The organism is Nonomuraea sp. NPDC050547 (assembly GCF_044457345.1).
Taxonomy (GTDB): Bacteria; Actinomycetota; Actinomycetes; order Streptosporangiales; family Streptosporangiaceae; genus Nonomuraea.
Genome location: NZ_JBITGW010000023.1, coordinates 113,863 through 225,867 on the forward strand (window position 1 = coordinate 113,863; position 112,005 = coordinate 225,867).

Annotated in this window: 106 protein-coding genes (1 of these 106 only partly in view); 61 read left to right on the forward strand and 45 right to left on the reverse strand. The window is 71.2% G+C overall.

All coding sequences use genetic code 11. From position 1 onward, the window contains the following. Positions 1-61: 61 nt before the first annotated feature. Positions 62-652 carry a TetR/AcrR family transcriptional regulator gene (locus ACIBHY_RS44810; RefSeq protein ID WP_397248105.1) on the forward strand — a complete coding sequence of 197 codons (591 nt, stop codon included), beginning with the start codon at positions 62-64 and terminating at the stop codon, positions 650-652. Here the strand turns inward: ACIBHY_RS44810 and ACIBHY_RS44815 are convergent. Together ACIBHY_RS44815 and ACIBHY_RS44820 are read right to left on the reverse strand one after the other, a co-directional pair. After that, positions 637-2,151, reverse strand: coding sequence for an AMP-binding protein (locus tag ACIBHY_RS44815; protein ID WP_397309914.1), 1,515 nt, complete (start codon positions 2,149-2,151; stop codon positions 637-639). The two genes, ACIBHY_RS44810 and ACIBHY_RS44815, sit on opposite strands and share 16 nt — an antisense overlap. A 36-nt stretch (positions 2,152-2,187) precedes the next feature. Continuing rightward, positions 2,188-3,243: an LLM class flavin-dependent oxidoreductase gene (locus ACIBHY_RS44820; RefSeq protein ID WP_397309915.1), complete on the reverse strand. Its 1,056-nt coding sequence runs from the start codon at positions 3,241-3,243 to the stop codon at positions 2,188-2,190. A 67-nt stretch (positions 3,244-3,310) separates the two neighbouring features. Between ACIBHY_RS44820 and ACIBHY_RS44825 the strand changes: the two genes are divergently transcribed. From ACIBHY_RS44825 to ACIBHY_RS44840, 4 genes are all read left to right on the forward strand, one after another. Next, positions 3,311-4,231, forward strand: coding sequence for a carbon-nitrogen hydrolase family protein (locus tag ACIBHY_RS44825; RefSeq protein ID WP_397309916.1), 921 nt, complete (start codon positions 3,311-3,313; stop codon positions 4,229-4,231). Positions 4,232-4,235: 4 nt separating this feature from the next. After that, a complete protein-coding gene (locus tag ACIBHY_RS44830; RefSeq protein ID WP_397309917.1) occupies positions 4,236-5,189 on the forward strand; it encodes a LysR family transcriptional regulator in 954 nt (317 codons plus the stop codon). Further along, on the forward strand, positions 5,149-6,363 hold the full coding sequence (locus ACIBHY_RS44835; protein WP_397309918.1) for an alpha/beta fold hydrolase: 1,215 nt from the start codon (positions 5,149-5,151) through the stop codon (positions 6,361-6,363). Before ACIBHY_RS44830 ends, ACIBHY_RS44835 begins: the two co-directional genes overlap by 41 nt. A 62-nt stretch (positions 6,364-6,425) precedes the next feature. Further along, positions 6,426-8,150: a hypothetical protein gene (locus tag ACIBHY_RS44840; protein WP_397309919.1), complete on the forward strand. Its 1,725-nt coding sequence runs from the start codon at positions 6,426-6,428 to the stop codon at positions 8,148-8,150. A gap of 18 nt (positions 8,151-8,168) precedes the next feature. Here ACIBHY_RS44840 and ACIBHY_RS44845 read toward each other — a convergent pair whose 3' ends face one another. The 3 genes from ACIBHY_RS44845 to ACIBHY_RS44855 all read right to left on the reverse strand — a co-directional run bounded on the left by ACIBHY_RS44845 (position 8,169) and on the right by ACIBHY_RS44855 (position 12,000). Beyond that, a complete protein-coding gene (locus ACIBHY_RS44845) occupies positions 8,169-9,656 on the reverse strand; it encodes an ATP-binding protein (RefSeq protein WP_397309920.1) in 1,488 nt (495 codons plus the stop codon). After that, positions 9,653-11,302, reverse strand: a complete 1,650-nt coding sequence (locus tag ACIBHY_RS44850) for an FAD-dependent oxidoreductase (protein WP_397248121.1) — start codon at positions 11,300-11,302, stop codon at positions 9,653-9,655. Before ACIBHY_RS44850 ends, ACIBHY_RS44845 begins: the two co-directional genes overlap by 4 nt. Positions 11,303-11,373: 71 nt before the next feature. After that, a complete protein-coding gene (locus ACIBHY_RS44855; RefSeq protein WP_397248123.1) occupies positions 11,374-12,000 on the reverse strand; it encodes an NAD(P)-dependent oxidoreductase in 627 nt (208 codons plus the stop codon). Between the two features lie 52 nt (positions 12,001-12,052). Here ACIBHY_RS44855 and ACIBHY_RS44860 point away from each other — a divergent pair, with 52 nt between their 5' ends. Further along, positions 12,053-12,655, forward strand: coding sequence for a TetR/AcrR family transcriptional regulator (locus tag ACIBHY_RS44860; protein WP_397248125.1), 603 nt, complete (start codon positions 12,053-12,055; stop codon positions 12,653-12,655). On the opposite strand, the gene ACIBHY_RS44865 is transcribed toward ACIBHY_RS44860, so the two are convergent. Next, positions 12,645-13,319, reverse strand: coding sequence for a ThuA domain-containing protein (locus ACIBHY_RS44865; protein WP_184967134.1), 675 nt, complete (start codon positions 13,317-13,319; stop codon positions 12,645-12,647). The two genes, ACIBHY_RS44860 and ACIBHY_RS44865, sit on opposite strands and share 11 nt — an antisense overlap. A gap of 88 nt (positions 13,320-13,407) precedes the next feature. On the opposite strand from ACIBHY_RS44865, the gene ACIBHY_RS44870 reads away from it, so the two are divergent. The 3 genes from ACIBHY_RS44870 to ACIBHY_RS44880 are packed head-to-tail and all read left to right on the forward strand — an operon-like array spanning position 13,408 to position 15,906. After that, positions 13,408-14,271, forward strand: a complete 864-nt coding sequence (locus tag ACIBHY_RS44870) for an NAD-dependent epimerase/dehydratase family protein (protein ID WP_397248127.1) — start codon at positions 13,408-13,410, stop codon at positions 14,269-14,271. After that, positions 14,271-15,125, forward strand: a complete 855-nt coding sequence (locus ACIBHY_RS44875; protein WP_397249127.1) for an RNA polymerase sigma-70 factor — start codon at positions 14,271-14,273, stop codon at positions 15,123-15,125. Before ACIBHY_RS44870 ends, ACIBHY_RS44875 begins: the two co-directional genes overlap by 1 nt. A gap of 19 nt (positions 15,126-15,144) precedes the next feature. Beyond that, entirely contained in the window at positions 15,145-15,906 is a 762-nt protein-coding gene (locus tag ACIBHY_RS44880) for an SDR family NAD(P)-dependent oxidoreductase (RefSeq protein WP_379625040.1), read from the forward strand. 1 nt (position 15,907) lies between these two features. Here the strand turns inward: ACIBHY_RS44880 and ACIBHY_RS44885 are convergent, their stop codons facing one another. Continuing rightward, positions 15,908-16,531 (reverse strand): MerR family transcriptional regulator, encoded by a 624-nt coding sequence (locus ACIBHY_RS44885; protein WP_397248129.1) that lies wholly within the window; start codon positions 16,529-16,531, stop codon positions 15,908-15,910. A gap of 16 nt (positions 16,532-16,547) precedes the next feature. Then, positions 16,548-17,387: a LysR family transcriptional regulator gene (locus ACIBHY_RS44890; RefSeq protein ID WP_397248131.1), complete on the reverse strand. Its 840-nt coding sequence runs from the start codon at positions 17,385-17,387 to the stop codon at positions 16,548-16,550. A 204-nt stretch (positions 17,388-17,591) separates the two neighbouring features. Between ACIBHY_RS44890 and ACIBHY_RS44895 the strand changes: the two genes are divergently transcribed. From ACIBHY_RS44895 to ACIBHY_RS44905, 3 genes are read left to right on the forward strand one after another with little or no spacing between them, the layout of a single operon-like run. Next, complete coding sequence (locus ACIBHY_RS44895; protein ID WP_397248133.1) at positions 17,592-18,665, forward strand: acetyl-CoA acetyltransferase; 1,074 nt, start codon at positions 17,592-17,594, stop codon at positions 18,663-18,665. A 39-nt stretch (positions 18,666-18,704) separates the two neighbouring features. Further along, the gene (locus ACIBHY_RS44900) at positions 18,705-19,235 is read left to right on the forward strand and encodes an RNA polymerase sigma factor (protein WP_397248135.1); all 531 of its coding nucleotides are present in this window, start codon (positions 18,705-18,707) and stop codon (positions 19,233-19,235) included. Further along, positions 19,232-20,074, forward strand: coding sequence for a hypothetical protein (locus ACIBHY_RS44905; RefSeq protein WP_397309921.1), 843 nt, complete (start codon positions 19,232-19,234; stop codon positions 20,072-20,074). Before ACIBHY_RS44900 ends, ACIBHY_RS44905 begins: the two co-directional genes overlap by 4 nt. Here the strand turns inward: ACIBHY_RS44905 and ACIBHY_RS44910 are convergent. Beyond that, the gene (locus tag ACIBHY_RS44910) at positions 20,064-21,005 is read right to left on the reverse strand and encodes an N-acetylglucosamine kinase (RefSeq protein ID WP_397248139.1); all 942 of its coding nucleotides are present in this window, start codon (positions 21,003-21,005) and stop codon (positions 20,064-20,066) included. The genes ACIBHY_RS44905 and ACIBHY_RS44910 overlap by 11 nt on opposite strands. Positions 21,006-21,085: 80 nt before the next feature. Between ACIBHY_RS44910 and ACIBHY_RS44915 the strand changes: the two genes are divergently transcribed. From ACIBHY_RS44915 to ACIBHY_RS44975, 13 genes are all read left to right on the forward strand, one after another. After that, positions 21,086-21,955, forward strand: coding sequence for a MurR/RpiR family transcriptional regulator (locus ACIBHY_RS44915; protein WP_397248141.1), 870 nt, complete (start codon positions 21,086-21,088; stop codon positions 21,953-21,955). Continuing rightward, the gene (locus ACIBHY_RS44920; RefSeq protein ID WP_397309922.1) at positions 21,956-22,690 is read left to right on the forward strand and encodes a sugar isomerase domain-containing protein; all 735 of its coding nucleotides are present in this window, start codon (positions 21,956-21,958) and stop codon (positions 22,688-22,690) included. A 12-nt stretch (positions 22,691-22,702) separates the two neighbouring features. Beyond that, positions 22,703-24,076 (forward strand): N-acetylglucosamine/diacetylchitobiose ABC transporter substrate-binding protein, encoded by a 1,374-nt coding sequence (gene ngcE / locus ACIBHY_RS44925; protein ID WP_397309923.1) that lies wholly within the window; start codon positions 22,703-22,705, stop codon positions 24,074-24,076. Between the two features lies 1 nt (position 24,077). After that, on the forward strand, positions 24,078-25,016 hold the full coding sequence (locus ACIBHY_RS44930) for a carbohydrate ABC transporter permease (protein ID WP_397248147.1): 939 nt from the start codon (positions 24,078-24,080) through the stop codon (positions 25,014-25,016). After that, positions 25,016-25,933 carry a carbohydrate ABC transporter permease gene (locus ACIBHY_RS44935; RefSeq protein WP_397248149.1) on the forward strand — a complete coding sequence of 306 codons (918 nt, stop codon included), beginning with the start codon at positions 25,016-25,018 and terminating at the stop codon, positions 25,931-25,933. The genes ACIBHY_RS44930 and ACIBHY_RS44935 overlap by 1 nt, the downstream gene beginning before the upstream one ends. A 17-nt stretch (positions 25,934-25,950) precedes the next feature. Then, positions 25,951-26,508: a GNAT family N-acetyltransferase gene (locus ACIBHY_RS44940; RefSeq protein ID WP_397248151.1), complete on the forward strand. Its 558-nt coding sequence runs from the start codon at positions 25,951-25,953 to the stop codon at positions 26,506-26,508. A 5-nt stretch (positions 26,509-26,513) separates the two neighbouring features. After that, positions 26,514-27,398 (forward strand): SseB family protein, encoded by an 885-nt coding sequence (locus tag ACIBHY_RS44945; protein WP_397309924.1) that lies wholly within the window; start codon positions 26,514-26,516, stop codon positions 27,396-27,398. Beyond that, a complete protein-coding gene (locus ACIBHY_RS44950) occupies positions 27,395-27,778 on the forward strand; it encodes a hypothetical protein (protein ID WP_397309926.1) in 384 nt (127 codons plus the stop codon). Before ACIBHY_RS44945 ends, ACIBHY_RS44950 begins: the two co-directional genes overlap by 4 nt. A gap of 86 nt (positions 27,779-27,864) precedes the next feature. Further along, the gene (locus tag ACIBHY_RS44955; RefSeq protein WP_397248157.1) at positions 27,865-28,269 is read left to right on the forward strand and encodes a YbaB/EbfC family nucleoid-associated protein; all 405 of its coding nucleotides are present in this window, start codon (positions 27,865-27,867) and stop codon (positions 28,267-28,269) included. Beyond that, positions 28,266-28,616: a hypothetical protein gene (locus ACIBHY_RS44960; RefSeq protein ID WP_397248159.1), complete on the forward strand. Its 351-nt coding sequence runs from the start codon at positions 28,266-28,268 to the stop codon at positions 28,614-28,616. The genes ACIBHY_RS44955 and ACIBHY_RS44960 overlap by 4 nt, the downstream gene beginning before the upstream one ends. A gap of 27 nt (positions 28,617-28,643) precedes the next feature. Further along, positions 28,644-39,647: a hypothetical protein gene (locus ACIBHY_RS44965; RefSeq protein ID WP_397309927.1), complete on the forward strand. Its 11,004-nt coding sequence runs from the start codon at positions 28,644-28,646 to the stop codon at positions 39,645-39,647. After that, positions 39,644-40,198, forward strand: a complete 555-nt coding sequence (locus ACIBHY_RS44970; RefSeq protein ID WP_397309928.1) for a hypothetical protein — start codon at positions 39,644-39,646, stop codon at positions 40,196-40,198. Before ACIBHY_RS44965 ends, ACIBHY_RS44970 begins: the two co-directional genes overlap by 4 nt. Further along, positions 40,191-40,724 (forward strand): hypothetical protein, encoded by a 534-nt coding sequence (locus ACIBHY_RS44975; protein WP_397309929.1) that lies wholly within the window; start codon positions 40,191-40,193, stop codon positions 40,722-40,724. The genes ACIBHY_RS44970 and ACIBHY_RS44975 overlap by 8 nt, the downstream gene beginning before the upstream one ends. A 6-nt stretch (positions 40,725-40,730) precedes the next feature. Here the strand turns inward: ACIBHY_RS44975 and metE are convergent, their stop codons facing one another. After that, on the reverse strand, positions 40,731-42,875 hold the full coding sequence (gene metE / locus ACIBHY_RS44980; RefSeq protein ID WP_397309930.1) for a 5-methyltetrahydropteroyltriglutamate--homocysteine S-methyltransferase: 2,145 nt from the start codon (positions 42,873-42,875) through the stop codon (positions 40,731-40,733). A gap of 83 nt (positions 42,876-42,958) precedes the next feature. Between metE and ACIBHY_RS44985 the strand changes: the two genes are divergently transcribed. Continuing rightward, positions 42,959-43,789: a LysR family transcriptional regulator gene (locus ACIBHY_RS44985; RefSeq protein WP_397309967.1), complete on the forward strand. Its 831-nt coding sequence runs from the start codon at positions 42,959-42,961 to the stop codon at positions 43,787-43,789. Here the strand turns inward: ACIBHY_RS44985 and ACIBHY_RS44990 are convergent. Then, positions 43,731-44,459 (reverse strand): DNA alkylation repair protein, encoded by a 729-nt coding sequence (locus ACIBHY_RS44990; protein ID WP_397248168.1) that lies wholly within the window; start codon positions 44,457-44,459, stop codon positions 43,731-43,733. The genes ACIBHY_RS44985 and ACIBHY_RS44990 overlap by 59 nt on opposite strands. After that, the gene (locus ACIBHY_RS44995; protein ID WP_221340958.1) at positions 44,456-45,133 is read right to left on the reverse strand and encodes a TetR/AcrR family transcriptional regulator; all 678 of its coding nucleotides are present in this window, start codon (positions 45,131-45,133) and stop codon (positions 44,456-44,458) included. The genes ACIBHY_RS44990 and ACIBHY_RS44995 overlap by 4 nt, the downstream gene beginning before the upstream one ends. Positions 45,134-45,328: 195 nt before the next feature. Between ACIBHY_RS44995 and ACIBHY_RS45000 the strand changes: the two genes are divergently transcribed. Genes ACIBHY_RS45000 through ACIBHY_RS45015 form a run of 4 tightly spaced genes read left to right on the forward strand, consistent with a single transcriptional unit; the run spans position 45,329 to position 50,036 of the window. Then, entirely contained in the window at positions 45,329-46,480 is a 1,152-nt protein-coding gene (locus tag ACIBHY_RS45000) for an acetyl-CoA C-acetyltransferase (protein ID WP_397309931.1), read from the forward strand. 15 nt (positions 46,481-46,495) lie between these two features. Beyond that, positions 46,496-47,794: an alkaline phosphatase D family protein gene (locus ACIBHY_RS45005; RefSeq protein WP_397309932.1), complete on the forward strand. Its 1,299-nt coding sequence runs from the start codon at positions 46,496-46,498 to the stop codon at positions 47,792-47,794. Between the two features lie 45 nt (positions 47,795-47,839). After that, the gene (locus ACIBHY_RS45010; RefSeq protein WP_397248174.1) at positions 47,840-49,360 is read left to right on the forward strand and encodes a glycoside hydrolase family 3 protein; all 1,521 of its coding nucleotides are present in this window, start codon (positions 47,840-47,842) and stop codon (positions 49,358-49,360) included. Between the two features lie 4 nt (positions 49,361-49,364). Continuing rightward, positions 49,365-50,036: a pentapeptide repeat-containing protein gene (locus ACIBHY_RS45015; protein ID WP_397309933.1), complete on the forward strand. Its 672-nt coding sequence runs from the start codon at positions 49,365-49,367 to the stop codon at positions 50,034-50,036. On the opposite strand, the gene ACIBHY_RS45020 is transcribed toward ACIBHY_RS45015, so the two are convergent. The 4 genes from ACIBHY_RS45020 to ACIBHY_RS45035 form a co-directional block, all read right to left on the reverse strand. Then, a complete protein-coding gene (locus ACIBHY_RS45020; RefSeq protein ID WP_397248178.1) occupies positions 50,023-51,051 on the reverse strand; it encodes an NAD(P)H-dependent flavin oxidoreductase in 1,029 nt (342 codons plus the stop codon). The two genes, ACIBHY_RS45015 and ACIBHY_RS45020, sit on opposite strands and share 14 nt — an antisense overlap. Beyond that, positions 51,048-51,764, reverse strand: coding sequence for a CoA-transferase subunit beta (locus ACIBHY_RS45025; RefSeq protein WP_397309934.1), 717 nt, complete (start codon positions 51,762-51,764; stop codon positions 51,048-51,050). Before ACIBHY_RS45025 ends, ACIBHY_RS45020 begins: the two co-directional genes overlap by 4 nt. 81 nt (positions 51,765-51,845) lie before the next feature. Continuing rightward, positions 51,846-52,616, reverse strand: a complete 771-nt coding sequence (locus tag ACIBHY_RS45030; RefSeq protein ID WP_397249131.1) for a CoA transferase subunit A — start codon at positions 52,614-52,616, stop codon at positions 51,846-51,848. An 8-nt stretch (positions 52,617-52,624) separates the two neighbouring features. Further along, entirely contained in the window at positions 52,625-53,356 is a 732-nt protein-coding gene (locus tag ACIBHY_RS45035; protein WP_397309935.1) for an enoyl-CoA hydratase family protein, read from the reverse strand. Positions 53,357-53,403: 47 nt separating this feature from the next. Between ACIBHY_RS45035 and ACIBHY_RS45040 the strand changes: the two genes are divergently transcribed. Next, positions 53,404-54,192, forward strand: coding sequence for an SDR family oxidoreductase (locus tag ACIBHY_RS45040; protein ID WP_397309936.1), 789 nt, complete (start codon positions 53,404-53,406; stop codon positions 54,190-54,192). Between the two features lie 19 nt (positions 54,193-54,211). Then, a complete protein-coding gene (locus ACIBHY_RS45045) occupies positions 54,212-55,126 on the forward strand; it encodes an SDR family oxidoreductase (protein WP_397309937.1) in 915 nt (304 codons plus the stop codon). Positions 55,127-55,235: 109 nt separating this feature from the next. Here ACIBHY_RS45045 and ACIBHY_RS45050 read toward each other — a convergent pair whose 3' ends face one another. Continuing rightward, positions 55,236-55,766, reverse strand: coding sequence for an AAA family ATPase (locus ACIBHY_RS45050; protein ID WP_397248188.1), 531 nt, complete (start codon positions 55,764-55,766; stop codon positions 55,236-55,238). 53 nt (positions 55,767-55,819) lie between these two features. Further along, on the reverse strand, positions 55,820-56,422 hold the full coding sequence (locus tag ACIBHY_RS45055; protein WP_397309938.1) for an NIPSNAP family protein: 603 nt from the start codon (positions 56,420-56,422) through the stop codon (positions 55,820-55,822). A 204-nt stretch (positions 56,423-56,626) separates the two neighbouring features. Here ACIBHY_RS45055 and ACIBHY_RS45060 point away from each other — a divergent pair, with 204 nt between their 5' ends. The 3 genes from ACIBHY_RS45060 to ACIBHY_RS45070 all read left to right on the forward strand — a co-directional run bounded on the left by ACIBHY_RS45060 (position 56,627) and on the right by ACIBHY_RS45070 (position 58,111). Continuing rightward, positions 56,627-56,884 carry a hypothetical protein gene (locus ACIBHY_RS45060; protein WP_379618021.1) on the forward strand — a complete coding sequence of 86 codons (258 nt, stop codon included), beginning with the start codon at positions 56,627-56,629 and terminating at the stop codon, positions 56,882-56,884. 88 nt (positions 56,885-56,972) lie between these two features. Then, positions 56,973-57,230, forward strand: a complete 258-nt coding sequence (locus ACIBHY_RS45065; protein WP_397309939.1) for a hypothetical protein — start codon at positions 56,973-56,975, stop codon at positions 57,228-57,230. Positions 57,231-57,313: 83 nt separating this feature from the next. Then, positions 57,314-58,111 carry a RimK family alpha-L-glutamate ligase gene (locus ACIBHY_RS45070; RefSeq protein WP_397248194.1) on the forward strand — a complete coding sequence of 266 codons (798 nt, stop codon included), beginning with the start codon at positions 57,314-57,316 and terminating at the stop codon, positions 58,109-58,111. 22 nt (positions 58,112-58,133) lie between these two features. Here ACIBHY_RS45070 and ACIBHY_RS45075 read toward each other — a convergent pair whose 3' ends face one another. From ACIBHY_RS45075 to ACIBHY_RS45125, 11 genes are read right to left on the reverse strand one after another with little or no spacing between them, the layout of a single operon-like run. Further along, on the reverse strand, positions 58,134-58,481 hold the full coding sequence (locus tag ACIBHY_RS45075) for a signal peptidase I (RefSeq protein ID WP_397309940.1): 348 nt from the start codon (positions 58,479-58,481) through the stop codon (positions 58,134-58,136). A gap of 27 nt (positions 58,482-58,508) precedes the next feature. Continuing rightward, positions 58,509-59,255, reverse strand: coding sequence for an SDR family oxidoreductase (locus ACIBHY_RS45080; protein ID WP_397248198.1), 747 nt, complete (start codon positions 59,253-59,255; stop codon positions 58,509-58,511). A 39-nt stretch (positions 59,256-59,294) separates the two neighbouring features. After that, positions 59,295-60,482, reverse strand: coding sequence for a hypothetical protein (locus ACIBHY_RS45085; RefSeq protein ID WP_397248200.1), 1,188 nt, complete (start codon positions 60,480-60,482; stop codon positions 59,295-59,297). Beyond that, complete coding sequence (locus ACIBHY_RS45090) at positions 60,479-61,192, reverse strand: esterase family protein (protein ID WP_397309941.1); 714 nt, start codon at positions 61,190-61,192, stop codon at positions 60,479-60,481. The genes ACIBHY_RS45085 and ACIBHY_RS45090 overlap by 4 nt, the downstream gene beginning before the upstream one ends. Beyond that, positions 61,189-62,124 (reverse strand): alpha/beta hydrolase, encoded by a 936-nt coding sequence (locus ACIBHY_RS45095; protein ID WP_379635621.1) that lies wholly within the window; start codon positions 62,122-62,124, stop codon positions 61,189-61,191. Before ACIBHY_RS45095 ends, ACIBHY_RS45090 begins: the two co-directional genes overlap by 4 nt. Then, on the reverse strand, positions 62,121-63,422 hold the full coding sequence (locus ACIBHY_RS45100) for a DUF2252 domain-containing protein (protein ID WP_397309942.1): 1,302 nt from the start codon (positions 63,420-63,422) through the stop codon (positions 62,121-62,123). The genes ACIBHY_RS45095 and ACIBHY_RS45100 overlap by 4 nt, the downstream gene beginning before the upstream one ends. A gap of 33 nt (positions 63,423-63,455) precedes the next feature. Beyond that, entirely contained in the window at positions 63,456-64,454 is a 999-nt protein-coding gene (locus ACIBHY_RS45105) for a hypothetical protein (protein WP_397309943.1), read from the reverse strand. After that, positions 64,451-64,786 carry a PadR family transcriptional regulator gene (locus ACIBHY_RS45110; RefSeq protein WP_397248208.1) on the reverse strand — a complete coding sequence of 112 codons (336 nt, stop codon included), beginning with the start codon at positions 64,784-64,786 and terminating at the stop codon, positions 64,451-64,453. The genes ACIBHY_RS45105 and ACIBHY_RS45110 overlap by 4 nt, the downstream gene beginning before the upstream one ends. Before the next feature lie 33 nt (positions 64,787-64,819). Next, complete coding sequence (locus ACIBHY_RS45115) at positions 64,820-65,599, reverse strand: SDR family oxidoreductase (protein ID WP_379618043.1); 780 nt, start codon at positions 65,597-65,599, stop codon at positions 64,820-64,822. Then, entirely contained in the window at positions 65,596-66,702 is a 1,107-nt protein-coding gene (locus ACIBHY_RS45120; RefSeq protein WP_397309944.1) for an acyl-CoA dehydrogenase family protein, read from the reverse strand. Before ACIBHY_RS45120 ends, ACIBHY_RS45115 begins: the two co-directional genes overlap by 4 nt. After that, on the reverse strand, positions 66,689-67,195 hold the full coding sequence (locus tag ACIBHY_RS45125) for a flavin reductase family protein (RefSeq protein ID WP_397249133.1): 507 nt from the start codon (positions 67,193-67,195) through the stop codon (positions 66,689-66,691). The genes ACIBHY_RS45120 and ACIBHY_RS45125 overlap by 14 nt, the downstream gene beginning before the upstream one ends. A 202-nt stretch (positions 67,196-67,397) precedes the next feature. Here ACIBHY_RS45125 and ACIBHY_RS45130 point away from each other — a divergent pair, with 202 nt between their 5' ends. Both ACIBHY_RS45130 and ACIBHY_RS45135 read left to right on the forward strand, forming a co-directional pair. Next, complete coding sequence (locus ACIBHY_RS45130) at positions 67,398-68,537, forward strand: thiolase C-terminal domain-containing protein (protein ID WP_397309945.1); 1,140 nt, start codon at positions 67,398-67,400, stop codon at positions 68,535-68,537. Then, a complete protein-coding gene (locus ACIBHY_RS45135) occupies positions 68,538-68,927 on the forward strand; it encodes a Zn-ribbon domain-containing OB-fold protein (protein WP_397248214.1) in 390 nt (129 codons plus the stop codon). On the opposite strand, the gene ACIBHY_RS45140 is transcribed toward ACIBHY_RS45135, so the two are convergent. Beyond that, the gene (locus ACIBHY_RS45140; protein WP_397309946.1) at positions 68,917-70,533 is read right to left on the reverse strand and encodes an OmpA family protein; all 1,617 of its coding nucleotides are present in this window, start codon (positions 70,531-70,533) and stop codon (positions 68,917-68,919) included. The two genes, ACIBHY_RS45135 and ACIBHY_RS45140, sit on opposite strands and share 11 nt — an antisense overlap. 944 nt (positions 70,534-71,477) lie before the next feature. Between ACIBHY_RS45140 and ACIBHY_RS45145 the strand changes: the two genes are divergently transcribed. Continuing rightward, entirely contained in the window at positions 71,478-72,227 is a 750-nt protein-coding gene (locus ACIBHY_RS45145; protein ID WP_397098147.1) for a GntR family transcriptional regulator, read from the forward strand. A gap of 184 nt (positions 72,228-72,411) precedes the next feature. Further along, positions 72,412-73,014, forward strand: coding sequence for a GNAT family N-acetyltransferase (locus ACIBHY_RS45150; protein WP_397248218.1), 603 nt, complete (start codon positions 72,412-72,414; stop codon positions 73,012-73,014). 321 nt (positions 73,015-73,335) lie between these two features. Here the strand turns inward: ACIBHY_RS45150 and ACIBHY_RS45155 are convergent, their stop codons facing one another. Together ACIBHY_RS45155 and ACIBHY_RS45160 are read right to left on the reverse strand one after the other, a co-directional pair. Beyond that, positions 73,336-74,016 carry a copper homeostasis protein CutC gene (locus ACIBHY_RS45155; RefSeq protein ID WP_397248220.1) on the reverse strand — a complete coding sequence of 227 codons (681 nt, stop codon included), beginning with the start codon at positions 74,014-74,016 and terminating at the stop codon, positions 73,336-73,338. 106 nt (positions 74,017-74,122) lie between these two features. Beyond that, a complete protein-coding gene (locus tag ACIBHY_RS45160) occupies positions 74,123-75,289 on the reverse strand; it encodes a DUF6986 family protein (protein WP_397248222.1) in 1,167 nt (388 codons plus the stop codon). Between the two features lie 62 nt (positions 75,290-75,351). Here ACIBHY_RS45160 and ACIBHY_RS45165 point away from each other — a divergent pair, with 62 nt between their 5' ends. Then, a complete protein-coding gene (locus tag ACIBHY_RS45165) occupies positions 75,352-76,293 on the forward strand; it encodes a caspase domain-containing protein (RefSeq protein WP_397248223.1) in 942 nt (313 codons plus the stop codon). Positions 76,294-76,304: 11 nt separating this feature from the next. Beyond that, on the forward strand, positions 76,305-77,186 hold the full coding sequence (locus ACIBHY_RS45170) for a CPBP family intramembrane glutamic endopeptidase (protein WP_397248225.1): 882 nt from the start codon (positions 76,305-76,307) through the stop codon (positions 77,184-77,186). Here ACIBHY_RS45170 and ACIBHY_RS45175 read toward each other — a convergent pair. The 4 genes from ACIBHY_RS45175 to ACIBHY_RS45190 form a co-directional block, all read right to left on the reverse strand. Then, positions 77,140-78,438 (reverse strand): FAD-dependent oxidoreductase, encoded by a 1,299-nt coding sequence (locus tag ACIBHY_RS45175; RefSeq protein WP_397248227.1) that lies wholly within the window; start codon positions 78,436-78,438, stop codon positions 77,140-77,142. The genes ACIBHY_RS45170 and ACIBHY_RS45175 overlap by 47 nt on opposite strands. A 255-nt stretch (positions 78,439-78,693) precedes the next feature. After that, the gene (locus tag ACIBHY_RS45180) at positions 78,694-80,253 is read right to left on the reverse strand and encodes an AMP-binding protein (protein ID WP_397309947.1); all 1,560 of its coding nucleotides are present in this window, start codon (positions 80,251-80,253) and stop codon (positions 78,694-78,696) included. A 9-nt stretch (positions 80,254-80,262) separates the two neighbouring features. Then, positions 80,263-81,309, reverse strand: coding sequence for a hypothetical protein (locus ACIBHY_RS45185; RefSeq protein WP_397309948.1), 1,047 nt, complete (start codon positions 81,307-81,309; stop codon positions 80,263-80,265). Between the two features lie 42 nt (positions 81,310-81,351). Continuing rightward, on the reverse strand, positions 81,352-82,398 hold the full coding sequence (locus tag ACIBHY_RS45190; protein WP_397248233.1) for an LLM class flavin-dependent oxidoreductase: 1,047 nt from the start codon (positions 82,396-82,398) through the stop codon (positions 81,352-81,354). Positions 82,399-82,572: 174 nt separating this feature from the next. On the opposite strand from ACIBHY_RS45190, the gene ACIBHY_RS45195 reads away from it, so the two are divergent. Continuing rightward, the gene (locus ACIBHY_RS45195; protein ID WP_379635639.1) at positions 82,573-83,019 is read left to right on the forward strand and encodes a hypothetical protein; all 447 of its coding nucleotides are present in this window, start codon (positions 82,573-82,575) and stop codon (positions 83,017-83,019) included. Here the strand turns inward: ACIBHY_RS45195 and ACIBHY_RS45200 are convergent. After that, positions 83,016-83,951: an acyl-CoA dehydrogenase family protein gene (locus tag ACIBHY_RS45200; RefSeq protein ID WP_397309949.1), complete on the reverse strand. Its 936-nt coding sequence runs from the start codon at positions 83,949-83,951 to the stop codon at positions 83,016-83,018. The two genes, ACIBHY_RS45195 and ACIBHY_RS45200, sit on opposite strands and share 4 nt — an antisense overlap. 135 nt (positions 83,952-84,086) lie before the next feature. Between ACIBHY_RS45200 and ACIBHY_RS45205 the strand changes: the two genes are divergently transcribed. The 3 genes from ACIBHY_RS45205 (at position 84,087) to ACIBHY_RS45215 (ending at position 86,846) form a co-directional block, all read left to right on the forward strand. Then, complete coding sequence (locus tag ACIBHY_RS45205; RefSeq protein WP_397309950.1) at positions 84,087-84,731, forward strand: hypothetical protein; 645 nt, start codon at positions 84,087-84,089, stop codon at positions 84,729-84,731. Between the two features lie 94 nt (positions 84,732-84,825). Further along, on the forward strand, positions 84,826-86,568 hold the full coding sequence (locus ACIBHY_RS45210; protein WP_397248239.1) for a proline--tRNA ligase: 1,743 nt from the start codon (positions 84,826-84,828) through the stop codon (positions 86,566-86,568). Positions 86,569-86,639: 71 nt separating this feature from the next. Then, positions 86,640-86,846 (forward strand): DUF4236 domain-containing protein, encoded by a 207-nt coding sequence (locus ACIBHY_RS45215; protein ID WP_184967012.1) that lies wholly within the window; start codon positions 86,640-86,642, stop codon positions 86,844-86,846. A gap of 24 nt (positions 86,847-86,870) precedes the next feature. Here the strand turns inward: ACIBHY_RS45215 and ACIBHY_RS45220 are convergent, their stop codons facing one another. Both ACIBHY_RS45220 and ACIBHY_RS45225 read right to left on the reverse strand, forming a co-directional pair. Then, positions 86,871-87,368 carry a ferritin-like domain-containing protein gene (locus ACIBHY_RS45220; RefSeq protein ID WP_397309951.1) on the reverse strand — a complete coding sequence of 166 codons (498 nt, stop codon included), beginning with the start codon at positions 87,366-87,368 and terminating at the stop codon, positions 86,871-86,873. Next, complete coding sequence (locus ACIBHY_RS45225; protein WP_397248243.1) at positions 87,365-87,847, reverse strand: hypothetical protein; 483 nt, start codon at positions 87,845-87,847, stop codon at positions 87,365-87,367. The genes ACIBHY_RS45220 and ACIBHY_RS45225 overlap by 4 nt, the downstream gene beginning before the upstream one ends. 221 nt (positions 87,848-88,068) lie before the next feature. Between ACIBHY_RS45225 and rimP the strand changes: the two genes are divergently transcribed. From rimP to truB, 8 genes are all read left to right on the forward strand, one after another. After that, positions 88,069-88,560 (forward strand): ribosome maturation factor RimP, encoded by a 492-nt coding sequence (gene rimP / locus ACIBHY_RS45230; protein ID WP_397248245.1) that lies wholly within the window; start codon positions 88,069-88,071, stop codon positions 88,558-88,560. Positions 88,561-88,572: 12 nt separating this feature from the next. Next, on the forward strand, positions 88,573-89,577 hold the full coding sequence (gene nusA / locus ACIBHY_RS45235) for a transcription termination factor NusA (RefSeq protein ID WP_379618089.1): 1,005 nt from the start codon (positions 88,573-88,575) through the stop codon (positions 89,575-89,577). Then, positions 89,561-89,875, forward strand: coding sequence for a YlxR family protein (locus ACIBHY_RS45240; RefSeq protein WP_397248247.1), 315 nt, complete (start codon positions 89,561-89,563; stop codon positions 89,873-89,875). Before nusA ends, ACIBHY_RS45240 begins: the two co-directional genes overlap by 17 nt. A gap of 111 nt (positions 89,876-89,986) precedes the next feature. Continuing rightward, a complete protein-coding gene (gene infB / locus ACIBHY_RS45245; RefSeq protein WP_397248249.1) occupies positions 89,987-93,172 on the forward strand; it encodes a translation initiation factor IF-2 in 3,186 nt (1,061 codons plus the stop codon). A gap of 120 nt (positions 93,173-93,292) precedes the next feature. Beyond that, complete coding sequence (locus tag ACIBHY_RS45250) at positions 93,293-93,589, forward strand: DUF503 domain-containing protein (protein ID WP_379618095.1); 297 nt, start codon at positions 93,293-93,295, stop codon at positions 93,587-93,589. Positions 93,590-93,606: 17 nt separating this feature from the next. Further along, positions 93,607-94,080 (forward strand): 30S ribosome-binding factor RbfA, encoded by a 474-nt coding sequence (rbfA, locus tag ACIBHY_RS45255; protein WP_379618097.1) that lies wholly within the window; start codon positions 93,607-93,609, stop codon positions 94,078-94,080. A gap of 8 nt (positions 94,081-94,088) precedes the next feature. Continuing rightward, entirely contained in the window at positions 94,089-95,144 is a 1,056-nt protein-coding gene (locus ACIBHY_RS45260) for a bifunctional oligoribonuclease/PAP phosphatase NrnA (RefSeq protein WP_397248251.1), read from the forward strand. Further along, entirely contained in the window at positions 95,144-96,013 is an 870-nt protein-coding gene (truB, locus tag ACIBHY_RS45265) for a tRNA pseudouridine(55) synthase TruB (protein WP_397248253.1), read from the forward strand. Before ACIBHY_RS45260 ends, truB begins: the two co-directional genes overlap by 1 nt. A 512-nt stretch (positions 96,014-96,525) precedes the next feature. Here truB and ACIBHY_RS45270 read toward each other — a convergent pair. Next, positions 96,526-97,548, reverse strand: coding sequence for a TRM11 family SAM-dependent methyltransferase (locus ACIBHY_RS45270; protein ID WP_397309952.1), 1,023 nt, complete (start codon positions 97,546-97,548; stop codon positions 96,526-96,528). A gap of 94 nt (positions 97,549-97,642) precedes the next feature. On the opposite strand from ACIBHY_RS45270, the gene ACIBHY_RS45275 reads away from it, so the two are divergent. The 8 genes from ACIBHY_RS45275 (at position 97,643) to ACIBHY_RS45310 (ending at position 106,828) form a co-directional block, all read left to right on the forward strand. Beyond that, a complete protein-coding gene (locus tag ACIBHY_RS45275; RefSeq protein ID WP_397309953.1) occupies positions 97,643-98,569 on the forward strand; it encodes a bifunctional riboflavin kinase/FAD synthetase in 927 nt (308 codons plus the stop codon). Between the two features lie 183 nt (positions 98,570-98,752). Beyond that, the gene (gene rpsO / locus ACIBHY_RS45280; RefSeq protein ID WP_184966993.1) at positions 98,753-99,022 is read left to right on the forward strand and encodes a 30S ribosomal protein S15; all 270 of its coding nucleotides are present in this window, start codon (positions 98,753-98,755) and stop codon (positions 99,020-99,022) included. 262 nt (positions 99,023-99,284) lie between these two features. Continuing rightward, positions 99,285-101,618, forward strand: coding sequence for a polyribonucleotide nucleotidyltransferase (locus tag ACIBHY_RS45285; RefSeq protein ID WP_397248258.1), 2,334 nt, complete (start codon positions 99,285-99,287; stop codon positions 101,616-101,618). Positions 101,619-101,682: 64 nt separating this feature from the next. Continuing rightward, positions 101,683-102,993, forward strand: a complete 1,311-nt coding sequence (locus ACIBHY_RS45290; protein WP_397309954.1) for a M16 family metallopeptidase — start codon at positions 101,683-101,685, stop codon at positions 102,991-102,993. Positions 102,994-103,256: 263 nt separating this feature from the next. After that, positions 103,257-103,994: a 4-hydroxy-tetrahydrodipicolinate reductase gene (gene dapB / locus ACIBHY_RS45295; RefSeq protein ID WP_397248262.1), complete on the forward strand. Its 738-nt coding sequence runs from the start codon at positions 103,257-103,259 to the stop codon at positions 103,992-103,994. 168 nt (positions 103,995-104,162) lie between these two features. Further along, positions 104,163-104,648 carry a GNAT family N-acetyltransferase gene (locus ACIBHY_RS45300; RefSeq protein WP_397248264.1) on the forward strand — a complete coding sequence of 162 codons (486 nt, stop codon included), beginning with the start codon at positions 104,163-104,165 and terminating at the stop codon, positions 104,646-104,648. 9 nt (positions 104,649-104,657) lie between these two features. Continuing rightward, positions 104,658-105,320 (forward strand): TenA family protein, encoded by a 663-nt coding sequence (locus ACIBHY_RS45305; RefSeq protein ID WP_397309955.1) that lies wholly within the window; start codon positions 104,658-104,660, stop codon positions 105,318-105,320. Further along, complete coding sequence (locus ACIBHY_RS45310) at positions 105,311-106,828, forward strand: PucR family transcriptional regulator (RefSeq protein WP_397309956.1); 1,518 nt, start codon at positions 105,311-105,313, stop codon at positions 106,826-106,828. The genes ACIBHY_RS45305 and ACIBHY_RS45310 overlap by 10 nt, the downstream gene beginning before the upstream one ends. On the opposite strand, the gene add is transcribed toward ACIBHY_RS45310, so the two are convergent. The 5 genes from add to ACIBHY_RS45335 form a co-directional block, all read right to left on the reverse strand. Continuing rightward, positions 106,825-107,811 (reverse strand): adenosine deaminase, encoded by a 987-nt coding sequence (add, locus tag ACIBHY_RS45315; protein ID WP_379635667.1) that lies wholly within the window; start codon positions 107,809-107,811, stop codon positions 106,825-106,827. The genes ACIBHY_RS45310 and add overlap by 4 nt on opposite strands. Next, on the reverse strand, positions 107,808-109,529 hold the full coding sequence (locus ACIBHY_RS45320) for an adenine deaminase (RefSeq protein ID WP_397309957.1): 1,722 nt from the start codon (positions 109,527-109,529) through the stop codon (positions 107,808-107,810). Before ACIBHY_RS45320 ends, add begins: the two co-directional genes overlap by 4 nt. Beyond that, positions 109,526-110,884 (reverse strand): purine-cytosine permease family protein, encoded by a 1,359-nt coding sequence (locus ACIBHY_RS45325; RefSeq protein ID WP_397248272.1) that lies wholly within the window; start codon positions 110,882-110,884, stop codon positions 109,526-109,528. Before ACIBHY_RS45325 ends, ACIBHY_RS45320 begins: the two co-directional genes overlap by 4 nt. Before the next feature lie 128 nt (positions 110,885-111,012). Next, entirely contained in the window at positions 111,013-111,885 is an 873-nt protein-coding gene (locus ACIBHY_RS45330) for a 1,4-dihydroxy-2-naphthoate polyprenyltransferase (RefSeq protein WP_397309958.1), read from the reverse strand. A 13-nt stretch (positions 111,886-111,898) separates the two neighbouring features. Beyond that, positions 111,899-112,005: the 3' end of a GNAT family N-acetyltransferase gene (locus ACIBHY_RS45335; protein WP_184966975.1), read on the reverse strand. 502 nt of this gene lie beyond the right edge of the window; 107 of the gene's 609 nt are visible here — the last part of the coding sequence; the start codon falls outside the window, past its right edge; it ends in the stop codon at positions 111,899-111,901.

The following is a 112,005-nucleotide window of genomic DNA, read 5'->3' on the forward strand; positions in this document are numbered from 1 at the left end:
TCCGATTTCAAAGTTGACCACCATTTTGTAGGAGACGTCGCGGAGCGGCAGAATGGGGATCATGAGCGGGCTGCGCGAGCGCAAGAAAGCCAGGACGAAGGCCTTGATCCAGAAGGAGGCGCTACGCCTGTTCCGCGAGCAGGGGTACGCGGCCACCACGATCGAGCAGGTCGCCGAGGCCGCCGAGGTCGCGCCCAGCACGGTCTTCCGCTACTTCGCCACCAAGGAAGACCTGGTGCTGCTCGACCAGTTCCCGCCGTTCGTGCAGGCGCTGGACGCGCTGCCCGGCGACCTGCACCCGGTCGAGGCCATGCGTCAGGCCATGCGGGCCATCTTCGCCGCGCAGAGCGAGGAGGAGGTCGCCGAAGGGCTCGAACGCGAGAAGCTCATGCTGACCGTGCCCGAGCTGTGGACGGCGAGCCTGGAGAACGTCAGCGGGGCGATCGGCACCATCCAGGAGATGCTGGCGCGCCGCTCCGGCCGTCCGGCCGGCGATCCGGAGACGCGCAACATCACCGGCGCGATCGTCGGCGTCGTCGTGAGCGTCTGGTTCGACTGGGCCAAGGACCCGGACATGGACGGCCCGGCCGAGATCGACCGGGCACTGGCCCACCTCGCCGCCGGTCTCCCGCTGGACTACACGCCGGGGTAGTTGCCGCCGCCGTAGCGCTCGTCGAGGGCGTCGTAGTCGGGTGTGAATCCCTTCTTCGGGATCTCCTCGGCGAAGACCACCTCGCGCGGCTTCTTGTAGCTCGCCAGGGTGGTCCTGACGTGCTCGATCAGGTCCTCCGCCGTGGCCGTCTGCCCGGACCTGGCCACCACGACCGCCTTGACGGCCTGGTGCCAGCGCTCGTCGGGCACCCCGACGACGGCGGCGTCGGCCACGGCGGGGTGCGTCTTGAGCGCCCGCTCGACCTCGGCGGGGTAGATGTTCTCGGCGCCCGACTTGATCATCCGGAGCTTGGGGCCGACGAAGGTGATGGTGCCGTCGGGTTCGCGCCGGCCCAGGTCGCCGGTGTGGTGCCAGCCGTACACCGACTTGGCGGCATTTAGCTCCGGCCGGGCGAAATATCCGGAAAAGAGGCTCTTGCCGCGGGCGCAGATCTCGCCCACCTCACCCGGCGGCAGCTCCGTACCGTCGGGGGCCAGAATGCGGACCTGGACCATCGGCGAGGGGCGGCCCGCGAAACCCGCCGCGCCCGGCGCCAGGCCCAGGAAGGTCAGCATGCCGCCCACCTCCGTCTGCCCGTACCCGCCCATCTTGGAGCGGCACCACGGCGAGTCGTCCACGGTGGTCATCTCGTCCCACTCGGCCGAGTGGGAGATGAAGCGCAGCGAGGACAGGTCGTACTTGCCGCCCGCGTTGGCCGCCGCCACGGCGTCGATCATCTGCCCGAACAGGAACGCCTGCGTGACCTTCTCCGCGTCTACCAGCCGGCACAGCTCCTCGGCGTCGAACGCCGGCATGAGCACGTTCGTGCCCCCGATCTGCAACGTGGCCAGGCAGAACATCATCGTGCCCACGTGGAACAGCGGCCCGTTGTCCAGGAAGGTGAAGCCGGGCTCCATCTGGCGGACCACGAGCAGGGAGGCGCTGTGCGCCACCAGCGCGGCGCTGCTCAGCAACGCGGCGTTCGGCCGTCCGTCGAACGCGGCCGTGTACAGGGCCAGCACCGGCACGGTGTCCTCGACCGGCGGGAAATCGTGCGCTTCCCCCGAGGCCAGGAACTCCTCGTACTCCTCGCCCGCCCGCACCCACGACGCGGGCGTGTCGACCTCGGCCAGGCCGGAGCCGGGCACCAGGGCGGCGGTGGTGTCGGAGTGCTCCCACACCACGACCTTCGGCGAGAGGTCGGACAGGACGAAGCGCAGTTCGCCGGCCGACTGCCGCCAGTTGGCCGGGCAGAAGACGGCGCCCAGGCGGGAGCAGGCCAGCAGCAGTTCCAGGATGGCGTGCGAGTTCTGTCCCAGCCACAGCACCCGGTCCCCCGCCGCCACCCCGCGCCCGGCCAGGGCGCCGGCCAGCCGGGACACCCGCGCGTCCAGGTGAGGGTAGGTCAGGCGCAGTTCGCCGTCGACCACCGCGGTGGTCCCGGGACGGCTGCGCGCGTGCTCGGACAGGACGTCGGAGAGGGTCAGGTTGTGGATCATCGCGCCTCCTGGTGGGGGGTGAGGCTTCATGAAATATCAGCGGAAGGCGGGCATGACCTCGGTGGCGAAGAACCGCATCACCTGCTTCATCTCCTCCAGCGGCAACGGCCGGGTGCTGCCGAAGTCGCACAGCAGGTTCGAGAAGCCGGCGTCGCGCAGCAGCGTGATCTGCTCGATCACCCGGGCCGGGTCGCCGATCACCTCCAGCTGCTCCCAGCGGAAGTCGTTGGAGACCTCGCCGCCCTTGAGGTAGCGGTCCTGGTAGTACTCGAAGCCCTGGGCGGCCTTGCCGGTCCTGGGGTCGATCGGCGCGCTCTTCTCGTTGAAGATGCGTGAGCGGTCGAAGGCGGCCTCGAAGCGGGCCTGGTCCGCGCGGGCCCGCTCGACCGTCGGCGCGACGTAGACGCTGCGCGCCACCACCAGGTCGGCGTCCCCGGCGTGGCCCGCCTGGCGGGCGGTCTCGCGCCAGCGCTCGGCCGCGCTCGCGACCTTCCTGAACGTCGCGGCGGGGTCGGCCAGGATGGGCAGCCCGCGCTCGGCGTACATGGTGACGGTCTCGGGGGAGACGGCGGCCACGTGGATCGGCGGGTGCGGGCTCTGCAACGGGCGCGGGGTGAGCGTGACCTCGGCCCCGGTCTTGTAGAACTTGCCCTCGTGCCGGAACTCGGCGGAGGTCCAGAGGCCGAGCACGACCTCCAGCGCCTCGTTGAAGCGGTCGCGCGCCTCGGCCAGGTCGATGCCGAAGCCCTCGAACTCGAAGCTCTGGTAGCCGCGCCCGATGCCCAGGTCGAGCCGGCCGCCGGAGAGCACGTCCACGAGCGCGGCCTCCTCGGCCACGTGGATCGGGTTGTGCAGGGGCAGCACGACGATGCCGGTGCCGAGCCTGATCCGCGTGGTGCGGGCGGCGGCGTGGGCCAGCAGCGTGAACAGGTTCGGCACGACGCCGTAGTCGCGGAAGTGGTGCTCGGCCAGCCGTACCCCGTCGAAGCCCAGTTCTTCGGCCAGTTCGATGAGCTCCAGGTGGTAGTCGTAGACGTCCTTGAAGCTCTGGCCGTCGAACCGGTGGAAAAGGTGGAAGGTCGAGAACCTCATGCGTCAGCCCCTCACGGTGAACCAAGCGCTCGCTTGGGTAGCGTATCAGGAGCTATAGGATCACGCCATGCGAATCGCCGCCGCCCAGGCCCGCTGCCCCTGGCTCGACCCCCAGGCCGGCACGACCAAGGTCCTCGACGTTCTCAAGCAGGCGCGCGCCGGTGAAATCGAGCTGGTCGCCTTCCCCGAGACGTTCCTGTCCGGCTATCCGTTCTGGGTGGACAAGACCAACGGCGCGCAGTTCGGCAACGCCGACCAGAAGCAGGCCTACGCCTACTACCTGGACGCCGCCGTCGAGCTGAACGGGCCCGAGCTGGCCACGATCACGGAGGCCGTGCGCGACCTCGGCGTCTTCACCTACCTCGGCATCACCGAGCGGTCCGTCGGCACCGTCTACTGCACGCTGGTCGCCATCTCGCCCGACCACGGCGTCGTCTCCGCCCATCGCAAGCTCATGCCCACCTTCGAGGAACGCCTCGTGTGGGGCATCGGCGACGGACACGGCCTGCGCGCCCACGCGTACAAGGACATCAGGGTCAGCGGCCTCAACTGCTGGGAGAACTGGATGCCCACCGCCCGGCAGGCCCTCTACGCCCAGGGCATCGACCTGCACGTCTCCGTCTGGCCCGGATCCACGAGCCTGACCAAGGACATCACCCGCTTCGTCGCCCGCGAGGGCCGCGTCTACTCGCTGGCCGCCGGCGCCCTGTTCTCCTATGCAGACGTGCCCGCCGACTTCCCGTTCCACGAGGCGCTGAAGGACCTCGGCTCGCGCGCCGACGGCGGCTCGGCCATCGCCGGACCCGACGGCGAGTGGATCGTCGAGCCGGTCTCCGGCGAGGAACGCCTGGTCGTCGCCGACATCGACCCCGCCGTCGTGCGCGGCGAACGCCAGGCTTTCGACCCGGCCGGCCACTACAACCGGCCGGACGTCCTGCGCCTGGAGGTGAACCGCCGCCGCCTCGGCGCCGCCGACTTCACCGAGTGACGCCATGAGCCTGGAACTACGCCACCTGCGGACCGTCTGCGCCATCGCCGACGCGGGCAGCCTGACCAAGGCCGCCGCCGCGCTCGGCACCTCGCAGCCCGCGCTCACCGCGCAGCTCCAGCGCATCGAGCGGGCGCTCGGCGGCCAGCTGTTCGCGCGCGGCAGGCAGGGCGTGGTGCCCACCGCGCTCGGCGAGTACGTGCTGGAGCGCTCGCGGCTGCTGCTCATGGGCATGGACGAGCTCGTCCGCGGCGCCGCCGCACACCCCCAAGGAGAGGTACGGCTGGGCGGCGTCGCCGGCCCGATCCTGCCCGGCCTCATCGAACGGCTGGGCGACCAGGTCAGCTCCTTCACCGACGACTCGCCCCGGCTGCTGTGCGACCTGGTCGCCGCCGGACGCCTGGACGCCGCGGTCGTGGCCGACTACCGCGAGCACGAGCTGCGCCCGCCGACCCCGCTGCGCTGCGAGGTGATCGCCGAGGAGCCGGTCTTCATCGCGCTGCCGGAGCGGCACCGGCTGGCCGTACGCGAGGAGATCGACCTCGCCGAGCTGGCGGGGGAGTCGTTCGTGCTGGCGCCGCCGGACGGCGGCGGCTGGCCCGAGTGCTTCCTGCTGGCCTGTGTACGCGCCGGGTTCGCGCCGCGTACCCCGCACAAGGCCTCGGACGGCTGGGTGATCAGGGAGATGGTCACCGCGGGCGGCGCGGTCGCGCCCTGCCGCGCCACGTTCGCCGAAAGCCCCGGGCTGGTGATCAGGCCGCTGGCCGGGACGCCGCTCACGATGCGCCACCTGCTCGTGTGGCATCCGGACGGCGCGGTGGCCGAGCGGTCAGGCGAGGTACGGCGGCTGGCCGCGGAGATCTTCGCGGCACATGCCCGGGAACGGCCGAGATACGTGGGCTGGCTAGGGTTGCGGGGTGAGAGTGACGATGCCCGGCCTGACCGCCGTCGACCATGAGTTCACCGTTCCGCTCGACCACGACGACCCGGGCGGCCCCGCCATCCAGGTCTTCGCCCGCGAGATCGCCGACCCGCCCAAGGCCGGCGACGACCTGCCGTGGGCGGTGTTCCTGCAGGGCGGCCCCGGCGGAAAGTCCCCCCGCCTGTTCGGCAAGGCCCACTTCCGCCACATCCTGAAGACCCACCGCGTGCTCCTGCTCGACCAGCGCGGAACCGGCAGGAGCACCCCCGCCCAGCCCGCCGGCGCCGATTACTACCGCCACTTCCGCGCCGACTCGATCGTGCGCGACTGCGAGCACATCAGGAAGGCGCTCGGCGTCGAACGGTGGGAGACCTGGGGCCAGAGCTACGGCGGCTTCCTCACCATGACGTACCTGTCGCTGGCCCCCGAGGGCCTCAAGGCCTGTCATATCACCGGCGGCCTGCCCGGCCTCACCGCCACCGCCGACGACGTCTACGCCCGCACCTACCCGAGGGTCGTGGAGAAGACCGCCGCGTACTACCGGCGCTACCCCGAGGACGCCGCCGTGGTCGAGCGCGTCGCGCACCACCTGCTGGCCAACGAGGTCGTGCTGCCCGACGGCGACGTGCTCACCCACCGCCGCTTCCAGATGCTCGGCATGCAGTTCGGCATGAGCGACGGATTCGAGAGCGTGCACTGGCTGCTGGACGAGGCGTGGGCGGGCGACCGCCTGTCGGACACCTTCCTCTACGGCGTCATGGCCGCGACCGGCTTCATCGGCGCCCCCCTGTACGCCCTCATGCACGAGCCCTGCTACGCCCAGGGCGCCGCCACCGACTGGTCGGCGGAACGGCTGCGCCCCAAGGAGCTCGACGAGCCCGGCACGTTCACCGGCGAGATGACCTACCCGTGGATGTTCGACGAGATCCGCGCCCTGCGCCCCTACCGGGAAGCCGCGCACGCGCTGGCCGCCGACGCCACCCTGGGCCCGCTCTACGACCCGGACCGCCTGGCCGGCAACCAGGTGCCGGTGGCCGCGGTGGTCTACCACGACGACATGTACGTGGACGCTCGGCTGTCGCTGGAGACCGCGGCCCACGTGGGCAACGTCCGCACCTGGGTGACCAACGAGTACGAGCACAACGGCTTCCGCGCCGACGGCGAGAAGATCTCCGCTCGGCTCATGGACATGATCTCGGGACAGGCATAACGCCCGCATAACCGGATGGGGTAACGGGCGGGTTAGGCGGTGATCGATGGAATCGCCGCACTATGCAGACGTCAGTCATCGATCGCCCGGTCGCCGGACCGGCGCCCGTATCCCGTTCTCGTCCCGCGCGCCTGCTGTGGTCGCTGGCCGGCGGCTGGCTCGCCCACCTGCTGCTGCGGCTGTGGTTGTTCCGCTACCACGCGGGGCCCGTGGCCAACCCCGACGAGATCGGCTACCTGCTGGCCGCCCGCTGGCTGGCCGGCGGGCCCGGCGGCGACTACTCCGGCAGCACCTTCTACCAGGGCGGCTACCCGCTGCTGCTGGCGCCCCTCTCCTGGCTGAGCACCGACCCGGCCACCGTCTACCGGCTGGTGTCGGGGCTCGGGGCGGTGGTCTCCGCCTCGGCGTTCCCGCTGGCGTACCTGGTGCTGCGGCGGCTGGCGCTCGGGCGGCGGGCGGCGCTGACACTGGCGTTCGTGGCCGGGCTGGCGCCGTCGCTGCTGGTGTTCTCCGGGCTGGCGCTGGTGGACGCGGTGCTGCCGACGCTGGTGCTGGGCTGGCTGGTCGCCCTCCACGACCTGGTGACCCGCCGGAGCGTGGTGCCCGGGGTGGTGGCGGGGGCGCTGTCCGGGCTCGCTCTGGCCATGCACATGCGCGGCGCGATCCTGTTCGGGGTATTCGTGGTGTGTGTGCTGAGCGTGCTGGCCTGGCGGCGGGTGCCGCGGCGGGCCGGGCTCTGGGCGCTGGGGGCCGCCGCGGCCGCCGGGGGCGCGGGGATGCTGGTCAACGCCCGGCTCAAGGCCGCCCTGTATCCCGGCGGCGCCAAGGACCTGTCCGGGCTGGCGCTGGAGCGGATGACCAGCCTGGAGGGGCAGGCGCGGTCGCTGGCCGGGGCGGCCGGGCAGATCTGGTACCTGGTCACGGCCACCTGGGGCATGGCCGGGGTCGGCATCGTGGCGGCGCTGGTGGTGCTGGTGCGCAGGGGCTCGCCGTACCGTGTGGCGGCGGGGGTGGCGCTGGCGCTCACCCTGGGGATCGCGTACGCGTCGTCGGCGGCCCTGCCCGACGAGCACCGGGTCGGCAACTACGCCTATGGGCGCTACCTGGCCTGCGTGGCGGTGGCGTGGACGCTCGTGGGGCTGGCGGCGCTGCTGCGCTCACGGCGGCGGGCGGCCCTGGCGGGCGCGTCGGCGGCGGCGGGGCTGCTGGCGCTGTCCGGCGGGCTGGCCGCCTGGTACGCGGGCGACCGGCTGACCCGCTACCACTACATCGCCTTCGACTTCCCCGAGACCGCCTTCCTCAGCGGTGTACGCGACCGGTTCGACCCGGTGGGCGCCTCGCTCGCGGCGCTCGTCCTGCTGGCCGCGATCACCGCCGCGGCACTGGTCCCCACAAAGGGGCTGATCCGGGAGAAGGAGCAGGTCCGTGAGAAGGGGGTGACTCACACGAGGACGGCGGGCGCGCTCGTGCTGGCCTTCGCGCTGGCCGTGCCCAACGTGGCCTTCGCGGCTGACCTCGCGCCCAAGTCGGCACCGGCGGCCGGGAACGACGGCCTGCCCCGGCTCACGCACGGCCGCGTCGGCCTCGACACCCGGGTGAAGTGGAACATCTGGGTGCATCTGATCCACCGGGTGCACTGGACCGCGGTCGAACGCGTCAGACCGGCCGAGGGCCCTCTGCCCGAGGGCCTGTGCACGGTCGTGGCCGCGCCGGAGGCGGGCGCGCCCCCGGCGGGCTGGAAGGTCACCGCCCGAGGCCAGGGCTGGGTCACCTGGACCGCATGCTGAGACGGCCTGCTGAGGTGGTCATGCCTGGGTCTGGACGGTCTCTCTGAGCGGCAGCCGTACCTCGAACCAGGTGTCTCCCGGCACCGACCGGCACTTGAGTTCGCCCCCGTGCCGCCCCGCCACGATCCGGTAGGAGATGTCCAGCCCGAGGCCGGTGCCCTGCCCGACGGTCTTCGTGGTGAAGAACGGCTCGAAGATGCGATCCCTTATGGCCTCGGCCACGCCGGGGCCGGTGTCGCCGATCTCGATGATGGCCTCGTCCTCGTCGTGGGCCGTCCTTATCGTGAGCGTGCCCTCCTCGCCCATGGAGTCCAGGGCGTTGTGGATCAGGTTGGTCCACACCTGGTTGAGCTCGCCGGCGTAGGCGGGGATCGTCGGCAGCGTGCGGTCGTAGTCGGTGACCACGGTGATCCCCGGGCCGATCTTGCCGCGGAAGATCGTGACCGTGCTGTCCAGCAGGTCGTGCACGTCGACCATCTGGAACGGCGCGCGGTCCATCTGCGAGTACTGCTTGGCCGAGGCCAGCAGCTTGGTGATGCGCTCGGTGGCCTCGGTCACCTCGTTGAGCATCTGCGAGATCTCGACCGCCTCGGCCAGCCAGCGCAGCGCGCCGGGCACGTGCTCGCGGCCCACCTTCTGTGTGATCTTGTCCAGGTTCATCTGGTCGAAGCCCGCGTTGACCAGCGCGGGCGCCAGGTCCCACGCGTCGCTCACGCCGATGGCCTCCAGCGCCTCGCCCAGCTCGTCCTCGGCGTCGGAGATCTCCAGCGGGCTGCGGGGCGGAAGCCGGCCTACGGCGCTCGCGCACGCGTCCTGCATCTCGATCATGTGCCGGAGCTTGCTCGGCGGTATCCCGTCCTCGGCCAGCTGCGCGAGCTGCATGCGGGAGTCCTTGATCAGCTGGCGCAGCTCGCCCACCGCCCGCACCGCCGCGGCGGAGGGGTTGTTCAGCTCGTGGGTCAGGCCCGCGGTGATCGTGCCCAGGGCGGTCAGCCGCTGACGCCGGTCGATGACCTCCCGCTGCATCCTGCCGCCGGACAGCACGCCGTCGAGCAGGTGCATCGCCATCGGGAACCACTCGGTCACGATGTGCGCGAACTTCTTGCCCGGCAGGATGAACATCCGCGTCGGCGCCGTCGCGCGCAGCGTGTGCTGGTAGGTGCCGGGCGCCCGGTCGGCCAGGTAGGCGGAGGTGGCGCCGCCGTACACACCGGGCTGGGAGGTGCGGGGCATGGCGACCGTGCCCGCGCTGAGGGTCTCCTGGATCATCTGGATCTCACCGGAGATCAGCACCGCGAAGCACTCGGCCGGCTCGCCCTGCGTGACGATGTTCTCCTCGGCGGCGAACTCCACCACCTTGCCGCTCATCGCCAGCTTGGTGAGCTGCCCGTCGGTGAGCTTCTCGAACAGGAAGAGCTTGCGCAGTTCGTCTATGTCGATGGGCCCGTGGCCGCTGTCGACGACCGCGCACGCCACGTCCGGTTGTTCACCGTGTAGATCGGTCATTGCTTCTCCAGGTAACGGTGCACGAGCGAGACGGCCATCGCCCCCTCGCCGACGGCCGAGGCCACCCGCTTGATCGAATCGGCCCGCACGTCGCCGGCCGCGAACACCCCGGGCACATTGGTCTCCAGGAAGTACGGCTCCCGCCGCGCCGACCAGTTGCGCGGCCGCTTGCCGCCCTGCACCAGGTCGGGCCCGGTCAGCACGAATCCGCGCGCGTCCCGCTCCACGGCCTCGCCCATCCAGTCGGTGTACGGCTCGGCCCCGATGAACACGAACATCCACTGGGTGTCGATGTCGCGTTCCTCGCCCTTGGTGGAGACGGTCACCCGCTCCAGATGCCCGTCACCGTGCCCGGCCGTCACGTGCGTCTGCACGTGGACCTCGATGTTCGGGATCGCCGCGATCTGCTCGATGAGGTAGTGCGACATGGAGGCCTCCAGTCCGTCACCTCTCACCAACAAATTGACCTTGCTCGCGAATCCCGACAGGTAGACGGCGGCCTGCCCGGCCGAGTTGGCCGCGCCCACGATGCAGACCTCGCTGTCCCTGCACGAGGGGGCCTCGGTGAGGGCGGCGCCGTAGTAGACGCCCTGGCCGACGAAGTCGTCCAGGCCGGGGGCGGTCAGCCTGCGGTAGCTGACGCCGGTCGCCAGGATGACGGCGTGCGCGGCGATCTCGCCGCCGTCGTGGAAGCCGATCACCCGGGCCTGGCCGCGCGGCTCCAGGCTGGCGACCTTGCGGGCGGTGAGGATCTCGGCCCCGAACTTCAGCGCCTGGCGGCGGGCCCGGTCGGCGAGCTGCGCGCCGGAGACGCCGTCGGGGAAGCCCAGGTAGTTCTCGATCCTGGAGCTCTGCCCGGCCTGGCCGCCGGTGGCCAGCGACTCGACCAGGACGGTGTTGAGTCCCTCCGAGGCTCCGTACACGGCCGCGCCCAGCCCGGCGGGGCCGCCGCCGATGACGATCAGGTCGTAGAAGTCGGTGGCCGGCGTGGTGGACAGGCCCACGGACATGGCGAGCGTGGCCTGGTCGGGCGCCTCCAGTGTGTCGCCGGCGGCGGTGACCACCAGCGGCAGCCGGCAGTCCTCGCCGGCGGCGGCGATGAGCTGGGTCGCTTCCGGGTCGTCGGCCAGCATCCACTGGTAGGGCACCTGGTTGCGGGACAGGAAGTCACGCACCTTGTACGACCCGGACGACCACCGGTCGCCGATCACCCGCAGCTCGGCCCGCTCCTTGCGGTCGGTGCGCTGCCAGGCGTCGAGCTGGTCGTCGATGACCGGGTAGAACTTCTCCTCCGGCGGGTCCCAGGGCTTGAGCAGGTAGTGGTCGAGGTCGACCACGTTGATCGCCTGGATCGCGGCGTCGGTGTCGGCGTAGGCGGTGAGCAGGACACGCCGGGCGAAGGGGTACATGTCCATCGCGGCCTCAAGGAACTGCACGCCGTTCATCTGCGGCATCCGGTAGTCGGCGAGGATGGCCGCCACGTCGTCGCCGCGCAGCCGCATCTCCTTGACGGCGTCCATGCCCTGCTGCGCCGCCTCCGCGCGGACGATTCTGTACTGCTGGCCGTACCGGCGTCTGAGGTCGCGGGCGACTGCCCGCGACACGCCAGGGTCGTCGTCGACTGTCACGATGACCGGCTTGTCCATGCCCGTCCCTTCCCCAAGGTTCCTAAGGGAAGGATGTCATGGCTTTTCCAATGAAGAGGTAAGCCGCCGCTTCAGTACGCGACGTCGACCGTGTGCCGGTGGGTGTCCGGGTCGGGCAGCACGCGGAGCACGGCGTCGGCCAGGTCGGCGCGGCTGATGGACATCCCGCCGCGCACGCAGTCGTCGACGGCGGTGCGGTAGGAGCCGCGGGCGGGGGAGTCGAGCAGGCGGGGCGGGCGGACGACGGTCCAGTCGAGCGGGCTGTCGCGGATCCACCGGAGCACGCGGACGTTGTCCTGGTAGGGCGTCCTCAGGAAGAGCGAGCGAATGACGATCTTGGTCAGCCGCTGCGCGACCGTGTCGGACGGGCCGTCCGCCATGCCGTTGGTGACCACCACGAGGCGCTTGACCCCGGCGGCGTCCATGGCGCCGATCACGTTGGGCACGCCTTCGGAGTAGACCGTGGGCGGGCCGCTCCTGGCCGGTCCGGCGAGGAAGACGACGGAGTCGCAGTCGGGCTCGATCGTCAGCGTGCCGGCCTCCATGACGTCGCCGGCCACCACGCCGAGCCCCGGATGTTCCTCCGTGACCGCCTCGGGGCGGCGGGCGACCGCGGTGACCACGTGGCCCTCGCGCAGCGCCTGGTCGACGAAGAGGCGGCCGGTGCCGCCGGTCGCGCCGTAGACGGTGAGTTTCATCCGCACAGTCCTCTCTGGTGAGTAAATGCTCACTCACCCCTATGATGGGTGAGTGCCTACTCACCGTCAAGCCGAGCAGACTCGCGAGCGCATCATCGAGGCCGCCTACCAGGCCATTCTTGAGCACGGCATCGCCGGTGCCACCACCAAGCGCATCGCCCGGCTGGCCGGATGCTCGGAGGCGCTGCTCTACAAGCACTTCAACGCCAAGGAGGAGCTGTTCCTGGCGGTGATCCTGGAGCGCATGCCCGCGCTCGCCCCGCCGCTGAGACGGCTGCGCGCCGCCGCGGGGGAAGGAGACCTGAACGCCCACCTGACGGAGTTCGCGCTCGCCGCCATCACCTTCTACGCCAGCACCGCGCCCATCGCCTCCGGCATGATCGGCGACCCCACGCTGCTCGGAACGTTCCGCGGGATGCTGGCGAACCTGGACGCCGGGCCCCACCTGCCGATCCGGATCCTGGCCTCGATCCTGCGCTCCGAGCAGGACGGCGGGCGGATCACCGCCGGCGCCGACTGTGACGCGCTCGCCTCCCTGCTGATGGGCGCCTGCTACCACCGGGCTCACCTGTCGTACTTCGTGGACCAGGCGGTGAGCACCGAGGACTACGCGCGCGCCGTCGTCGCCACCCTGTTCGGTGCCCCTACTCGCTGAACTCCACCGGCCGCTTCAGCAGCCACAGCGCCGCCCGGCGCAGCAGGGTGCGGTGAACCTCGTTGTCGTAGGAGCGGGTGTCGTGGCCCAGGGCGTCGTAGACGACGCGGCCGCGCCGTACCGGACGGGCCCAGACGAGGGGCTGGCCGTTCGCCGAGGCCAGCGGCCGCACGTCGGGCAGCACGTCGAGATCGCTGTAGACCTCGTCCACGAGGTCGAAGTCGCGCAGCCCGGCCACGATCGGGTGGCCGCCGTGCACCCGCACGCCCGTCCAGCCCAGCGGCGGGTGATGGGACTTGGGCCAGGTCCAGCAGCCGCCGAGCACCCTAGGCCAGCCCTGCCAGTCGTCGAAGCAGATCGCGGCCGTGTGCATGCAGAGCAGCCCGCCGCCGCGGTCGAGGTGGTCGAGCAGCGTCGTGCGCGCCTGCGCGGGCAGCTCGAAGCGCCATCGCTCGCGCTGGTCGGCGAAGCGGTCGAGGTCCATCCGCCAGCGCAGCGCGTTGACGGTGATGAGCGGCACCTCGGTCGGCTCGCTCAGCGCGCCGGCGATGTCCTCGGTGATCTCGGACTCGACGCCCACCTCGGCCAGCACCTCGGCCAGCGCCGCCGACGTGGCCTCGAAGTCGTGGAAGAGGCCTCCGGAAAGGATCAGATTTCTCGCCACCCACAAACCTCATCACGGAAGTTGTCACAACCCAAGGGGGTGTTCCGTCCAGTAGACGACAGCGCCTGCCATAAGCCTTGGAGTGATCATGAGAGTGCTCGTCGCCGGAGCCACCGGAGTCATCGGCCGCCGGCTGGTCCCGCTGCTGGACGCGGTCGGCCATGAGGTGATCGCGGGCTCGCGGTCCACCGGCTTCGACGCGCTCGACCACGACGCGGCGGTGCGCTACGTCCGCGCGGCCGCGCCCGATGTGATCGTCAACCTGCTGACCGCGATCCCGCACGCGATCGACCCGCTCACCTTCGCGCGGGACATGGAGCAGACCAACCGCCTGCGCGCCGAAGGCACCCGCACGCTCGTCGAGGCCGCGCCGGGCGCGCGGATCATCAGCCAGGGTCTCGCCTACGCCTACGAGCCCGGCGACGGCCCCGCCGACGAGGAGACCCCGCTCTGGCAGGATCCGCCCGCGGAGTTCGCGGCGGTCCGCGACGCGCTGCTCGACCTGGAGACGCTCACCGCGCGGGCGGGCGGCCTGGTACTGCGCTTCGGCCACCTGACCGGCCCCGGCACCGCCTACGACGACGACGGCTCCACCACCCGGGCGGTCCTGGCCGGTCAGCTGCCCGTCGTCGGCGAGGGCGGCTCGGTCTTCTCCTTCACCAACACCCACGACGCGGCCACCTCGGTCGTCGCCGCGCTCGACCGCGACCTCACCGGCGCGCTCAACGTGGTCGACGACACCCCGGTCACCATGGCCGAGTGGCTGCCCGCGCTGGCCGCCCGGCTCGGCGCGCCGGAGCCGGCGCGGGTGCCCGTCGAGATGGCGAGGCCGGCCGTGGGCGGCTGGGGCGTGGCGTTCATGACCGGCCTGCGCGGCGCCGACAACGCCCGCGCCCGGCTCCAGCTCAACTGGCGGCCCCGCCACGCGGCCTTCCTCCACGAGACGGCATGATGCTGGGCGTGGACGCATTCGAGGAACACCGCCCCATGCTGCTCGGGCTGGCATACCGCCTGCTCGGCAGCATGTGGGACGCGGAGGACGTCGTCCAGGAAGCCTGGATCCGCTGGCAGGCGACCGATCAGGAGGAGGTCAGGGAGCCGCGGGCGTTCCTGGTGACCGTGGTCTCGCGCCTGGCGCTGGACCAGCTGCGCTCGGCGCGGGTCAAGCGGGAGGCGTACACCGGGCCGTGGCTGCCGGAGCCGGTGCCCGCCGCGCAGGTGGGCCCGCTCGACACCGTCGAACTGCGCGACACCGTGGCCTTCGCGACCCTCCATCTCATGGAACGGCTGACGCCGCCGGAGCGGGCGGTCTTCGTGCTCCGGGAGGCCTTCGAGCTCCCGTACCCGGAGATCGCCGAGATCGTCGGCGTGACGCAGGCCAACGCCCGGCAGATGCACCACCGGGCGACCGTACGGCTGGCCGAGGGCCGCGACCGCTTCACCCCCACGGCCCAGCAGCACACCGAGCTCCTGACCCGCTTCATGGAGGCCGCGGCCGGCGGCGACATGGCCGCGCTCACCTCGCTCCTGCACGAGGACGTGGTCATCTGGAACGACGGCGGCGGCAAGGTGCGCGCGGCACTCAAGCCGATCCACGGCCGGGACAAGGTCATCGCCTTCCTGAACGGCCTCATGTCGCGCTACCTGTTCGGCGAGATGCGGCTCGGCGAGACCAACGGCCATCCGGCGCTGCTCACCACGGTGGGCGGCGCCGACCAGCTCGTCAGCCTGGAGATCCGGGACGGCAAGATCGTCACCATGCTCGGCGTCCTGAACCCCGACAAGCTCACGCGGATACGCCCATGATCGGCTTATAGTCGCCCGTATGGATCTCGGCATCGCGGGCAAGGTAGCACTGGTCACCGGCGGCAGCGCGGGCATCGGCCTGGCCTCGGCCAAGTCTCTGGCCAGGGAGGGCGCCAACGTCTGCGTGAGCGCGCGCAACCCCGAGCGCCTCGCGGACGCGGTGGTCGAGCTTCAGGAGTTCGGCGGCGTCGTGCACGCCGTCCTCGCCGACGTGGAGGACCCCGCGGCGGCGGCGCGCGTGGTGGCCGAGACCCGCGACGTCCTCGGGCCCGTGGACATCCTGGTGGCCAACGCGGGCGGCCCGCCCGCCGGCCGCTTCGTGGACATGGGCCTGGCCGAGTGGGACGTGGCCGTCCAGCGCAACCTGCTCGGCACCGTCCGCCTGATCCACGCCGTGCTGCCGGAGATGCGCGCGCGCCGCTGGGGCCGCATCGTCACGATCACCAGCCGCTCGGTCCGCGAGGCCCTCGACGGCCTGGCCCTGTCGAACGCCACCCGGTCGGCGGTCGCGGGCGTCGTACGGACCCTGGCCAGGGAGGTGGCCGCGGAAGGCGTCCTGATCAACAATGTCCTGCCGGGCTCGGTCGACACCGACCGCCTGCGCGAGCTGTCCGGCAGCGCCGAGAACCTCGCCGCCCGTGCCGCCGCCACGCCGATGGGCCGCATCGGCCGCCCGCAGGAGATCGGCGACGTGGTGGCGTTCCTGGCCGGGGAACCGGCCTCCTTCGTCACCGGCGCCTCGCTCCTGGTGGACGGCGGCGAGACCCACGTGATCGCCTGAATCAGCGCTTCAGGCGGCGGGCCGACTCCGACTCCTGGGCCAGGCGCCTCAGGGCGTCGAACGCCTTGCCGTACAGGACGGTGCCGAGTACCAGCGCCTCCACGGCGGCGTCGCGCGGACCGTCGAACGGGATGGTCGCCATCTCGAACTCGCGCACGATCCGGTCGGCGGCCTCGGCGTAGGGGGCGAGGTCCGGCTTCATGCCCAGGCTGCGCATTCTGAGGAGGATCTCGGCCAGTTCCGCCCTGGGCGGCGCGTCGGGGAGGACCCGCCAGCCGTGCTCGGCGACCACCCGGTCCACCTCGGCGCGGGCGGCCTCCAGTTCGTCGCCGGGTTCGGCGGGGGAGACCTCGGGCGCGAGGGCGTAGTGGGCGGTGCCGAGCATGGTGTGGACGGGCAGGCTCTCGTCGTCCACCGCCTCGATGATCTTCTTGATCGAGGCGACGGGGAGCTTGCCCACCTCCAGCAGGGCGCGGATCAGGCGGAGCCGGCGCAGGTGCGTGTCGTCGTAGTCGGCGCGCGTCGCAGAGCGCTGCTCACCCGGGTGCAGCAGGCCCTCACGCAGGTAGTACTTGATCGTCGGCAGGGCGACACCGGACTCGGCGCTCAGCTCTGAGATGCGCATCGGTAGACCATAACGTCTAACCGGAGCGCGCGAGCTGACGGGCCGCGGTGACGAGGTCGTGCACCTCCGCCTGGCGGTTCCACAGGAAGACGACCTCGATGGGCGGCACCGCCTCCGCGATCGGCACGAACGCCAGCGCCTCCGGCACGGGCGTCCCCTTGCGTACGCACAGGGTGTAGCCGGCGCCGGACTCGACCAGGTTCACCGCCAGGTCGTGGGTGGCGGCGGCCGGGCCGAGACGGGGGTGCAGGCGGTGGCGGACGAAGCCGGACAGGAAGCGGCCGCCGTCCGACTCGGGCATGACCAGCGGCTCGGCGGCCAGGGCGGCCAGGGGCAGCGCGTCCTGGCCGGTCAGCGGGTGCTCGCGGGGGAGCAGGGCGTGGACGGCGGCGCGCTGGATGAGCGTGCGGGCCACGCCGCGCGGCAGCGTGCCGGGGGCGTAGCCGAGCCCCGCCTGCAGGCTGCCGTCGGTGATCGAGACGATCTGCTCCGCGGTGCTCATGGGCGCCACGCGCAGCCGGGGCCCGCCGGGCAGGTGGGACAGCAGCCGCGCCTGCACGTCGCCGAGCCCGTCCGCCACGCCGATGCGCAGCGCCTGCCCCTTGCCGCGGGCGGCGGCCACGGCGCGCTCGAAGGCGTCCACGGCGACGGTGGCTTGGGCGAGGAACACCTCTCCCGCCTCGGTGAGCCGCACGCCGCTGGACGAGCGGGTGAACAGCTCCGCGCCGATCTCTCTCTCCAGCGCCTTGAGCTGCTCGGAGAGGGTGGGCTGGGCGATGTGCAGGACGCCGGCCGCGCGGCGCAGGCTGCCCGCCCGCGCGATCGCAATGGCGTAACGCACCTGGCGCAGATCCATCCATCACCTCGTTTATCGGCTTTCATCATCGGCCTTTCATCGGATCGAGTCCCGGTTTCGTGTCGGTGACTTTTCGCGAGCATCCGGTAACCGAGCAAGCGCTTGCCTAACAACGGGCGCCGGGCTAGCGTGACGACTGTCGTCGCCCGCCGGGACGGATCGCGCCCCGGCCCGGTGGGCGGCCGTCGAGAAGGGAGCCGGGACATGCAGCCCTTCTCCGGCCGGGCGGCGGTCGCGGGCGTGGGGATGACCGCGCTCACCAGGGCCTCGGGCCGTAGTGAGCTGGATCTGGCCGTCGAGGCCGTCCAGGACGCCTGCCGGGACGCCGGGATCGAGCCCGCCGAGGTCGACGCCCTGCTCAGCTACCACATGAACGACTCCGTCCCGGTGGTCCAGGTCGCCAGAGCCCTGGGGATCGAACGGCTGGGCTGGCACAACGACATCGCGGGCGGCGGCACCCAGGCCGCCTCCATCCTGGGTGACGCCGCGATGCTGATCCACTGCGGTCTGGCACGAAATATCGTGATCTATCGGGCGCTGAACGGCCGCTCGGGCAAGCGGCTCAACGTCGCCTCCACCGGCCCCCAGGAAGAGCTCACCCGCCGGTACGGCATGGCCGGACCCATCCCCCTGTTCGCCCTGGCCGCCACCCGTTACCTCCACGACACCGGCCTGACCGAGGAGCACCTGCACGCCGTCGTCGCCCAGTCGCGCGACAACGCCGCCACCAACCCGCGTGCCCTCCGCCGCGAACCCCTGACCTGGGCGGACTATCAGTCCAAGCCGTACGTGTGCACGCCCCTGCGCACCGCCGACTGCTGCCAGGAGACCGACGGGGCCTGCGCCCTGGTCGTCAGCGGCGTACTCGCCGGCCCGCGCGTCCACGCGGTGGTGCGCGGCGGCGGCCCGGGATGCTCGGCCATGGACCGCGCCCCCGACGTCAGCGCGATCTTCTCCGAACACGTCGCCCCGATGCTGTGGCGGGCCTCGGGCATGAAGCCGGCCGACGTGGACGCCGCGCTGCTCTACGACGCCTACTCGTGGCTGGTGCCGAGGCAACTGGCCGACTTCGGGCTGGCAGAGGATCTGGACGGCTACCTCCTGGAGCGCCGCCACGCCTGGGTGAACCGGCACGGCGGGCTGCTCTCCGAGGGGTACGTGCACGGGCTCAACAACGTGGCGCAAGCCGTACGGGAGCTGCGGGAGGACCGTGAGGTGGCGCTGGTGACGGGCTTCGGCGGCTCCTACGGCAGCGCCGCCCTCCTGACCTCCGCATAATTCCTGAAATGCTCGGTCCATCCCCGACATGGACATGATGTGAGCACCCAAGCCGACCGGTTCGCCGCGATCTACGCGGCGACCTACGAACAGATCCTCGGCTACGCCATGCGCCGCTGCGAGATCCCCGAGGACGCGGCGGACATCGTGGCCGAGACCTACGCGACCGCCTGGCGGCGCGCCGACCGGCTGCCGGACGGCGACGAGGCCCGCCTGTGGCTGTACGGCGTGGCCCGCAACACCCTCGCCAACCACCGCCGCGGCCGGCTCCGCAGGCAGCAGCGCAGCGCCGAGCTGAACGTCGACGTCGCCGACCTCTACTCCCGCACCCCGGACAGCTCGGTCGAGACGGGCGCGATCGCCCGCACCTTCCGCGAGCTGAACGCCGACGACCGCGAGCTGCTCTCGCTGGTCGCCTGGGAAGGACTCGACCACGCCCAGATCGCCACGGTCCTGGGCGTGTCCCGCAACGCGGTCCGCATCCGCCTGCACCGCGCCCGCAAGCGGTTCTCCCGCGCCCTGTCCAAGGCCGGAGTGACCGCCCACAACCTCGCGATGGAGTCAGCATGAACGACTTGCGGCAGCTCGCCCGGGTGGGCGACGAGGATCTGGCGGGTCAGGCGTCCGGCGCGGGGGCGCGGACGCTGCTGGCCTCGATCATCGCGGAGGAGCCGGTGAAGGAGCCGTGGCGCCGGCCGTGGAAGCGCCTGGCCGCGGCGGGCGTGGTCACCGCCGCGCTGGCGGCCGCGGTCGTGCTCGGCCCGAGCATCCTCAACACGCCCGGCAGCGCCACCTCCTACGCCAACGCGGCCATGGACATCAAGCTGGAGAACGGCATGTGGGTCGCCAGGATCAAGGACCCGTTCGCCGACCCGGCCAGGTATGAGGAGGCCTTCCACGCCGTCGGCCTCGACGTGAAGCTCCAGCTCGAACCCGCCTCGCCGCGCCAGGTGGGGGAGATCTTCCAGCTCGGCACGGGCGGCGACATCGGTCAGTCGAGCAGCATCGCCATCGACAGCGACCCCAAGGACTGCAAGATCACCGCCCCGGACTGCACGATGGTGCTCACGCTCTCGCAGAATGCGTCCGGAGCGTGGATCAAGGCCGGCCGCCCGGCCAAGGCGGACGAGCCCTACGCCAACGGCAACCGGGCCACGATGGACGGCGGCTCGCTGGCGGGGTACACGGTCGGGGACAAGCAGGTGAGCGAGGTCGCCGCCGAGGCCGAGCGGCGCGGGCTCAAGGTCGTCTACCAGATCGTCCAGCCCCAGCCCGACGGCGGGTACGCCATGAACCCGGATGACCAGTCAGCGGCGGTGGGCCAGGACTGGTGGGTCTGGGACGCCGAAGACGCCCAGCTCGGCGTGGTCCGCCTCCTCGTCAGCGAGGAGCACGTGATCAGGAAGTAGCCACGAACCTCCCGTGCAGCTCCGCGGCCCGTGATCCGAGCAGGTCGCGGGCCGCCAGCCACGCCGCCGCCCCCGCCGCGTCCCGCGCCGTGCGCACGGGCGTGTCACCCAGCAGCTCCTGTACGGCCTGCCGCACCGGCCCCGGGTTGGTGAGCACGCTGCCGGCCAGCACCACGGGCCCGGTCGTGTGCACGCGGCGCACGGTGGCCACCAGCTGCCCGGCCGCCTCGCGGGCGATCTTCCCGGCCATCGGATCGCCCGCCGAGGCGGCCTGGCTGACCAGGGCGGACAGCGCGGCCAGGCGCATGTGGTCGGCCTGCGCGAGCCGTACGATCCGGTCGGCCGTGGCGCGTGGGGTCGCGCCGCGTTCGGTGCCGAGGAAGTGGGTGACGACCAGTTCGGACAGCTCTCCGGCGGGCTCGCCGCGGTCGAGGCCGTGCACGACGGCCTTGGCGGCGGCGCGGCCGATCCAGAAGCCCGAGCCCGCGTCGCCCAGCAGCCAGCCGAGCCCGTCGGCGATGACCGACTGGCGATAGCCGGAGATTCGGGCGGCGATCGCCCCGGTTCCGGACAACAGCAACGAGCCTTCCGAGGCGGGTGATCCGGCGACGTAGCCGATCGCCACGTCGCCGATCATCTCGGGCGCCCGGGGGATGCCGTGCTCGGCCCAGAGCCGGGCCAGCTCGACGTCCATGACGTCCTGCTTGCCGGCGATGCCCGCCAGCGAGCCCACGACCGCGGTGGCGTCCGCCGAGGCCAGCGCCTCGCGCAGGGCGGTGGCGATGTTGGCCACCGCCTTCTCCGCGCCGTGGGCGGAGGGGTTGCCCGCACCCGCCCGCGCATAGCCGACGCGCTCGCCGTCGAGCGTGTGGACGGCGACGCGGGTGGAGGTCGCGCCGGCGTCCACGCCGACGACCAACGAATGAGTCACGGTCCCGATTTTGGGTCTTGACTCGGCCGGGAAGCAAGAATAATTTTCGCCGGAAGACCGAGTATTCGGAAGGAATATTCGTGACTTCAGGGGCCCTTGGGCGCGTTGAGACAGAACTGCCGGGATTGCCGGAAGCGCTACGCCGCGTGGGCGAGGTGATTCTGGGCGACCCGGCCGAAGCCGCGAGGTCCACGATCATCGCGCTGGCGGAACGGGCGGGCAGCTCGCCCGCGACCGTGACCAGGTTCTGCCGCGCCTTCGGGTTCTCCGGCTACGCCGAGCTGCGCGTGGCGCTGGCCACCGAGACCGGCAGGGCCGCGCAGGCCGGCTGGGGCGCGGGCGTCGGCCACGAGATCGGGCCCGACGACCCGCTCGACACGGCCATCGAGGTCATGGCGGCCGCCGACACCCGGCTCATTCAGGACACCGCCGCCCAGCTCGACCTCGACACCGTCGCCCGTGTGGCCGACGCGATCGTCGCCGCCCGCCGTGTCCTCCTGGTCGGCGTCTCCACCAGCGGTAACGTGGCGACGATGTTCGAAGGCAGGTTACGCCGCATCGGGATACCGGGCTGGAGCGCGTGCGACGCGCACGTGGCGCTGTCGGACGCCGCCCTGCTCGCTCCCGGTGACGTGGCGGTCGGCATCAGCCACCGCGGGCGTACCCGCGAGGTGATGGAGGCCCTGGTCGAGGCGTCCGGACACGGCGCGCTGACGGTCGCGGTCACCTCCTTCGCCCGCTCGCCGCTGGCCGACCTGGCCGACCTGGTGCTCACCACGGCCAGCAGGGAGACCACGTTCAGGCTCGGCGGACTGGCCGCCGTCCACTCGCAGCTCTTCGTCCTGGACGCCGTCTACGTCGCCGTCGCCCAGCGCACCTACGAACGCACCAACGAGGCCTTCGAGCGGACGATCAGCGCGGTCGAGAGCCACCGAGTCGAGAGAGGCTGAATGTCCTACGCAACACAAGTCCTGGACCTGGCCAAGTCCGTGATCTCCCGCCAGGAGCACCAGGTGCGCCAGGCGGCCAGGCTCATCGTGACCTCGCTGCGCGGCGGCGGCGTCGTCAACGCGTTCGGCTCCGGTCACTCCGAGGCCATCGCGATGGAGATCGCCGGACGGGCCGGCGGCCTCGTGCCCAGCAACCGCCTCAGCCCCCGCGACCTCGTCCTGTACGGCGGGCAGCCCGTCAGCGTGCTCACCAGCGAACTGGAACGCGACCCGAAGATCGCCCAGCAGATCTACGACCTGGCGCCCGTCGAACCGCAGGACGTGTTCGTCCTGATCTCCAGCTCCGGCGTCAACGGCACCGTCGTCGAGCTGGCCAGGATCGTCAAGGAACGCGGGCACACGCTGATCGCCCTCACCTCGGTCGAGCACAGCGGCGCCATGCCTTCCCGGCACCCGTCCGGGCGCAAGCTGCTCGACCTGGCCGACGTCGTGCTCGACAACGGCTCGCCGTACGGCGACGCCATCCTCGAACTGCCCGGCGGCGGCACCTACGGCGCCGTCTCGACGGTCACCTCCGCGCTGCTCGCGCAGATGGTCGTCACCACCGCGGTCGAGGAACTGGTCGCGCTCGGCGAGACGCCCCCTGTCTACCTGTCGGTCAACGTGACCGGCGGGGAGGAACACAACAAGGCACTGGAGAGCCGCTACGCAGGTCGCATCAGACGCGGAGCATAAGGAGTCATAGCAATGTCCGACACCCCCCATCTTTCCCGGCGCCAGCTCTTGCGCAGCGCCGCCCTCGTTCCCGTCGCCGGGGCCCTGGCCGCGTGCGCCACCCCGGCGCCCCAGACACCCGCGAGCACCGCACCGGGCGCCGCGAAGGCGCTGGAGGTCTGGATCTTCGACGGCGGCTTCGGGCACAAGTACGCCACGGACATCCACCAGCCGTTGTTCAAGACCAAATATCCCGATGTGGCGATCAAGCACAACTTCACCAAGGAGATCACGAAGGTCCTCCAGCCGCGCTTCGCCGGCGGCAACCCGCCCGACGTGATCGACAACTCCGGCGCCAACGCCATGGACTTCGGCGCCCTGGCCCAGGACGGGCAGCTGCAGGACCTGACCCCGCTGCTGGACATGGAGAGCTGGGACGACCCGGCGGTCAAGGTCCGCGACACGCTCGACCCGGCCGTGATCGAGATCGGCACCTACGACGGCAAGTTCTCGGTCGTCGGGTACGTGAACTACATCTACGGCATCTGGTACTCGATGAAGGCGTTCAAGGAGAACGGCTGGGAGGCGCCGAAGACCTGGGAGGACTTCGTCGAGCTCTGTGAGACGATCAAGAAGTCCGGCAAGATGGCGCCCTTCACCTACGCCGGCAAGCACCCCGGCTACGCCCTCGACCCCATCCTCGTCACGGCCGCGAAGATCGGCGGCAAGGAGATCCTGCTCAACCTCGACAACCTCGAGGACGGCGCCTGGAAGGCCGAGGCGCTCAAGGAGTCGGCCACCCGCTGGGCCGAGATCGGCGCCAAGTACCTGATGGAGGGCACCGCCGGCCTCGATCACGTGCAGACCCAGACCGCGCAGAACAAGTACCAGGTGGCCATGCTCCCCTCCGGCTCCTGGCTGGAGAACGAGCAGCGCACCACCACTCCGCCCGGTTTCGACTACGCGATGTTCCCCGTCCCGGACGTCACCGGCTCCGACAAGCTCCCGCACGGCGCGCTGCACACGCAGCCGGGCGAGAACTTCATCGTCCCGGCGAAGGCCGCCAACGCGAAGGGCGGCATGGAGTACCTGCGGGCCATGCTGTCGAAGAAGGCCGCGGGTGAGTTCAGCCAGCTCGTCTCCACCGTGCCCACCGTCAAGGGCGCCGGCGAGGGCCTGCAGTTGTCGACCGGCGTCAAGAGCGCCTCCGACGCCTACGCCGCCGCCGGGGAGAACACCGTCTACTTCCGGTGGAACGCCTGGTACCTGCAGCTCAAGGACGAGAGCGCGGCCGCGACCGGCGAGCTCATGAGCGGGCGGCTGACGCCCGACAAGTTCCTGGAGCGCATGCAGAAGAAGGCCGACGAGATCAAGGGCGACTCCTCGATCAAGAAATTCAAGCGCTGACATGGGAGTTCCGGCCGCAGCGGTGCCGTCGTGGTTTCAGCGGCACCGCCGTACCCTCTTCATCGGCTCGTTTCTCGTCGCGCCGGTGGCGCTCTACCTGGTCTACGTGATCTCGCCCTACATCCAGGCGTTCCAGATCTCGCTGACCGACTGGCGGGGCGTGTCCGGCACGCCGAACTTCATCGGGCTGGACAACTACCGGCGGCTCTTCGACGACAGCGTCTTCTGGAAGGCGGTCACGCACAACGCGGCGCTGCTGGTGCTGCTGCCGGTCGTGACGATCGTCATCGCGCTGTTCTTCGCCTTCCTGCTCAACGTGGGCGGGGCCAAGGGCACCAGCGGGATCGCCGGTTCCGGCTTCTACCGGGTGGTGTTCTTCTTCCCGCAGGTGCTCGCCGTGGCCGTGGTCGCCGTGCTGTTCCAGCAGGTGTTCAGGCCCGACGGCAGCGGCATGCTGAACGGCCCGCTGATGGCGCTCGGCGTGAAGCCGATCGGCTTCCTTTCCGATCCCGGGATCGCCTTCTGGTCGGTGCTCGGCGTCATGGTCTGGCAGGCCGTCGGCTTCTACGTCGTGCTGTTCTCGGCCGGGCTCGCCTCGATCCCGAACGACATGTTCGAGGCCGCGCAGATCGACGGGGCCGGGCGGATCAGCCTGTTCTTCCGCGTCACGCTGCCGCTGCTGTGGGACACCGTCCAGGTGGCCTGGGTGTATCTGGGCGTCCTGGCGCTCGACGTGTTCGCCATCGTCTGGGTCATGACCGACCAGCACGGCGGCCCCGACTTCTCCACGACCGTGATGGCCGCAGAGATCTACCGCAACGCCTTCCAGTACTTCAGGTTCGGTTACGCCTCCGCGCTCGGCGTCATCATGTTCTTCTTCACCGTCGGCTTCGCGATCCTGTCGCTGCGGCTGTCCCGGCGTGAACGAATCGAGTACTAATGACGACGCTGATCTCATGGACGGTCGCGAACTCCCGCAAGATCGCCAAGAAGGAGCGCAAGCGGCAGCTCGGCCCGCTGTCCCTGCTGACCCACCTGGCGCTACTCGTCTGGACCGTCCTCGTCGTGGTGCCGATCGTGTGGACCTTCCTCGCCTCGGTGAAGAGCGAGGACGAGATCTTCGGCGACGCCTGGTCGCTTCCGGCCTCCCTGCGCTGGGACAACTTCGCCCGCGCCTGGGAGCAGGCCAACATCGGGCAGTACATGCTCAACAGCGTCGTCGTCGTCTCCTTCAGCACGTTCGGCACGATGCTGATCGGCTCGATGGCCGCGTACGTGCTGGCGCGCTACCCCTTCAAGGGCAACCGGGCCATCTACCTGATGTTCGTGTCCGGCCTGGCCTTCCCGGTCTACCTGGCCCTGACGCCGCTGTTCTTCGTCGTGCAGAACATGGGCAACGTGCCGCTGGTCGGCCCCTTCATCGGCCTCAACACCCATGCGGGGCTGGTGCTGGTCTACATCGCGTACTCGATGCCCTTCACGATCTTCTTCCTGGCCGCCTTCTTCCGTACGCTGCCGACGGCGGTGGCGGAAGCGGCCCTGGTGGACGGCGCCTCGCACACGAGGGTCTTCTTCCAGATCATGATGCCGATGGCCAGACCCGGGCTCATCAGCATCACGATCTTCAACGTGCTGGGCCAGTGGAACCAGTACCAGCTGCCCCTGGTGCTGCTGCAGGAGCGCGACAAGTGGGTGCTCACCCAGGGCATCGCCGACATCTCCACCGCCGCGGGCTACGACCAGGACTGGGCCGCCCTCTTCGCCGCCCTGACCCTGGCCATCCTGCCCATGCTCGTGGTGTACACGGTCTTCCAGCGTCAGATCCAGTCGGGGCTGACGACGGGCGCGCTCAAATAGCGGGGATCATGGGGTGCATGACTTCGGCATGGACGGGCGAGCGCGTACGGCTGCGCGCCATCGAGCCCGAGGACTGGGCGGCGTTCAGGGAGTTCGACGAGAACTCCGAGGACCAGAGCAACGGCGACCGCCTCCTCCCGCCGCGCTCGGCGGAACGGGCCAGGCAATGGGCCAAGGAAGTGGCCGAGAAGGACCAGGGCCCCGACACCCTGCGCCTGGCGATCGCCGAGCGGGCCGGCGGGCAGCCGGTCGGCACCATCAGCACCCACGCCGTGGACCCCCACCACGGCACCTTCGAGTACGGCGTCGCCGTCGGCCGCGCCCACCAGCGCCACGGCTACGCCGCCGAGGCCGTCGTCATCCTGCTCAGGTACATGTTCGGTGAGCGCCGCTACCAGAAGTGCGACGCCACCGTCTACGCCTCCAACACGGGCTCGCTGGCGCTGCACCGGCATCTCGGCTTCACCGAGGAGGGCCGGCGCCGCAGGGGCCGCTTCCACCAGGGGCGCTACGACGACATCGTGCTGTTCGGGATCACGGCCGAGGAGTTCGGCGAGCGGCACGGGCTCGGGTGACGGTGGTGGAACCTTCCGAGGAGCGCCCAGAGTCGTTCGAGGAACGGCTCTGGGCGGCGTTCGAGGAGGGGCGTACCGCGCTCTGCCTGAGCCTGCTGAAGGACGCCGACCTGGCGCTGCCGATGTCGCGGGCGGCCTTCGAAGGCACCGAGCCGATCGTGTGGCCGACCGCCGAGGCGGACGGGCGTACGTGGGTGCTCGCCTACACCTCGCCCGAGGCCATGGCCACCGGGTTCGGCCACATCACCGAGCACTTCCGCATCGTGTCCATGGTCGAGCTGGCCGCGGGCTGGCCCGACCCGCGCTGGGGGCTGGCGATCAACCCCGGCATGGCCGTCAACTTCAACCTGGAGTCGGGCACCGTCGCCAGGCTCGCCGTGCCCACCCTGGTCCAGGACCTGGCGCTCGCGCCGGACTCCGGCGTGCCGGTGGTGCAGAAGCTCCTGCACCCGACCGAGATCCACGACCTGCTGATCGAGCGCGAACCCAGGGTCTCCGGCTACTGCCACCACGCCCTCGACGTCTCGCACATCGCCACCCCCGCCGTGCTGGCCGACGCGCTCGCGCAGCCGGGCTTCCTCACCTCCGAGGGCACGCTCAACCTGCTGCGCTGGCGGCCGGTCGGCCTGGAGATGTACCGCACGCCGTACGGGGGGACCGACGAGGTGGGGCGCGAGGCGGTGGCCGGGTGGGTCGTCGAGGAGCCGCCTTTCGTCGGGCTCGGCCTGGTGCCCAACCGCGACCAGGTGATCCGCGAGTACAAGGTGTACGGCGTGGCCCTCACCCACGGCGCGGAGATCTGGGAGCTGACCACCGCCGGAACCGAGGTCCGGCGCGCGGTCTACCACGGCGACCTGCGCCGCTGGTTCGCGATCGGGCGGGCCGCGTGAGCGGCTACCGGGCGCGCTGGCGCGGCGCCGACTACCCCGCCAGCCCCGACGCCACCGCCCTGGAGGTCTGGGTACGGCTGCGCCGCGACGAGCCCGCCGAGGGTTTCACGGAGGTCGAGCCGGGCTGCCACGTCAGGATCGTGCCCGCGGCCGAGTGCGAGGCCCTGTGGGCGGTGTTCACCGTGTGCGCGTGGGGCGGGCGGGAGTTCCTGGTCCGCGACGAGCGTGAGGACGCGTTGCTGCTGGAGTATCTGGGCGGCTCGGCGCCGGAGGCCTTGGCCCTGGGGATGGAACGCGCCGAACGCGGCGTCTACCGGCGCTGGGTCCCCCGTGCGGAAACAGGCGAACCTTCCGAACAGGCACTCGACATCAACCCCTGAATCCCGGATTTTTGCGCACGATCTTGTCGAATGGTGTTCATGTGTCGGAAACTACCTCTTAACACCTGTGTGGTCAGGGAGGTGAGATGGAGTCTTCCAACGGCAGGGACGCCGCGGGTCTGCAGGCGTACGCCGACGAGCTCCGCACGACCTTCACGCGGCTCCAGAGCGAGGGGGCCGAACTCCACGCCAGAGCCAGGTCGTTGCAGGTCACGGAGAAGTCGCGCGACGGGCTCGTCAACGCCACCGTGGGCTCGCGCGGTGAGCTGATCAGGCTCGACCTCGATCCGCGCATCTACCGGCACCCCGACGCCAGGACCCTCGCCGACACGATCACCGAGACCGTCCAGCGGGCCGGTGAGAAGGTCCGCGAGCAACTCCTGGAGCTCTTCTCGCCGCTGATCCCCGCCGAGCAGATGCAGGCGCATCTCGACGGCGACCTCGAAACCGTGATGGCCCAGTTGGCCGATCAGATGGGCGGGCGTAGATGAGCCGGGACGAGCATGGCATCGAGATCTACAAGCCCGTCGCCTACGAGGGCATCAACCAGTGGTCCACGATGGCCGGCGACATGGAGCGGGAGGTCGAGCGGCTGGCCGCGGAGGTACGGGCCTGCCTCGCCACCACGCCCTGGGGCGACGGCCTGGAGGGCAAGGCCTTCTGGCAGAAGCACTTCCAGGACGACGGGCCGTACAAGCTGGTCTACCGCTTCGTCGACCTGCCGAACCAGTTACGCGACGTGGGGGATCGTGCCCGCCAGGTCGTCGACAACGTACGCACCACCGACACCGGGATGGGCCAGGAAATGCTGGCCCGCGCCCAGACCAAAGAAGTCTGACACTGAGGAGCGGATGACGGGAACGGCGTGACGACGACCAGCGGCGGGCAGCCCGGCACCGGTTCCGAGGTCCTGGGCGCGGGCGGCGGACGGCCACAGGGCTGGGCGCTCATCGACAGAGACGTGCGGCCGGCCTGGGAGAACTCCACGCTCCCCGACTGGGTCAACCACTGGCTGATCCCCATGCTCTCGGGCGGCCAGAAGTGGCCCAAGGCCAGCGAACACGCCCTGTCCAAGCTCGCCCAGTCCTACGCTGATCTCGGCGTCGGCGCCACGGCCCAGCTCGACGACGCCGGCCGGGCCGCGAGGAAGATCGTCTCCGGGTGCGCCACCCCCTCCATGTACGGATTTGTCGGGCGGGCCCAGGAGTTGTGCGGGCCGCAGGCCGGCATGGTCGGCATCGCCCGCGACGCCGAGGCCCGCTCGCTGGAGGCCGGCAACTTCGCCATCGAGACCCAGTACTCGAAGCTCTCCGTCAACGTCGCCTTCTGGGTCACGGTCGTCGCCATCGCCATCGCCCTGTTCGTGGCGTTCTTCACCGCCGGCTCCTCCGCGCCGCTCGTCGGCCCCTTCGCCACCGCCCTGCGCGCCGCCATCACCCGCGTCCTGTCCAGGCTCGCCGCCATGGCCGGGCGCGAGGTCGGCGCCGCGGGCCTGGCCCGCCTCACCGTGCTCAGCGGCGCCACCGGCCGCGCCGCGCTGCTGCGGCTGCTGTCCACGCCGCTCGGCAAGGAACTCATCGAGGAGATCGGCGAAGAGACCTTCATCGACGCCATGGCCCAGTGGCAGCAGATGAAGATGGGCACGCGCACCGAGTGGGACTGGAAGAAGACCGCCGCCTCCGCGGTCGGCGCGGGTGTGGGCGCCGGGGTCGGCATGTGGCTGACCAGGCCCATCTCCCGGGTCACCCGTTACGTGCCCGGCTTCGGGGGACGGGCGCTGACCACCGGCATCACCAACGCCTTCGCCTCGCCGGTGGGCAGCATGGCCGCCAACACGTTCGTCTACCAGCAGCCGCCGGGCAATCCGTTCACCGCGGAGGCCATGCTGGGGGCGTTCATGGGCGGCGTGGGCCGTACCGGGACGATCAGCCCCTTCAACCCCGACGTCTTCACCGCGGTGACCCACCCGCTGTCCTCGCTGGCCTCGGCCAACGACCTGGCCAACGCCGCCGACCTGGCACGCTCGGGCGACACGCCCCCGCCGCCGTCGTCCCCGCCGGGCACCGGCAGTGGCCCCGGCACCAACCAGCCGGGCGGCCCGGTGCCGACCGGCGGCATGAACACCGCCCCCGGCACCGGCGCGAACAACCCGAACACGCCGGGCACGCCCGGCCGCACCGGCCAGAGCGGCCAGAACCAGCAGCAGCCGGGCCCCGACCCCGCCACGCGCACCGGCCGCAACACCTCCACGCAGCCCGCCCCGAACACCGCCCAGCCCGACCCGAACGCGGCCCCCGCCCCCGACCCCAACGCGCCCCAGCCGCCGGACCCCAACGCGCCCCAGCCCCAGGCCGCCAACACGCCCCAGCCCCCCAACACGTCGCAGAACCCGGCCGCGAACACGGGGTCCGGCCAGCACACCGGATCCGGCCAGAACCAGGCCCAGCCGCCCGCCCCGGACCCCAACGCCGCCCCCGCGCCCCAGCCCCCGGACCCCAACGCATCGCAACCTCAGGCCCCCACCGCCGCGTCCGCTCCGGACCCGAACGCCGCCCCAGCGGCTCCGGACCCCAACGCGGCGCCGAGCCAGGCGCCGAACGCGGCCTCCGCGCCGGATCCCCATGCCGCGCCCGCTCCCGACCCGGGCGCGTCGCAAGGCCAGGCCCCGGCCACAGGGCAGACGTCCGCCCCCGACCCCGGAGCTACCCAGACGGCCACCTCGGGCCCGGACCCCGCCGCCCAGCAGAGCCCCGGCACCACGCCGGACCCCGCCCTCACCCCGCAGCCAGGCCAGCCGCCCACCCCGGTCCCGGCCCCGGGAACCACCCCGCAGACCGGCCCGCAGACCGGCCAGAGCGGCGGCCAGACGGGCAATCAGACGGCGCCCGGCCCCACCCCCTCGCCCGCCCAGAAGCGGAAGGCCAAGCTCGCCGCCAAGAAGGCGATCGACGAGGCCCTGATCCACCTCGCCCCGGAAGGCCTCTGGCTCCAGGACGGCAGCGTGCTGCTGGCCGACGACGGCGGCCGGGCCGTACAACTGTCGGCTGAAGCGCTCGCCGAGGCCGCGCGGTCGCTGGAGCAGAACGCCAAGGACGGCGCGCGCGAGGACCGCCTGCGCGCGCAGGCGGCGGCGTGGCTCGGCGCGGAGATGGCGCGGACGACCGGACGGCCGGAGGCGGAGGGGGCGCTCGACGCGCTGGCCCTCCTCGCCCAGCGCTCCCCGCAGACCAGGCAGGCCGCGACCGAGGTGACCCACGCGGTGCTCGCCGCCAACCCCGGCACCCGCGCGAGCACCCTCGTCGAGGAGAACCCCGCGCGCGACCTCGGGCTGGCCCCCGAGTACCACAAGTCCGCCGCCGACGAACTGACCAGACGGGTCACGGCACTCGCCACCCCGCGGACCACCACGCCCAGCCCGAGCACCACCCGCAGGACGCCGGCCGCCGCACCGCCGGGCCGCCGCCGTCCGCGCACCTCGCTGGCGGTCCCGGGGACGCCGTTCGCCGCGGACACCCGTCCCACCCCGCTCAACGACCTCGCCGACCCCGAGGTCAAGGCACTGATCAACGGCAACGCGATCAAGCCGAGCGACTTCGGCGGGAACGTCCGCTCGATCGCGTGGTCGGATTCCGGCCCGCAGATCCGGGTCACCTCTGAAGGCCAGGGCACCCAGCACTTCGAGGTGCGCTACGAACGGCCGGGCCTCGACACGCACGCCACCGTCACGGTCGGGGCGGGCACCGCCGCCGACCCTCATGTGGTGCACCTGTCGCCACGCCTGCACCCCAGCCTGGTCTCCACGACGCTGGTCCACGAGATCACCCACGCGCTGCAGGACCTGGCCGCGCCCCCGAGACAGGGCGTGATCAGGAACACCCTGAACCGGCTGGCCGGCCGTACCACCGACGCGTGTGTCGCCGCCCGCTACAACGAGCACCGCCACCTGGCCAGGCGCTACCTGGAGACGAACGACCCGGCCAAGCAGCGCGACCTGCTCAGCCTGATCCAGGTCATCGCCGAGGACCTGGAACGCCGCGGCGCGAGCGCGCCGGTGTCCCCGGAGCAGACCGGTAACCAGGGCGTGCGCCCGCCGCCGCCGCCCGCCCCCGAGACTCCGGTGGAAGCTTCGGCGCGGCTCGCCCAGGAGCAGGCCGACGCCCTGACGCAGGCGGTCGCCGGCCTGGACGCGCGGATCACCTCGCACGAGAAGACGGTCGAGCAGGCGAAGGAGGACAAGAAGAAGGCCAGGAAGGAGGCGAAGAAGGCCGCGGGGGAGCGCGACAAGTTCGCCCCCGAGCGCAAGCGCCGGGCGGTGGCGGAGGCGAAGAAGCACCTGGAGATCCAGAGGCGCCACCAGCGCATCGTCGCCGCCTACACCAAGGCGCGGGATGCCGCGAAGGCGGCGCAGGAGGGCTACGCGAAGCTGGCCGCCGACCTGGACTGGCACAAGAGCGCCTCCCCCGGCGTCGTGGCCGCGGCCGCGAGCGCGCTGGCCGACACGGAGGCGGAGGCCAAGAACCTGCTCGGCGCCTACGACGCCACGCTGCGCGAGGCGGTGCCCGACCGGGAGATCCTGCCGAACGCGATGGTGACCGACCGGCTGCCGCACATCACGAGGCTGACCGAGCGGCTCAACGCGGCCATGCGCGCCCAGAAGATCGACCAGACCTTCACCCCCGACCAGCTCCAGAGAGTGCTGAAGGCCCACTTCCGGCGCCTGGTGACCCAGGAGGGCGCGGTCCTGAGGGTCGGCGTCCACCGCCAGGGCGAGCTGCGGATCAAGCTGTCGACCAAGGAGATGGTCGAGGTTCTCGGGCACGCGGCGAACGCCTCCGAGATGATGGTCGGCCGCCTGCCGCAGGGCGGGCTGACGGTCGCGGCCGCCTACGCCCGCGCGCACGCCGTGAAGCTCGGCGGGAAGGCGAAGGGCCTGCTGCCGTTCGTGAAGCTCCTGCCCGAGGGCAACGACTTCAGGGATGCCATCGAAGCGGTGATCAGGACGTCCGGCCCGGGCGCCGACTTCAACTACTCCCGTACCCGCTCGGTGAACGGCAGCTCCACCGACCACGTGGTCGGCGGCGCGGTCGAGGACAACCGCGGCGAGTCCACCCTGTTCGCCGCCGAGGCCGAGTGGCAGATCGACATCCGCACGTCCCAGAAGGACGGCTGGAAGCAGATCGACTCGGTCAGCACCGGGACCAGGAGCGACGCCAAGGACGTGCGGATGTGGGTGGGCATGGCGCACACCGACCCCTCCGACGACAAGTCCACCACGATGGCGGAGCTGGAGGCCAGGTTCCCCGGCGTCTCCAACCTGGTCGACGGATTCCCCCCGCACCTGCTGCTCGGGATCAGCGGAACCCAGGAGATGTTCGAGAAGGCCGTGACGGCGCTCGGAAGCGCCGCGGACATCGGCACCGACCTACGCCACCAGCTGCGCACCTTCCTGTACGAGAAGTGGCACAGCCAGATGGCCAACTCCATCAACTCCGGCGTGCAGGCGCAGCTCACCAGGAACGGCCGCCCCTACGCGCGCGTGGAAGTGGTCACGACCCCCGTGTACGGCCAGGCCCGCCGGGTGGGCGTCTCGACCGACGAGCGCTGGAGGGAGGATCTGGGCGTCGCGGTGACCACCGCGAACGGCGGCCAGTCGTTCGGGTACTCCGTCGACGGCTCCGTCAGCACCGAGCAGGTGTTCGACGACCTCGGCGAGGAGGCCGCGGAGCTCCTGAACACCACCGCCGAGGGCAAGTGGGGTGCGGGAAGCGGCCACGGCAGGTCAAGGTCCGAGGGGGTCAGCGCGGGCGGTACCGCGTACAAGCCCGTGGTGGACCGCAGCATGGAGCACCAGCAGAACATCATCGTCGGCTACACGGCCGAGCTGCGGATCACGCTGGAGAGCGGCACGTCGCTCGACACGATCGAGACCGCGGGCGAACTCCACATGGTCATGGCCGAGTCGGACGCGGCCCGCGCCGGCCTGCCCTTCGACCCCGCCGCCGTGCGGTACAAGCGGGACGGCACCCCGCGCCGTGACAGCAAGGGCCGCATCCTCCTGCGCGACGACCCCAAGGAGCTGAAGGACCCGATCAAGGGCGAGGACGCCCGGCCGATCTGGCAGGGCGACGACGCGCACCAGATCCCGGACGCGGTGTTCGCTCTGGTCAGGGAGGTGTCGAATGTTCCCGAGGTCCTGGAAGACACGATCAAGAATCTGACTCGGCTCGGCCTGCTGCCCCCCATCGTCAACGGCCGGCCGGTCTTCCCGACGAACGACGCGCTCAAGGCGGCCTCGCAGTACGACAACCTGGTCGAGGTGTCCAGCCAGCTGACCAACCTGCGCGTCAGGACCGGCCTCAACCAGGCGATCCAGCAGAACATCCACTTCGACCTGACGCTCAACAGCCGCTTCCACGCCACCGAGCACTTCGCCATCGAGGTCGACCTCAGCGCGGACCTCGACACCACCGAGGTCGTCGCCACCACCGACAAGCGGGCGATGGCGCTGCTCAACATCGGCTCCAACACCGGCGTCACCTCGTCGGGGCACGGCCGTTCCACCAACGCCAACGGCGGCGTGAACGCCGGTCACGCCCCCGCACCGGACACCGAGGGCGCCAAGTACGGCGCCAGGACCGGAGCCGGCACCGGGGTCAGCAAGAACAGCGGCTCCAGCATGGGCGACACCGGCAACGACGTGACGCTCATCGAGACCTCGACGCCGATGGCCGCCTCCCAGACCAAGGGACGGGTCAAGGTCACTCTGCGCCAGGAGGGCAAGCCGCCGGTGGAGCTGTCCAACCGGCCCGTGGTCATCACGATGATGACGCCGACCGACCTGATGCGCGACCCCAGCCGTCCGCCGGGGGAGTGGCAGGCGATCCCCGCGGACCTGATCGACCAGGCCACGCTGCTCCACGTCGACACACGCGGCTTCCTGGAGGCGGCCAAGAAGATCGTGCCCCGGCTGATGGGCTGGGCCTCGCCCGCCTTCCACCACATCGCCGCCTTCCTCGGGGTGCACAACGTCTCGGCGCACCCGTTCAGGAAGTCGCCGTACCTGACGCGCTTCGCCGTACGGGGGCAGGGGAGGTTCGGGCCGGCGCACGGGTGGCTCAAGCTTGACTGGAAGCTCGGCCAGATGCAGTTCCTGACGTCGAGCCCGCTCGTGATCGGCGACATCTTCCTGCAGCTGTTCAGCCAGGGCACCTCCCTCGGCACGTCCTCCAACCTCGGTCCCAACGGCGGCGGCGAGTTCGGCCACCAGGAGGCCGACAACGGCGGCCTCGGCCCCAGCACCGGCGCGAACGCCTCCTGGAACAAGGGCCGAAACGCCTCCAGGCTGCTGATCTGGGGCCGCGAGCGGCTGACCATCGACATCGGCCAGCAGTACCTCTTCCGCGCCTCGGCGGAGTTCCCGATGTCCGCCTTCGACCCGGGCGATCGCGCCAGCATCAGGACCGTGACCGTGGACGGCCGCACCGTCCTGTTCTCGGTGCCGGAGGAGGTCGTCCTGCGGATGTACGCGCAGGGCGACCTGCAACTGCCCCTGCACCAGCTCGCCGACGCCGTGGAGCGCTTTCTCGACGGAAACCTGGAGATCGACCGCACGGTCGCCGTCCCGCTGGCCAAGCGCTACCTCACGGAGCTGCGCGCGCACAACGCCGCGGGGCTGCCGGAGGTCAAGCTGTCCGACCGGCACACGCCGCAGGCGCTGTTCGACGCTCTGGCCAAGCTGCCCGGCATGGCCGAGCTGGCGAAGGCGCCGGAGGGCTCGCGCATGACCAGGGCGAGGGAGCTGGCCGCGAAGGTGCGCGAGGTGATCCTGCCGGATCACATCGCCACCCGGATGGGCATGACCAAGATCGACAGCGCCACGTTCACCAAGAACGGCAAGCGGACCGAGATCTTCGACGCCGTCCGCGACGCCATCGAGAAGATCGCACCCGGTTCGCTGCTCAGCGATCCGGCCGTGCTGGACAAGCTGGACGGTTCGCTGTCCGGCAAACGCTGGCGCGGAAAGATCGACAACATGCTCGGCCGCGGTCACACGGACTCGTTCACGATGCGGGTCGGCTCGACGGGCAGGGCCGAGCGGTTCATCGTCAGGATCAAGATAGAGCTCAACCGCAAGGCGGAAGACCTGGGCCGCACGAAGACCAAGGTGCCCCTCCACCAGGACTACACCTACGAGGAGGACGGCGTCACCCAGTCGGTCGGCCGCAGCCTCGGCACGGAGCTCAAGGGCGCCGACTCGGAGACCTCGGGCGGCCAGGACATGTCCGCGTCCACGGACAGGAACCGCTCCCGCTCCGGCTCCTACGCCAGCCAGGAGACCTCGGTCGAGCGCTACGGCGGCGACGCCGACATGCACCGGGTCAGGCAGACCGGCACGGTGACCATCGAGGTGGAGCGCAGGCCCGAGCGCGTGCGCTTCGCCGCTCTCAGAAGGGGCCCGCGCCGCCTGGCCGACAAGGTGTTCCATCCCGGGAGGCCCGCGAAGGAGACGGTCAAGCTCAAGGTCGACATGGTCCGCCTCATCGAGAGCGACGAGGTCATGCCGGCGGAGAACGCCCCGGCCGCTCCTGCCACTCCGGGCACGAAGGTGGAGGTCGACCCGCGGCCGGTCCGCCGGCTGCCGGTCATGGCGACCACCGAGACGTTGGTCGCCGACAAGTCGATCACCAAGAACCTCGGTGACGCGCTGGTCAAGAAGCGCCACCTGAGCAAGCGCGCCCTGCGCGAGCGCATGCACGAGATCGAGGCGCTGATCAACGACCTGGCGCTGGCGACCCTGTTCAGCCGGATGGCGGGCGAGGGCGGCCTGAACAACGGGCGGCTGAACCGGACCACGGCCTCAGGCGCCGCCGTCGACCTCGGCTTCAAGGCGCGGTCGCACGTGAGCGCGGTCGTGGTCGGCCCCCTGGACGCGCGTGAGCTCGGGCGCATCGCCCGCTTCCAGCGGATGGCCAGCGGGTCCACGGGCCGCAGCCATCTGTTCCCCCTCACCAGGGGCGTCGGCGGCGGGGAGTCGGTGACCACGCTGAAGGGCGGCTACACCGGCGGAGACCAGTCCAGCGACCGCGTCACCACGTCGCTGGGCAACCGGGACGAGGGCACCGACAACCAGCGCGGCAAGCTGATCAAGGTGGAGCTCCATGTCGCCTACGACGCGACGCTGACGCGGGTCACGCGGACCACACGCGGACGCGTGAAGTACGGCAAGCGCCACGAGATCCCCAACGTGGGCACCGCCACCGTCGTCGTCGCCATGTTCGAGGGCGACTACGAGGCCATGATGGCCGACATCGAAGCCGGCGTGCCGCTCGGGTCGGGCTGGGCCTTCACGCCGTCCTCGACGCAGGACGGCACGGTGTTCACGGACAAGGTGGCCACGGCGGCCGACCCGCTCGGCCCGCTGGTCGAAGCCAGGCGGCGGGCCTTCGACGAACAGGTTCCCGTCCATCTCACGGTGACCGAGCACGACGGCACCGTGCGCGGCTACCTGTTCGGCCCCAACGGCACCGTCCGCAGCGACGAGCGGGACCTCGGGTTCGCCGAGGCGTTCGGCACCGTGCCGGAGCGGCTCGTCCAGCTGTCCCGCGACCACAACCTGGACCTGCGTCACCTCTTCCACACCTCGCCCGTGGAAGGCACGCTCTCGGACAAGATCCGGGCCGAACTGGACAGCCGTAAGATCTCGTACGCGGCCCCCGCCCCGGCCTTCCCGCCCGCCTCGGGAACCCCCGCCACGGGAACCCCCGCCTCAGGGGCCCCCGCCGCCGGCAGCGCCGCCCAGGCCTCGCCCGGCCCGTCGGCACCGCCGTCTCCGGGAACCCCCGGCCCGTCCGCGCCGTCGCCCGCCCTGCCCGGCTCGCCGTTCGCCCTCGACGCGCGCCCGGCCTCCATGCCCGACCTGGACCACAACGAGCTGACGGCCATCCAGCTCACGCCGAGCTCCTTCGGCGGCGGCGTCACCGCCCTGCGCTGGCTGGCCGACGGCCAGACCATGGAGGTCGTCACCGCCCAGCACGGCATCCTGTACGTACGCTTCACGATCGGCGACCCGGGCGCCGCCGACAACGCCCGGATCTCCACCGGCACCAACCAGGACGACGCCCTCGTGGCGGTGATCAGGCCAAGGCTGCACCCGTACGCCGTCGAGTCCACGCTGGTGCACGAGATCAGCCACGCCCTTCAGGAGGAGATCGCCAACCAGCGGGGCCAGAGCCAGGGCGTGGTCCGCACGTTCCTGCCCGGCGAGCAGTTGCGCGAGGGGCAGGACCACTGCCTGACCCCGCGCCTCAACGAGCACGCCCACCTGTCCGGCCTGTGGAACCGGGCCACCGACGCCGTGGCCCAGCTCAACCTGGCCCAGGCGATCGAGGCGATCGCCGCCGACATCGAGGCCAGGGGGCACCCGGCGCCGCCACCGCCCTGGGGCGACGGCCCGCGCGTGAAGACCGTGCCGCGCCAGGGCTCGATCGCCGACCTGCTCAACACGGGCGCCGGCCCGGTCGTCGACTCCGCGACCGCGATCGGCGCGCTCGACACCTCGCCGGCCGGCCTGGACCGCCTGGCCAACGCCGCGGGCGTCACCTCGATCACCCCGGCGGGACCGGGCCGCTTCACCGTCGAGTGGCCGGGCGGCAGCCTGGAGCTGCTGGTGTCCAAGTCCGACGTCCCGCCCGGCCAGGTGGACGTCTACCCGCAGCTCGGCCGGCCGGGCCGGCTCGTGCTGGAGGTCGCCGCCCACAACGCCGCCGAGGTCCTGCTCAAGACGGCCACGCAGATCGCCCGCCAGAGCGCCGGGCTGCCTCCCGGCGGCATCATGAACGACGGCTCGCTCCCGGCCGACCCGGCGATCGGCGCCGACGACGTCCCCGCGCTCGTGCGGGTCAGGACCGCGGTACGGGCGCTCGCCGACGCCCCCAAGCCGCTGCGCGCCCAGCGCGAGAACGAGCTGCGCGAGGCCGCGGCCCAGGCCGGCATCAAGGTCGGCGGCATCGAGGCGCGCACCCGCATGATCCTGGCCGCGCGGGCGGGACAGCTCGCGCCCGTTCACGTCAACGCGCTGTACTCGGTCTTCGGCCAGCCGGCCGTCCCGCCTGTGCGGGCCGCCGCCGCGGCCGTCGCGCGCGCCGCCGAACAGGCCGGCGCCGAGATCAGGGTGTACGGCGACGCCCTCCTCGACGTCGTCGTTCCCGGGCGGCGGCCGGTCGCCATCGAGCTGTCCGCACACCGGGCCACCCGCGGTGAACCGCTCACCGCGACCGCCCACCGGGGGGTGGTGCGCTACCAGGTGGCCGCGCTCGGCTCGTTCGGCGCCATCGAGCGCGACGCGGCCGGAGAAGCGGCCGCCTTGATCAGCGCGCTGCAGGGCGTGCCGGTCGGCGCCCCCATGCTCAGGCGCGACCCGCCCGCCGACCCGGCCACCGCCCCCACCACGCTGTCCGTGGAGGACCATAAGGCGATCGCCCGGCTGCGGGAGGCGGTGCGCCAGGTCGACACGGCCACGCCGTACCAGAGACCGGCGCGGTTGCGTGTGCTCGTGGAGACGGCGGCCTCGCTGGGCGTGGGCGACAACCCGCACCTGCGCGGCCAGCTGCCGCCCGCGCTCGCCGACGCCCTGGTCAGGCTCGTGGACGGGCGCGGGCGCGTCGACGAGCGCGTCTCCGTCCGGCAGACGATCCGCGAGCTCCTGGACGGCCGCACGCCGCCGACGGACCGGGCCCAGCGGGCCCGCCAGCTCGCCAACACCACCGGCTACTTCCCCTACGAGTGCCTCTGCCCGGACGACGAGCCGTGCGTCTGCGGGCACCGCGCGGTCTCGTTCGAGTTCCTGCGTGAGCCGGCGGATGCGCCATGATGGAGGCGGACGAAGGGACGGCCATGGGATTCGCGGTGGCGCGGACGAGGGACGAGGCGCACCTCTACCTCGACCTGAACCCGTGCGAGCAGTGCGGCTCCGTCGAGACGACCTGGAGCAGGGGGCTGGTGGAAGCCGAGGGCGAGCGCGCCGACCGCTACTCCGGGCGCTGCCAGGGCTGCGGCACCGAGCGCGAGTTCCTGTTCGGCTTGCCCGCGCGGCCCGTCATCCCGACCGGCTACCCGACCTTCGGCGGCCCCGAGCCTTCCGAGCTGCTCGACGCCGGTGAGTGGTTGTGGGTGGCCGACCTGAGCGCGGGCAACGTGCCCGTGGACGACGCCGCCGAGGCCAGAAGGGCACTGGCGATCGCCGCCGCCGCCGTCGAGGAGGCCGTCAAGTTCATCCGTCCCGGCGACGACGCCGTGCCGGAGACGGCCTTCTGGTCCGATCGCGGGCTGGAGCTGCGGGCCAGCGAACCCGGCCGGTTCGACCTCGACCGCCTGCTCATCGTCAGGGACACCTACCGGAACCTGGTGGCCGAGTATGCCTGAGCGGGCCAGATCGCTGGCCGAGGGCTACGTCTACCTCGACCTGGCCGTCCCGGAAGGCGGCGAGACGGCAGAGCCCGAGGCCGGCGAGGACGCCTGGACGCTGCGCCTGGGCACGATCGAGGTCGAGGTGCCCTACGAGGGGGAGCAGGCCGCGCGCCGGCACGAACTGCGCTTCGGCCCCGGCATCTCCCGGCTGATCGACGCCGGGCAGTGGGTGGTCGTCGCCGGCGTCTACGCGCGCCGGGCCCTGGCCGAGGACCTCGAGTTCGCCGCCGGCCCCGCCGGCGACGACGCCTACGAGAGCGTCGTCGCCGGATGGGAGCTGGCGGCCGACGCGGTGGCCGAAGCCCTGCGCTTCGTCCCCATCGGCGCCGACCGCGTGCCCGCCGACGCCTTCTGGACCCATACGGGCACGGTCGTCCACCGCGAGAACCCCGAACGCTTCACCCGGGATGCGCTGGAAGCCGACCTGGCCCACTACCGCCAGAACCTCGACGACTTCCGGCGCCTCCACGAAACCGGCTGAGCGCCGTCAGAGCGTGGCGCGCAGGCGGCGGGCCGCCTCGACCACGTTGCCGAGCGACGCCTCCACCTGCGCGTACGTGCGGGTCTTCAGACCGCAGTCCGGGTTCACCCACACCCGGTCGCCGGGCAGGACCTTCAGGGTGGCGGCCAGCCGTTCCTCGACCTCGTCGGCCGACGGAACCCGCGGCGAGTGGATGTCGTAGACGCCCGGCCCGAGACCGCGCGCGTAGCCGCTCACCGCGTCCAGGATGCGGCGTCCCGAGCGGGCCGACTCGATGGTGGTGACGTCGGCGTCCAGGCCGTCGATCGCGGTCAGGATCTGGTCGGCGTCGGAGTAGCACAGGTGCGTGTGGATCTGCGTGCGGTCGGCGACCACCGACGTGGCCCTGCGGTAGGCGGCCACCGCCCACTCCAGGTACGCGGGCTGCTCGGCGGCGCGCAGCGGCAGCAGTTCACGCAGGGCCGGCTCGTCCACCTGGATGACGGAGAGCCCGGCCGCCTCCAGGTCGCGCACCTCCTCGGCGATCGCGTCGGCCACCTGGAGCACCACGTCGCGCTGCGGCAGGTCGTCGCGGTCGAACGACCAGGCCACGATCGTCACCGGCCCGGTCAGCATGCCCTTGACGGGGCGATCGGTGAGCGACTGCGCGTAGGTGGCCCAGCGCACGGTGATGGGCGCCGGGCGCCGCACGTCGCCGTGGATGATCGGCGGGCGGGTGCAGCGCGAGCCGTACGACTGCACCCAGCCGCTCTTGGTGACGGCGAAGCCGTCGAGGTGCTCGGCGAAGTACTGCACCATGTCGTTGCGCTCGGGCTCGCCGTGCACGAGCACGTCCAGGCCGAGGTCCTCCTGCACCTGGATGGCGTGCTCGATCTCGCGCTCGACGAGCTTCTCGTAGTCGTCCTCCGCCAGCGCCCCGGTCACGACGCCGGCGCGCGCCGCGCGCAGCTCGCCGGTCTGCGGGAACGATCCGATCGTGGTGGTCGGCAGCGGGGGCAGCTTGAGGTGCCCGGCCTGCGCCGCGGCCCGCACGGGGTAGGGGCTGCGGGCCGGCCGTACCTCGTGGGTGGCGCTCGCAGTGGCGACGGGAGCCTCGTCAAAGGGTACGGCGGAGCCGTCCGCCAGCAGGCGGGCCAGTTCGACCACCTCGGCCACCTTCTGCTCGGCGAAGGCCAGCCGGGCGACGAGCGCGGGTTCGAGACCGTCCTCGGCGGCGACGTCGTAGGGGACGTGCTGCAGCGAGCAGGAGGTGCTCACCACGACCCGGCCGGCGCGCAGGCCCCGGAGCCGGGCGAGGGCGCGGCCGGGGTCGGTGCGCCAGACGTCGCGGCCGGAGACGACGCCCGCGAAGACGGTCTTGCCGTCCAGCGCGATCTCGGGCACGGACCCGCGGACCAGGTCGAGTCCGATGCCCTCGACCGGGGTGGCGGCCAGCGCGGGCAGGGCCGGGCCCAGGTCGCCGAAGTAGGAGGCGACGAGGATCTTGGGCCGGACGGGCGCGGCGCCGAGCCTGGCGTAGGCGGCGCGGACCGCGTCGAGCTGGGCGGGGGTGAGGTCGGTGACGAGCGCGGGCTCGTCGAGCTGCACCCAGGCCACTCCTTCGCGCGCCAGGGCGGCCAGGAGCTCCTCGTAGGGGCCGAGCACGTCCTCCAGCCGCTCCAGGGCCCCGGACAGCGACAGGAACGTCACCGGGCCGACCACGACGGGTCGTGTCTCGTGGCCGAGCGCACGCGCCTCCCGCACCTCCGCCAGCGGCTTGGCGGCGTCGAGCCTGAAGACGGTCTCAGGGCCGATCTCCGGCACGATGTAGTGGTAGTTGGTGTCGAACCACTTGGTCATCCGCAGCGGCGCCAGCCCGTCGGTGCCGCGCGCCATGGCGAAATAGGGGTCCTCGGCGGCGAGATAGCGCTCCGGCACCGCGCCGAGCAGCACGGCGGTGTCGAGCACCTGGTCATAGAACGAGAACGTGTTGGACGGCAGCTCCCCGAGCCCCAGCCCGGCCAGGCGCCCCCAGGTGGCGGCCCGCAGCCGGGCGCCCTCCTCCTCAAGGTCCCGGCGCGTGGTGCGCCCGTCCCAGTAGGACTCCAGGGCGCGCTTCAGCTCTCTGTTCGGGCCGATGCGGGGATATCCGAGCACGGTGGACGACGACATTTCACTGCTCCCAAGCCGGTGACGAAGACCTCTGGATCGTGCCTTCGATCTCCGTGATGATGCATCATCTATTTGTGTTGCTTATGCTCAAGGAGATCCACTGCTTCGCCCGCGTGGCCGGGCGGCTCAGCTTCTCGCGGGCCGCCGCCGACCTGGGCATGTCGCAGCCCGCCATGAGCCAGGCCATCACCCGACTGGAGAATGCCCTCCACCTCCAGCTTTTCGAGCGCAACGCCCGCGAGGTACGGCTGACCCCCGCCGGTGCGGCCCTGCTCGCACAGGCCGAGCAGGTGCTGGCCGCGGTCGAGGGCTTCACCGACGAGGCCGCCCGGCTGACTCAGGCGATTATCCATCTGGCTTATCCACCGCTGGCTGGGGCGCTGGCGGCGCGGATCGTGCGGCGGCTGGCCGCCCGCGGCCCGTCCCTGGCCGTCGAGCTCCGCCCGGCCGGGCGGGCCGCCGCCGCCCAGGCGCTCGACGAGGGGCGGGTGTCGGCGGCCCTCGTCGCCTTTCCCGCCCCGGCCAGGTTCACCACGGGGGCGCGTTTTCACGTGACGGTGGATCGGCTGGCCGTACCGGCTGATCATCCGTGGCGTAACCGGGTGCTGGCCGAGCAGCTGAGCGGGCAGGACCTGCTCGTGCCCGGCGGGCGGCTGGCGGGCCTGCCGGGACGGCATCGGCAGGTGGCAGAGGACGACTACGCCGCCGCCCTCGACCTGGTCGCCGCCGGTGCCGGGCTGCTGCCGATCCCGCAGCTCGTGGCCAGGACCGTACGGAGGGAGGACGTCAGGTTCGTCCCGCTGGAAGGGGCCGACCTGCGCCTGACCTACGGACTGGCCTGGCGCGGCGAGGGCGTCACTCCTGGGCTGATGGCCCTGGTGCAGGCGGTGCAGGAGGCGTTGTGGACTCGATAGCGATGTTCTTGAGCGCCTCGCGCCGGCTCAGGCCCGAGATGCCCTTGGCCTGGACGTAGCGCACCACCTCGCTCGGGCTGACCTTCGCGTACTCGCGCAGCGCCCAGCCGATGGCCTTGCGGGCGAAGAAGTCGTTGTCCGACAGGCTCGGCTCGATGCACGCGAACAGCAGGGCGGTGTCGGTGCGCTGCTTGAACCGGTTCTGCGACAGGATCGCCGTCCGGCGCTTCCACAGATCGGGCTGGCCGGCCCACTGCAGCATGAGCGGGCGCATCGAGTCGGGGAAGGCCGCCAGCAGCCCGCCGACCCGGTGGGTGGCGATCTCGTCCACCAGGTCCCACCAGGCTCCGGTGACCACCATCTCCTCGTACATCGGCACCGTGTAGAGCGTCTGGTGCTCGCGGTAGCGGTGGTAGCCGGACAGCTCGATCGCGGCGTAGCGCTCCTCGCGGAACTCCGCCTCACGCCACAGCTCCAGCACCGCGCGCCGCCACTCGGGCGCGCCGTCGAGCGGGTGCGCGGCGAAAACCTTCTTCAGCGCGGTACGGCGCGGCCCGGCCGACACCCCGAGAAACGGCATCTCCGACTTCATGTAGCGCTGCATCTGCGGCGCCTTGCCGGCGTCGGCCACCTCCTGCAGCGCCAAGCGGACGGCTTTGCGGAGGCTCATGCCTTCTGCGTGGTGCGCTCGCCCGTGGCCAGGCCGTCGAACAGCACGGTGATGTAGTGCTCGGCCAGGCCCGTCGTGTTGAGCCTGCCGCCGGGCCGGAACCAGCGCACCGCCACCCAGATCGTGTCGCGGATCATCCGGTAGGTGAGCTTGGGATCGACGTCGCCGCGGAACTGCCCCGCCGCCTGGCCCGCCTTGATCTGCGCGACCCACATCTGCTCGACCTCGTCCTCGGCCTTGACGAGGTAGTTGAAGCGCTCGAACTGGCGCAGGTAGTTCCAGTCGTTCTGCATGACGGTGATCGCGGCGCGGTGGGGCTCCAGCGTGCCGAAGCCGATGCGCACCATCTCGGAGAGCACGGCCCGCGGCTCGCCGCCGGACTCCAGCGCGGCGCGGTAGCGGGCGATGAGGTCGTCGAGGAAGGTGGAGAGCACCTCGTCGACGATCGTCTCCTTGGAGTCGAAGTGGTGGTAGAGGCTTCCGGAGAGGATCCCGGCCTCGTCGGCGATCTCGCGCACGGTCGTGGCCTGGAAGCCCTTGCGCGCGAAGAGCTCCGCGGCGAGCTTCACGAGGTGGTCACGGCGCTCGGAGGCCGAGCCGGACGAGGTCGCGCGCTGGCGCTTGGCCGGGGTGGCGGTCGCGCCGGAGTTCTTTCGCGTTGTCACGTCCTCCATTATGAGCCCTCGCACAATCGCTTGTTCACGTAACACGCCCAGCTCACCCGCCCAAGCACCCCCAACCACCCAGACCCCCACCCGATTCCACCCCACCCCACCCAACCACCCCACCCACCCCTTTTTGGGGTTGGGCCTGGGGATTGGGCCGGGGGCGCACTGGCTGATGACCAAGCGCTTGCTAGGATGATGGGCATGAACGAGGCGTACATCGTCGGTGCGGTCAGGACCCCGGTCGGGCGCAGGAACGGCGGGCTGGCCGCCGCCCACCCCGCCGACCTGGGCGCGCACGTGCTCAAGGAACTGGTCCAGCGCGCCGTCATAGACCCGGCGGCCGTGGAGGACGTGGTGTTCGGGTGTGTGGACACGGTGGGGCCGCAGGCGGGTGACATCGCCCGTACCTGCTGGCTGGCCGCCGGTCTGCCCGAGCAGGTTCCGGGGGTCACGGTCGACCGTCAGTGCGGTTCCTCCCAGCAGGCCCTGCACTTCGCCGCCCAGGCCGTCATGTCGGGCACCAGCGACCTCGTCGTGGCCGGTGGCGTGCAGAACATGAGCATGGTCCCCATCTCCCAAGCGATGCTGGCCGGCCGCGAGCTCGGCCACGAGACGCCGTTCAGCGGCTCCAAAGGCTGGTCCCAGCGGTACGGCACGCAAGAGGTCTCCCAGTTCCACGGAGCCGAACTAATCGCGAAAAAGTGGGATGTGTCGAGAGATGACATGGAAGCGTTCGCCCTCACCTCCCACCACCGCGCGATCCACGCCATCGACGCCGGCCGCTTCGCCGGCGAGATCGTCCCCTACGAGGGCGCCGCCGTGGACGAGGGGCCGCGCCGCGACACCACCGCCGCCAAGATGGCCGGGCTGAAGACGCTGCTCGACGGCGGACGGCTGACCGCCGCCCTGGCCTCCCAGATCTCCGACGGCGCCGCCGCGCTGCTGGTGGCGTCGGCGCGAGCCGTACAGGAGCATGGGCTCACCCCGCGCGCCCGCGTGCATCATCTGTCGGCGCGCGGCGGCGACCCGATCGAGATGTTGTCGGCGCCCATCCCCGCGACCGCGCACGCGCTCGGCAGGACGGGCATGTCCATCGGCGACTTCGACGTGATCGAGATCAACGAGGCGTTCGCCTCCGTGGCGCTGGCGTGGATCAAGGAGAGCGGTGCCGATCCGGCCGTCGTGAACCCCAACGGCGGCGCGATCGCCCTGGGCCACCCGCTCGGCGCGACCGGCGCGGTGCTGATGACGAAGTTGCTGCACGAGCTGGAGCGCACCGGCGGGCGCTGGGGGCTGCAGACGATGTGCGAGGGGGGAGGTCAGGCGAACGTCACCATCGTGGAGCGGTTGTGAGTCACCATTGAACGTATGGCCAACCCCTTCACCTTGGGCGTGGCATCGGGGGAGCCACTGCCGGACGGCGTCATCCTGTGGACCCGGCTGACCGGAGTACCCGGCCGGGCGGTCGAGGTCGGATGGCAGCTCGCCGCGGACGAACGGTTCACCAAGATCGTGCGGCAGGGCACGGCGCGGGCGCTGCCCGAGTGGGCGCATAGCGTGCACGTGCGGGTGGCGGCCCTGCGGCCGGGCACGGAGTACTTCTACCGGTTCCGCGCGGGCGCCGACCTCAGCGCCGCAGGACGCACGAAGACGGCCGCCGACCCCGGCTCGTCCGATCTCGTACGCTTCGCCGTGGCCAACTGCCAGCGCTACGAGCACGGCCGCTACACCGCCCTGAGACACCTGGCGGACGAGCGTCCCGACGTGGTCTTCCACGTGGGCGACTACATCTACGAGAGCCGGCAGGCCGCCGACCCGGTACGCCGCCTGGACCGGCCGGGTGAGGCGGTCACGCTGGCCGACTACCGAGCCCGCTACGCCCGCTACAAGTCCGATCCCGATCTGCGGGCCGCCCACGCCGCCGCCCCCTGGGTCGCGACCTGGGACGACCACGAGGTGCTCGACAACTACCGGGGCAGGGGCGACGGCTCCGCCGCCTTCCTGCGCCGCCGGGCCGCCGCCTATCAGGCGTACTACGAGCACATGCCCTTACGCGTCCGTCCCGAGGCGGGCGCGCTGCAGATGTACCGGCGGCGCACCTACGGCCAGGTCGCCGACTTCATGCTGCTGGACGTGCGCCAGCACCGCGACGCCGCCACGATGCTCGGCGCCGCGCAGGAGCAGTGGCTGCTGTCGCGCCTGACCACGACGCCGGTCCGCTGGAAGGTGCTGGTGCAGCCGCTGTTCTTCGCCCGCCGCTTCGTCCCCGGCCCCGCGCCGAACCTGCGCCTGGACAGCTGGGACGGCCATCCGGCCGAGCGCGCCCGCATCCTGGCCGCGGCGGGCGGCCTGGTGGTGCTGAGTGGCGACGTTCACAACCACTGGGCGTGCGATCTCAAAGCAGACTTTCTTGATCCTTCCTCGCCCTCGGCCGGCGCCGAGTTCGTCTGCTCGGCCGTCTCCAGCCGGCCGCCCGAGACCGACGCGGAAGCCGTTCTGGCCGCAAACCCGCACATCCGGCACTTCGATGGACACCGCGGATACCTCTCCGGTACGGCCGGCGCGACCGGATTTCGCGTGTCCCACAAGGGGCTGGAAGCCTCAGGAGTCCGTACTGTCGCCGAATTCATCACGGACGGTCTTCGGATCATCCGTGTTGACGTCTGAAAATGCCTCTAGCAAATAGGAAACTTTCCTATTAGATTTCGGGTCATGCCCTTGAGCCGTGACCTCCTGCGCCTGGCTGACGCCGTCCTCCTGCCCGGTTTCGAAGGCACGACGCCCCCCGACTGGCTGCTGCGCAGGCTCGGTGACGGACTGGCCGGCGTCGTGCTCTTCTCCCGGAACATCGCGAGCGTCCCCCAGGTGGCCGAACTGACCGCCGCCCTGCGCGCCGAGAACCCCGCCGTCCTGGTCGGCACCGACGAGGAGTCGGGCGAGGTGACCCGGCTGGAGGTCGCCACCGGCAGCAGCCGGCCGGGCAACTACGCGGTCGGCGTGGTGGACGACACCGAGCTCACCGAGGCGCTCGCCCGCGACCTCGGCTGCGATCTGGCCGCCGCCGGCGTGACCGTCGACTTCGCCCCCTCCTCCGACGTCAACTCCAACCCCGACAACCCCGTCATCGGCCTGCGCGCCTTCGGCGCCGACTCCGACCTCGTCTCCCGCCACACCAGAGCCTTCGTCCGCGGCCTGCAGTCAGCCGGCGTGGCCGCCTGCGCCAAGCACTTCCCCGGCCACGGAGACACCTCCGTCGACTCCCACCACGGCGTCCCCGTCGTGGGCGGCGAGATCGAGGAGGCGCTCGCCCCCTTCGCCGCGGCGATCGACGAGGGGGTGCGCGCGGTCATGACCGGCCACCTGCTCGTCCCCTCCCACGACCCCAACGCCCCCGCCACGCTCAGCCAGAAGGTGCTGACCGGGCTGCTCAGGAACGAGCTGGGCTTCGAAGGCATGATCGTGACCGACGGCATCGAGATGGCCGCGGTCTCCGGCGCGTACGGCATCGGCGGCGCCTCCGCCCGCGCCATCGCGGCCGGAGCCGACGCCATCTGCGTCGGAGGCGAGCACGCCGACGAGGCCACCGCGATCTCGGTGCGCGACGCCATCGCCGCGGCCGTGTCCGACGGGCTCCTGCCCGAGGAGCGCCTGGCCGACGCCGCCCGCAGGGTGACGGAACTGGCCGACTGGACCGTCGCCGCCCGCGCCAGGACCCTGTCCGGCGGGCCGGTCGCCGGTTCCGGCCACGGCGGCGTCAACGGCTCAGGCGAGCGCATCGGCCTCGACGCCGCGCGCCGGGCCCTGCGCATCACCCGCAGGTCGGCCGCGCCCACGCTGCCGATCAAGCGGCCCGCCCAGGTCATCGAGCTGTCGCCGGAGATGAACCTGGCCATCGACAAGGGCACCCCGTGGGGCGTCGGCGAGCCGCTGTCCAGGATGCTGCCCGGCACCGCCGTGACCCGCCTGGCCGCCGGCGAGGCCACCGGCGCCGCCCTGGAGAGCCTCCTGCAGGACGCCGAGGACCGTCCGCTGGTGATCGTGGTGCGCGACGCGCATCGCTACGCCTGGCAGGGCGAGGCGCTGCGCCACCTGCTCAGCGCGCGTCCCGACGCGGTGGTGGTCGAGATGGGCCTGCCCGCCCGCACCGACCTGGGTTCCGTCCACATCGCCACGTACGGCTCCGCCCGCGTCTGCGGCCAGGCCGCCGCCGAAGCGATCACCGGTACCCTATGACGTCGTGAACTTCGACGGCGAGGACCTTTCCCGGCAAGCCCTGACCGAACGCCTCGCCGCGGAGGAGACCCACGTCTTCCGCGAGTGCGACCTGACCGGCGCCGACTTCTGGGGCGCCTCGCTGGGCGGCGCCCGCTTCGAGTCCTGCGTCCTGGACGGCGCCGACTTCCGCAAGGCCGACCTCGACGGCGCCGTGTTCACCGGCGGCGGCGGGCTGGGCGCGGTGTTCACCGACGCGGACCTGCTCGACGCGGTCTTCACGGACGTCGACCTGTCGTCGGCCAGGTTCGGCGGCGCGCTGATGACCGACGCCGTGTTCAGCGGCTGCCGCATGATCGGCACCTCGCTGACCGCCTCGCGCGGCACCGGCTTCAAGGTGAGCCGGTGCAACCTGATGATGGCCAACCTGGGCGGCTGCTCGCTGCGCGGCCAGTTCCTGGAGGGAGTGCGCTTCGACGAGGCGGACCTGTCGGGCTGCGACTTCACCGACGCCGTCTTCAGCGACTGCCGGCTGATCGGCACGAAGGTGCTCAGGGCCGTGTTCGCCGGCGCCGACCTGCGAGGCGCCGACCTCGGCGAGCCGGACGACGCCAAGCTGCGCGCGTTCTCCGGCGCCACCATCAACCAGACCCAGGCGGCCGCGCTCCTGCTGGCTCGCGGCCTCAGCGTGGTGTGAGCCCGCGCAGGGTCGTCTCGGCCTCGTCCATGACCCGCTCGATCAGCTCCGCGCACGTGGGCAGGTCGCCGATGACGCCGACCACCTGGCCGGAGGCCATCACGCCGAGGTCGGCGCGGCCGTCGACCATGGCGGCCTTCAGCAGCATCGGGGTGTTGGCCGCCTGGAGCACCTGGGCCCACGTGAGCTCGCGCCCGTGCTTCATGCGCCGGCCCTCGCGCAGCAGCCCGGCCCAGGACAGGCCGGAGACCTTCTTGAAGCGGGCGCCGTTGAGCACGGCCCTGAGCAGCCGGGTGCGCTGCAGCGAGTCAACGAACGGCGTGCGCAGTACCCGGTGCGGCACGCCGTCCACGTTCGTGGTGACGAGGGTCTCCGCGGCCGCCAGGTAGACCTGCTTGACCGCGTCGGGCACGGGGGAGTCCTTGGTCAGCAGGAACCTGGTCCCCATCGCGATGCCGCACGCGCCGTACGCCAGGGCGGCGACCAGGCCGCGCCCGTCGAAGAAGCCGCCCGCGGCGACCACCGGCACGTCCACCGCGTCGACCACCTGGGGGAGCAGCAGCGTGGTCGCCAGCGGGCCGGTGTGGCCGCCGCCCTCGCCACCCTGGACGATCATCGCGTCCGCGCCCCACGCCGCCACCTTCTCCGCGTGCCTGCGAGCGCCCACGGACGGCATCGTGACCACGCCCGCGTCCTTGAGCCGGGCGATCAGCTCCCGCTTGGGCGCCAGCGCGAACGAGGCCACCCGGACGCCCTCCCTGATCATCACCTCGGCCCGCTCGGCGGCGTCGTCGGCGTCGGCGCGGATGTTCACCCCGAACGGCGCGCCGGTACGCTCCTTGACGCTCCTGATCGCCTCGGTCATCTGCCCGACCGACATCGTGGCGGCCGCGATGATCCCGAGCCCACCGGCCGCCGACGTGGCCGCGGCCAGCCGGGCGCCGGCCACGTACCCCATCCCGGTCTGCACGATCGGATGGCGGCAGCCGACCAGGTCGGTCAGCGCCGTCCTCACGCGAGTTCCTTCTCCCGCAGCCCGCCGGGATCGAGGGCGGCCAGCACCGCTGACTCCTCCTCGGTCGGCGGCCGGGTCTCCGGCACCTCGCCGGGCACGTCCAGCGCGAACCCGGTGGCCGCGACCACCTCGTCGACGCTCACCCCGGGATGCGTGGACACCAGCCGCATCGTCCCGCCCGGCCCGCCGAAGTCCAGGACGGCCAGGTTCGTCACCACGCGGCGCAGGTCGTACGCGCCCCGGTCCGTGCCCAGCCCGCTGACCACGTCCACCTTCTCCACGAACACGCGTGGCGTGTGCCGGGGGATCCAGTAGCTGGTCGGGTCGCAACGCGTGTTGCCCGGCGCGCCGCGCACGCCCAGCAGCTGCGCCTTCGGCCGCGCCCAGTCGCCGATGGCCGAGATGTTCGTGTTGCCGTGCCGGTCGATCTGGGAGGCGCCGAGCATGACGTGCCGCCGGCCGTTCAGGACCAGCCACAGGTGGTCGCGGAACGGCAGCCACCCCTCCACCACCCGCGGCGCCGCGCCCAGGGCCGGGATGTCGCCGGTCAGCAGGCAGACGCCGTCGTGGGTGATCAGGTCCGGCTCGAACACCGATCTGGCCAGCCGCGCCGCCAGCACGGTGACCGCGCCCCCGATGCCCGCCGCCAGAATCTCGCCGTCCCCCCTGAACGCCTCCGCGCAGGCCACCACGCACACATCAGCTGTGCTCATCGGTTCGCTCACCGCTCCTCATTCGCTACGCGGAGTCCCTCCTTCGTCGGGCCTCCACTCCGCTCACTGCGTCGGGTTCGCTCACTGCCCATTGAGGAACTCCCGCCAGTCCGTCGTGGTGTAGCGCCGCTGACGCTCCTCGTCCCTGCCGTAGTCGGGCTCGCAGCTGGTGAACCACGCGCCGCCGGGCGCCTCCACCACCCCCGCCACCATCGACCGGCTGACCAGCAACGACTGCACCGGGCCCGCCTTGAGCAGGTCCGCGGTGTCCACGACGCGCTCGCACGAGACGTAGGTCTTCTTCGCGGCCTTCGCGTAGAGGTCGTCGAAGTAGGGGTCCGGGCCCAGATACTGCGCGTTGCCGCGCGCGTCGGCCCGGTTGAGGTGGATCAGCGCCGCGTCCATCTCCAGCGCGGGCACCGCGACGAGCTCCTCCTCCGTGTACGGCGAGCGGACCGTTCGCAGCTCCGGGTTCACCCGCATCACGTCCGACCCGAGACCCGCCCGCGTCGGCAGGAACGGCAGCCGGTGCGCCGCCGCCAGCAGGCCGAACATGAACATGCCCTCGTCGTACTCGGTGAACGCGACCGTTCCCTCCTGCCTGGCCCGGCGGAAGTGGGGCTCCAGCGGGATCGAGTCGAGGGTGACGAACGGGGCGACGACCCTGCGTACCTTGCCCGCCGCGCACAGGAGGCCGACGTCGGCGCCGCCGTACGAGATGATCGTGAGGTCTTTCAGGGGTGAGCGCAGGATGCCTCCGATGAGCGCCATGGGCTTGCGGCGCGAGCCCCAGCCGCCGACGCCGATCGTCATCCCGCTCTCCAGTTCGGCGACGACCCGCTCGATCGTCATGACCTTGGTCACCGCAGGAACCTCTCCCTGTGCTCGTCGCCGGCGCCGAGCAGGTTCAGCTCGAAGGTGAAGCCCTGCTCGAAGCGGTAGCTGCGCTTGACGTCCACGGGGTCGATGCCGTTGAGCGACTCCTTGGCGCGGCGGATGACGTGGGGGTCCTTCTCGGCGATACGGCCCGCGACCTCCATGGCGGTATCGCGGAGCTTGTCCGGGGTGGTGACCTCCAAGACGGAGCCGAAGGCGTGGAGTTCCCGGGCGGTGACGTTCCTGCAGGTGTAGACCATGGCGCGCATCAGGTGCTGCGGCACCAGCCTGGCCAGGTGGGTGGCCGCGCCGAGCGCGCCGCGATCCACTTCCGGCAGCCCGAAGTACGCGTCGTCGCTGGCCACCACGATGTCGGCGTTGCCGGCCAGGCCGACGCCGCCGCCCAGGCAGAACCCGTGCACCGCCGCGATCACCGGCACCTGGCAGTCGTAGACGGCGGCGAAGGCGGCGAAGCACCCCCGGTTGGCGCCCACCAGCGCCGCGTGGCCGTCGGTCCGCTGCATCTCCTTGATGTCGACGCCCGCGTTGAAGCCGCGGCCCTCGGCCCTGAGCACGACCGCGCGGGTCGCCGGGTCGGCGCCCGCCCCGGTCAGCGCGTCGGCGAGGTCGTGCCAGTCACGCACGGCCAGCGCGTTGACCGGCGGCACCTCCACCACCACCTCGGCGACCGGCCCGCCGCGCACCGTGATCCCCATAGCGCTCCCATAGTCGCACCTAACGCTTGCTTGGTACGGTAGCACCCGTGACCGCCACTTACGACTACACCGGCCGCCAGGTACTGATCACCGGCGGCACCAAGGGCATCGGCGCCGGCATCGCCTACGCCTTCGCCGCCGCCGGTGCCACCGTGACCGTCTGCGCCCGCACGCCCCCGCCCGGCCCGTCGTCCGGCTCGTCGTCTGGCCCGCCGTCCGGCTCGTCGTCCGAGTCCGGCGGCCCGGTGCGGTTCGTGCGGGCGGACGTGCGCGACCCCGAGGACGTCGAGCGGTTGCTGGGCGGACTCTCCCGGCTGGACGTGCTGGTCAACAACGCGGGCGGCTCGCCCCACGCGCCGCTGGCCGGCTCCTCGCCCAGGCTCCATGCCCGGGTGATCGAGCTCAACCTGGTCGCCCCGTTGCTGATGAGCCAGCGGGCCCACCCGCTGCTGAGGGAGACGGGCGGCTCGGTGATCATGATCGGCAGCTCCAGCGGAGTCCGCCCGTCCCCGGGCACCTCGGCCTACGGAGCGGCCAAGGCGGGCCTGCACCACCTGGCCGCGTGCCTGGCCGCCGAGTGGGCGCCCGAGGTCCGGGTCAACACCGTGGTCGTCGGCCTGGCCGCCACGGAGAACGCGGCCGGCCACTACGGCGGCGCGTTCGAGCAGGTCGGCGCCACCATCCCGGCCGGGAGGATGGCCCGGCCGGAGGACGTGGCGGCGGCCTGCCTGTGGCTGGCCGCGCCGGGATACGTGACCGGCGCGCAGATCCAGGTACACGGAGGCGGCGAGACCCCTGCCTGGAGCTGGCTAACTTCTGCTGAAATAGCGCGATAAAAGGATCATTGGAGGTCGTGTGGGCATTTGTGAGGGTCGCGTCGTGGTGGTGACCGGCGCCGGTCGCGGCATCGGCCGGGAACACGCGCTGGAGTACGCCCGCCAGGGCGCCCGCGTCGTCGTCAACGACCTGGGCGCCGAACGCGACGGCGCCGGCCGTTCCTCGGGCCCGGCGCACGAGGTCGTCGCCCAGATCCGCGACGAGGGCGGCCAGGCCGTGCCCAACGCCGACGACATCGCGACCTGGGACGGCGCCGCCCGCCTCGTCAAGTCGGCCGTCAGCGCCTACGGCCGCCTCGACGTGCTGGTGAACAACGCCGGCATCCTGCGCGACCGCATGCTGGTCTCCATGACCGAGCAGGAATGGGACGACGTCCTGCGCGTCCACCTGAAAGGCCATTTCCTGCCCTTACGCCACGCCGCCGCCCACTGGCGCGAACGCCACAAGTCCGGCGACCCGGTCGACGCCCGCGTCATCAACACCTCCTCCGGCGCGGGTCTCATGGGCAGCGTCGGCCAGTCCAACTACGCCGCCGCCAAAGCCGGCATAGCCGCCCTGACCCAGGTGGCCGCCGCCGAACTCGCCCGCTACGGCGTCACCGTCAACGCCATCGCCCCCGCCGCCCGCACCCGCATGACCGAGGAGGTCTTCGCCACGACCATGGCGAGACCGGAGACCGGCTTCGACCCCATGGACCCGGCCAACATCGCCCCCTTGGTCGTGTGGCTGGGCTCGGTGGAGTCGGCCGCGGTGACCGGCAGGGTCTTCGAGGTCGAGGGCGGCACGGTCGCGCTGGCCACCGGCTGGCACCACGGACCCGCCGTCACCACCACCGCCCGCTGGAACCCCGCCGACCTCGGCCCCGCCGTGGCCGCCCTCCTGTCACAGGCCCCGCCCCCGGAGCCGGTGTACGGCGCCGCCCAGCCCACCTGAACCGGGCGAACACCCACGGCGCCTCGCTGGGAGCAGATGGCCGGGCGCGCCATCACGCCGCCCGGTGGGTGTCACGGTGACCGAGGCGGACGCGGCGCCGAAGCGCTGCTCACGTGAGCAGGTAGCCGCCGTCCGCCAGGGCCTCGCCGAGCGCTTCGGCGGTCTCGGCCGGGGTGAGCGCGGAGGAGTCGAAGGCGTGCGGCTCCAGCTCACCCAGGTCGGTGAACTGGGCGTACATGCTGAGCACGGGCTCCGGGTCGGTCAGCGCGCCCGCGCCCCGGCCCGTCGCCCGCGTGAGCGTCGTCTCCCGTGAGGGCCGCAGCACCACGTAGTGCAGCGGCGTCCCCTGCGCCCGCCGCGTGAACGCCTCCACGAACCAGGGCCCCACCACGCCGTCCACGACCACGTAGTATCCGCCCGCCGCGTAGCCGAACGCGCAGCCGGCCAGGACGCTCATCACCGTCTCGTTCTGCCGCCCCGCCCCGGGCAGGTACGGCGCGATGCCGCCCTTCCTGATGAAGGCCCAGAAGTCATCGGTGCGCAGATGCACGCTGAGCTCGCGATCGTCGGCCAGCAGCCGCCCCACCGTGCTCTTCCCCGCCCCCGGCGGCCCGCTGACCACCACCACGATCCCGTCCATCACGCCAACCTATCGACCCGGCCAGAGGGCCTTCCTCCCCTTTTCCGCGCCCGTCAGCGCACGCGGCTGCGTTCCGTGGGGTGCAGGAGGAAGTGCCGCGGCGGCCCGGTGAGGTGGTCGTCGAGGGCGGGCACGGCCGGCGCGTCCTCGCCCCTGGCGAACCGGACGAAGACGTTCTCCCCCTCCCTGACCGGCAGCCGGGCATAGGTGTTCACGGCGTGCTCGGTCGCGAAGCAGGCCGCCGCCCCCTCCGCGAGGGCGGCGAAGCGCGCGACGGACCCCTCCGCGACGGGAAAGACCGTCAGCCGGTACGGCGCGGCCTCGCCGGAGCCCCCGCTCAGCCCGGCGAACGGCGGCAACAGCACGGGCCGCAGCAGCAGCACGTCGTCGGTGTCGACCATCGTGGCCCGCGCGGCCTCCGCGTGGGTCTTCCACGCGGCTCCGGTGTAGAAGTCCGTGAGGGACCGGAACCGGCTCTCCATGTCGGGGAAGGCCCGGATCCAGGTGAAGGTGTCGGGCGCCCGCTGGTCGCGGAACAGCGCGACCACCTCGATCCCGGTTTCCTCCTGCGTCTCGATGAACTCGCGCTCGAACAGCTCGACGAGCGTGTCGCGGGCTCCGGGCCGCAGTGTGTAGCGGCGCAGCTCGTAGATCATGCGCGCACGCTAGGGCCGCCCCGCTGACACCCTCTGTCAGCGGGAGCCCCAGAATAATGTTCTGATTACTAACAGCTACCCAAACACCACTCTCGGTTATACGATCACATTGGCTTTGACCCCTCCGGGTCAAGGTGAGTCAAAGGGGCGGTCGCATGCCTGGGCCCTGCGTGCGGCCTGTCACAAGACGATGAAGGAGCAGAAGTGATCAAGAAGTTGTGTGCCACCGGCGCCGTTGTGGCCGCGGTGGCGGGCGTCACTTTGCTGGCGGCCCCTGCGCACGCGGACAGCTGGAACGGCAACGGGAGCAGCAACAGCGATTCCTCGCAGTCCGGCAACAACTTCAACGAGATCGCTGCCGTCAACGCGGGCGGCGGCCGCTCGACCAACGTCAACAACCTCGGCGGCAACGCCGTGACCACCACGAACGGCAGCATCACGGTCATCTACGTCTTCTACTAGACGATCACCGTTGAACCTTCCCCATCCGTCCGGCCACAGGCGAGCCGGCGGAGCCACACTCAGTAATCCTCCTCGGAAGGACACAGGCATGTTCAAGAAGCTCTGCATGACGGGTCTCGTCGTCGCCGCTGCCGCGGGCACCACGCTTCTCGCTGCCCCCGCTCACGCGGACTCCTCGAACAACAACGCGAGCTGGAACTCCGAATCCCAGCAGTCGGGCAACAACGTGAACAACGTCGTCGCCAGCAACATCGGCGGCCACGGCGCCACGAACGTCAACAACATCCTGGGCAACGCCGTGACCAGCGCGAACGGCAGCCACACCGGCGTCGCCATCGACGACTAGCCCGGACGTGAGCGTGCGAGCCGGGTCCGTCTAAGGCCCGGCTCGCGCCGTATTAGCATTCCTGGATGATTACGTGTGCATATGTGACTTTTGCTGACCCCGGGAACGACGACGACGAGCGTGACCCGGCACTCGCCGCCTGGCGGGAGCACGGCATCGAGGGCCGCGCGGTCCGGTGGGACGACCCCGACGTCGACTGGAGCTCCTTCGACGCGGCGGTCGTGCGCTCGGTGTGGGACTACACCGACCGCAGGGCCGACTTCCTGGCCTGGGCGCACCGCGCCGAAGCGGTGACCCGGCTGCTCAACCCCGCCGACGTCCTGGAGCGCAACACCGACAAGACCTATCTCCGCGATCTCGGCGTCCCCATCGTGCCCACCCACTGGTCCTCGCACGACCTGCCCGACTGGGAGGAGTTCGTCGTCAAGCCCGCCGTCTCCGCGGGCGCCCGCGACACCATCAGAACCACCGAAGCCGCCGCCGCCCAGGCCCACGCCGCAGCTCTGGAGGCCGCGGGCCGTACGCCGATGGTCCAGCCCTACCTCGACATGGTCGAGAGCGAGGGCGAGACCTCGCTGCTGTACTTCAACCGCCGCCTCAGCCACGCCGTCCGGCGCACGCCCATGCTCGCCCCGGGCATGACCAATGCCGACAACGCCCGTGCGCAGCTGCGCGATCCTGCCCCGGACCAGGTCGAACTGGCCGAGAAGGTGCTTGCCGCCATCCCCCAGGCCCTTCTGTACGCCCGCGTCGACCTGGTCCGGCTCCCGGACGGCCGGCCGGCGGTCATCGAGCTGGAGCTCACCGAGCCCTACCTCTACCTGAGCCACACCCCGCAGGCCGCCAAGAACCTCGCCGTCGCCCTGGGCGAACTGCTCTGACGCCGCGCACCGGTGCCGGGTGTCACGCGTACCCCGGCACCGAGGGCCAGCGGACGGTCAGCACCACCGAGTCCTCCTCGGCCACCCACGAGTGGTCCACGCCGCGGCCCCAGACCACGTAGTCGCCCTGCCGCTCCAGCAGGACGTCCCGGCCGGGCAGCTCGACCAGGAAGCGCCCGCTGATCAGCACCAGCAACGCCGTGCGCACCTCTCCGCGCACCCAGGCGGGCCGCTTGTCCCCGGCCGCGTGGACGCCCCACTTGATCTCGACATCCTCGCTGTGCCGGAGCCCGGCCTCCTTGAAGTGCCCGAGCAGCCAGCCCTTGTCCAGCGCCGCGTCCTGGCCGGCGTTCCCCGCGTAGACGTTCACGCGCGCCGAGACTACCCCGCGAAGGCGTCAGCAGGAGATGCCGCCGTCCACCGGGATGACCGTCCCGGTCAGGTACGCGCCCGCGCGGGAGGCCAGGAAGATGGCGGCTCCGGCCATGTCGTCGGGACGGCCGATGCGGCCCATCGGCACCTGGGAAGCGATCAGCGTGCGGGTGGCCGGGTCGTCCAGGGCGAAGGCCATCATCTTGGACTCGAACGGGCCCGGCGCGATCGCGTTCACGGTGATGTGGGCGGGCGCGAGCTGGCGGGCCAGGTGCCGGGTGAGCATGTGCACGCCCGCCTTGGCGGCCGAGTACGCGTAGTTCTCCAGGCCGGGCACGCGGATGCCGTCGACGGACCCGATCGTGATCACCCGGGCGGGCACGTCGGCGCTGGCGGCGGCGCGCAACTGGGGCAGGAAGCGCTGCGTCACGTAGAAGACGCCCTTGACGTTGATGTTCCAGAGCTTGTCGAAGGCCTCGGGCGGGAACTCCTCCAGCGGCGCGCCCCATGTGGCGCCGGCGTTGTTGACCAGCACGTCGAGCGGGCCGTCCACGGCGGAGACCAGCTCGTCCGCCCCCTCGGGCGTGGACAGGTCGGCCGGCACTCCGGCGCAGCCCAGCTCGGCGGCGGTCTTGGCCACCTCGTGGGCCTTGCGGGCGGAGATGTACACCTCCGCTCCCGCCGCCACGAATCCGGCCGCGATCATCCGGCCGATGCCGCGGGAGCCGCCCGTGACGACGACCTTCTTGCCTTCCACCGAGAACAGAGTCATGTTCCGGAAGCATGCCATACCGACCGGTCGGTCACCAGGTCACGAGTTGTCCTTCACCCACAACGCCAGCAGCCCGCGGAAGTGCGCGATGAACCGGTCGTGCTCGTGCGCCGGGTAGGTGGCGGTCACCGCGTTCATCAGCAGCCGGTCGAACGACGGTCCCGCCACCCAGTCGAGCACCGCCTCGTCCAGGTGGGCCAGGCGCTCCGCGCAGAACTCGTGGTAGCGGTCGGTCTCGAAGTAGGCGTCGGCCAGCGTGCGGTAGGCCGCCAGCCGTTCGGCGTAGGAGCCCTCGACGGCGAAGTACTCGCGGGTGTCGAGGTCGATGCGCGGTTTGCGGCCGGTCTCCGCGCAGAACACCGTCCACTTCACCAGCGCCTTCATCGCCCAGGGGAAGTAGTAGTGCAGGCTGGTCAGCGCCACGTCCGGGCAGGCGTTGGCGTAGTCGATCGGGTGCACGCCGGTGCCCTTGACCAGGGTCTCGCAGGAGTTGAACTCCCACCGGAAGAACGCGTTCACCAGCCGCCCGATGGTCACCACCTCCTCGCCGACCTCGGGCGAGAGGAAGGAGTGGTCCACCGAGTACCGCGCGTGCATCGGCTGTTCCGGGTGGAAGCGCATGACCATGGTCTCGGCGCCGATGGACAGCGAGCGGGCGAAGGCGTCGTACCCGTCGACGGCCTTCTGCAGATGCATGAGCATCTCGCCGCTCTCGTCATAGGCGCGGTGCAGTTCGTCGGCGTCGCGCACGAGCGAGACCCCGCGCCAGGCCCCGCCGTCGTAGGGCTTCATGAACAGCGGGTAGCCGATCCGCTCGGCGATCGCGTCGAGGTCGAAGGCCTTGTTGTAACGCGCCGAGGTGTAGGCGTACCGCGCGTTGTCGAGCGGGTTCTTGTACGGCACCAGCACCGTGTCCGGCACCTTCAGCCCGAGGCGCATCATCGCGCAGTAGGCGGTGTGCTTCTCCATCGACTGGAACGTGAACGGGCTGTTGAGCAGGTAGACGTCGTCCATCATCGCGATCTTCTTGAGCCACTCGCGCGGGTGGTAGTACCAGTAGGCGAGCCGGTCGATGACGACGTCGTAGCGCGGCTCGTCGCGCAGGCCGAACGGCTCGATGGTGACCCGCTCCACCTCGTAGGCGGGCATGGCCCTGCGCATGATCTCCTCGAAGGCGGCCGGCCAGTCCTCCTCGGTCCCCAGCAGCAGTCCGACCAGGTGCTTCACACGAACCTCCCCAGATGGTGGGCGAGCTGTGCCCGCCAGGACGGCCAGTCGTGCGGCACGTCGCGGCCCCAGAGGTCGAGCTCGTGCCGGATGCCGACGCCGGTCAGGGCGGCGGCCAGCCGCTTGGTGCTCTCCAGTGAGCCGGTGGTGTCCTCCCACTGGCCCTGCCCGCACACCAGCAGCACGCTGAGCCGCCCGCGCAGCCAGTCGAGGTGGTCGCCGTGCAGGTGCGGCACGTAGTCGAGCGGGTTGTTGAAGTACGCGGCCTCGCCGCGCTCGCCCCAGCCGTGCCAGGCGGAGGGGTCATAGTTGCCCGACAGCCCGATCGCCAGCGGGAACAGATCCGCCCGCTTCAGTGCGAAGTTCGCGGCGTGGTAGGCGCCGAGGCTGCAGCCGAACGTGATGATGTCGTCGGCGCCCGCGCAGTCCTCGTCGATGGCGTTGACGACCTTCTCCACGATCCACTGCTCATAGCCCGTGTGCCGCCGGGCGCGTTCCTCCAGCGGGATCGACCGGTTCGACCAGGACTCGCGGTCGTTGCTCGGCACGCAGTACACCTTGACCCGCCCGGCCTCGACCAGGTCGGAGATCGCGCCGAGCATGCCGTTGTCCTCGAAGTCCGAGGGCTGTCCCTGCTCGGAGGGGAAGACCAGCATCGGCCGCCCCCAGTGGCCGTAGGCCAGGACGCCGTCGACCAACTCGCGTCTCATGAGCACACGTCCTGCAGCAGCCGCGTCAGGTGGGGATGGAAGGCGTCGCGCCAGGCGGTGTAGTTGTGCACGTCGGGCACTTCCCGGAGGGTCACCGCGTACCCCTGGGTCCGCAGGGAGGCGGCCATCGCGCGGTTGTTGTGGATGTTCTCCTCGATGCCGCCGCAGGTCATCGCCGTGGGTACGGTCCGCACCGCCGTACCTTTGTGGACCTCTTCGACGAAGCGGGTGACCCGCTCGTAGTAGGGGAAGCGGCGCTCGTGGGCGTCGAAGCGCGGCTGGAAGAAGCTGCCCGACTGCAGGAACAGCGCGTCGAAGAGGTCGGGATGCCGCCACTGGGCGTGCAGCATGGCGAGCGCGCCGAGGCTGGTGCCCATCCCGATGCGCACGGTCGCGCTCCGGTACGGCTGCGCCGCCAGGAAGTCGGCGTAGTCCGGGTTGGCCGAGTAGTCGGCGTTGCGGTCGCCGGGATGCAGCAGGATCGCGCGCAGCGGCGGCAGCCAGCCGCCGGCGACCCCGGCGGCCAGGTAGCGGGTGAGACCGGCCAGGTCGTCGTACTCGGGCCCGTCGTGGACCACGAGCAGGGGTAAGTCGCCGCCGACACCCTCCGGCGCCCACACGCTGGTGCCGCCGGAGGAGGCGGGGAAGGCGAGCCAGCCGGGCGGGGAGTATTCGGGGAACTCCAGCACGCTCTTCGGCCCGAAGACGCCGCGCACGCGTAAGGGGTTGCTCGGGTCGAGGATGGTCTCCACGCCGCCGGCGCGGTGGCGCAGCTCCAGGAGGTACTCCATCCGGTGCACGGGCGGGCGGGGGATGGCAAGTGTCCAGCCGGCGGCGCCGTACATGAAGTCGACCGAGGGCAGCCCGAGCTCCTGCCACAGGCGGACACCGGCCAGCCGGTGGGCAGGATCGGGAAGGGAGAAGCGGATCATAGTCCGGGGATTCGGCCGTTCCTGAAGAGGTCGACAAACGTTTGATGGTCCTTGCGGGCTTGTGCCCCGTAATGGTGTGCAAAATTCACCAACGTCGCAACAAATCCTGTCGAATCGCTGTCGACTACGGCCACAATCGACTCTTCCGTCGAAAAGTCCACCAGATCGTGACTGCTCTCGTCGTCGGCCACCGAATGCATGCGCGCCACCGCCCGGCCCAGGTCGCGCATGATCGAGCGCAGTTCCTCCGGCTCGTTCACGTCGTCCCAGTCGAGGTCGGCGGAGTAGGGCGAGACCTCCGCGACGAGCTGCCCGACGCCGTCGAGGCTGGTGTAGCCGAGCCAGGGGTCGGCGTAGGCCTGCAGCGCGCGCTGCGACTCGGCGGTGCGGTGGCCCTGGTGCAGGAAGTAGGAGGCGACCCGCTCGTCGGTGATGTGCCTGGCCACCGCGGGCACCTGGGCCTGCTTCATGTACAGGATGACGTCGTTCTCCAGCGCCTGCGAGCGGCCTTCGAGCAGCAGGTTGTAGGAGGGCAGCCCGGCCGAGCCGATGCCGACGCCCTTGCGCAGCGCGACGTCCTTGATGTGGTGCTCGACCGGGTTCGCGCCGCCGGGCAGCGTGTGCAGGTAGTCCTGGAAGGCCGCCACCACCCGCTCCCTGTCCTGCGGCGAGACCGCCGTGCGGCCCTCCATGAGCGCGAAGCGCCGGTCGTAATCGTCGATCACCGTCTCCACGTCGAGCATGGCCACGCGGGTGCTCAGCCGGGCCGTCTGGAGCACGCGGTGCAGCACGCCGCTGGTGGTGTCGAGTGTGAGGGAGCCGATCGCGTCGTCCCCGCCGTGCGCGATGCCGCCCAGCTCGGCCAGGTACGCGGTACCGAACTCGGTCACCAGCGTGGAGATCGCCTCGTCCGACAGCGCCTTGCCGTATCCGATGAGCGCCACGCTGGCGGCGAAGCGCTTCAGGTCCCAGGTGTAGGGGCCGACGTAGGCCTCGTCGAAGTCGTTGACGTTGAAGACGAGCGAGCCGGAGGCGTTCATGTAGGTGCCGAAGTTCTCGGCGTGCAGGTCGCCGTGGATCCAGACCCGGCTGGTGAGCTCGTCGAGATAGGCGTCGTCGGCGTACTCGGCGGTCATGTCCGCGTAGAACACGCTGGCGCTGCCACGGTAGAACGCGAACGGCGAAGCCGCCATTTTCCTGAACTTCCGGGAAAAGGCGTGCGGGTCGCGCTTGATGGAGTCGCCGAATTCGGTGATCAGGACGTCGAGGATGTGGGCCGCGCGGCCCGTGGTGCCCATACATGGGAAGGTAAGTCCGCGCGGCCCGGTCGCCTAGACCGATCTTTCCTGGAGTCTCCTATGAATCGGCAGTCTCCACACTCCCACCACCGCCAGGATGAACGTCAGCCCGCCCAGCACCCAGCACTGCACCGCCGCCACCTGCCAGATCTCCTCGACACCGCCGTGGAAGTGGTACAGGTCGGGCACCCTGGCCAGCAGCGTCACGATCGCGTAGAAGGCCAGTGCCAGCAGTGCGGGCCCGCCCGCCCCCAGCGTCAGCGCCGCCGCGGCGGCGGCGGTGAGGGCGACGACGACGATGCCGTGCACGCCGGTCCAGGCCGAGAGGATCTCCATCGTCGTCGTGTAGCCGTCCGCCAGGTGGTCCGTCAGATAGCGGTTGACCGCGTACAGGGCCGCCGCCGCGACCGCGGGCGGCAGCAGAGCCACCCACCAGGACCGGCGCGGCGGCGGCACGTCGCGGTGGTAGCCGAGCAGCAGGGCCAGGACCGGCGCCGCCGACAGCACGGTGTAGCCGGTCTCCATCGCGCGCCAGTCGCTCACCAGGGGCACCAGGAACGACCAGCCGAAGACCAGCACAGCCGCCGTCTTGGCCGTGCGCACGGCCCCTCGCGCCAGGGCGACGTAGGCGACCAGCCACAGGTTGTGGAGCAGGACCTCGCCGATGTTGAACAGCCGGTCGGCCGATCCCGCCGCGCCGAAGAACTGCTCGTTCTCGCTCATCCCCGGCAGGAACGGCAACGAGGGAGCCGACAACATCGCCTGCAGAGCCAGCCCGGACAACGCGATCATGCGCACGGTCTCGCCCCAGGCGAAGTAGACCGGCGGCCCGGAAGCCCCCGCCAGGCGGACCCTGAGGGCCAGTCCCATGACGCTGAGGACCTCGCCCCAGCGCGGCCGGGGGTTGACCTCGTCGGGGGCGTCCCCCGCGTACTCCAGGTAGGCCGCGACCATCTCCTCCTCGCGCTCGGCACGGTAGGAGGCCGGCAGCATCCGCAACACGTTGCGGTAGTGGAACTCCAGCAGGCTCACGCCGTCCCCCCGATGGCGGTGTTCCTGGCGCGCAGCCTGGAGGTGGCCAGGGCGGCGGTCCGGGCGACCCGGTCGGCCTCCTGCCGGAGAGCCTCGGCGCCCTTGTCGGTCAGGCGGTAGTAGCGGCGCAGCCGTCCCTGCAGGACCTCCTCACGGTCCAGCTCGACCAGCTCCTCGGCGGCCAGCCGGTCGAGCACGCCGTAGAGCGTGCCGATCTTCAGCTGGACCCGGCCGCCGGACAGGCCCGAGACCTCCTGCACGATGCCGTAGCCGTGCCGGGGCTCGTCCACCAGCGCGGTCAGCGCCAGGAACATGGGCTCCGTGATATTCATGCCTCCACTATATCCTGAGAGGCAGGATATGCATCAGGGGTGCTGGCTGGAGACCGAGACGACCTCGCCGGTCATGTACGTGGAGTAGTCGCTGGCCAGGAAGACGATCACGTTGGCCACCTCCCACGGCTGGGCCGAGCGGCCGAAGGCCTCCTTGGCCGTGAGCTCGGCGAGCAGTTCGTCGCTGGTGACCTTGGCCAGGAACGGATGCATGGCCAGCGACGGCGCGACCGCGTTGATCCGGACGCCGTCCGTGGCGGCTTCGAGGGCCGCGCACCTGGTCAACGCCATGACCCCGGCCTTGGCCGCCGCGTAGTGCGCCTGGCCGGCCTGGGCCCGCCAGCCGATCACGGAGGCGTTGTTCACGATCACGCCGCGGCCCTGCGGGATCATGTGCTGGAGCGCGGCCCGGGTGCAGCGCATGGTGCCGTTGAGCGTCACGTCGATCACCGCGTGCCACTCCTCGTCGGTCATCTCCGCGAGGCTCGCCGTACCGCCGAGTCCGGCGTTGTTGACCACCACGTCGAGGCGCCCGTGCGCCTCGACCACCGCGTCGAACAGCGCCATCACCTGCGCCTGCGAGGTCACGTCACACGGTACGGCCAGCGGCTTCACCCCGGTCAGCCCGGTCAGCGCCTCGGCCGCCTCCGACAGGCGGCGCTCGTGCCGGTCGGAGATGACGATCGTGGCGCCCTCCTCGGCGCAGCGGCGCGCGGTGGCATAGCCGATCCCGGCCCCGGCCGCGGCGGTCACGAGCGTGACCTTGCCGTCGAGCAGGCCGTGCGCGCTGGGGTAGGGAGGGGGAGTCGTCATCGTGGTAGTCCCAGGGTGCGCTCGGCGATGAGGTTGCGCTGGATTTCGCTGGACCCGGCATAGATCGTGTCGGCGCGGCTGAACAGGTAGAGACGCTGGAGGTCGTTCAGTTCGCCGCCTTCGGCGACCAGCCCGGCCCGGCCCTGGACCTCCTGGGCCAATTCGCCGAGCCGCCGGTGCCACTCCGACCAGTAGAGCTTGGTGATCGGCGATTGAGGGTCGCGCAGCGCGTTCAGCCGCATGACCTCCAGCTCCAGCCACGACCGTACGAGCCGGTCGCGGATCACCGGGTCGCCGGCCGCGCCGCTGAGCTTCGCGGCCTCGATGACCCGGTCGAGTTCGCGGCGGAAGCCGATCTGCTGGCCGAGCGTGGAGGCGCCGCGTTCGTAGCCGAGCGTGGCCATCGCCACCCGCCAGCCGTCGCCGGGCGCGCCGAGGACGTGGCCGCGGTGCGTGCGGGCGCCGTCGAAGAAGACCTCGTTGAACTCGGAGGTGCCGGTGAGCTGGACGATCGGCCGGACCTCGACGCCCGGCTGGTCCATGGGCACGAGCAGGTACGACAGCCCGTGATGCCTCTTCTCCGCCTTCTCCGTACGGCACAGCACGAAGCACCAGTCGGCCACGTGCGCCAGGGAGGTCCACACCTTCTGCCCGGTGACGACCCACTCATCACCCGACATCTCCGCTCTCGTCTGGACGTTGGCCAGGTCCGAGCCCGCCTCCGGCTCCGAGTACCCCTGGCACCACAGTTCCTCGCCCGACTGGATCCCCGGCAGGAAGCGGGCCTTCTGCTCCTCGGTGCCGAACTCCAGGATCGTCGGCCCGATCAGGCCCTCGCCGATGTGGCCCACACGGGCGGGGGCCCCGGCTCTGGCGTACTCCTCGTAGAAGGCGATCTGGTCGGCGAGTGAGGCCGCGCGCCCGCCGTACCGTGTGGGCCAGCTCAGGCAGGTCCAGCCCGCCTTGCCCAGGTGCCGCTCCCACGCGTGGCGTTCCTCGTGGCCCTCGTGCTCGCGACCGGGCCCGCCGAGGCCGCGCACGTGCGCGAACGTCGTGGACAGCTGCTCCTCCAGCCAGGCCCGCGCCTGCTCACGAAGGCTCACTGAACCTCCCGTAGCCCCCGCGGAAGAACACCAGGGGCCCGCCCTCGGCGTGGGTGTCCAGCTGCAGCACCCGGGCCACCACGATCATGTGGTCGCCGGCGAGGTGCTCGGCCTCGACCACGCAGTCGATCCAGGCCAGGGCGCCTTCGATGACCGGGTTGCCGGAGGGGGAGCCGGTCCACTCCAGCCCGGCGAACTTGTCGCCGCCCCGGTTGGCCAGCTGGGCGCAGACCGGCTGCTGGTGCTCGGCCAGGACGTTCACGGTGATCACCTTGCCGCCGCGCACCTTCGGCCAGCTCGTACTGGTGTGCGCCACGCAGAAGGCGACCAGCGGCGGGTCGAGGGAGACGGAGGTGAAGGCGTTGGCGGCCAGGCCGCACGGCTCGCCGCTCTCCGGGTCGAGCGCCGTGATGGCCACGACGCCGGTGGCGAACCTGCCGAGCACGTTCCGGAAGCGCCGGCTGTCGTGCTGCCCGTTGTGGCCGTTCGGCATGGCGGCTCCGTTGTGAATCCCACGCTTGTACGACGAGTGGGCGTCGCACCCGTCCGGCCTGATCAGCCGGGCTGCGTGTGTGCTCATCCGTGGCCTCCTCGTCGTGGATGCTGAGACTAGCTTACCAAGCGCTTGCTTGGATGGGCAGAGCCTTTTCTGATCCCGTTGACACGCGGCGCGCGGCAAGCCTAGCTTCGGAAGCGTGGCCAAGCGCTTGCTCAACTTCACGGACCGCACCGCCGTCGTCGGCGTCGGCTACACCCCCTTCACCAAGAACTCCCAGGTCAGCACCCTCACCCTCGCCTGCCGCGCGATCATGGCCGCGCTGGCGGACGCCGGCCTGGACCCGTCCGACGTCGACGGCCTGGCCACCCACCGCGTCGGCGACTCGGCCCCGCCCTCGCTCGTCGGCCCGGCCCTCGGCCTCGACGACCCGTCCTGGTACCTGGACCAGTTCGGCGGCGGCAGCGTCTCCCACGCCGTCGCCGGCCAGGCCGCGCTCGCCGTGGCCGCCGGCCTGGCCGACACCGTCGTCTTCTACCGGGCCATCAACGCCCGCTCCGAGTTCCGCATGGGCCAGGCCGCCAACCCCAGCCCGGAGGTCCAGTACCAGGCCCCCTACGGCCTGACCGCCCCCGTCCAGCACTTCGCCCTCGCCGCCCGCGCCCACATGCTGCGGTACGGCACCACCGAGGAACACCTCGGGCGGATCGCCGTCCGCCAGCGCGCGCACGCCGCCAAGAACCCGCGCGCCCTCATGCGCACGCCCATCACCCTCGACGACTACCTCGCCAGCCGCTGGATCGCCGAGCCGTTCCGGCTGCTGGACTGCTGCCTGGAGACCGACGGGGCGTGCGCGCTGGTCATCACCACCGCGGAGCGGGCGCGGTCGCTGCGCCGTACCCCGGTGCTGATCTCGGCCGCCGCCTGGGGCGGCGGTCAGTCCTTCCTGTCCGGCGCGGACCCCACCGTCAGCGCCGCCGCGGCCCTCGCCCCCCGCCTGTACGGCCAGGCCGGCCTCACCCCGGCCGACATCGACCTCGCCCAGCTCTACGACTGCTTCACCTATTCGGTGCTGGTCCAGCTGGAGGACTACGGCTTCTGCGCCAAGGGCGACGGCGGCCCCTTCGCTGCCTCCGGCGAGGGCCCGCCGGTGAACACCCACGGCGGCTTCCTGTCGGAGGGTTACGTCCACGGGATCAACCACATCGCCGAGGCCGTCTCCCAGCTGCGCGGCGAGGCCGGGGACCGGCAGGTGGCCGGGGCCCGGGTGGCGCTGTCGACCTCCCAGCCGGGCTACATCCTCCCCGCCACCTCCGCCCTGATCCTGAGGAGCCCCTGAATGCCCGCGCAAACCAGGCCCACGCCCGACCGGGACTCGCGGGAGTGGTGGGAGCGGGTGGCCACGGGGGAGTTCGCCGTCCAGGAGTGCGACGGGTGCGGGCTGCGGCGCTTCCCCGCGCGGGCCTTCTGCGCCCGGTGCCGGGGCGAGGGACGTCGCTGGGTGGCGGTCCGGCCCGTCGGGACGGTGGAGAGCTGGGTGGTCAGCCACCGGCCCTTCGGCCAGGGCGAGATCGTGGTCGTGGTCCGCCTGGACGAGGCGCCGGACGCCGTGGTGCACGGCTCGTGGGAAGGGGCCGGCGAACCCGAGGGCGGATCGCGGGTGAGCGCGGTGTTCACGGCCGTGGACGACGCCCTCACCCTGGTCGGCTGGCGGATGATCACGGAGTGATGGGAACGCTGGGGGACGGCCCGTTGGCCACCCGGAGCGTGAGGGACGTGCGGTCGCCCGGCGGGGCCGGGTAGTACACGTAGGCGCGGCTCTTCTCGCCGGTCTGCAACGCGGGGACGTGGTTCTCGACGAACTCGGTGGACATCTTCAGCGGGTGGTAGCGCGCCTTGGTGGCCGGGTCCTCCAGCGTGAACGCGCCGAAGTCGGCCGCCGCCGAGAACTCGTGCTCCCACCCGGAGAACGGCGCGGGCGCCGGCACGAACACCACGTTGGTCCGCACGGCCGTGACGTCGAAGGTCGCCACCAGATAGGCCCCGTCGCGATAGAGCGGCAGCACCTCGACCTTGAGCTGATCGTCCTTGTTGGTGAACGTCCAGGTGAAGTCGGCCACCGGCGCGCCCGGATCCGGCCGGAACGGCGCGTTCCGGCCGGTGGGGCCGCGTACCTCGCCGGCCGGGGGGCCCGTGGTGGCGGTCACGTCCGGGGCCTGCTGCTTGATCGTGTAGGAGATCTCCACGCGCCGGTTGCGTGCCCGGCCCCCGGGGTTGTCGCCGCCGTCCGGCTTGTCGTTCTTGGCGATCGGGGCACTCTCGCCCTTGCCCTCGGTCACGTACCGGTAGCCGGCGCCGAGCTTGGCCGCCAGATACTCCTTGACCGCCTGGGCCCGCCGGACCGACAACGTCTGGTTGTACGCGTCCTCGCCCTTGGTGTCGGTGTGGCCGACGATCGTGACCGGCGGCTTGGCCGGATCGGCGCGCCTGCGGGTCTCCTCGGCGACCTCGTCCAGCACGGCGGCGGCCCTGGCGCCGAGCGTGGCCTGGTCGAAGGCGAACAGCACGTCGGTGCGCAGGCCGATCGTCTCCTTGGCGCCCTCCTGCAGAGTGGTCTTCTTCGGCGTCTCGACGAGCTCGCGCACGTCGGAGACGCCGGACCAGACGTCGCCCTCGGGCAGCACGACCGGCCACTGGAACACCTCACCCGCCTTGGGCCTCCCGGAAGCGCCGCGCTCGCGGGCGACGGGCTCCCGCGCGGTATCGGCGACGGGGATCCCGGTCATCGGCCCCATCGGCAGATCAGGCACGACGGAGACGGCCCCGACCCCGGGCGGCAGCAAGGGGAAGTACACCTCGACCGGATACCGCACTCCCGGCACGAAGTCCTCGGGAAACCCGTTGCCCTTCATGGTGTGCCGCGTCCCGAACGCGTCGTCATCGCTCTTGGCCCGCAGCGTGAAGTACACCTTCCCGCCCACCGGATCGAACAGCCGGAACCGCGCGAAGTCGCTGGGCACACTCCCGTACCCGAAATCACCCTTGGTGTTCCGGTTGGCGGTGGTCATGATCTCCATGCGCAGCACGGTGAGCTTGGGCGTCCGCTCCACACCCTTGATGTCGATCGTGAACGGCTCCGCCGAGTAGAACCCCACCATCCCCTCGGTCACATACCCGGGTGAGGAAGACGCGCTGGGAGCGGGTGACGTGGTCACGCCGGGCGAGGGCGGCGACGGATCGGCCCGCCGAACGGGCTCACCCGTGGACCCGCACCCGCAGACCAGCACGGCCACGGCCACGGCCAGTGATCCGGATGCTCGAAGAGGGACTCGCATGCCGCCAGACCTTTGTAGACAGTCCTTGCAACCCACTTACCGTCCAACCGAAACCGCCTGTCAAGCCCGGCCTCGTGGCCCCCCGGTATATCAGGTCCCGGTCGACGGCGCGGGCGTAACGGCGGCCCGCCCCGCACGCTGGACGACCGTGCCCCTGGACTGGGCCCGGCCACGGTCGGCGGGTGGGGGTGGGGCGGCTTGCCGTAACGGATCGTGGGGGTGAGAGAAGCCAGCACGGGCGAGAGGGCCGCGCGCATGAGAAGGCCCGTACGAAGGGGAAGGTCCGCACGGGCGAGGGGGCTCGCGTGAAGGGAAGGTTCGCACGAGGAAGGCGCTCTACAGGAGAACGCACCCTGGCGGGCGTGGGGGACCCGCCAGGGTGCGTTTCCTTTCTCCGACGCGGGCGGCGCCAGGACTCCGGCGAGGGATGGAGTCCTAGGCCGAGTGTTCGCGTGCGGAGTCGGTGGGGGAGTGCTCTGCTGGAGAACACTCCGAGGGAGAGGACTGTGGTCGCCGACGGCGGTCGGCGATCCGTTGTGCTGCGCCAACCGGGTCGTCGATGGGGTGGCTGACTTCGACGCCCTCCTCATGCCAGACAAAGAACTCGTCTCTGCACCACACGGTCAACTCGGTTAGCACGGACAGCACGGACATACCGTTCCCGTTGCTCTGGTAGGTGTGGGTGAACCCCTGGCGATGCAACGCGTAACGCAGTAAACGTGTTGCCTCACGGGGATCGTGCCAGGGCGGGTAGCTTCGCAAGCTCGCTTGCTTCGCAAACGGCGCACCCGCGCGGACCGGCAACACCGGCCCTCACCCCCTCACCGGCCTTTCGATGGATTTGTACCAACGAATGGATGATGCGGCTGTCAAGGCCGTTCGGTCAAGGGGTTGTGGCCTGCTAGAACCAGATCGTCTAAATTGTTGGAACAAAAGGGGTGAAAGTGGCAAGACCGTCGCTGTATCAGCAGGTGGCTTCGGAGCTTCGCAGAGCCATCTACTCCGGCGACTACGGCCCCGGGGCGCAGCTGCCGACCGAGGAGGAGCTCCGCGCGCGCCACGGCGTCAGCCGTAACACGGTCAGGCTCGCAGTCGCGGAACTGGTCAACGAAGGCCTCGTCACGCGCGCACCCCGGCGCGGCACGATCGTCAGAGAACGACGCGCCCTGCTGATGCATCCGCAACGCGAACTGGAGCCGCAACCCACGGGAGTTCCCCGGGAGGCCTTCGCGTACGCCGTCAGCCAGGAAGGCCGCCAGCCCTCCCAGCTCATCGAAGTGTTGACGGTCCAACCGGCTGAGGACATCGCCAGCAGGCTGGAGCTCGACGACGGAAAACTGGCAGTGGTACGGCGGCGCCTGCGTTTCGTCGACGGCCAGCCCTACAACACCAACGATTCCTATTTCCCGCATGACCTGGTCGCCGAGTCCGAGATCGCCAGGCCGGGCGACATCGGACGCGGCGCGAACCGGGTACTCGAGGAACTCGGGCACGCGCAGATCCGCGTGGTCGACGACATCTGGGCCAGGATGCCCAACCAGGCGGAGGTCGAACGGCTCCAGTTGGAGCTGGGGACGCCGGTCGTCGTGTATGTCCGAGTCGGCTACGACCGGGAGGACGCGCCGGTCCGTGTCGCGGTGTCGGTGCTTCCCGCCGACAAGCACTTGATCAGATACGAGCTCGGCAGCCGCTGATCGAGCTCGGTTGGGGGTGATCCCAACGGCCGCGCGCAGCGAGATCTGACTTCGCTGGGCGGGGGAGTGGTGCATGCTCCCCTAAATCGTAATTTATCCAGACATATCCGTTTAGCTGCCGCGTGCCGTGAAGTGCACACGAGATGTGTTCTCCCGGACACCCAGCGCAACGAAGGGTAGACCCATGCACTCGAACACCCTCCTTCACCCGCTCACCCTGCGCCGAGCCGTACCCGCTGACCTGGGCGGAGTCCTCACCCTGCTCGCCGACACCGCCGACTGGCTCCACTCCCGGGGGATCCGCCAGTGGCCCCGAGGCGGATTCGGCCCCGAGCGCATCGCGCCCCTCATCGACTCCCACGTCCTCTACCTCGTCGACGACGAACTGCGCTACCTCGACTTCGACGAAGCCGCGCCGCCCGTCGCCACCATCGCCCTCGACAGCCAGGCCGACCCCGAGTTCTGGACCCCGGCCGACCGCCCCCGCGCCGCCCTCTACGTCCACAAACTGGCGGTGGCCCGCCCCTGGTCGGGCAGCGGACTCGGCGACGCCCTCCTGGACTGGGCCGGCGCCACCACGCACGCCGTCGGCCTGCCCTGGCTCCGCCTGGACTGCGCCAAGTCCAACCCCGGCCTGCAGGAGTACTACCGCAAGCGCGGCTTCCGTCACCTGCGCACCGTCGACCTCCCGCACCGCGCGTCCGGCGCCCTGTTCCAGCGCCTGACCCGCCCCGCGCTGTCCACGGCCTTCCGCGACCTGACTGTGCCGCACCTGCTGAGTGCCTAGCGTTTGCTAGAGGCGTCCTGATGCGGGCGTCCTGACGGCCCGCTCGCGCTCGTTCGTGCCTTCTCGCGCCTCCCCGTTACGGCGAAGCCGCGCCCACCCCCTCGCCGTATCGGGCGGGCCTCCGTCCCGGCCGCTCGTGAAGGCTCGCGCACATCCCGCCGCGACGAGCGCCCCCTGGGCCACCCGGCGGCGCCGAGGCAAACCCCGGGGTCCAAACCCGACGATCAGGGGCCTGCACGGGCCTGTCCCGGGGCCGGGGAGGGCTGCCCGGGTCGGCCGGGGCGTGCCACCGGCGGACCCTCGGGCCCGGGGCGGTGAGATCTAGTCGCGGTCGATCAGGGAGCGCCAGCGGGCGACGAGTGACGGGTCGACCGGTTCGGTCCAGGACGTGCGGACCGCGCTGCCCACGTGGAAGGCGCGGATGCCGTAGTCGAGCAGGGCCCGCACGTGCGGCGGCTTCAGGCCGCCCCCGGCGAGGATGAGCCCCGCGTCGCCCGCCTCGCACCGGGCCTTGAGCACCGGCAGCCCGTCGCCCACCCCGGACGGCGAGCCGGAGGTGAGCACGGTGGCCAGGTTCGGCAGCAGCCGGACGGCGCGCCAGCTCGCGGAGGTGTCGGCGGCGTAGTCGACCGCGCGGTGGAAGGTCCACGGCAGCGGCGACACCGCGTGGATCATGGCTTCGGTGGCGGCCAGGTCGACGACGCCGTCGGCGTCGAGGAACCCGAACACGAATCCGGCGGCACCGGCCTGGGCCAGCGCCTTGGCGTCGTTCCTGAGCCGGTCGAGCGCTTCGGCGTCGGCCGTGAACCCGGGCTCGCCGCGCAGCATCACCATCTGGGGGAGCGCGCACTCGGCGGCGATGGCGGCGACCGTCTCCGGCGCTGGGGTGAGCCCGTCGGCGGCCATGTCGGCGACGACCTCAAGGCGGTCGGCACCACCACGTTCGGCGGCCACGGCGTCGCGCACATTCAGCGCGATCACCTCAAGGAGGGATCCGGTCATGGATCTGAGGCTATATGGTGCGCTACCCGTCCACTGCACCCGATTCCCTGACAATCCAGACAGCCCACGGACAACCCTCCAGTCAAGGTTGCCCTACAGCGCCGGTTCAGGCGGGGTTTCCGGGGAACTCCCCCAATGCGGACCGGGCCCGCGAAAGTGCCGTCACGAGAGTTTTGACGGTGGCCGGTTCGTCCATGACGCCCTCCACCTGCCGCTGCTGCTCCCAGGCCGCCACCCGGGCCGCGTAGCCCTCGTACGTGGCCAGGTGGAAGGCGTAGACGGTGGCGAACCTGCTCACCAGGTGCGACGGGTGCATGTCCCAGCCCTGGTAGAAGCCGTGGGCCAGCGAATGGCGTACCAGCTCGGCGTGCCGGCGCCACAGCGCGTGCACGTCGGCCGTCGCGGACGACGCGGGGGCGGCGGCCAGCGAGCCGTCCGACAGCTCGACCCCGGTGCCCGCGAACGCCGTCTGCATCACGTGCCTGGCGTGGTCGCAGGCCGGGTGGTCCAGGCGCTGCTCGTGCGGCGGCAGCCCGATCGCGGCGGTGTAGTCGAAGACGCCGAAGTGCGCCGCGGCCAGCCGGCCGCCGGCCAGGTCGGCGCGCAGGAACGGTAGCGTCTGCGGCGCCTCCACCTGGATCTCGAAGCGCAGCGGGCCGAGCCCGAGCCCTTTCTCCAGATCCTCCAGGAAGGCGGTGAACTGGCCGAGGTAGTTCTCCATCAGGACCTTGGGGAACGTCAGCGCGAACCCCGGTGGAAGGGCGCCGATCCGGGCCACGACCTCGGTCAGGAAACCGTCCAGCGTGCGGACCGAGCGCTCCGGGTCGGCGTCGGCGAACGACTTCACCCGCAGGCCCCACCTGCGCGGCAGCCGTCCCTCCTCGTGCGTCGCCGCCACCGCGGCGGCGGCCTGCTCGACGTGGCCGTCCTCGTCGTCGGGACGCACGCCGTAGCCGTCCTCGAAGTCGATGCGCAGGTCCTCGACCGGCTCGGCGGCCAGCTTCTCCAGCAGCCGCCGGTGCACGCCGGGAGCCAGGTCCTCGCTCACCCCGAACACCTCGGCCAGCTCGCCGGGACCCGGCAGGTGGGTCTCGATCAGTTCCAGCGCCTGCCCGCCCCACGTCGCGACCGTGTCGGCCGAGAAACGGTCGGCCGGAACATAGACCGTGTGCACCGGCTGCCAGCCGGCCGGGGTCATCGGGTATCGGCTCTGCTGCAGCCGGTACTCCTCCGCGAACCCGGTGATCGGCCGATGCCCAACGGTGACACGCATGTTCTCCTCCGGAAACGCGGCGCTGGCAAGCTCGCCGAGCATCTCACAGCTTGGGAGGTCCCATGCCGGCAGCCCGCGAGGCGCTGATGATCGTGACCGCCACCCAGTCCGACCCCGGGATGGCCCAATTACGGTCGCCCGCGAGCGATACGGACGCGCTCGGCGAGGCCCTGCTCGCGGGCTTCGCCCTGCGGAAACTGGTCGACGGCACCCAGGGCGAGGTGCTGGCCGAGATCACCGCCTTCCTGGGCGACCGCGAGCCCGACGACGTGCTGCTGCTCTACATCGCCTGCCACGCCGTCGCCACCCCCGGCGGCCTGCTGCTGACCACCTCGGCGACCGGCCGCGACGACCCGGCCGCGACCTCGGTGCCGGTCGCCGCCGTCGCGCGGGAGCTGGCCGGGACCGCCGCCGGGCACACCGTGGTCGTCCTCGACTGCTGCTTCAGCGGCGCCGGGCGATTCCCGATCGACCTGTCCGGCCTCTCCGCGCCCGCCCAGGTCTTCCTCAGCGCCACCGACCGTGTCGAGTACGTCCTGGACCAGGGCATGATCCGCGGCAGGGGCGCGCACTCCAAGCTGACCCCCGCCCTGGCTGAGACCCTGCGCGGCGGCCGCCCGGTCACCGCGGCCCGCCTCGCCGGGCTCCCCGCCGCCGTCACCGAGATCCGCGAGCCCGGCCTGGTCCTCGCCCTCGCCGGCAGCGCGACCGGACCCGCCCCGGGAGCGGCCCGTGAGCCCGCGCCCGTGGCCGAGCGGCCGAAGCGCACCGTGGGCGACTGGGCCGTCCGCGTCCTCTACTGGGGCCTCGTGATCGTCGGCCTGTCGATGCTCGCGATGCTGGCCTCGGGCTGGTTCGCCTGGCGCATCTGGCAGCCGGGCGTGCCCGGTGACGCCCTGGACGTCCTCGCCCTGATCTTCGTCGCGGGGCTCGTGGTGGTCGCCGCCGGAGCACTGGTGGCCGTTGTCGCGTACGTCGCCCGCCGGCGGCGTTCCAGGAAGTAAGGTTCCTGACCGTGACGGACAATCCGCTCTTCGCTCTGGCCACCTCGGGCAAGCGGCGCACCCATCCGATCCTCGCCCTCGTCGTCGCCGTGGCCGCGATCCTGCTGGGCGGGCTCATCGGGGCGATCGTCCTGACGTTCACCGGCCTGCCCGCCGACCCGGCGCTGCGCATGCTGGTGAACCTGGTCACCGGCTTCGCGCCGGTCGCGCTGCTGATCTGGCTGTGGATCGGCCTGTTCGAGGAACGCGGCTTCCGCACGCTCGGGTTCACCCGCGAGCACGCCGCCTGGCGCTCCGCCCGCGGCCTGCTGACCGGCGTCCTGTCCTTCGGCCTGGTCACCGCCATCCTCGTCGTGCCGGGCTTCACGCTGACCGAGAACGTGCCGCAGGGCGTGGCGGCGATCGGCCCGGCGATCCTGGTGTTCGCCGGCTGGGTCGTGCAGGGCTCCACCGAGGAGATCGTCACCCGCGGCTTCCTGCTGCCGGTGGTCGGCGCGCGCTACGGGGCCGTGGTGGGCGTCGGCCTGTCCTCGATGCTCTTCGCCGCCCTCCACCTGCTCAATCCCGGCGTCAACGCGCTCAGCCTGGTCAACCTGGTGCTCGTCGGCGTGCTCCTCGGCCTGTACGCGCTGTGGGAGGGCGCGCTCTGGGGCGTGTGCCTGTGGCACGCGGCGTGGAACTGGGCCCAGGGTAACGTCTTCGGCTTCGAGGTCAGCGGCACCGGCACCGGCATGATGGCGATCGTCGACCTGAAGGAGAACGGCCCCGACGTGGTCACCGGAGGCTTGTTTGGGCCCGAGGGCGGCGTGGCGACCACGCTCGTGCTCGCCCTCGGGATCGCCGTGCTCAGCCTTGGACTGCGTCGCGCATCGCGTCAAGCCCGACCAGCTTGACCCGCTCGCCCCGGCCCAGCGTCCTGGCCAGTGCCTCCTCGGCGGCCTCGATGCGCAGCCAGTGCTCGTAGGTGACCGGCTCGACGCCGCGCGAGCGCAGCAGGTCCTCGACTGAGGCGGGCCGTACCCTGTCGTGGCCGGCGAGGTCGGCCAGAAGCGTGCGGACGGTCTCGGCGGCGTCGGACTTGTTGGTGCCGATCACCCCGGTGGGGCCGCGCTTGAGCCAGCCCGCCACGTACTCGCGCTCGCGCACGCGGCCCGCCTCGTTCGGGACCGTCATCGAGCCCGTGTCGAACGGCACGCCGGGCAGCGGCACGCTCTGGTAGCCGACCGAGCGCAGCACCATGCCGACCGGCAGCGTCTCGTACACGCCGGTGCCGACGACGCGGCCGTCCTCCAGGCGGGTGCGCTCCAGCTTGAGTCCCTCGACCCGGTCGGTGCCGAGGATCTCCACCGGGCGCAGCCAGAACCGCACGTCCAGGCGGCGCGGGCGGCCGACGGGGGCGCGGGCCGCCCATGACTGCAGCACGTCGATGTTGCCGCGGATCTGGCGCGGGAAGTCGGCGCCGAGCACGACGGCCTCGTCGGGGCGTACGCACACGTCGGCGTTGGCCAGCTCGCCCAGCTCGCGCAGCTCCTTGAGCGTGAACTTGGCGTGCTCGGGACCGCGCCTGCCGATCATGTGGATGGCTTTGACCTGGCTGTCGGCCAGGCGTTCGAGCACGTCGTGGGGGACGTCGGTGGCGGCCAGCTCCTCCGCCGTCTTGGCCAGGACGCGCACCACGTCGACGGCCACGTTGCCGACGCCGATCACGGCGATCTCGGGGCTGTCGAGCACGAAGCGGCCGGGGTCGACGTCGGGGTGGCCGCAGTACCAGTTGACGAAGTCGGTGGCGGCCACGCTGCCGGGCAAATCCTCGCCGGGGATGCCCATGCGCCGGTCGACCATGGCGCCGGTGGCGTAGACGACGGCGTCGTAGCTCGCCAGGAGATCCTCGACGGACAGGTGCTCGCCGAGGGTGACGCCGCCGAGGAAGCGCACCTGGGGGAGTTCGAGCACTTTGCGCAGGTAGTTGGCGATGGACTTGATCGAGGTGTGGTCGGGGGCGACCCCGTAGCGGACCAGCCCGTACGGCGTGGGCAGCCGTTCGAGCACGTCGACCTCGACTGGTTCGGCCGACTGCTTGACCAGCGCCTCCGCCGTGTAGATGCCCGCCGGGCCCGACCCGACTACCGCCACGCGCAACGACACGCCTGCCTCCTCAGGAGCGGGGGACACGTCCTAGTAGGTGCGATCGGCCAACCTCAACGAGGTATCCCCGGTCGCTCGTGCGTACGAACCCATCTTTCGCGAACACCCGCAATTCCGGCAGAGTCCGGGCATGATCCCGAGCGCGGCCTCGGTGTCAACGTAGCGGTTGCGACGGATCCGCGCACCGCCCTGAGGCAGGCGGTGCGGTTCCACCCTAATCCGCGAAAGACCGGCAAGCGCGGCTAAAACCGCAGGTCAGGAAATATCCCCTGCGGCCATCCGGCGGAGGGCGATCTTGTCGGTCTTGCCGTTCGGGTTGGCGGGCAGCTCCTCCACCACGATCACCCGCTTCGGCACCTTGAAGTTGGACATGTTCTCGCGCGCCCACGCCCGCAGCGCCTCGCCGTCCACCCGCGCACCGGAACGCGGCACCACGAACGCCCAGCCCGCCTCGCCCGAGTCGTCGTCCGGCACCCCGACCACCGCGGCCTGGGCCAGCGACCCCTCCCGCAGCAGCAGCGCCTCGACCTCGGCGGGCGAGACGTTGAAGCCGTTGACGATGAACAGCTCCTTCTTCCTGTCCACGATGCTGAGGTTGCCCGCCTCGTCCAGCACGCCGACGTCGCCGGTGCGCAGCCAGCCGTCGGCGTCGATCGCCTCCGCCGTCCTGCCGGGCTCGCCCCAGTAGCCGCGCATCACCCCGTACCCGCGCTGCAGGACCTCGCCCCGCTCCCCGGGCGGCACCTCCTCGCCCCCCAGGTCGACGATCTTCACCTCGATCCCCGGCACCGCCCGCCCGGTGGTCGTCGCGATCACCTCGATCGGGTCGCCGGCCCGCGTCATGGACACGACCGTGCCCTCCATGAGCCCATAGGCGTTGATCACGCGTTCCAGGCCCACCCGCTCGACCAGCCGCGTGATCAGCGGCGCCGGGACCGACGCCGCCCCGCAGATCGCCACCCGCAGCGACGAGACGTCCCAGTCGCGCCGGTCGAGCTCGTCCAGCAGCCGGGCGAACAACGTGGGCGGACCCGCCAGGATGCTCACCTTTCCCGATTCCACCAGCGCCATCAGGGCATCGGGGGTGAACACCCCGACCGGCATCATCGTCGCCCGGCGCAGGACGCAGGCGATCAGCCCGGCGTTGAGCCCGAAGCCGTGGTTGAACGGCGCGATCACCGGATAGCGGTCGTCCGGGCCCAGGGTGACTATCTCGGCCCAGTCCCAGTAGCCGCGCAACACCTGGGCGTGGTCGAGCATGACGCCCTTGGGGGTGCCGGTGGTGCCGGACGTGGACATGATCTCGCACAGGTCGTCCGGTTTCACCGCCAGCGCCCTGGCCTCGACGTCGCCCTCGCCGGTCTCCACGAGCTCGGAGGCGGTCAGCGTGGCGGCCCGCCGTACCCCGTCGGGGACGATCACGTGGCGCAGGTCCGGCAGGGGCGGCAGCAGGTCGGCCAGGACGGCGCCGCCCGCGCCAGGACCGGTGACCAGCACCTCCGCGCCCGCCCTCGCGATGATCTCCGCGGCCTCGAACCCCTTGTACCGGGAGGAGAGCGGCACGATCACCGCGCCCGCGTCCCAGACGCCGAAGGCGTGCGCCACCCACGCGGCGTCGTTGATCCCCCACACCGCCACGCGGTCGCCGGGCCCGACGCCAAGCGCCATCAGCCCGCGCGCCACCGCGGCGGCCTGTTCGCGCAGCTCGCGCAGGGTGAGGCGGACAGGCCCCTCCACCACGAGGGTGTCCGGATACGCCGAGGCCTGCGCGCGCAGCATGCGGGGGAGCGTCCCCCAGCCGGGCACACTCTCCATCGCGCCTCCTCAGCCGGCCAGGCTGCGATCGCGGCCCAGGTGATGGCCGCGCAGGTCCTCCACGACACCGGGCGTGACGGCCTCCGACACCTCGGGCGCCACCTCCACCCCGATCTGCACCGGCGTCAGCCCGTGGACGGCCTGCCGGATGCGTGACTTCCACATCGGGTTCTTGACCAGGCTCGCCCGGTTGAAGACGACCGTCAGCACGGCGGCGTCCAGCGTGCCCTGGCGGCTGACCGTCAGCTTCCAGCCCGACACCCCGTCCACCTTGGCCAGCGCCTTCTGGATCCGGAGCAGCGAGACCCACACCCCGCGCACGAGCACGTGCTCGCCGACCGTGTGCGCGGGCGCGAGCCCGCCCCGCGACACCTGCCCGGTACGCAGCACCGCGTCACCCAGCGTCGCGTGCCCGCGCGGCGTGATCACCACCTCGGCCGGTTCGCCCGCCCCGGGATCGAGCGCGTCCTTGCCCAGCGCCGCCAGCCCGACCAGCCCCTCGGCCAGCGGCACGAAAGGCTCCTCCTCCGCGGTACGGCAGGCCAGCGCGGCCCCGGTGAACGGGCTCGCGTACACCTCGGTCACCGCGGCGTCGAACTCCTTGGCCAGATACGCCATCGTCCGCTTGGCGGCGTTCTCACCCGTCAGCACGATCGTGCGCAGCCCCAGATCCAGCGGGTCGAGCAGAAACTCCAGGTGCAGGCGGGCCAGGAAGTCCATGGCCCCGGTCGGCGTCGCCACCAGCGCAGTGGCCCCGACCGAGGTGAGCGCGTGGTGCAGCCGCATCCGCCCCCGGGGCCCGACCGAGGCGGCGGCCTGCGCGACGTCCGCCGCCGCGCCCGCCCACAGCGCGCCGGCCGGTTCGGCCAGCGCCACCACCACGCGGTCCCGCGCGCCGACGCCCGCGCCCTTGAGCGCCGCCCCGGTCATCGCGGCGGCGTCCGCGCGGTCCTCCGGCCCGAGCGGGAACACGCTCGCCGCGTCCGGCGAGACCACCAGCAGCCCGGACGCCGTCCGCCCGGCGGCGCCCAGGTCGTCACGTGTGAGCCATCGCATCGAAGGCCACCCCCATCCCTTCCCTGAGACCTTCGCGGCGCATCAGCGCACCACCTCGGTCATGAACGTGCGCATCGACTCCGTGACCAGCGGATGCGCCAGCCCGCCCACCTGGCACTGCAGGATCAGGTCGGTGGCGCCGGCCTCGGCGATGCGCGCGACCGCCTTGCGTGAGCCCTCCACGTCGTCCACCACGACCATGAGGTGCTCGCGCAGCGTCGCCATGGCCTCATCGGGCGGCATGCCGGCCGCGAGCTGTCCCAGTACGCGGTGGGTGGCGTGGCGGGCGTCGTAGTAGTCGGGCGGCGTGACCAGGTTGACCTGGCGCCGGATGTACCAGAGCACGGCGTCGGCCGCCTCGTCCCGCGCCTGGCCCACGTACCAGGGGATCATCAGCGCCACCCGCCGGCTGGCGGGGTCGAACCCATGGTCGGCCAGGCACTCCCGATATTTCGCGATGTCGGCGGCGACGTCGTCGATGCCCTTCAGCATCGTCATCCCGAGCAGGTTGTAGCCGTGCTTGGCGGCCGCCAGATAGCCCTCCAGGGACGTGGACGCCACCCACACCCTCGGATACGGCTCCTGGACCGGCCGCGGGTACACGGACACGTCCGGAATCTCGAAGAACTCGTTCGACCGGCTGACCGGTTCGCCGTCCGCCCGCCAGATGGCCAGCGTGGCCTCCAGGGAGTCCTCCCAGATCTGCCGCGACTTCTCGAACGGCTTCTGGAACGCCTGGTACTCCAGCGGCGAGGCGCCGCGGCCGGTCCCGAACTCCACCCGGCCGCCGCTCAGGACGTCGAGGGTGGCCACGCGCTCCGCCGTACGGATGGGCGACTGGAAGGGCAGCAGCACCACGCCCAGCCCCAGGTGGATCCGCTCGGTGCGCTGAGAGATCGCGGCCAGCACCAGATCCGGCGCGGAGGAGTGGGAGAAACCCCTGGTGAAGTGGTGTTCGACGAACCAGGCCGTGTCGAAGCCCAGTTGATCCCCCAGGACCACCTGGTCGATCACATTCCGGAACGCCTGCTGCTCGACCTCGCGGGTACGCCCGCGAACCTCCAGTTCGTAACCGAGGCTGATCCGCATCCATCCTCCAAGTAAACCAAGCGCTCGCTTGGTAGAGACTATCAGGGCGGCTGTCCGGCGGGAAGTGCGGCTGCGCGTCCGGGGCTTGCGGGATACGTGGTACGACGATCAGAGTGGGTGATCGTGAGGCGAAAGCACGCGCTGCGGCGGCAGAAAGATGGCACGCTCCCAGACATGAGGGGTTTCCGCCGGACTCGGTCGAGCGACGACGAGCTTTCCAGCGCGCGCCGCTACGAGGCGTTCGGCCGGGTCATGGCGGTCCTGGCCACCAAGGCGGACTTCATCGAGGCGTGCCGTGACCTCACCTGGTGGCGGGGCGCCGACCACAGCTGGCACATCGAGTGGCGCGACGGCCCCTACGCCGCCGAGGTGGCCGCGCTGCTCGCCGAGCACGTGCGAGACCCCGACTTCGACGGCAGCCTGGTCACGGCGGCCGGTCCCGGCAGCGACGCCTCGGCCGTCCTGGACGTCATGGGCGTCCGTTTCGAACTCCACGCCGTCGACCCCATGGGCTCGGCCCGCGTGCACGTGCGCCCCGGCTTCTGGCGCCTGGCCGAGGCCCTGGACACCACTCGCCGCACCAACGCCCGCCAGCCCTGGGAAGAACTCCTCGGCGGTTAGCCGCCGAACACGTGCGCGGCCAGTTCCCCGCGATGTCCCAGCGGGGTGCCGAAGAGCTGGGCGTCGGAGGTGGCGCGCTTGAGATGGCGGTGGGCGTCGTGCTCCCAGGTGATCCCGATCCCGCCGTGGACCTGGATGTTCTCCCCGGCGGCCCGCAGATAGGCCTCTCCGCAGTAGGACCCGGCGACCGCGGCGTTCACGGCCGACTCGTGCGCGGCCAGCGCCGCCGACCCGGCCGACTCCACCAGCAGCGCCACGTCGGCCAGCTTGTGCTTGATCGCCTGGAACGACCCGATCGGCCGCCCGAACTGCCGCCGCTGCTTCGCGTACTCCACCGACGCCTCCAGGCACCGCTCCGCCCCGCCCGCCTGCTCGGCGGCGAGCGCCGCGACGCCGAGCGTGCGCACCGCGTCCCGGTGCCGGTCGGCGCCCAGGACGGTGGCGGGCGTCCGTTCGAAGACGAGCCTGGTCAGGGGCCGCGTGAGGTCCATGGTCCGGTACGGCTCCCGCGCCGCCGGCCGGGCCTCGACCAGGCGCCCGCCGGCGTAGACGAGCACCAGATCCCCGTCCAGGACATAGGGCGCCTCACCGGTCAGCAGCCCGTCCTCCAGCGACAGCTCCGAGCCGAACACGACGGTCGCGCTCATCGCGCCCTCGGCCAGAGGCGGGAGCAGGTGTGCGCGGGTCGCCGCGTCCCCGTCGAGCCTGAGCGCCGCCACCGCCAGCACCGCCGTCTGCAGGAACGGCTGCGCCGACAGCGCCCGCCCCACCTCCCACGCCACGGCCGCGACCTCCGCTGGCCCGCCGCCCGCGCCGCCGTACTCCTCGGGCACGGCCAGGCCCGCGACGCCGAGCTCCCGCGCGAAGTCCGCCCACGACGCGGACGGGCGGCGGGACAGGTACGACCGGACGGTGTCACGCAGCAGATCCATGCTCCAAGACTAACCAAGCACTTGCTTCGCCGTTAGCTTCGGTTGACCGAATTTTGCCTTTTCTGTAAGTCCGCATACTGTGAGTAATGGCCGCCTTTAGTGGTTACTGGGGGAAAGGGTGGCCTGGGAATGGAGATGGAGAAGAAGACGAGCGCCGTCGACTATGCCGACTTCGCCGAGTACGACCGGCGACAGCGCGGCATCGAACGCCACGTTCTCGCGGCCTTCCTCGGGGGGCTGGCCGTCGGCCTCCTCGGCATGTTCGTCGTCGACAACGCGCCCGCCCTGCTCGCCGACGTGTACGACCCGTACGTCTACCTCGCGCTGACCATCGCGCTCGGCGCCACGAGCACCGGGTTCGGATGGGCGCTGCTGACCACGTTCCTGGCGACCGTCTCGTCGCTGGTGGCCGCCATGGGCGGCAGCGCGCTCCAGGGCCGCTTCAACATCGACGTCGTGGGCGGCGGGCCCGTCGCGCTGAACGTGCTGCTCGTGCTGCTCGTGGGCCTCGGCATGCTCGGCTACCTCACCCGCAGGAGCGACCTCTGGGGCGACCTGGCCGCCGGCGGCATCGGCGCCCTGGTGCTGGCCGACGTCATCGACCGGGCGACGCCCGGGTTCCTCGACACCGAGGCCACGTTCTGGCCGGTCCCGGCCGTGGTCGTCGGCGTGCTGACCGTCATGGCCGTGCTGTGGCTGCGCCGTACCACCGTGGGACGGCTGCGCGCGCTGGGGGTCACCGCCGTGCTGGCGGGGCTCTTCGCGTTGTTCGTGACCTGAGTGTGAAGGCTCCGAGGCGGCAAGCCCGCGCGGCGCGGCCCCCCGAGTCGATAGCCTGTAGTCCTTCACATCCGGGTTCGAGCAAGGAGTAGCCGTGTTGCTGCGCATGTCGTCGTTGTTTCTTCGCACCCTGCGGGACGACCCGGCAGACGCGGAAGTCCCGAGCCACAAGCTCCTGGTCCGCGCCGGCTACGTCCGCCGCGTCGCCCCCGGCATCTACTCCTGGCTGCCCCTGGGCATGCACGTGCTCAAGAACGTCGAGTCGGTCGTCCGCGACGAGATGAACAAGATGGGCGGGCAGGAAGTCCTCTTCCCCGCCCTGCTGCCCAGGGAGTACTACGAGGCCACCGGCCGCTGGACCGAGTACGGCGACACGCTCTTCCGTCTCAAGGACCGCAAGGGCGCCGACTACCTGCTCGGCCCCACCCACGAGGAGCTCTTCGCCGACATGGTGAAGGGCGAGTACGCCTCCTACAAGGACTACCCGGTCACGCTCTACCAGATCCAGACGAAGTACCGCGACGAGGCCCGCCCCCGCGCCGGCATCCTGCGCGGCAGGGAGTTCCTCATGAAGGACTCCTACAGCTTCGACCTCGACGACGACGGCCTCAAGCGCTCCTATGAGCAGCACCGCGAGGCCTACATCAAGCTGTTCGACCGGCTCGGCATCCGCTACAAGATCGTCTTCGCCACCTCCGGCGCCATGGGCGGCTCGGCCTCCGAGGAGTTCCTGGCCCCCACGCCCACCGGCGAGGACACCTTCGTCGCCTGCCACTCCTGCGGCTACGCCGCCAACGCCGAGGCCGTCACCACCCCCGCGCCCGCCGCGCGCCCGGTGGCGGAGGCCGGCGCCCAGCAGGTGCTCGACACCCCGGACACCCCCACGATCGAGACCCTCGTCGACCACGTCAACACGGTCCACGGCCTGTCGATCACCGCCGCCGACACCCTCAAGAACATCGTCGTCAAGATCACCACGCCCGGCTCCGACAAGGCCGAGACGCTCATCGTCGGCATCCCCGGCGACCGCGAGGTCGACTTCAAGCGCCTGGAGGCCGCGCTGGCCCCCGGCGAGCCGGCGATCTTCGAGGCCGAGGACTTCGCCAAGCACCCCGGCCTGGTCCGCGGCTACATCGGCCCGCAGGTCCTGAAGGACCTCGGCATCCGCTACCTGGTCGACCCCCGCGTCGTCACCGGCACCGCCTGGGTCACCGGCGCCAACGAGCCCGGCAAGCACGCCGTCAACGTCGTGGCCGGCCGCGACTTCACCCCCGACGGCACCATCGAGGCCGCCGAGGTACGCGCCGGCGACGCCTGCCCGCGCTGCGGCGGCGAGCTGTCGATCGACCGCGGCATCGAGATCGGCCACATCTTCCAGCTCGGCCGCAAGTACGCCGACGCCGCCGGCCTCGACGCCCTCGGCCCCGACGGCAAGCCCATCCGCATCACCATGGGCTCCTACGGCGTCGGCGTCTCCCGCGCCGTCGCCGTCATCGCCGAGCAGGCCCACGACCAGCTCGGCCTGGTCTGGCCGCGCGAGGTGGCCCCCGCCGACGTGCACATCGTCGGCACCGGCAAGGAGAACCAGATCGAGGTCGCCCTGCAGCTGGCCGAAGAACTGACCGCCAAGGGCCTGCGCGTCCTGGTCGACGACCGGGCGGGGGTGTCGCCGGGCGTCAAGTTCAAGGACGCCGAGCTGCTGGGCATGCCGACGATCCTGGTGATCGGCCGCGGCCTGTCCTCCGGTGTGGCGGAACTGCGCGACCGCGCCTCCGGCACCAAGGAGGAGATCCCCCTCGACGAGGCGGCCGCCCGCATCCTCGCCGCCTGCTCCTGACCGCCACGCCCCGGAACTCTCCTCACCCGGTCGCTCGTTATCAGGGCGTAACCGATCCCGAGGAGAGTTCCATGGGCTGGCACTACCGGAAGTCCATCAAGGTAGGCCCCTTCCGCATCAACCTTTCGCGCCACGGTGTCGGCCACAGCTTCGGCAACCGCCGCTTCCACATCCAGACGACCCCTGACGGGCGCCGCCACCTTTCCGTCCGCCTGCCCGGCGGGCTGCACGTGACCAAGACCCTGGGGCGCGGCCGTACCCGCCACTACCGCTACTGACCGAGGCGGATTCTCTGCCCTGTGTCAGCCTGGGCTGGTGGTGGGGGAGGGGGCCGGCTTCGGCGGGGCGGGCATGCCGGGGAACGCCGGCGTCGCGGGGCGGAAGCCGTAGGAGCGGGTCACCGACTCCTGCATGGCCAGGGCCGCGTACCGGCGCAGGGCCGCGTCCTCGCAGGCGGCCAGTTCCAGGTAGGTCGCGGTGATGCCCTGTTCCACGTGCACCGCCAGGCGGATCGCCTCCGTGGCGTTGCCGGGCGTCACGGGCAGCGCGTAGGAGGGCTCCGGCTCGGCCGGGCGGCCCCGGCGGGCGGTGATGAGGCCCCGTAGCTGGTCGCGGCGGGCCCGGTGGCCGTCGAACGCCGACGTCACCCTGGCCCGCAGCGCGCCGGTCGTCCTGGCTCCGATCAGGCCGTAGGCGTAGACCGCCGCGTGCTCGGCCGCCAGTGCCTTGCGGAGCCGTTCCAGATCGGTGGCGGCTCCCCGGCGCCGCTCGGCGCCGGACGCCTGTGCGGAGGCGGTCATAGGGACCTCGGCAGCGACAGGACGTGCAGGGCCTCGCAGGCGCCGATGCTGGCGATCAGCTGGGAGAGGGCGGGTGAGGCGTCGGCGAGCTGGCGCGGGCGCAGGGCGGCCGCCTTACGCTCCACGTCGCGCAGCCGCGTCAGGGAGACCTTCGGCGGAGGCGACGGCGGCGCGGTCGGCGGGTTGGTGGGAAGCTTGGCCGCGTCGGGGAAGCGGCGGCGCAGCTCGGCGAGGTGGGCCCGGTGGCGCTCGCGGAAGGGCGCCAGCTTCTCGCCGCCGGCGGTGATCAGCGTGGTGTAGAGGCCGATCGTGCGCTCCTTGTCGGCGATCAGCTCGCGCGCCAGGACGTGCTCGGGGTCCTCCGGCTTGGGGGTCGTGGCCTCCGGGGCGCCCGAGCCGCTGCACCCCGCCAGGGCCGCGGCACCGGCGAGACTCGCCCCGCCCGCGAGAACGGCACGGCGGGACAGTGGACGGCGCACGGGTGAGACCTCCGGGAAACAGGACGCAGACAGCATCGTACGGGCTCGCGCCCGCGATCGCTGCCACCGGCGGCTCGCCACCCGAGCGTGCCGAGTGGCGCTCTTTTCGGGCCCTGGTACGGATAGGGTGTCAACTGTCGTCGCTGGCAGTGCTGCCATGGACGCCGACAGCCGACGGCGAGGTACGCCCGGCTGGAAACATGACAATAGGGGAGGTCGATATGGGCAGCGCATCATCCCGCGACCACCTGATGAAGCTCCTGGAGCCCGTCGTCGCCGCGGAGGGTCTCGATCTGGAGGACGTCACGGTCACCACGGCCGGCAAGCGCCGGTTGCTGCGCGTGGTCGTCGACCGCGACGGCGGCGTGAGCCTGGACGACGTGGCGGAGGTGAGCCAGGCCGTCTCCACCGCCCTCGACGAGGACGATGCGATGGGCGGATCCGCCTACACGCTCGAAGTGTCCTCTCCAGGCGTCGACCGGCCGCTGACGGAGCCGCGCCACTGGCGCCGCGCGGCCAAGCGGCTGGTGAAGGCGGAGCTGCGCGACGGCTCCGTCCTGGAGGGCCGGGTGCTGACCGCCGACGACGCCGGCGTCGACCTCTCCGTCGACGGCGCTGAGCGCCGGCTCGACTATCAGGACCTCACCCGCGGACGGGTGCAGGTGGAATTCCGCCGTCTGGACGACGAAGACCCAGACGGCGAAGAAGGCTAAGGGGGAAGCCTCGTGGACATCGACATGAGCGTCCTGCGCAGCCTGGAGCGGGAGAAGGACATCTCCTTCGACCTGGTGGTCAAGGCGATCGAGGACGCGCTGCTGATCGCCTACTTCCGCACCGACGGCGCGGCCCAGAAGGCGCGGGCCGAACTCGACCGGCAGACCGGCCACGTCAGCATCTGGGCGGCCGAGCTCGACGAGGAGGGTGAGGTCGTCCGGGAGTTCGACGACACCCCGGGCAACTTCAGCCGCATCGCGGCGACGACCGCCAAGCAGGTGATCCTGCAGCAATTGCGCGACGCCGAGGACGAGATCAACTTCGGCGAGTTCGCCAGCCGGGAGGGCGAGCTGGTCTCCGGCGTCATCCAGCAGGGCAAGGATCCCCGCGTCGTGCTGGTCGACCTCGGCAAGATCGAGGCCGTGCTCCCGCACAACGAGCAGGTCCCGGGCGAGGACTACGTGCACGGCGAGCGCATCCGCGCCTACGTCGTGCAGGTGAAGAAGGGGCACAAGGGGCCGTCGGTCTCGCTGTCGCGTACGCACCCCGGGCTGGTGAAGAAGCTGTTCGCGCTGGAGGTGCCCGAGATCGCCGACGGCACGGTGGAGATCGCCGCCGTGGCCAGGGAGGCGGGGCACCGTACCAAGATCGCGGTGCGCTCGCGCAAGCCGGGCGTCAACGCCAAGGGCGCCTGCATCGGGCCGATGGGCTCGCGGGTGCGCAACGTGATGACCGAACTCCACGGCGAGAAGATCGACATCATCGACTGGTCGGAGGACCCCGCGGAGTTCGTGGGGAATGCCCTGTCGCCGGCCCGTGTTTCCAACGTCGAGGTTCTGGATCTCCAGGGGAGGGTCGCGCGCGTCATCGTGCCCGACTACCAGCTCTCACTGGCCATCGGCAAGGAAGGGCAGAACGCCCGGCTCGCCGCCCGCCTCACGGGATGGCGGATCGACATCCGCTCCGACGCACAGGCAGAGGATGCCGCCGGTTCCGTAGATGCGTCAACACGGTAAGCTGGAATATGGTGGCCTGGCAGCCCCGCAGAGAACATGTGTGGGCTGCAGGGTTCGCACGGCTAAGTCCGAGCTGCTCCGATTGGTGCTGGTTGAGGATCGCATAGTCCCCGACCTGCGAGGACGGCTTCCCGGCCGGGGTGCATCGCTGCATCCCGACCCGAGCTGTCTGGAGCTTGCCGAGCGTCGCCGAGCGTTTCCGCGCGCGTTTCGCGTGCCGGGGCCGCTTGACGTCTCGCGTGTGCGGGCGCACCTGGAAGAGGAGAACCACGAAATGTCATGTAGGACGCCGAGTTGATGGGCGGAGTCAGATTGCTATGAGCGCCTGATGAGCACGCGGCGATGAAGACGTCAAGGTAGCGACGGTCCGGACGGCACAGCCAGCCTCCCGGGCCAGTAAGGGAGTGCAGTGGCGAAGGTCCGGGTATACGAGCTCGCTAAGGAGTTCGGCGTCGAGAGCAAGGTCGTCATGGCCAAGCTCCAGGAGATGGGGGAGTTCGTCCGTTCGGCGTCCTCCACCATCGAGGCGCCGGTGGTCCGCAGGCTCACCGAAGCTCTGGGCGCATCGAAGGGTGGGTCCAGTAAGGGCGGCGGTTCGTCGTCCAACAAGCCGCAGCCGCCAAGGGCTGCTCCTCGGCCGGCTGACAGCCAAGCCGGCAACGGCGCCGAGTCGCCGATTCCATCCGCCCCGCGTCCGGGGCCCAAGCCTGGTCCGGCTCCCAAGCCGGGCCCGCGCCCCGGTCCGGTTCCGATGCCGCACCAGCCGCAGCCCGAAGCTCCGCGCTCCGAGGCTCCGCAGGCGCATTTCGACAGCGGCACCAGTGCCCCGAGCGCCCCGAGTGCTCCGAGCACCCCGAGCGGGCCCTCCGGTTCCGGCTCGCGGCCGGCTCCCGGCCCGCGCCCCGGTCCCGCCGCCCGTCCCGGGCCCGGCGGGCCGAAGCCCGGTCCCGCGTCCCGTCCCGGTGGATCCGGTGGCGAGCGCGGTGGCGAGCGTCCTTCCGGCGGTGACCGTCAGTCCGGCGGCGACCGTCAGTCCGGCCCGCGTCCCGGCGCCCAGTCCGGCGGTGGCCCGCGTCCGGGTCCCGGTGGCCCCAAGCCGGGTCCGCGCGGCCCGCGCCCCGGCAACAACCCGTTCTCGTCCAACGCCAGCGGCATGGGCCAGTCCCGTCCGCCGCGTCCCGGTGGCGACCGCCCCGGCCGCGACGGTGGCCAGGGTGGCCCGCGCGACCGTCGTGACGGTCCGCCGCGCGATGGCGCGGGTCCGCGTCCGCCGCAGGGCCGTCCCGGTCCCGCGGGCGCCGCGGGTCCGCGTCCCGGCCCGCCCGGTGCGGCCGGCCCGCGTCCGGGTCCCGGTGCCGGTGGCCCGCGTCCCGGTGGTCCGCGTCCCAACCCGATGATGATGCCGCAGGGTCGTCCCGCCGGTCCCGGTGGTGGCGGCGGTGGCGGCGGCGGTCGTCCCGGTGGCGGCGGCGGTCGTCCCGGTGGCGGTGGCGGCGGTGGCGGTCGTCCTGGTGGCGGCGGCGGTCGTCCCGGTGGCGGTGGCGGTTTCGCCGGTCGTCCCGGTGGTGGCGGCGGCGCCGGTCCGCGCACGGGCACCGGTGGTCCCGGTGGCGGTGGCGGCGGTTTCGCCGGTCGTCCCGGCGGCGGTGGCCGCGGTCGTGGTGGCGGCACCGCCGGCGCCTTCGGCCGTCCCGGTGGCCGTCCCACGCGTGGGCGCAAGTCCAAGCGGCAGAGGCGCCAGGAGTTCGACAACATGTCGGCGCCGGCGATCGGCGGCGTGCAGGTCGCTCGTGGCAACGGTGCGACGATCCGCCTTCCGCGCGGTGCGTCGCTGTCCGACTTCGCCGACCGCATCGGCGCGAACCCCGCCTCGCTCGTGCAGATCATGCTGCACCTGGGCGAGATGGTGACCGCGACGCAGTCGGTCAACGAGGACGCCCTGCAGCTTCTGGGCCAGGAACTGGACTACAACATCCAGGTCGTCAGCCCGGAGGAGGAGGATCGCGAGATCCTCGAGGCCTTCGACATCGAGTTCGGCGAGGACGAGGGCGACGAGGCCGACCTGGCCGCGCGTCCGCCGGTCGTGACCGTCATGGGTCACGTCGACCACGGTAAGACGAAGCTGCTCGACGCCATCCGCAAGACCAACATGGTGGCCCGCGAGGCCGGTGGCATCACCCAGCACATCGGTGCCTACCAGGTCGGGGCCACGCACGAGGGCGAAGACCGGAAGATCACCTTCATCGACACCCCGGGTCACGAGGCGTTCACCGCCATGCGTGCCCGTGGTGCCAAGGCCACCGACATCGCGGTGCTGGTGGTCGCGGCCGACGACGGTGTGAAGCCGCAGACCATCGAGGCGCTCAACCACGCCCAGGCGGCGGACGTGCCGATCGTGGTCGCGGTCAACAAGGTCGACAAGGAGGGTGCCGACCCCAACAAGGTCCGTGCCCAGCTCACCGAGTACGGCCTGGTGGCGGAGGAGTACGGCGGCTCGACGCTGTTCGTGGACATCTCCGCCAAGAACGGCACCGGGATCGACCAGCTCCTCGAGGCGATCATCCTGACCGCCGACGCCGAGCTCGACCTGCGCGCCAACCCGACGATGGACGCTCAGGGCATCGCGATCGAAGCGCACCTCGACAAGGGGCGCGGCCCGGTGGCGACCGTCCTGGTCCAGCGCGGCACGCTGCGCGTCGGCGACTCCATCGTCTGCGGCGAGGCCTTCGGCCGCGTCCGGGCGCTGCTCGACGACAACATGGAGCCGGTCGAAGAGGCCGACCCGTCGCGTCCGGTCCTGGTCATGGGTCTGACGGCCGTGCCGAGCGCCGGTGACAACTTCATCGTGGTCACCGACGACCGGATGGCTCGCCAGATCGCCCAGCAGCGGGCCGCGCGCAAGCGCAGCGCCGACATGGCCAAGTCCTCGCGCCGCCGTACCCTCGAAGAGCTCTTCAGTGACCTTGAGAAGGGTCGCGTCGACGAGCTCAAGCTCATCATCAAGGGTGACGTGTCCGGTTCGGTGGAGGCCCTGGAAGACGCCCTGCTCAAGATCGACGTTGGCGACGAGGTCAGGCTCCGTGTCCTGCACCGCGCCGTCGGCGCCATCACCGAGTACGACGTCAACCTGGCCGTGGCCGACGACAACGCGGTCATCATCGGCTTCAACGTCCGGCCTGAGCCCCGGGCGCGCGACCTCGCCGAGCGCGAGGGCGTCGACATCCGCTACTACTCGGTCATCTACCAGGCGATCGAGGAGATCGAAGCGGCGCTCAAGGGCATGCTCAAGCCCGAGTTCGAAGAGGTGCAGATGGGCACCGCCGAAGTCCGCGAGGTCTTCAAGGTGCCGAAGATCGGCAACGTCGCCGGTTCGCTGGTCCGTTCGGGCGTCATCGTCCGCAACAGCAAGGCCAGGATCATCCGCGACGGTGTCGTGGTCGCCGACAACCTCACGGTGTCGTCGCTGCGCCGCTTCAAGGACGACGCGACCGAGGTCCGCGAGGGCTTCGAGTGCGGTATCGGTGTCGGCTACAACGACATCAAGCTCGACGACGTCATCGAGACGTTCGAGATGCGGGAGAAGCCGCGCGCGTAACACGCGGCCGGGCGCCCGGCGGACCATCCGCCGGGCGCCTCTCGCGCGCCCGGCGGGCTTTTCCACCGCAGCGGAGCCGGACGCGCGTTCTGAACTCGAGCGAAGCGGTGGTTGCCAACGATGTATGTGGGTGCTCTGACCCTGGACATCCTGCTCGGCGACGTGCGTTCGCTGAAGCAGAAGCGATCTGTCGTGCGGCCCCTGGTCGCCGAGGTTCTGCGGCGCTACCCCAGTGCCGCCGCGGCCGAGACCGGCCACCTCGACCTGCACCGGCGCGCGGAGATCGGCATCGCCGTCGTCTCCGCCTCCGCTGGCAACTGCAAAGAGGTGCTGGACGCCTGCGAACGGCTGGTGGCCTACCGCCCTGAGATCGAGCTGCTGTCCGCCCGGCAGCGGATCTACAACGACGAAGAGTAAGACAAAGGGGGACTGACATGGTCGACGCCGCACGAGCGCGTAAGCTCGCCGACCGCATCCAGCAGATCGTCGCCGAGATGCTGGAGCGGCGGATCAAGGACCCACGCCTCGGCTTCGTGACCGTGACCGACACGCGGATCACCGCCGACCTGCGCGAGGCCACGGTCTTCTACACGGTCTTCGGCTCCGAGGCCGAGCGGGCCGACAGCGCCGCCGCGCTGGAGAGCGCCAAGGGCATCATCCGCTCGGAGGTCGGCAAGCAGACCGGCGTGCGCTTCACGCCGACGCTGACGTTCAAGCACGACCCGCTGCCCGACAGCGCCCGTCAGCTCGACGACCTGATCAACGCCGCCCGTGCCAAGGACCAGGAACTGGCCCGCCAGGCCGAGAACGCCGCCTACGCCGGCGAACCCGACCCCTACAAGAAGCCCGACGCGGAGGACGAGGAAGAGGACGAGCCCTCTGGCCGCGCAGGGCACCCGACGACATGACGCCCGACGTGCGTGACAGGACGGACCGCCCGGGGGCCCCGCCCCCGGCTCCTCCTCCCGATGACGGTACGGCGGAGCGTCCCGGTCACCAGGCCGTGGGGGAGACGGCCTGGACCCGGGTGCTCACGCTCATCGAGCAGGCCGACGAGGTGGCTCTGGCCTGCCACGTCTCGCCCGACGGGGACGCGCTCGGCTCGATGCTGGCCGTCGGCGCCGTGCTGCGTTCGCTGGGCAAGAAGGTCGTGGCCTCCTTCGGCGACCGGCGGTTCTCGGTGCCGAGGCTGCTGCGCTTCCTGCCCGGCCAGGACCTGCTGGTGCCGCCCGCCGCCTTTCCCGCCGAGCCCGAGCTGATGATCACGTTCGACTCGTCCACGCTCGACCGGCTGGGGCTGCTGTCCGCCAACGCCGGCAAGGCGCGCGAGGTCGTGGTGATCGACCATCATCCGTCCAACACCGGGTTCGGCACGGTCAGCCTCATCGACCCCGACGTGGCGGCGACCGCCGTACTGGCCGAGCAGCTCATCTACCGGCTCGGCGGCACGCTCGACCGCGACGTCGCGACGTGCCTGTACGCCGGGCTGGTGACCGACACCGGCTCCTTCCGCCACTCCTCGACCACCCCCGCGGCGCACGAGATGGCGGCCAGGCTCGTGGCGACCGGGCTGCGGACCGACGAGATCGCGCGGGAGCTGTGGGACCGCTCGCCGTTCGGCTATCTCAAGGTGCTCGCGGCCGCCCTCGATCGGGTCACGCTGGAGGACGGGCTGGTCTGGACGTCGGTCACCCACCTCGACCGGGCCTCGTACGGGCTGCCGTACGAGGAGGTGGAGGCCATCATCGACGTGATCAGGCGCACCGACGAGGCCGAGGTCGCGGTCGTTCTCAAGGAGGACGACCTGGGGGCCTGGCAGGTGTCGACGCGCTCGAAGGGCGCGGTGGACGTGGCGGCGATCTGCACGGCGCTGGGCGGCGGCGGCCACCGCAGCGCGGCCGGCTTCACCTCCCACGACAGCGTCGAGACGACCATGAACAGGATCCGGGCACTACTTCCGAGGAAGGCTTGATGGCCGAGAGCGGCTTGATCATCGTGGACAAGCCGGCCGAGTGGACCTCGCACGACGTCGTCGGCAAGCTGCGCCGGATCGCCGGCACCCGGCGAGTCGGCCACGCGGGCACACTGGACCCGATGGCGACGGGCGTGCTGGTGATCGGCGTGGAGAAGGCGACCCGGCTGCTGGGGCACCTGGCGCTGACCGAGAAGGTGTACGAGGCGACGATCCGGCTGGGCGCCACGACCAACACCGACGACGCCGAGGGCGAGGTGCTGACCACGGCGTCGGCCGCCGGAGTGGCCCAGGAGGCGGTGCTGGCCGGGGTCGCGGCGCTGAGCGGGCCGATCATGCAGGTGCCGCCGCAGGTCAGCGCGATCAAGGTGAACGGCGAGCGGGCCTACAAGCGGGCACGGGCCGGTGAGGACGTGGAGCTGAAGGCGCGGCCGGTGACGGTGCACGCGTTCGAGGTGACCGGGGTGCGGTACTCGGGTGACGTCGTGGACGTCGACGCCACGGTGCGGTGCTCGTCCGGGACCTACATCCGCTCGCTGGCCCGGGATCTGGGCGCCGGGCTCGGGGTGGGCGGGCATCTCACCTATCTGCGGCGTACCCGGGTGGGGCCTTACGACCTGTCTCTCGCGCGGACCGTCGAGCAGTTGGCCGAGTCGTGTGTGGTGCTGCCGATCGGGGAGGCTGTTTCGGCCGCCTTTCCCCGGATGGACGTGACGGCCGAGCAGGCTCGGGTGATCTCGCATGGGGGGCGGGTGGCCTCCGTGGGGTTGGGCGCCGGGCCCATCGGGGTGTTCGGGCCGGAGGGGGAACTGCTGGCGCTCGTGGAAGAGCAGGGCAACAGCGCCAAACCCTTGGCCGTCTTCGCCTGACGCCCACCCAACCACCACTCCAACCGCTCGGCCCAACCGCTCAGCGCGACCACCACCCCAACCGCTCACCCCAACCGCTCACCCCAACCGCTCACCCCAACCGCTCACCCCAACCGCTCAGCCCAACCGGTCGCCATCCGGCGGCCGGCCTCATCGCGGCTCAGCGGCCTTCACCGTTGAGCTGGCGACCACGGCACCGGCTTCACGCCGTCAGGTCCTAGCGCCGACGTAACCGGCCAACCGGGCACCCTGCCGCTTGTCGGCGGGCTGCGCCGCCTACCTGGTGGCCTTACCACCGGCTTCCAGGGCAGGAAGCTGCTCGGGCGAGGCAGAGCCGGGGCAGGTGGGTGCCGGGTATGCCCGGCCCTGGGCAAGCCGATGAGGCACGCTCCTCGTGGGGCCGTGGGGCCGTGGGGCCGTGGGGCCGTGGGGCCGTGGGGCCGTGGGGCCGTGGGGCCGTGGGGCCGTGGGGCCGTGGGGCCGTGGGGCGGTTCGGGGAGGGGTGGCCCAGGTTAGGCGGGCTTTTTGGCGACCAGGATGTCGCGGACGATGGCCTGGTCGACCCAGTGTTCGAAGTCGGGAAATTTCTGGACTTCCAGGCCGCTGGCGTCCAGGATCGCGGCCAGGTCGTCGCGGGTTCCGCCGTAGGTGTTCCAGGAGATGCCCATCGCGCCCCCGGGCTTCAGCAGTTCGGCCCAGACCGGCACCGCCTTGCGGATCAGCTCCAGCGGGCTCCTGGACAACGCGCCGCCACCGCTGCGGCTGCCGTGCTGCACGCCGTACGGCGCGTCTGTGGCGATGACGTCGAACGTGCGCGGCTTGAAGAAGTCGCGCCCGCGCAGTGTGTCGGCGCCGACCACGCCCACCCGCTGCGTGTCGCCGCTTTTGAACGCCTCCTTGGTCGCCGCGAACGAGACGTTGAACCGGCGCCCGATCAGCGCGCGTTCGCGCCGCACCGGGACCGTCTCGGCGGTGTGCTTGAGCCGCCGGTCACGCAGCCACTTCTTCAGGAACCCTGAGTACGCCTCGAAGTCCTTGGTGTCCAGGTCCATGCCGTAGGCGTCGTAGCCGTACATGAGCGCCTGGTTGAGCGTGGTGCCGCGCCCGCACATCGGGTCGAACACCGACAGATGCCCGTCGAGCGCGAAGTCGGAGGCGAGCACGGTCACGTTCAGCAGGAGCTTGGTGAAGTGCTCGTTGGTCTTGCCCGCGTACTTCTGAATGGTGATCAGGTCGCTGCTCAGCCGGTCGAGCGGGGTCACGGTCAGCGGGCGCAGCAGGTCGCCCTCCATGCCGAACAGCGCGTAGGCCGACGACAGGTTCGACAGCAGCGCCACGTCGCCCCCGGACAGGGGCGCGGCGGTCTCGAAGCAGATGTACGGCACGCCGCCGACGACCGCCTCCTCCACCCCCGACACCTCGCCCTCCAGCGCCCGGAGTCCGAAGACCTCCAGCTCGGAGCGGGTCAGACGGACGGAGGCCTCACCGTAGACCCGGTTGAAGGCAGGCAGGATCAGCAGTGCGTATCGAGGCATGGTGCGACCGATGTTACCCCTCGATTGCCGGTAGTCCCGGCGGGCATGGCAGGCTTGTCGCTGTCCGAAGTCGTCACGGAGTCACGGGATACGAATGGGGCCGGGCGTGCAGCGTTCTGGAGGGTCCGTCGTCACGATCGGCGTGTTCGACGGCGTGCACCGCGGGCACCGGCGGGTGGTTTCACGGGCCGTCGAGGTCGCCGGGGAGCGCGGCCTGCGTTCGGTCGCCCTGACCTTCGAGCCGCACCCCGCGGAGGTGGTCAGGCCGGGCTCGCATCCGCCCCGGCTGACGAGCGCGCGTCGTCGCGCCGAACTGCTGACCGAGCTGGGCGTCGACGCGGTGGAGACGCTGGAGTTCACGCTGGACGTCTCGCGGCTGACCCCGGCCGACTTCGCCGAGCAGGTGCTGGCCGACCGGCTGCGGGCGGCGAGCGTCGTGGTGGGGGCGAACTTCGCGTTCGGCCACAAGGCGGCCGGTGATGTGGAGACGCTCCGGGCGCTCGGCGAGAAGTACGATTTTTCGGTAGAAGTCGTGCCGCTGGTGGAAGGCGTCAGCTCGACCGCGATCAGGGAACTGCTGGCCGGCGGCGACGCCGCCACCGCCGCCCACGAGCTCGGGCGGCCCCACCGGGTGGAGGGCGTGGTGGTGCGCGGGTACCAGCGCGGGCGCCAGCTCGGCTTCCCCACCGCCAACGTGGAGACCCCGCCGCACACCGCCATCCCGGCCGACGGCGTGTACGCGGGCTGGCTGCAGTGCGTGGCCGTGGGGAACCTGCCCGCGCTGTACGAGGGCTGCCGCTGGCCCGCCGCCATCTCGGTGGGCACCAATCCGACCTTCGAGGGCGTGCCGCGCACCGTCGAGGCGTACGCGCTGGACCGCGACGACCTTGAGCTCTACGGCGCGCACGTCGCGGTCGACTTCGCGGCCAGGCTGCGCGGCAACACCAAGTTCGACTCCATCGAGGCGCTGGTCGCCCAGATCCACGCCGACGTGGACGAAGCCCGCAGGCTCACGGCCTGACCTTGGCATGTGAGATCACGCGGAGTACGCACACCGTCAACTGGTGGTAGCCTGTGTTGTCGGCTCTGTATCGGCGGCGCCTTGCGCTGCCTTGAGAGGCCTTCGCTGCGGCGACTGTAGGCACGCACGGTCGTTCGCATCATTCGAACCATTCACCGCGTGTCCGTAGATTGAAGGAGAGCCGTGTCCCTCGACACCGCTGCCAAGAAGGCAATCATCGCCGAGTACGCGACCATTGAGGGCGACACCGGGTCGCCCGAGGTGCAGATCGCGCTGCTCAGCAAGCGCATCAGCGAGCTCACCGAGCACCTGAAGACGCACAAGCACGACCACCACAGCCGTCGTGGCCTGCTTCTGCTCGTCGGTCGCCGGCGCCGCCTGCTGAAGTACCTGCAGAACACCGACATCCAGCGCTACCGTTCGCTCATCGAGCGGCTCGGCCTGCGTCGATAGAATGGTGAGGGAGCGGCCGAGCGGCCGCTCCCTTCTCATATCGGCCCCGGCGCGTCGCGCCGAGCCGGACAACTGAACATCAGAGACACTGAGAGCCCCCGCGTCCGTCAAGCACCATGCGACCCGCGACGCCTGCGGGCCGGTCCTCGGTAGTGGCTTCCGGTCAAGAACCGGGCGCTTCGATCGAAGACCGGCGCTGCACCTAACGAGGGTGCCGGTGAAAAAGAGGGCGCGGGAGACCGACCGACCAAGGAGGTCCCCCGTGGAGGGTGTCCACACCGCTGAAGCCGTCATAGACAACGGCGCATTCGGCACGCGCACGATCCGGTTCGAGACCGGCCGCCTCGCGCGTCAGGCGGCGGGTTCCGCCGTCGCTTATCTCGACAACGACACGATGGTCCTGTCCGCGACCACCGCGTCGAAGAATCCCAAGGACAATCTCGACTTCTTCCCGCTGACGGTGGACGTCGAGGAGCGCATGTACGCCGCGGGCCGCATCCCCGGCTCGTTCTTCCGGCGTGAGGGCCGTCCCTCCGAGGACGCCATCCTCACCTGCCGCCTGATCGACCGGCCGCTGCGCCCGTCGTTCGTCAAGGGCCTGCGCAACGAGATCCAGGTCGTCGCGACCATCCTGGCGCTCAACCCCGAGCACCTGTACGACGTGGTCGCCATCAACGCCGCCTCGCTGTCCACCCAGCTGGCCGGGCTGCCCTTCTCCGGTCCGATCGGCGGCGTGCGCGTCGCGCTGATCGACGGCCAGTGGGTCGGCTTCCCGACGCACCACGAGCTGGAGCGGGCCACGTTCGACATGGTCGTCGCGGGCCGCGTGCTCGACGACGGCGACGTCGCGATCATGATGGTCGAGGCCGAGTCCACCAAGGACACGCTGAAGCTGGTCGCCGAAGGCGCCGTCGGGCCCAACGAGGAGACCATCGCGCAGGGCCTGGACGCCTCCAAGCCGTTCATCAAGGTTCTCTGCGAGGCGCAGAACAAGATCGCCAAGGTTGCCGCCAAGGCGACCGCGGAGTATCCCGTCTTCCTCGACTACCAGGAGGACGCCTACACCGCCGTCGAGGGCGCCATCAAGAGCGAGCTGGCCTCCGCGCTCACCATCGCCGGCAAGCAGGAGCGCGAGCTCGAGCTCGACCGGGTCAAGGGCATCATGGTCGAGAAGCTCGCCGAGGCCTTCGAGGGCCGCGAGAAGGAGCTGTCGGCCGCCTACCGCTCGCTCATGAAGAAGCTCATGCGCGAGCGCGTCGTCAAGGACGGCATCCGCATCGACGGCCGCGGCACCAAGGACATCCGCGCGCTGTCGGCCGAGGTCCACGTGATCCCGCGGGTGCACGGCTCGGCGCTGTTCGAGCGCGGCGAGACCCAGATCATGGGCATCACCACGCTGAACATGCTGCGCATGGAGCAGGTCATCGACACGCTCAACCCCGAGCGGACCAAGCGCTACATGCACAACTACAACTTCCCGCCCTACTCCACCGGTGAGACCGGCCGCGTGGGCTCGCCCAAACGCCGCGAGATCGGCCACGGCGCGCTCGCCGAGCGGGCGCTCATCCCGGTCCTGCCGGCCCGCGAGGAGTTCCCCTACGCGATCCGCCAGGTCTCCGAGGCGCTGGGCTCCAACGGCTCCACCTCGATGGGTTCGGTCTGCGCCTCCACGATGTCGCTGCTCGACGCCGGTGTGCCGCTGCGCGAGATGGTCGCGGGCATCGCGATGGGCCTCATCGGCGAGGGTGACACCTACGTCACGCTGACCGACATCCTCGGCGCGGAAGACGCCATGGGCGACATGGACTTCAAGGTCGCCGGCACCAAGGACGTCATCACCGCCCTGCAGCTCGACACCAAGCTCGACGGCATCCCCGCCTCCGTGCTGGCCGCCGCGCTCAAGCAGGCCAAGGGCGCCCGCCTGGCCATCCTCGACGTGATGCAGGAGGCGATCGACTCCCCGGCGGAGATGAACGCCACCGCGCCGCGCATCATCACGATCAAGGTCCCCGTAGACAAGATCGGCGAGGTCATCGGCCCGAAGGGCAAGATGATCAACCAGATCCAGGACGACACGGGCGCCGAGATCACCATCGAGGACGACGGCACGATCTACATCGGCGCCACCGACGGGCCCTCGGCCGAGGCCGCCCGTTCGGCGATCAACGCGATCGCCAACCCGCACATGCCCGAGGTGGGCGAGCGTTACCTGGGCACGGTCGTCAAGATCGCCGCCTTCGGCGCGTTCATCTCGCTCATGCCGGGCAAGGACGGCCTCCTGCACGTCTCGCAGATCCGCAAGCTCCACGGGGGCAAGCGCATCGAGAACGTCGAGGACGTCATGAGCGTCGGGGAGAAGATCCAGGTCGAGATCGCCGAGATCGACGGCCGGGGCAAGCTGTCCCTGGTCCCGGTCGAGGTCATCGAGAAGGAGGCCGCGGAGAAGGCCGAGGGCGGCGGCGGCTCCGACGACGCGGCTCCCGCCGAGTCGGCCGGCGACTCCGACGAGCGGCCCCGGGAGGACAAGCCCCGCCGTACCCGCACCAGGACCCGCACCGCCGCCCCTCGCAATGGTGAGGACGACAGAAACTCGTGACCGAGCGAAGCGAGGGCACCATTAGACACGGCACGCGCGTCACGGGGCCGACGAAGGAGGACCCGTGACGACGACCACGCTGCATCCCGGTAAGGACGGTGCCGGGGTAGTCCAGCGCACCGTCCTCCCCGGTGGGCTGCGCGTGGTGACCGAGACCATGCCGACCGTGCGTTCCGTCGCGGTCGGCATGTGGGTCGGCATCGGCTCGCGTGACGAGGCCCCCGAGCACACCGGGGCGACCCACTTCCTTGAGCACCTGCTGTTCAAGGGCACGCCCACCCGCGACGCCATGGAGATCTCGGCGTCCATCGAGGGCATCGGCGGGGAGATCAACGCCTTCACCGCCAAGGAGTACACGTGCTACTACGCGCGGGTGCTCGACGAAGACCTGCCGCTCGCGGTCGACGTGCTCTCCGACGTGGTGACCAGTTCGCTGATCACCGCCGACGACGTCGAGTCCGAGCGCGGGGTCATCCTCGAAGAGATCGCCATGCACGACGACGACCCGTCGGACGTGGTGCACGAGCAGTTCTCCTCCGCCCTGTACGGCGACTCGCCGATCGGCCGCCCGATCCTGGGCACGGTCGATTCGATCAACGCCCTGGGCCGGGAGCGCATCCTCGAGTACTACCAGCGCTACTACCGCCCCATGCGCACCGTCGTCTCGGTGGCGGGCAACGTCCGGCACGAGCACGTCGTGGAGCTGGTGGCCCGCGCCTACGAACGGGCCGGAGCCCTCGGCGGCTCGCTGGAGTGCGCACCGCCGCGCACCAGCGGCCCCGGCGCGGCGACCCGCTCCGAGGTACGCGTGATCGATCGTCCGACCGAGCAGGCCAACCTGGTCCTCGGCACGACGGGCATGTCGCGCACCGACGACCGCCGCTTCGCCCTGGGCGTGCTCAACGCCGCGCTGGGCGGCGGCATGTCGTCGCGCCTGTTCCAGGAGATCAGGGAGAAGCGCGGGCTGGCCTACTCGGCGTACTCCTACACCTCGGCGTACGCCGACACCGGCCAGTTCGGGATCTACGTGGGCTGCCTGCCCTCGAAGATCGACGACGTGCTCCAGATCTGCCGCGACGAGGTGGCCCGCGTGATCGACGAGGGCCTGACCGCCGAGGAGATCATCAGGGGCAAGGGCCAGATGCGCGGCGGCCTGGTCCTCGGCCTGGAGGACACGGGCTCCCGGATGTCCAGGATCGGCAAGAACGAACTGGTCTACGACGAGCTCATGTCCGTGGACGAGGTGCTGACGCGAATCGACGCGGTGACCCCGGAGGAGATCTCCTCGGTGGCCGCCGACGTCCTGAAGCGCCCCCTGACGCTGGCGGTCATCGGCCCGTACGGCGACAAGGACTTCGCCCGAGCCATCGCCTGACCATCCGCCGAAGCCCCGCACGGCCCTCTCCGGGCAGTGCGGGGCTTCGCCGTTCCCGGCCTGTGCGGCACGCGGCCGGAGCACTACGACAGCGGGCGGTGGAGTTCGGCGCCTGGGACGAGGCACGGTGGCTGGTCAAGGTGGGCCGTTGCGGCGGGGACCATGTGCGACGTGAGAAGCGATCCCCACGATCGGCGGAGACCCACGGCGGCGGGTGGCGGTGGCCGGCTTGCCGTAACAGATAGCTGGATAGGGTGAGAGGCGTGATCAGAGTAGGGGTATTGGGCGCGCGCGGGCGCGTGGGCGTCGAGGTGTGCAAGGCCGTCGAGGCGGCCAACGACATGGAGCTCGTCGCCGCCGTCGACCAGGGCGATGACATCGAAGGGCTGGCCGGGGCCGAGGTGGTGGTGGACTTCACCCACCCGGACGTGGTCATGGGCAACCTCGAATGGTGCATCTCCCACGGCGTGCATCCGGTGGTGGGAACGACCGGGTTCGACGAGGACCGGCTCGCCACGGTCAGGGGCTGGCTGGAGCGCTTCCCGGGCACCAACTGCCTGATCGCGCCGAACTTCGGCATCGCGGCGGTGCTGATGATGCACTTCGCCCAGCAGGCCGCCCGCTACTTCGAGTCGGTCGAGATCGTCGAGCTGCACCACCCGAACAAGGCCGACGCGCCGTCGGGCACCGCGCGCCGTACTGCCGAGCTGGTCTCGCAGGCGCGGGCCAAGGCGGGCCTGCCCGGCATGCCCGACGCGACCAGCACCTCGCTGGACGGCGCGCGCGGCGCCGACGTGGGCGGCGTGCACGTCCACTCGGTACGCCTGGCCGGCCTGATCGCCCACCAGGAGGTCTTGCTGGGCGGCGACGGTGAGATCCTCACGATCCGCCACGACACGATGAACCGCGCCGCCTTCACCCCGGGCGTCCTGCTGGGCGTCCGCCGGGTCCGCGAACTACCCGGCCTGACCGTCGGCCTGGAGCCCCTGCTCGACCTCTGAGCTCGACCTCTGTGCTCCATCGCTGTGCTCAAGGAGAGGCACACGGCGCGCCCGCGTTGGGGCGGGCGCGCCGTGTGGAGGGGGTTCCCAGCTCCGCACAAGCCGGGTACACGATCATCACATTAAACGCATGCGACACACCGTCGTGGAACATGAGACCGTGTCGGCATGGTGCGATGGGCCGAATCCGGGGAACTTTCCCGGCTGATCGAGGTGGAGCGGGCCGCCGACGGGTTGTTCCTGCAGGTGGGGATCGAGTTTCCGCCGGGGACGACGATGGTCGAGGAGGTCGCCGACGTCTCCACCGTGCTGGTGGAGGGCGAGCCGGCGGCGGGGTTCGCGATGTTCGGGTGGGTTGACGGGAACGTGCATCTCGACCAGCTCGCGGTGCATCCCGGTCAGATGCGGCAGGGGATCGGCGGGCGGCTGGTGCGGGCGGTGCTCGATCACGCGCGGGCGGCGGGCGCGCCGGCGGTGACGTTGACGACGTTCCGCGACGTGCCGTGGAACGCGCCCTGGTACGAGCGGCACGGGTTCGCGGTCCTGCCCGAGCGGGAGTGGGGGCCGGAGGCGCGCAAGGTCGTGGAGCACGAGCGGGAGCTGGGGATCGAGGTCGCGCCCCGGGTGGTGATGCGCGCCGACCTGGGCCGATAGCCTGGGCGGGTGAGCCGCTTGCGAGATGATGTGTGGCAGGTCGTCGGCGGGGTCTATGACCAGATCCTCGCCCATCCGTTCCTGGCCGGGCTGACGGACGGGTCGCTGCCGCGTGAGGCGTTCCGGCACTACGTCGTGCAAGAGGCGCATTTCCTGCCGGACTACGCGCGGGCCCAGGCGGCCTGCGCGGCGCGTTCGCCGGAGCCGTCCTCGGTGCAGAGCTTCGCGCGGGACGCGGCGATGACGGTCGAGGTCGAGCACAGCCTGGTGGTGGAGCTGCTGGCGGCGTTCGGTCTTGACGAGGCCGACGCGCGCAAGCTGCCCGCCGCGCCCACCACCGTCGGCTACGCCTCCTACCTGGTCAGGAGCTGCTCGCTCGGCACCTTCCCAGAGGCGCTCGGCGCGATCGTGCCCTGCTACTGGATCTACGCCAGGGTCGGCGAGGCACTGCTCCGGCGCTCGTCGCCCGATCCGCTCTACGCCTGGTGGATCGAGACCTACGGCGCCGAGTCCTACCAGGAGACCGTCGCGGGCGCGCTTGACCTGCTCGACGGCCTGGTCCTGAGCGCCGACGACCGCGAGCGGCTCCTCGACCGGGCGCTGACGACGGCCCGGTTCGAGTGGATGTACTGGGAGGCCGCCTGGCGCCGGGAGGGCTGGCCATGCGGCTGAGGGAGCTGGTTCGGGCCCGTCACCTCCACCTCAAGGTGCTGACCGGGCATGACCAGCTCGACCGGCAGGTACGCGGCGTGTCCACCACGGATCTGACCGAGCCGGGCAGGTTCGTGAAGCCGGGGGAGCTGGTGCTGACCGAGCTGACCTGGCACACCGGCGCCGAGTCATCCCGGCATTTCGTGAAAGCTCTGGGTGAGGTGGCGGCGCTCGTCTCCGGCACCGCACTCAAGGGCGTCCCGCTCGACCTCGTCGACGCCTGCGCCGAGGCCGGGCTGCCGCTGCTCACGCTCCCCGTCGAGGTGCCGTTCAGCCACGTCACCGAGCACGTCCTGCGCGCGCTGATCGCCGAGCTCGGCTCCCCACCCCGTCAGCGGTACGGCTCCCGCCGCCGCCTGGCCAGCACGCTGGTCGACGGCGGCAGCCTGACCAAGGTCGTCACCGCGGTAGCCGGGGAGCTCGACGTGCCGTGCTGGGTGATGTCGCCGACCGGCCGGGTCATCGTCGGTTCGCAGCCTCTGGCCGATGAGCAACGGGCGCGGCTGGCCCACACCTTCCTGACCGCGCGCCACCTGCCGGGGATGGTGGGCGGGCTGTCGGTCTTCCCGATCAGCAAGGGCGCTCCGCACCGGATCGCCAACTGGTTCCTGGCCTATGCCGGGGAGCAGGCGCAGGGGGAGAACGAGGACCTCGTCGTGGAGCTGGCCGCGCTGGTGGCGCTGGAGCGCTCCCGGCTGGAGGCGGCTCAGCGGATCGAGCGGCGCGTGTTCGACCAGCTCCTGGAACTGCTGGAGTCGGGGGACGCCGCCCTGCCCGGTGTGGTCTCCCGCCTGCACACGTTGCACGTGGAGACCGAGCACGGGCTGCTGGTGGTGGCGTTGTCGGCGCCGGGGGACGCGGGCGTGGCCGTACTGGATGAGCTGTTGCGGCCGCTGGCGCCCGGGATCGTGACCGCCACGCCCGGAGCCGCGGACGGTGAGGCGATCGCGCTCGTCCCGCTGGCGGGCAACAGCGCGCGGGAGCTGACCGAGCACGTGATGGCCGGCGCGCGCGGGCTGGAGGCGGGGCTGAGCGGCGAGGGGCGGATCGCGCTCGGCGTCAGCAGCGTCACGACCGGGCCCGCCGCGCTGAGTGGGCTGATCGAGGAGGCCCGGCACGCGCGTTCGCTGGCCGCGCTCAGCGGCGAGCGGATCAGCGTGATCACCGGCGACGACGTCAGTTCCCACCGCACGCTGCTGGCGGCGATTCCGGCGGAGCTGCGGAAGTCCTTCAGGACCCGGCTGCTGGGCGCGCTGGAGGCCTACGACGCGGCGCACCAGACCGATCTGCTGGAGACGTTGCAGGCGTTCCTTGAGGAGTCGGGCAACTGGACCTCGACCTCGGAACGCCTGCACGTCCACGTCAACACGCTGCGCTACCGGCTCAAGCGCATCGAGGAGCTGACCGGCCGCTCGCTCAACTCCTGGGACCAGCGGGTGGACTTCATGCTGGCCGTGCGCATGCGTTAGGGCGCGTAGACGTCCACTTCGGCGATGTAGGCGTCCTTGACGTGGCGGGGGAGCCAGGTGATCTCGAAGGCGTTGCGCTGCAACTGCTTGAGGTCCTCGTCGGGGAAGTTGAGCACTTCGAGATTCTCGGCCACGTAGCCCAGGAAGTAGGCCGGATCGTCGGAGTTGATCGTGACCCGCACGCCCAGGTCGAGCAGCTTGCGGATGCCCTCGATCTTCATGGAGTCGGTGACGTAGCCGTTGGAGATCGGGCAGGAGGTCATGCCGATGCCCTTGTCCAAGACCTCCGCGACCAGCTTCGGGTCCTCCAGGATGTTGACGCCGTGGTCGATCCGGTTGACGCCGATGTCCTGGATCGCCTGGCGGATGTGCTCGACGGAGTTCTGCTGGTCCACGTCGCAGTGCATGGTGAGCAGGTAGCCCTCCTGGCGGGCGCGCTCGTACACGGCGGCGAACTTGGCCGGCGGGTTGCCCTTCTCGTCGGAGTCCAGGCCGACGCCGACGATCCACTCCTTGTAGGGCAGCGACTCCAGCAGCGTCGCCATCGCGTACTCGGCCTGGAAGTCGCGCAGGAAGCACATGATGAGCTGCGCCCGCACGTCGAGCTGGGCCTCGGCGTCGATGAGCGCCCGGCGCAGGCCCCGGATCACCACGTCGAACGGCACGCCGCGCGAGGTGTGCGCCTGCGGGTCGAAGAAGATCTCCGCGTAGCGCACGTTCTGCGAGGCGGCCTTGCGCAGGTAGGCCATGGCCAGGTCGTAGAAGTCGGGCTCGGTGCGCAGCACACCCATACCCTCGTAGTAGATCTTGAGGAACGAGGGCAGGTCGTCGAAGTCGTAGGCCGCGCGCATCTCCTCGACGCCCGCGTACGGCAGCGCGATCCCGTTGCGCCGGGCCAGCTCGAACTTGAGCTCCGGCTCCAGCGTCCCCTCGATGTGCAGATGTAGCTCGCACTTGGGCAGCCCGGCGATGAACGCGTTCACTGAATGACCTCCACGACCTCGAGGTTGACGCAATCCACCAGGCCGAGGTCGGTCACGGCGTAGTCGGGGATCGCGGTGATGGACAGGAAGAACAGGTACATCAGCGGTGAGGGCAGGGCGCAGCCCAGCTCGCGGGCCAGGTCGTCCAGGCGTTGCTCGGCCACGGCCATCTCGGCGGCGGGCAGGTCGGAGACGATGCCGGCGATGGGGAGCGGGAGCCGTTCGCGCACCTCGCCGTCGACCACGATCACCTGGCCGCCGCCCATCTCGGCCACGGCGTTGACGGCCAGGGCCATGTCCGCGCGGGAGGCGCCGACGCAGATGATGTTGTTGTCGTCCGGGGCGGCGCTGGTGGCGATGGCGCCTTCGCGGATGCCCATGCCGCTGACCACGGCCACCGGCATGTTGCCGGTCTTGCCGTAGCGCTCCACGACGGTGACGAGCAGGGCGTCCTTCTCGACGCTCGGCTCCACGATGCCGTTGAGCACGGGGAGTGTGACGTCGCGGCGCTTGCGGACGAAGACCTGCTCGGTGAAGCCGATGGCCAGGACGTCCACTGCCGCCTGCTCGCTGCGCAGGGCGAAGTCGTCGGCCGTGACCGTCCTGACCGGAAATTTCGTGACCTGGCCGCGAGCGGGCGGGACGGTCGGGCTGATCAGCCGCCCGTCGCGGGCCACCAGCCTGCCCGCGGCGACGACGTCGCGGACGCGGAAGTCCTCCAGCGAGTCCACGATCAGCACGTCGGCGAAACGGCCGGGGGCGATGCTGCCCACCTTGTCGTCGATGCGGTACATCTCGGCGCAGTTGACCGTGGCCATCTGGATCGCGGTGACCGGGTCCACTCCGGCCTTCACGGCCATGCGTACCAGCTTGTCCATGTGCCCGCCGGCCAGGACGTCGGCGGCGTGCACGTCGTCGGTGCAGAAGGCCACCCTGCGGGCGCCGACCTTGCTCACGACCTGAATGTTCTCCTGCAGGAAGTGGGCCACGGAGGATTCACGCACAATGGCGTAGATACCCTGGCGCAGCTTCTCCAGCATCTCCCCGTGGGAGTACGACTCGTGGTCGAGGCGGATGCCGGCGGCGGCCAGGCCCGCGATGCGGCGGGCGTCCGACATCGGGGCGCAGCCGAAGACCGGCAGCCGGTGCTTCTCGGCCAGCTCAAGCGCTTGCATCACCGCGGGGTCGCCGTGCTCGACCATCTCCTGGACGGTCTCCCACACGCCCACGCACTCGGGCCAGGTGTGGGCCACGCGGTGCTCGTCGGGGCCGAAGGTGAAGCCGACGTTGCTCTGGGGCACGGTGTACGGGGCTTTCGCGGGGGCGCCCCACCAGATCCGCATCCCGGTCTTCTTCGACTCATCCAGAAATTTCCGGACTCCGGGCAGGCCCTCGACGACGAGCACCTGGTCGAGGCCCGACACGACGCTCGTCGTGCCCAGCGGTACGACCAGGTCGGCGAAGCTGGTGACCGACAACTTGGAGCACTCGATGTGCAGGTGCCCGTCGATCAGGCCGGGCACCAGGTACCCGCCCGCGGCGTCGATCACCCGGGTCTCCGGACCGCGCTGGAGGGCGGGCCCGACGGCGGCGATCCGGTCCTGAGATATCCCGACCTCTGCGGGGTAGATTTCGCCCGTCAGGACGTTGACCAGCGTGCCGTTGGTGATGATCGTGTCAGCCGGCCGCCTGCCGTACGCCACGTCGAGCAGTGTCATCGAACCCCCTCAAGAACAGGAACGGAAACGGGCCGGCGATCCAGCACGGCATAAGCCGCCCCGGCCACCAGGAACCCGGCGAAGATGCTGAAGTCGGTGCCGCCGGTGGCCTGGGAGATCCAGCCGACGAACGCGGTGGAGTTGATCCAGAGGGCAGCGGCCACCATGCCCGCGACCTGGGCGATGATCGCCGCCCAGCGGACCTGGCCGGGTGCGCTCTCGTCGAACAGGGCACGCGCGTCGTAGCGGCCCTTCCTGCGCAGCCAGTCGGTGACGTACACACCGGCCCACGGCGCCAGCCAGATGATCAGCAGGCCGAGGAAGGTGTTGAGCATCGTGTTGAAGTTCTCCGACGTCACCGCCACGTACGTGATGATCACGCACAGGATGAGGTCGGCCACCACAGCCACCCACCGTTTCACCTTGATGCCGGCGGCCTGCAGGTTCAACCCCGAGGAGTACAGGTCGGTGGTGTTGACCGCGAACAGCGAGACGATCGCCAGCAGCAGGTACGGCACGACGAACCAGGACGGCAGCGCCCCGGGCAGCCCGGAGATCGGGTCGGCCGCGTCCTTGACCACGGTGGCGACGGCCGCGCCGAGGGTCATCAGGAGCACGTACGGCACGAAGCCGCCGAGGAAGGCGTACCCGAAGACGGCCTTCTTGGAGGAGTCGGCGGGGAGGTAGCGCGAGTAGTCGCCGCCCAGCGGTCCCCAGGACAGGCCGCCGGCCGACATGATCAGCGCGACGGCGACCGTGAACGTGGTGAAGTCCGCGCCGGCGCCGCCCGCCGCCACGTCGACCTTGGGGCCGACCAGGATCGCCATGAGCCCGAAGAGGACGACGAAGACCCAGGTGAAGTACTTCTGGGCCTTCATCACCGCGGCGTGCCCGATGAGCGGCAGCACGAGCTGAATGAGGGCGGCGACCAGGATGACGGCGACCTTCAGCCCGAGGCCCTCGGTGGCCACCCCGGCCTGGCCGAGCAGCGACAGGGCGGCGAAGGTGATCAGGACCATGCCGCCGGCCTCGAAGCCGACCATGTTGAGCCAGCCGAAGAAGCTCAGCAGCCGGGCGCCCTTCGGCCCGTAGGCGGCGCGGGAGACGGCCATGGTGGAGGTGCCGGTGGCCGGGCCCTGGAGGCTGGTCAGGCCGACGAGGGGGAAGGCCAGCAGGTTGCCGACGACGATGGCGGCCACAGCCTGCCAGAAGTTGAGGCCGAAGGCGGCCACGATGGTGGTGCCGTAGACGAGGGTGAAGATGCCCATCGTCGTCCCGGTCCAGAGGAAGAGAAGGTCACGCGGGCGGCCATACCTCTCCCCGGCCGGGACCAGCTCGATCCCGCGTTGTTCCATCGGGTCCTCCCAGGTCGGTGTCCCCTTCAGTGAACCAAAGGGGGCTGACCTGGGCAGTTATCCGGACATACGAGCCTGTCCCGCACCGCTTGTCGAGGCCTACAAAGAGATCATCCGAGCCCGCACGGCTAGATCAGCGCCAGCCCGATCGAGAACAGCAGCCCGAACGCCAGCTGGAGCTTGCCCGTCGCCTGGAGGACGGCGATCAGGTCGGGCCCGACCGCACCCCCCAGAACGGTACGGATGGGGGCGATGGCCAGCGGCGCGGCCAGCAGCGCCAGCGCCACCCACGGCGAGACCGTCACCAGCGCCAGCACGATCACGAACGGCAGCACCAGGCAGGCGGCGTAGAGCACGCGGGTGCGCTCGGCGCCCAGGACGACGGCCAGGGTCTTCTTGCCCGCGGGGCCGTCGGTGACCACGTCGCGCAGGTTGTTGACCACGAGCATCGAGCACGACAGCAGGCCGACCGGCACCGAGGCGGCCAAGGCCAGGCCGGACAGGTACTCCACCTGGACGAAGGTGGTGCCGACCACCGGGACCACGCCGAAGAACACGAAGACGGACAGCTCGCCGAGCGCGCGGTAGCCGTACGGGCGCTTGCCTCCGGTGTAGAACCACGCGGCGGCGATCGCCGCCGCGCCGACCGGCAGGATCCACCACGCGCGGGTGGCGATCACCAGCGTCAGGCCGGCCACCGCGGCGGCGGCGAAGCAGCCCAGGGCGGCGGTCAGGACCTGGCGCGGCGTGGCGGCCCTGGAGCCGACCAGGCGCATCGGGCCGACCCGCTGGTCGTCGGTGCCGCGCACGCCGTCGCTGTAGTCGTTGGCGTAGTTGACGCCGATCTGCAGCAGCAGCGCGACGGCCAGGGCGACGAGCGCCTGCCACCAGCCGACGGCGCCGAGGCCGAAGGCGACGCCGGTGCCGACCATGACGGGGACGACGGCGTTGGGCAGGGTACGCGGCCGCGCACCGGCTATCCACTGACCAGGAGTTGCCATGTCTCGTCTACCTCTAGCTGATATCCGTGCTGAGCCTGACCATGCGGATCGGGCGGCCCATGTCGAGCACCCGTTCGGCCATGTCCTCGCCCCAGCCGGCCGACTCCAGGAAGCCCAGGA

Excerpts from the sequence above, each read along its gene's own strand:
- ACIBHY_RS44815 (WP_397309914.1), bottom strand. The coding sequence starts at position 2,151 with ATGATCCACAACCTGACCCTCTCCGACGTCCTGTCCGAGCACGCGCGC.
- ACIBHY_RS45010 (WP_397248174.1), top strand. The coding sequence starts at position 47,840 with ATGCCCTTGAGCCGTGACCTCCTGCGCCTGGCTGACGCCGTCCTCCTG.
- ACIBHY_RS45055 (WP_397309938.1), bottom strand. The coding sequence starts at position 56,422 with ATGATCTACGAGCTGCGCCGCTACACACTGCGGCCCGGAGCCCGCGAC.
- ACIBHY_RS45080 (WP_397248198.1), bottom strand. The coding sequence starts at position 59,255 with ATGACTCTGTTCTCGGTGGAAGGCAAGAAGGTCGTCGTCACGGGCGGC.
- ACIBHY_RS45215 (WP_184967012.1), top strand. The coding sequence starts at position 86,640 with ATGGGCTGGCACTACCGGAAGTCCATCAAGGTAGGCCCCTTCCGCATC.
- ACIBHY_RS45250 (WP_379618095.1), top strand. The coding sequence starts at position 93,293 with ATGTATGTGGGTGCTCTGACCCTGGACATCCTGCTCGGCGACGTGCGT.
- ACIBHY_RS45320 (WP_397309957.1), bottom strand. The coding sequence starts at position 109,529 with ATGACACTGCTCGACGTGGCGTACGGCAGGCGGCCGGCTGACACGATC.
- ACIBHY_RS45005 (WP_397309932.1), top strand. The coding sequence starts at position 46,496 with ATGGCCAACCCCTTCACCTTGGGCGTGGCATCGGGGGAGCCACTGCCG.
- ACIBHY_RS44895 (WP_397248133.1), top strand. The coding sequence starts at position 17,592 with ATGCAGCCCTTCTCCGGCCGGGCGGCGGTCGCGGGCGTGGGGATGACC.
- ACIBHY_RS44935 (WP_397248149.1), top strand. The coding sequence starts at position 25,016 with ATGACGACGCTGATCTCATGGACGGTCGCGAACTCCCGCAAGATCGCC.
- ACIBHY_RS45030 (WP_397249131.1), bottom strand. The coding sequence starts at position 52,616 with ATGACGATCGAGCGGGTCGTCGCCGAACTGGAGAGCGGGATGACGATC.
- ACIBHY_RS44820 (WP_397309915.1), bottom strand. The coding sequence starts at position 3,243 with ATGAGGTTCTCGACCTTCCACCTTTTCCACCGGTTCGACGGCCAGAGC.
- ACIBHY_RS45180 (WP_397309947.1), bottom strand. The coding sequence starts at position 80,253 with ATGGAGAGTGTGCCCGGCTGGGGGACGCTCCCCCGCATGCTGCGCGCG.
- ACIBHY_RS44810 (WP_397248105.1), top strand. The coding sequence starts at position 62 with ATGAGCGGGCTGCGCGAGCGCAAGAAAGCCAGGACGAAGGCCTTGATC.
- ACIBHY_RS45220 (WP_397309951.1), bottom strand. The coding sequence starts at position 87,368 with ATGACCGCCTCCGCACAGGCGTCCGGCGCCGAGCGGCGCCGGGGAGCC.
- ACIBHY_RS45065 (WP_397309939.1), top strand. The coding sequence starts at position 56,973 with ATGTTCAAGAAGCTCTGCATGACGGGTCTCGTCGTCGCCGCTGCCGCG.
- truB (WP_397248253.1), top strand. The coding sequence starts at position 95,144 with ATGGCCGAGAGCGGCTTGATCATCGTGGACAAGCCGGCCGAGTGGACC.
- ACIBHY_RS44855 (WP_397248123.1), bottom strand. The coding sequence starts at position 12,000 with ATGAAACTCACCGTCTACGGCGCGACCGGCGGCACCGGCCGCCTCTTC.
- ACIBHY_RS45050 (WP_397248188.1), bottom strand. The coding sequence starts at position 55,766 with ATGGACGGGATCGTGGTGGTGGTCAGCGGGCCGCCGGGGGCGGGGAAG.
- ACIBHY_RS45115 (WP_379618043.1), bottom strand. The coding sequence starts at position 65,599 with ATGACGACTCCCCCTCCCTACCCCAGCGCGCACGGCCTGCTCGACGGC.
- ACIBHY_RS44990 (WP_397248168.1), bottom strand. The coding sequence starts at position 44,459 with ATGAGCCTCCGCAAAGCCGTCCGCTTGGCGCTGCAGGAGGTGGCCGAC.
- ACIBHY_RS45090 (WP_397309941.1), bottom strand. The coding sequence starts at position 61,192 with ATGAGACGCGAGTTGGTCGACGGCGTCCTGGCCTACGGCCACTGGGGG.
- ACIBHY_RS44985 (WP_397309967.1), top strand. The coding sequence starts at position 42,959 with ATGCTCAAGGAGATCCACTGCTTCGCCCGCGTGGCCGGGCGGCTCAGC.
- ACIBHY_RS45310 (WP_397309956.1), top strand. The coding sequence starts at position 105,311 with ATGCGGCTGAGGGAGCTGGTTCGGGCCCGTCACCTCCACCTCAAGGTG.
- ACIBHY_RS45330 (WP_397309958.1), bottom strand. The coding sequence starts at position 111,885 with ATGGCAACTCCTGGTCAGTGGATAGCCGGTGCGCGGCCGCGTACCCTG.
- ACIBHY_RS45125 (WP_397249133.1), bottom strand. The coding sequence starts at position 67,195 with ATGCCGAACGGCCACAACGGGCAGCACGACAGCCGGCGCTTCCGGAAC.
- ACIBHY_RS44870 (WP_397248127.1), top strand. The coding sequence starts at position 13,408 with ATGAGAGTGCTCGTCGCCGGAGCCACCGGAGTCATCGGCCGCCGGCTG.
- ACIBHY_RS44850 (WP_397248121.1), bottom strand. The coding sequence starts at position 11,302 with ATGGACAAGCCGGTCATCGTGACAGTCGACGACGACCCTGGCGTGTCG.
- ACIBHY_RS44905 (WP_397309921.1), top strand. The coding sequence starts at position 19,232 with ATGAACGACTTGCGGCAGCTCGCCCGGGTGGGCGACGAGGATCTGGCG.
- ACIBHY_RS45135 (WP_397248214.1), top strand. The coding sequence starts at position 68,538 with ATGCCCGCGCAAACCAGGCCCACGCCCGACCGGGACTCGCGGGAGTGG.
- ACIBHY_RS45110 (WP_397248208.1), bottom strand. The coding sequence starts at position 64,786 with ATGAATATCACGGAGCCCATGTTCCTGGCGCTGACCGCGCTGGTGGAC.
- ACIBHY_RS45240 (WP_397248247.1), top strand. The coding sequence starts at position 89,561 with ATGCGTCAACACGGTAAGCTGGAATATGGTGGCCTGGCAGCCCCGCAG.
- ACIBHY_RS45185 (WP_397309948.1), bottom strand. The coding sequence starts at position 81,309 with ATGCGATGGCTCACACGTGACGACCTGGGCGCCGCCGGGCGGACGGCG.
- ACIBHY_RS45150 (WP_397248218.1), top strand. The coding sequence starts at position 72,412 with ATGCACTCGAACACCCTCCTTCACCCGCTCACCCTGCGCCGAGCCGTA.
- ACIBHY_RS44875 (WP_397249127.1), top strand. The coding sequence starts at position 14,271 with ATGCTGGGCGTGGACGCATTCGAGGAACACCGCCCCATGCTGCTCGGG.
- ACIBHY_RS44840 (WP_397309919.1), top strand. The coding sequence starts at position 6,426 with ATGCAGACGTCAGTCATCGATCGCCCGGTCGCCGGACCGGCGCCCGTA.
- ACIBHY_RS45160 (WP_397248222.1), bottom strand. The coding sequence starts at position 75,289 with ATGCGTGTCACCGTTGGGCATCGGCCGATCACCGGGTTCGCGGAGGAG.
- ACIBHY_RS44940 (WP_397248151.1), top strand. The coding sequence starts at position 25,951 with ATGACTTCGGCATGGACGGGCGAGCGCGTACGGCTGCGCGCCATCGAG.
- ACIBHY_RS44920 (WP_397309922.1), top strand. The coding sequence starts at position 21,956 with ATGTCCTACGCAACACAAGTCCTGGACCTGGCCAAGTCCGTGATCTCC.
- ACIBHY_RS45140 (WP_397309946.1), bottom strand. The coding sequence starts at position 70,533 with ATGCGAGTCCCTCTTCGAGCATCCGGATCACTGGCCGTGGCCGTGGCC.
- ACIBHY_RS45000 (WP_397309931.1), top strand. The coding sequence starts at position 45,329 with ATGAACGAGGCGTACATCGTCGGTGCGGTCAGGACCCCGGTCGGGCGC.
- ACIBHY_RS44960 (WP_397248159.1), top strand. The coding sequence starts at position 28,266 with ATGAGCCGGGACGAGCATGGCATCGAGATCTACAAGCCCGTCGCCTAC.
- ACIBHY_RS45155 (WP_397248220.1), bottom strand. The coding sequence starts at position 74,016 with ATGACCGGATCCCTCCTTGAGGTGATCGCGCTGAATGTGCGCGACGCC.
- rbfA (WP_379618097.1), top strand. The coding sequence starts at position 93,607 with ATGGTCGACGCCGCACGAGCGCGTAAGCTCGCCGACCGCATCCAGCAG.
- ACIBHY_RS45100 (WP_397309942.1), bottom strand. The coding sequence starts at position 63,422 with ATGGGCACCACGGGCCGCGCGGCCCACATCCTCGACGTCCTGATCACC.
- ACIBHY_RS45195 (WP_379635639.1), top strand. The coding sequence starts at position 82,573 with ATGAGGGGTTTCCGCCGGACTCGGTCGAGCGACGACGAGCTTTCCAGC.
- ACIBHY_RS45025 (WP_397309934.1), bottom strand. The coding sequence starts at position 51,764 with ATGAGCACAGCTGATGTGTGCGTGGTGGCCTGCGCGGAGGCGTTCAGG.
- ACIBHY_RS45035 (WP_397309935.1), bottom strand. The coding sequence starts at position 53,356 with ATGGGGATCACGGTGCGCGGCGGGCCGGTCGCCGAGGTGGTGGTGGAG.
- ACIBHY_RS44975 (WP_397309929.1), top strand. The coding sequence starts at position 40,191 with ATGCCTGAGCGGGCCAGATCGCTGGCCGAGGGCTACGTCTACCTCGAC.
- ACIBHY_RS45300 (WP_397248264.1), top strand. The coding sequence starts at position 104,163 with ATGGTGCGATGGGCCGAATCCGGGGAACTTTCCCGGCTGATCGAGGTG.
- ACIBHY_RS44955 (WP_397248157.1), top strand. The coding sequence starts at position 27,865 with ATGGAGTCTTCCAACGGCAGGGACGCCGCGGGTCTGCAGGCGTACGCC.
- ACIBHY_RS44880 (WP_379625040.1), top strand. The coding sequence starts at position 15,145 with ATGGATCTCGGCATCGCGGGCAAGGTAGCACTGGTCACCGGCGGCAGC.
- ACIBHY_RS44885 (WP_397248129.1), bottom strand. The coding sequence starts at position 16,531 with ATGCGCATCTCAGAGCTGAGCGCCGAGTCCGGTGTCGCCCTGCCGACG.
- ACIBHY_RS44845 (WP_397309920.1), bottom strand. The coding sequence starts at position 9,656 with ATGACCGATCTACACGGTGAACAACCGGACGTGGCGTGCGCGGTCGTC.
- ACIBHY_RS44890 (WP_397248131.1), bottom strand. The coding sequence starts at position 17,387 with ATGGATCTGCGCCAGGTGCGTTACGCCATTGCGATCGCGCGGGCGGGC.
- ACIBHY_RS45095 (WP_379635621.1), bottom strand. The coding sequence starts at position 62,124 with ATGATCCGCTTCTCCCTTCCCGATCCTGCCCACCGGCTGGCCGGTGTC.
- ACIBHY_RS45190 (WP_397248233.1), bottom strand. The coding sequence starts at position 82,398 with ATGCGGATCAGCCTCGGTTACGAACTGGAGGTTCGCGGGCGTACCCGC.
- ACIBHY_RS45325 (WP_397248272.1), bottom strand. The coding sequence starts at position 110,884 with ATGGAACAACGCGGGATCGAGCTGGTCCCGGCCGGGGAGAGGTATGGC.
- ACIBHY_RS45275 (WP_397309953.1), top strand. The coding sequence starts at position 97,643 with ATGGGGCCGGGCGTGCAGCGTTCTGGAGGGTCCGTCGTCACGATCGGC.
- ACIBHY_RS45200 (WP_397309949.1), bottom strand. The coding sequence starts at position 83,951 with ATGGATCTGCTGCGTGACACCGTCCGGTCGTACCTGTCCCGCCGCCCG.
- ACIBHY_RS44825 (WP_397309916.1), top strand. The coding sequence starts at position 3,311 with ATGCGAATCGCCGCCGCCCAGGCCCGCTGCCCCTGGCTCGACCCCCAG.
- ACIBHY_RS45270 (WP_397309952.1), bottom strand. The coding sequence starts at position 97,548 with ATGCCTCGATACGCACTGCTGATCCTGCCTGCCTTCAACCGGGTCTAC.
- ACIBHY_RS44995 (WP_221340958.1), bottom strand. The coding sequence starts at position 45,133 with ATGGAGGACGTGACAACGCGAAAGAACTCCGGCGCGACCGCCACCCCG.
- ACIBHY_RS45165 (WP_397248223.1), top strand. The coding sequence starts at position 75,352 with ATGCCGGCAGCCCGCGAGGCGCTGATGATCGTGACCGCCACCCAGTCC.
- metE (WP_397309930.1), bottom strand. The coding sequence starts at position 42,875 with ATGTCGTCGTCCACCGTGCTCGGATATCCCCGCATCGGCCCGAACAGA.
- ngcE (WP_397309923.1), top strand. The coding sequence starts at position 22,703 with ATGTCCGACACCCCCCATCTTTCCCGGCGCCAGCTCTTGCGCAGCGCC.
- ACIBHY_RS44970 (WP_397309928.1), top strand. The coding sequence starts at position 39,644 with ATGATGGAGGCGGACGAAGGGACGGCCATGGGATTCGCGGTGGCGCGG.
- ACIBHY_RS44930 (WP_397248147.1), top strand. The coding sequence starts at position 24,078 with ATGGGAGTTCCGGCCGCAGCGGTGCCGTCGTGGTTTCAGCGGCACCGC.
- ACIBHY_RS45205 (WP_397309950.1), top strand. The coding sequence starts at position 84,087 with ATGGAGAAGAAGACGAGCGCCGTCGACTATGCCGACTTCGCCGAGTAC.
- ACIBHY_RS44830 (WP_397309917.1), top strand. The coding sequence starts at position 4,236 with ATGAGCCTGGAACTACGCCACCTGCGGACCGTCTGCGCCATCGCCGAC.
- rimP (WP_397248245.1), top strand. The coding sequence starts at position 88,069 with ATGGGCAGCGCATCATCCCGCGACCACCTGATGAAGCTCCTGGAGCCC.